The organism is Vibrio agarilyticus (assembly GCF_012641465.1).
Lineage (GTDB): Bacteria > Pseudomonadota > Gammaproteobacteria > Enterobacterales > Vibrionaceae > Vibrio > Vibrio agarilyticus.
The window spans coordinates 1-115343 of sequence record NZ_JABAIK010000011.1; the positions used below are offsets into that span (position 1 = coordinate 1).

At 48.2% G+C, this 115343-nt stretch carries 111 protein-coding genes, 1 tRNA gene, 1 rRNA gene and 1 riboswitch (1 of these 114 running past the window's edge); of the genes, 50 read left to right on the forward strand and 63 right to left on the reverse strand.

The window, feature by feature from the left end; translation table 11 throughout:
- Window positions 1-62, reverse strand: a 16S ribosomal RNA gene (locus HGP28_RS12015); the annotation flags it as partial.
- A 532-nt stretch (window positions 63-594) separates the two neighbouring features.
- On the opposite strand from HGP28_RS12015, the gene HGP28_RS12020 reads away from it, so the two are divergent.
- The gene (locus tag HGP28_RS12020) at window positions 595-1038 is read left to right on the forward strand and encodes an RNA recognition motif domain-containing protein (protein ID WP_168836718.1); all 444 of its coding nucleotides are present in this window, start codon (window positions 595-597) and stop codon (window positions 1036-1038) included.
- On the opposite strand, the gene murI is transcribed toward HGP28_RS12020, so the two are convergent.
- Window positions 1022-1819: a glutamate racemase gene (gene murI / locus HGP28_RS12025; protein ID WP_168836832.1), complete on the reverse strand. Its 798-nt coding sequence runs from the start codon at window positions 1817-1819 to the stop codon at window positions 1022-1024. The two genes, HGP28_RS12020 and murI, sit on opposite strands and share 17 nt — an antisense overlap.
- A gap of 150 nt (window positions 1820-1969) precedes the next feature.
- Window positions 1970-3811: a TonB-dependent receptor domain-containing protein gene (locus HGP28_RS12030; protein ID WP_168836719.1), complete on the reverse strand. Its 1842-nt coding sequence runs from the start codon at window positions 3809-3811 to the stop codon at window positions 1970-1972.
- Between the two features lie 34 nt (window positions 3812-3845).
- A riboswitch (cobalamin riboswitch) is annotated at window positions 3846-4049 on the reverse strand.
- 237 nt (window positions 4050-4286) lie between these two features.
- Here HGP28_RS12030 and trmA point away from each other — a divergent pair.
- Entirely contained in the window at window positions 4287-5396 is a 1110-nt protein-coding gene (gene trmA / locus HGP28_RS12035; RefSeq protein ID WP_168836720.1) for a tRNA (uridine(54)-C5)-methyltransferase TrmA, read from the forward strand.
- A 225-nt stretch (window positions 5397-5621) separates the two neighbouring features.
- Here trmA and HGP28_RS12040 read toward each other — a convergent pair whose 3' ends face one another.
- Both HGP28_RS12040 and fabR read right to left on the reverse strand, forming a co-directional pair.
- A complete protein-coding gene (locus tag HGP28_RS12040; RefSeq protein ID WP_168836721.1) occupies window positions 5622-6020 on the reverse strand; it encodes a YijD family membrane protein in 399 nt (132 codons plus the stop codon).
- Window positions 6021-6024: 4 nt separating this feature from the next.
- A complete protein-coding gene (gene fabR / locus HGP28_RS12045) occupies window positions 6025-6660 on the reverse strand; it encodes an HTH-type transcriptional repressor FabR (RefSeq protein WP_168836833.1) in 636 nt (211 codons plus the stop codon).
- A gap of 234 nt (window positions 6661-6894) precedes the next feature.
- On the opposite strand from fabR, the gene sthA reads away from it, so the two are divergent.
- Entirely contained in the window at window positions 6895-8295 is a 1401-nt protein-coding gene (gene sthA, locus HGP28_RS12050) for a Si-specific NAD(P)(+) transhydrogenase (protein ID WP_168836722.1), read from the forward strand.
- Between the two features lie 143 nt (window positions 8296-8438).
- Here sthA and lexA read toward each other — a convergent pair whose 3' ends face one another.
- Window positions 8439-9062: a transcriptional repressor LexA gene (gene lexA, locus HGP28_RS12055; RefSeq protein WP_168836723.1), complete on the reverse strand. Its 624-nt coding sequence runs from the start codon at window positions 9060-9062 to the stop codon at window positions 8439-8441.
- 275 nt (window positions 9063-9337) lie between these two features.
- On the opposite strand from lexA, the gene plsB reads away from it, so the two are divergent.
- The gene (gene plsB / locus HGP28_RS12060; protein ID WP_168836724.1) at window positions 9338-11770 is read left to right on the forward strand and encodes a glycerol-3-phosphate 1-O-acyltransferase PlsB; all 2433 of its coding nucleotides are present in this window, start codon (window positions 9338-9340) and stop codon (window positions 11768-11770) included.
- Window positions 11771-12255: 485 nt separating this feature from the next.
- Window positions 12256-13410, forward strand: coding sequence for a lytic polysaccharide monooxygenase (locus HGP28_RS12065; protein WP_439333856.1), 1155 nt, complete (start codon window positions 12256-12258; stop codon window positions 13408-13410).
- Between the two features lie 84 nt (window positions 13411-13494).
- On the opposite strand, the gene ubiA is transcribed toward HGP28_RS12065, so the two are convergent.
- Both ubiA and HGP28_RS12075 read right to left on the reverse strand, forming a co-directional pair.
- The gene (ubiA, locus tag HGP28_RS12070) at window positions 13495-14394 is read right to left on the reverse strand and encodes a 4-hydroxybenzoate octaprenyltransferase (RefSeq protein ID WP_168836725.1); all 900 of its coding nucleotides are present in this window, start codon (window positions 14392-14394) and stop codon (window positions 13495-13497) included.
- A gap of 6 nt (window positions 14395-14400) precedes the next feature.
- Complete coding sequence (locus tag HGP28_RS12075; protein WP_168836726.1) at window positions 14401-15003, reverse strand: chorismate lyase; 603 nt, start codon at window positions 15001-15003, stop codon at window positions 14401-14403.
- A 156-nt stretch (window positions 15004-15159) separates the two neighbouring features.
- Here HGP28_RS12075 and HGP28_RS12080 point away from each other — a divergent pair, with 156 nt between their 5' ends.
- Window positions 15160-15567, forward strand: coding sequence for a flagellar basal body-associated protein FliL (locus HGP28_RS12080; protein ID WP_168836727.1), 408 nt, complete (start codon window positions 15160-15162; stop codon window positions 15565-15567).
- A gap of 53 nt (window positions 15568-15620) precedes the next feature.
- On the opposite strand, the gene glpG is transcribed toward HGP28_RS12080, so the two are convergent.
- From glpG to ftsY, 6 genes are all read right to left on the reverse strand, one after another.
- On the reverse strand, window positions 15621-16457 hold the full coding sequence (gene glpG / locus HGP28_RS12085) for a rhomboid family intramembrane serine protease GlpG (RefSeq protein ID WP_168836728.1): 837 nt from the start codon (window positions 16455-16457) through the stop codon (window positions 15621-15623).
- Window positions 16454-16777 (reverse strand): thiosulfate sulfurtransferase GlpE, encoded by a 324-nt coding sequence (gene glpE / locus HGP28_RS12090; RefSeq protein ID WP_168836729.1) that lies wholly within the window; start codon window positions 16775-16777, stop codon window positions 16454-16456. The genes glpG and glpE overlap by 4 nt, the downstream gene beginning before the upstream one ends.
- Before the next feature lie 409 nt (window positions 16778-17186).
- Entirely contained in the window at window positions 17187-18044 is an 858-nt protein-coding gene (rpoH, locus tag HGP28_RS12095) for an RNA polymerase sigma factor RpoH (RefSeq protein ID WP_168836730.1), read from the reverse strand.
- A 187-nt stretch (window positions 18045-18231) separates the two neighbouring features.
- The gene (gene ftsX, locus HGP28_RS12100; protein ID WP_168836731.1) at window positions 18232-19209 is read right to left on the reverse strand and encodes a permease-like cell division protein FtsX; all 978 of its coding nucleotides are present in this window, start codon (window positions 19207-19209) and stop codon (window positions 18232-18234) included.
- Window positions 19199-19873 carry a cell division ATP-binding protein FtsE gene (ftsE, locus tag HGP28_RS12105; RefSeq protein WP_168836732.1) on the reverse strand — a complete coding sequence of 225 codons (675 nt, stop codon included), beginning with the start codon at window positions 19871-19873 and terminating at the stop codon, window positions 19199-19201. Before ftsE ends, ftsX begins: the two co-directional genes overlap by 11 nt.
- An 18-nt stretch (window positions 19874-19891) precedes the next feature.
- Window positions 19892-21133: a signal recognition particle-docking protein FtsY gene (ftsY, locus tag HGP28_RS12110; RefSeq protein ID WP_168836733.1), complete on the reverse strand. Its 1242-nt coding sequence runs from the start codon at window positions 21131-21133 to the stop codon at window positions 19892-19894.
- 235 nt (window positions 21134-21368) lie between these two features.
- Here ftsY and rsmD point away from each other — a divergent pair, with 235 nt between their 5' ends.
- Complete coding sequence (gene rsmD, locus HGP28_RS12115) at window positions 21369-21968, forward strand: 16S rRNA (guanine(966)-N(2))-methyltransferase RsmD (RefSeq protein WP_168836734.1); 600 nt, start codon at window positions 21369-21371, stop codon at window positions 21966-21968.
- On the forward strand, window positions 21965-22246 hold the full coding sequence (locus HGP28_RS12120; protein WP_168836735.1) for a DUF1145 domain-containing protein: 282 nt from the start codon (window positions 21965-21967) through the stop codon (window positions 22244-22246). The genes rsmD and HGP28_RS12120 overlap by 4 nt, the downstream gene beginning before the upstream one ends.
- A gap of 691 nt (window positions 22247-22937) precedes the next feature.
- On the opposite strand, the gene HGP28_RS12125 is transcribed toward HGP28_RS12120, so the two are convergent.
- Window positions 22938-23303, reverse strand: coding sequence for a DUF4145 domain-containing protein (locus HGP28_RS12125; protein WP_168836736.1), 366 nt, complete (start codon window positions 23301-23303; stop codon window positions 22938-22940).
- A 175-nt stretch (window positions 23304-23478) separates the two neighbouring features.
- Here HGP28_RS12125 and HGP28_RS12130 point away from each other — a divergent pair, with 175 nt between their 5' ends.
- A complete protein-coding gene (locus tag HGP28_RS12130) occupies window positions 23479-23805 on the forward strand; it encodes a DUF2500 domain-containing protein (protein WP_168836737.1) in 327 nt (108 codons plus the stop codon).
- Between the two features lie 56 nt (window positions 23806-23861).
- Here the strand turns inward: HGP28_RS12130 and arsJ are convergent, their stop codons facing one another.
- The 5 genes from arsJ to rhtB all read right to left on the reverse strand — a co-directional run bounded on the left by arsJ (window position 23862) and on the right by rhtB (window position 27712).
- Window positions 23862-25073, reverse strand: a complete 1212-nt coding sequence (gene arsJ, locus HGP28_RS12135; protein WP_168836738.1) for an organoarsenical effux MFS transporter ArsJ — start codon at window positions 25071-25073, stop codon at window positions 23862-23864.
- A gap of 64 nt (window positions 25074-25137) precedes the next feature.
- On the reverse strand, window positions 25138-25629 hold the full coding sequence (locus tag HGP28_RS12140) for a cyclin-dependent kinase inhibitor 3 family protein (RefSeq protein ID WP_168836835.1): 492 nt from the start codon (window positions 25627-25629) through the stop codon (window positions 25138-25140).
- A gap of 9 nt (window positions 25630-25638) precedes the next feature.
- A complete protein-coding gene (locus HGP28_RS12145) occupies window positions 25639-26640 on the reverse strand; it encodes an ArsJ-associated glyceraldehyde-3-phosphate dehydrogenase (RefSeq protein WP_168836739.1) in 1002 nt (333 codons plus the stop codon).
- A 28-nt stretch (window positions 26641-26668) separates the two neighbouring features.
- A complete protein-coding gene (locus HGP28_RS12150; protein WP_168836740.1) occupies window positions 26669-27004 on the reverse strand; it encodes a metalloregulator ArsR/SmtB family transcription factor in 336 nt (111 codons plus the stop codon).
- 90 nt (window positions 27005-27094) lie between these two features.
- Window positions 27095-27712: a homoserine/homoserine lactone efflux protein gene (rhtB, locus tag HGP28_RS12155; protein WP_168836741.1), complete on the reverse strand. Its 618-nt coding sequence runs from the start codon at window positions 27710-27712 to the stop codon at window positions 27095-27097.
- 70 nt (window positions 27713-27782) lie between these two features.
- Between rhtB and HGP28_RS12160 the strand changes: the two genes are divergently transcribed.
- From HGP28_RS12160 to HGP28_RS12170, 3 genes are all read left to right on the forward strand, one after another.
- Window positions 27783-28853, forward strand: a complete 1071-nt coding sequence (locus HGP28_RS12160; RefSeq protein ID WP_168836742.1) for an alpha/beta fold hydrolase — start codon at window positions 27783-27785, stop codon at window positions 28851-28853.
- 203 nt (window positions 28854-29056) lie between these two features.
- Window positions 29057-29878 carry a Cof-type HAD-IIB family hydrolase gene (locus HGP28_RS12165; RefSeq protein ID WP_168836743.1) on the forward strand — a complete coding sequence of 274 codons (822 nt, stop codon included), beginning with the start codon at window positions 29057-29059 and terminating at the stop codon, window positions 29876-29878.
- 255 nt (window positions 29879-30133) lie between these two features.
- Window positions 30134-30757: a tRNA-uridine aminocarboxypropyltransferase gene (locus HGP28_RS12170; RefSeq protein WP_168836744.1), complete on the forward strand. Its 624-nt coding sequence runs from the start codon at window positions 30134-30136 to the stop codon at window positions 30755-30757.
- Window positions 30758-30760: 3 nt separating this feature from the next.
- Here the strand turns inward: HGP28_RS12170 and HGP28_RS12175 are convergent, their stop codons facing one another.
- The 7 genes from HGP28_RS12175 to lptM form a co-directional block, all read right to left on the reverse strand.
- On the reverse strand, window positions 30761-33247 hold the full coding sequence (locus tag HGP28_RS12175; protein WP_168836745.1) for a bifunctional diguanylate cyclase/phosphodiesterase: 2487 nt from the start codon (window positions 33245-33247) through the stop codon (window positions 30761-30763).
- 159 nt (window positions 33248-33406) lie between these two features.
- Entirely contained in the window at window positions 33407-34123 is a 717-nt protein-coding gene (gene yigB / locus HGP28_RS12180) for a 5-amino-6-(5-phospho-D-ribitylamino)uracil phosphatase YigB (RefSeq protein ID WP_168836746.1), read from the reverse strand.
- 24 nt (window positions 34124-34147) lie between these two features.
- Window positions 34148-35074 (reverse strand): tyrosine recombinase XerC, encoded by a 927-nt coding sequence (gene xerC / locus HGP28_RS12185; RefSeq protein ID WP_168836747.1) that lies wholly within the window; start codon window positions 35072-35074, stop codon window positions 34148-34150.
- On the reverse strand, window positions 35040-35735 hold the full coding sequence (locus HGP28_RS12190; RefSeq protein WP_168836748.1) for a DUF484 family protein: 696 nt from the start codon (window positions 35733-35735) through the stop codon (window positions 35040-35042). The genes xerC and HGP28_RS12190 overlap by 35 nt, the downstream gene beginning before the upstream one ends.
- A gap of 315 nt (window positions 35736-36050) precedes the next feature.
- Window positions 36051-36881 carry a diaminopimelate epimerase gene (dapF, locus tag HGP28_RS12195; protein ID WP_168836749.1) on the reverse strand — a complete coding sequence of 277 codons (831 nt, stop codon included), beginning with the start codon at window positions 36879-36881 and terminating at the stop codon, window positions 36051-36053.
- A 23-nt stretch (window positions 36882-36904) separates the two neighbouring features.
- Complete coding sequence (gene lysA / locus HGP28_RS12200; protein ID WP_168836750.1) at window positions 36905-38158, reverse strand: diaminopimelate decarboxylase; 1254 nt, start codon at window positions 38156-38158, stop codon at window positions 36905-36907.
- 46 nt (window positions 38159-38204) lie between these two features.
- A complete protein-coding gene (gene lptM / locus HGP28_RS19470) occupies window positions 38205-38375 on the reverse strand; it encodes an LPS translocon maturation chaperone LptM (RefSeq protein WP_439333857.1) in 171 nt (56 codons plus the stop codon).
- A 75-nt stretch (window positions 38376-38450) separates the two neighbouring features.
- Between lptM and cyaY the strand changes: the two genes are divergently transcribed.
- Window positions 38451-38765, forward strand: coding sequence for an iron donor protein CyaY (gene cyaY / locus HGP28_RS12210; protein WP_168836752.1), 315 nt, complete (start codon window positions 38451-38453; stop codon window positions 38763-38765).
- 35 nt (window positions 38766-38800) lie between these two features.
- Here cyaY and HGP28_RS12215 read toward each other — a convergent pair whose 3' ends face one another.
- A complete protein-coding gene (locus HGP28_RS12215) occupies window positions 38801-41347 on the reverse strand; it encodes a class I adenylate cyclase (protein WP_168836753.1) in 2547 nt (848 codons plus the stop codon).
- A 336-nt stretch (window positions 41348-41683) separates the two neighbouring features.
- Between HGP28_RS12215 and hemC the strand changes: the two genes are divergently transcribed.
- The 4 genes from hemC to HGP28_RS12235 are packed head-to-tail and all read left to right on the forward strand — an operon-like array spanning window position 41684 to window position 45878.
- Window positions 41684-42625, forward strand: coding sequence for a hydroxymethylbilane synthase (hemC, locus tag HGP28_RS12220; protein WP_168836754.1), 942 nt, complete (start codon window positions 41684-41686; stop codon window positions 42623-42625).
- Window positions 42626-42627: 2 nt separating this feature from the next.
- Window positions 42628-43362: a uroporphyrinogen-III synthase gene (locus HGP28_RS12225; RefSeq protein ID WP_168836755.1), complete on the forward strand. Its 735-nt coding sequence runs from the start codon at window positions 42628-42630 to the stop codon at window positions 43360-43362.
- Window positions 43363-43392: 30 nt separating this feature from the next.
- Complete coding sequence (locus tag HGP28_RS12230) at window positions 43393-44565, forward strand: uroporphyrinogen-III C-methyltransferase (RefSeq protein WP_168836756.1); 1173 nt, start codon at window positions 43393-43395, stop codon at window positions 44563-44565.
- Window positions 44562-45878 (forward strand): heme biosynthesis HemY N-terminal domain-containing protein, encoded by a 1317-nt coding sequence (locus HGP28_RS12235; RefSeq protein WP_168836757.1) that lies wholly within the window; start codon window positions 44562-44564, stop codon window positions 45876-45878. The genes HGP28_RS12230 and HGP28_RS12235 overlap by 4 nt, the downstream gene beginning before the upstream one ends.
- An 84-nt stretch (window positions 45879-45962) precedes the next feature.
- On the opposite strand, the gene pstB is transcribed toward HGP28_RS12235, so the two are convergent.
- From pstB to pstS, 4 genes are read right to left on the reverse strand one after another with little or no spacing between them, the layout of a single operon-like run.
- The gene (gene pstB, locus HGP28_RS12240) at window positions 45963-46820 is read right to left on the reverse strand and encodes a phosphate ABC transporter ATP-binding protein PstB (RefSeq protein ID WP_168836758.1); all 858 of its coding nucleotides are present in this window, start codon (window positions 46818-46820) and stop codon (window positions 45963-45965) included.
- A complete protein-coding gene (pstA, locus tag HGP28_RS12245; protein ID WP_168836759.1) occupies window positions 46817-47653 on the reverse strand; it encodes a phosphate ABC transporter permease PstA in 837 nt (278 codons plus the stop codon). Before pstA ends, pstB begins: the two co-directional genes overlap by 4 nt.
- Before the next feature lie 2 nt (window positions 47654-47655).
- A complete protein-coding gene (gene pstC / locus HGP28_RS12250; RefSeq protein WP_168836760.1) occupies window positions 47656-48579 on the reverse strand; it encodes a phosphate ABC transporter permease subunit PstC in 924 nt (307 codons plus the stop codon).
- 52 nt (window positions 48580-48631) lie between these two features.
- Window positions 48632-49666 carry a phosphate ABC transporter substrate-binding protein PstS gene (pstS, locus tag HGP28_RS12255; RefSeq protein ID WP_168836761.1) on the reverse strand — a complete coding sequence of 345 codons (1035 nt, stop codon included), beginning with the start codon at window positions 49664-49666 and terminating at the stop codon, window positions 48632-48634.
- Between the two features lie 666 nt (window positions 49667-50332).
- Here pstS and HGP28_RS12260 point away from each other — a divergent pair.
- Both HGP28_RS12260 and HGP28_RS12265 read left to right on the forward strand, forming a co-directional pair.
- Window positions 50333-51727 (forward strand): sensor histidine kinase, encoded by a 1395-nt coding sequence (locus HGP28_RS12260; RefSeq protein ID WP_168836762.1) that lies wholly within the window; start codon window positions 50333-50335, stop codon window positions 51725-51727.
- Window positions 51724-52353: a response regulator gene (locus HGP28_RS12265; RefSeq protein WP_168836763.1), complete on the forward strand. Its 630-nt coding sequence runs from the start codon at window positions 51724-51726 to the stop codon at window positions 52351-52353. The genes HGP28_RS12260 and HGP28_RS12265 overlap by 4 nt, the downstream gene beginning before the upstream one ends.
- A 75-nt stretch (window positions 52354-52428) precedes the next feature.
- Here the strand turns inward: HGP28_RS12265 and HGP28_RS12270 are convergent, their stop codons facing one another.
- Window positions 52429-53283: an enoyl-CoA hydratase/isomerase family protein gene (locus HGP28_RS12270; RefSeq protein ID WP_168836764.1), complete on the reverse strand. Its 855-nt coding sequence runs from the start codon at window positions 53281-53283 to the stop codon at window positions 52429-52431.
- Window positions 53284-53644: 361 nt separating this feature from the next.
- Here HGP28_RS12270 and HGP28_RS12275 point away from each other — a divergent pair, with 361 nt between their 5' ends.
- Both HGP28_RS12275 and HGP28_RS12280 read left to right on the forward strand, forming a co-directional pair.
- The gene (locus tag HGP28_RS12275) at window positions 53645-54565 is read left to right on the forward strand and encodes a LysR family transcriptional regulator (RefSeq protein ID WP_168836765.1); all 921 of its coding nucleotides are present in this window, start codon (window positions 53645-53647) and stop codon (window positions 54563-54565) included.
- A gap of 69 nt (window positions 54566-54634) precedes the next feature.
- On the forward strand, window positions 54635-55276 hold the full coding sequence (locus HGP28_RS12280) for a DUF2959 domain-containing protein (protein ID WP_168836766.1): 642 nt from the start codon (window positions 54635-54637) through the stop codon (window positions 55274-55276).
- Between the two features lie 15 nt (window positions 55277-55291).
- Here the strand turns inward: HGP28_RS12280 and HGP28_RS12285 are convergent, their stop codons facing one another.
- Both HGP28_RS12285 and typA read right to left on the reverse strand, forming a co-directional pair.
- Window positions 55292-55831 (reverse strand): AAA family ATPase, encoded by a 540-nt coding sequence (locus tag HGP28_RS12285; protein ID WP_168836767.1) that lies wholly within the window; start codon window positions 55829-55831, stop codon window positions 55292-55294.
- Window positions 55832-55959: 128 nt separating this feature from the next.
- On the reverse strand, window positions 55960-57792 hold the full coding sequence (typA, locus tag HGP28_RS12290) for a translational GTPase TypA (RefSeq protein WP_168836768.1): 1833 nt from the start codon (window positions 57790-57792) through the stop codon (window positions 55960-55962).
- A gap of 603 nt (window positions 57793-58395) precedes the next feature.
- Here typA and glnA point away from each other — a divergent pair.
- The 5 genes from glnA (at window position 58396) to add (ending at window position 64785) form a co-directional block, all read left to right on the forward strand.
- Window positions 58396-59805, forward strand: coding sequence for a glutamate--ammonia ligase (gene glnA, locus HGP28_RS12295; RefSeq protein WP_168836769.1), 1410 nt, complete (start codon window positions 58396-58398; stop codon window positions 59803-59805).
- A gap of 128 nt (window positions 59806-59933) precedes the next feature.
- Window positions 59934-60446 (forward strand): DUF4124 domain-containing protein, encoded by a 513-nt coding sequence (locus tag HGP28_RS12300; protein ID WP_168836770.1) that lies wholly within the window; start codon window positions 59934-59936, stop codon window positions 60444-60446.
- Between the two features lie 163 nt (window positions 60447-60609).
- Complete coding sequence (gene glnL / locus HGP28_RS12305) at window positions 60610-61656, forward strand: nitrogen regulation protein NR(II) (protein ID WP_211091983.1); 1047 nt, start codon at window positions 60610-60612, stop codon at window positions 61654-61656.
- Between the two features lie 222 nt (window positions 61657-61878).
- Window positions 61879-63282 carry a nitrogen regulation protein NR(I) gene (glnG, locus tag HGP28_RS12310; RefSeq protein ID WP_168836772.1) on the forward strand — a complete coding sequence of 468 codons (1404 nt, stop codon included), beginning with the start codon at window positions 61879-61881 and terminating at the stop codon, window positions 63280-63282.
- A 498-nt stretch (window positions 63283-63780) separates the two neighbouring features.
- Window positions 63781-64785 (forward strand): adenosine deaminase, encoded by a 1005-nt coding sequence (gene add / locus HGP28_RS12315; protein WP_168836773.1) that lies wholly within the window; start codon window positions 63781-63783, stop codon window positions 64783-64785.
- Between the two features lie 69 nt (window positions 64786-64854).
- Here the strand turns inward: add and hemN are convergent, their stop codons facing one another.
- The 5 genes from hemN to HGP28_RS12340 all read right to left on the reverse strand — a co-directional run bounded on the left by hemN (window position 64855) and on the right by HGP28_RS12340 (window position 68785).
- A complete protein-coding gene (gene hemN, locus HGP28_RS12320) occupies window positions 64855-66246 on the reverse strand; it encodes an oxygen-independent coproporphyrinogen III oxidase (RefSeq protein ID WP_168836774.1) in 1392 nt (463 codons plus the stop codon).
- A 54-nt stretch (window positions 66247-66300) separates the two neighbouring features.
- Complete coding sequence (locus HGP28_RS12325) at window positions 66301-66789, reverse strand: DUF2489 domain-containing protein (protein WP_168836836.1); 489 nt, start codon at window positions 66787-66789, stop codon at window positions 66301-66303.
- A 6-nt stretch (window positions 66790-66795) separates the two neighbouring features.
- On the reverse strand, window positions 66796-67350 hold the full coding sequence (yihI, locus tag HGP28_RS12330; protein ID WP_168836775.1) for a Der GTPase-activating protein YihI: 555 nt from the start codon (window positions 67348-67350) through the stop codon (window positions 66796-66798).
- Window positions 67350-67988, reverse strand: coding sequence for a class I SAM-dependent methyltransferase (locus HGP28_RS12335; RefSeq protein WP_168836776.1), 639 nt, complete (start codon window positions 67986-67988; stop codon window positions 67350-67352). Before HGP28_RS12335 ends, yihI begins: the two co-directional genes overlap by 1 nt.
- Window positions 67989-68164: 176 nt before the next feature.
- Entirely contained in the window at window positions 68165-68785 is a 621-nt protein-coding gene (locus HGP28_RS12340; protein WP_168836777.1) for a c-type cytochrome, read from the reverse strand.
- A 206-nt stretch (window positions 68786-68991) separates the two neighbouring features.
- Here HGP28_RS12340 and yihA point away from each other — a divergent pair, with 206 nt between their 5' ends.
- Window positions 68992-69630, forward strand: coding sequence for a ribosome biogenesis GTP-binding protein YihA/YsxC (gene yihA / locus HGP28_RS12345; protein WP_168836778.1), 639 nt, complete (start codon window positions 68992-68994; stop codon window positions 69628-69630).
- A gap of 358 nt (window positions 69631-69988) precedes the next feature.
- On the opposite strand, the gene spfP is transcribed toward yihA, so the two are convergent.
- The 4 genes from spfP to hemB form a co-directional block, all read right to left on the reverse strand.
- A complete protein-coding gene (spfP, locus tag HGP28_RS19475; protein ID WP_438356636.1) occupies window positions 69989-70036 on the reverse strand; it encodes a small protein SpfP in 48 nt (15 codons plus the stop codon).
- 194 nt (window positions 70037-70230) lie between these two features.
- Window positions 70231-73020: a DNA polymerase I gene (gene polA, locus HGP28_RS12350; RefSeq protein WP_168836779.1), complete on the reverse strand. Its 2790-nt coding sequence runs from the start codon at window positions 73018-73020 to the stop codon at window positions 70231-70233.
- A gap of 640 nt (window positions 73021-73660) precedes the next feature.
- Window positions 73661-74113 (reverse strand): GNAT family N-acetyltransferase, encoded by a 453-nt coding sequence (locus HGP28_RS12355; protein WP_168836837.1) that lies wholly within the window; start codon window positions 74111-74113, stop codon window positions 73661-73663.
- Window positions 74114-74136: 23 nt separating this feature from the next.
- Window positions 74137-75183, reverse strand: coding sequence for a porphobilinogen synthase (gene hemB / locus HGP28_RS12360; protein WP_168836780.1), 1047 nt, complete (start codon window positions 75181-75183; stop codon window positions 74137-74139).
- A 161-nt stretch (window positions 75184-75344) separates the two neighbouring features.
- Here hemB and HGP28_RS12365 point away from each other — a divergent pair, with 161 nt between their 5' ends.
- Window positions 75345-76109, forward strand: a complete 765-nt coding sequence (locus tag HGP28_RS12365) for a TatD family hydrolase (protein ID WP_168836781.1) — start codon at window positions 75345-75347, stop codon at window positions 76107-76109.
- Between the two features lie 1189 nt (window positions 76110-77298).
- Here HGP28_RS12365 and tatC read toward each other — a convergent pair.
- The 7 genes from tatC to rmuC form a co-directional block, all read right to left on the reverse strand.
- A complete protein-coding gene (tatC, locus tag HGP28_RS12370; protein WP_168836782.1) occupies window positions 77299-78048 on the reverse strand; it encodes a twin-arginine translocase subunit TatC in 750 nt (249 codons plus the stop codon).
- Window positions 78049-78238: 190 nt separating this feature from the next.
- A complete protein-coding gene (gene tatB, locus HGP28_RS12375; protein ID WP_168836783.1) occupies window positions 78239-78691 on the reverse strand; it encodes a Sec-independent protein translocase protein TatB in 453 nt (150 codons plus the stop codon).
- A 3-nt stretch (window positions 78692-78694) separates the two neighbouring features.
- Window positions 78695-78946, reverse strand: coding sequence for a Sec-independent protein translocase subunit TatA (tatA, locus tag HGP28_RS12380; RefSeq protein ID WP_168836784.1), 252 nt, complete (start codon window positions 78944-78946; stop codon window positions 78695-78697).
- Between the two features lie 45 nt (window positions 78947-78991).
- Window positions 78992-80626, reverse strand: a complete 1635-nt coding sequence (gene ubiB, locus HGP28_RS12385) for a ubiquinone biosynthesis regulatory protein kinase UbiB (RefSeq protein ID WP_168836785.1) — start codon at window positions 80624-80626, stop codon at window positions 78992-78994.
- The gene (locus HGP28_RS12390) at window positions 80623-81228 is read right to left on the reverse strand and encodes a ubiquinone biosynthesis accessory factor UbiJ (protein WP_168836838.1); all 606 of its coding nucleotides are present in this window, start codon (window positions 81226-81228) and stop codon (window positions 80623-80625) included. The genes ubiB and HGP28_RS12390 overlap by 4 nt, the downstream gene beginning before the upstream one ends.
- A gap of 8 nt (window positions 81229-81236) precedes the next feature.
- Complete coding sequence (gene ubiE / locus HGP28_RS12395) at window positions 81237-82013, reverse strand: bifunctional demethylmenaquinone methyltransferase/2-methoxy-6-polyprenyl-1,4-benzoquinol methylase UbiE (RefSeq protein ID WP_168836786.1); 777 nt, start codon at window positions 82011-82013, stop codon at window positions 81237-81239.
- 162 nt (window positions 82014-82175) lie between these two features.
- Complete coding sequence (gene rmuC / locus HGP28_RS12400) at window positions 82176-83711, reverse strand: DNA recombination protein RmuC (RefSeq protein WP_168836787.1); 1536 nt, start codon at window positions 83709-83711, stop codon at window positions 82176-82178.
- Window positions 83712-83994: 283 nt separating this feature from the next.
- Here rmuC and HGP28_RS12405 point away from each other — a divergent pair, with 283 nt between their 5' ends.
- Both HGP28_RS12405 and HGP28_RS12410 read left to right on the forward strand, forming a co-directional pair.
- On the forward strand, window positions 83995-84894 hold the full coding sequence (locus HGP28_RS12405; protein ID WP_168836788.1) for a DMT family transporter: 900 nt from the start codon (window positions 83995-83997) through the stop codon (window positions 84892-84894).
- A gap of 132 nt (window positions 84895-85026) precedes the next feature.
- Entirely contained in the window at window positions 85027-86031 is a 1005-nt protein-coding gene (locus tag HGP28_RS12410; RefSeq protein WP_168836789.1) for a substrate-binding domain-containing protein, read from the forward strand.
- Between the two features lie 169 nt (window positions 86032-86200).
- Here HGP28_RS12410 and HGP28_RS12415 read toward each other — a convergent pair.
- The 9 genes from HGP28_RS12415 to HGP28_RS12455 form a co-directional block, all read right to left on the reverse strand.
- Window positions 86201-86291, reverse strand: a tRNA-Ser gene (locus tag HGP28_RS12415).
- Between the two features lie 244 nt (window positions 86292-86535).
- The gene (fliJ, locus tag HGP28_RS12420) at window positions 86536-86973 is read right to left on the reverse strand and encodes a flagellar export protein FliJ (RefSeq protein ID WP_168836839.1); all 438 of its coding nucleotides are present in this window, start codon (window positions 86971-86973) and stop codon (window positions 86536-86538) included.
- Window positions 86974-87000: 27 nt separating this feature from the next.
- Complete coding sequence (gene fliI / locus HGP28_RS12425; RefSeq protein WP_168836790.1) at window positions 87001-88344, reverse strand: flagellar protein export ATPase FliI; 1344 nt, start codon at window positions 88342-88344, stop codon at window positions 87001-87003.
- Entirely contained in the window at window positions 88337-89143 is an 807-nt protein-coding gene (gene fliH / locus HGP28_RS12430; RefSeq protein WP_168836840.1) for a flagellar assembly protein FliH, read from the reverse strand. Before fliH ends, fliI begins: the two co-directional genes overlap by 8 nt.
- 18 nt (window positions 89144-89161) lie before the next feature.
- Window positions 89162-90181 (reverse strand): flagellar motor switch protein FliG, encoded by a 1020-nt coding sequence (locus tag HGP28_RS12435; RefSeq protein WP_168836791.1) that lies wholly within the window; start codon window positions 90179-90181, stop codon window positions 89162-89164.
- The gene (gene fliF, locus HGP28_RS12440; protein WP_168836792.1) at window positions 90144-91889 is read right to left on the reverse strand and encodes a flagellar basal-body MS-ring/collar protein FliF; all 1746 of its coding nucleotides are present in this window, start codon (window positions 91887-91889) and stop codon (window positions 90144-90146) included. The genes HGP28_RS12435 and fliF overlap by 38 nt, the downstream gene beginning before the upstream one ends.
- A 2-nt stretch (window positions 91890-91891) precedes the next feature.
- On the reverse strand, window positions 91892-92254 hold the full coding sequence (fliE, locus tag HGP28_RS12445; RefSeq protein WP_168836793.1) for a flagellar hook-basal body complex protein FliE: 363 nt from the start codon (window positions 92252-92254) through the stop codon (window positions 91892-91894).
- 12 nt (window positions 92255-92266) lie between these two features.
- Window positions 92267-93604, reverse strand: coding sequence for a sigma 54-interacting transcriptional regulator (locus HGP28_RS12450; RefSeq protein ID WP_168836794.1), 1338 nt, complete (start codon window positions 93602-93604; stop codon window positions 92267-92269).
- 33 nt (window positions 93605-93637) lie between these two features.
- On the reverse strand, window positions 93638-94633 hold the full coding sequence (locus HGP28_RS12455; RefSeq protein ID WP_343033882.1) for a MotY family protein: 996 nt from the start codon (window positions 94631-94633) through the stop codon (window positions 93638-93640).
- Window positions 94634-95116: 483 nt separating this feature from the next.
- On the opposite strand from HGP28_RS12455, the gene HGP28_RS12460 reads away from it, so the two are divergent.
- From HGP28_RS12460 to HGP28_RS12555, 20 genes are all read left to right on the forward strand, one after another.
- Window positions 95117-95920 (forward strand): FliM/FliN family flagellar motor switch protein, encoded by an 804-nt coding sequence (locus HGP28_RS12460; RefSeq protein WP_168836796.1) that lies wholly within the window; start codon window positions 95117-95119, stop codon window positions 95918-95920.
- A complete protein-coding gene (fliN, locus tag HGP28_RS12465; RefSeq protein WP_168836797.1) occupies window positions 95913-96299 on the forward strand; it encodes a flagellar motor switch protein FliN in 387 nt (128 codons plus the stop codon). The genes HGP28_RS12460 and fliN overlap by 8 nt, the downstream gene beginning before the upstream one ends.
- A gap of 2 nt (window positions 96300-96301) precedes the next feature.
- Window positions 96302-97093, forward strand: coding sequence for a flagellar type III secretion system pore protein FliP (gene fliP, locus HGP28_RS12470; protein WP_168836798.1), 792 nt, complete (start codon window positions 96302-96304; stop codon window positions 97091-97093).
- A 24-nt stretch (window positions 97094-97117) separates the two neighbouring features.
- Entirely contained in the window at window positions 97118-97387 is a 270-nt protein-coding gene (fliQ, locus tag HGP28_RS12475) for a flagellar biosynthesis protein FliQ (protein WP_168836799.1), read from the forward strand.
- Window positions 97387-98163, forward strand: coding sequence for a flagellar biosynthetic protein FliR (fliR, locus tag HGP28_RS12480; RefSeq protein WP_168836800.1), 777 nt, complete (start codon window positions 97387-97389; stop codon window positions 98161-98163). Before fliQ ends, fliR begins: the two co-directional genes overlap by 1 nt.
- Entirely contained in the window at window positions 98160-99284 is a 1125-nt protein-coding gene (gene flhB, locus HGP28_RS12485) for a flagellar biosynthesis protein FlhB (RefSeq protein ID WP_168836801.1), read from the forward strand. The genes fliR and flhB overlap by 4 nt, the downstream gene beginning before the upstream one ends.
- 26 nt (window positions 99285-99310) lie before the next feature.
- The gene (gene flhA, locus HGP28_RS12490; RefSeq protein WP_168836802.1) at window positions 99311-101404 is read left to right on the forward strand and encodes a flagellar biosynthesis protein FlhA; all 2094 of its coding nucleotides are present in this window, start codon (window positions 99311-99313) and stop codon (window positions 101402-101404) included.
- The gene (locus tag HGP28_RS12495) at window positions 101397-102197 is read left to right on the forward strand and encodes a diguanylate phosphodiesterase (RefSeq protein WP_246225700.1); all 801 of its coding nucleotides are present in this window, start codon (window positions 101397-101399) and stop codon (window positions 102195-102197) included. The genes flhA and HGP28_RS12495 overlap by 8 nt, the downstream gene beginning before the upstream one ends.
- 169 nt (window positions 102198-102366) lie before the next feature.
- The gene (gene lafA, locus HGP28_RS12500; protein WP_168836803.1) at window positions 102367-103224 is read left to right on the forward strand and encodes a lateral flagellin LafA; all 858 of its coding nucleotides are present in this window, start codon (window positions 102367-102369) and stop codon (window positions 103222-103224) included.
- A 57-nt stretch (window positions 103225-103281) separates the two neighbouring features.
- Complete coding sequence (locus tag HGP28_RS12505; protein ID WP_168836804.1) at window positions 103282-104634, forward strand: 6-hydroxymethylpterin diphosphokinase MptE-like protein; 1353 nt, start codon at window positions 103282-103284, stop codon at window positions 104632-104634.
- On the forward strand, window positions 104624-104893 hold the full coding sequence (locus HGP28_RS12510; protein ID WP_168836805.1) for a hypothetical protein: 270 nt from the start codon (window positions 104624-104626) through the stop codon (window positions 104891-104893). Before HGP28_RS12505 ends, HGP28_RS12510 begins: the two co-directional genes overlap by 11 nt.
- A 321-nt stretch (window positions 104894-105214) precedes the next feature.
- The gene (gene fliD, locus HGP28_RS12515) at window positions 105215-106591 is read left to right on the forward strand and encodes a flagellar filament capping protein FliD (protein WP_168836806.1); all 1377 of its coding nucleotides are present in this window, start codon (window positions 105215-105217) and stop codon (window positions 106589-106591) included.
- 10 nt (window positions 106592-106601) lie between these two features.
- The gene (fliS, locus tag HGP28_RS12520; protein WP_168836807.1) at window positions 106602-106988 is read left to right on the forward strand and encodes a flagellar export chaperone FliS; all 387 of its coding nucleotides are present in this window, start codon (window positions 106602-106604) and stop codon (window positions 106986-106988) included.
- Window positions 106972-107292, forward strand: coding sequence for a hypothetical protein (locus HGP28_RS12525; protein WP_168836808.1), 321 nt, complete (start codon window positions 106972-106974; stop codon window positions 107290-107292). Before fliS ends, HGP28_RS12525 begins: the two co-directional genes overlap by 17 nt.
- Window positions 107286-108389, forward strand: coding sequence for a flagellar hook-length control protein FliK (locus HGP28_RS12530; protein WP_246225701.1), 1104 nt, complete (start codon window positions 107286-107288; stop codon window positions 108387-108389). Before HGP28_RS12525 ends, HGP28_RS12530 begins: the two co-directional genes overlap by 7 nt.
- A gap of 186 nt (window positions 108390-108575) precedes the next feature.
- On the forward strand, window positions 108576-109085 hold the full coding sequence (locus tag HGP28_RS12535; RefSeq protein WP_168836809.1) for a flagellar basal body-associated FliL family protein: 510 nt from the start codon (window positions 108576-108578) through the stop codon (window positions 109083-109085).
- A 10-nt stretch (window positions 109086-109095) separates the two neighbouring features.
- Window positions 109096-109830 (forward strand): FliA/WhiG family RNA polymerase sigma factor, encoded by a 735-nt coding sequence (locus HGP28_RS12540; protein WP_168836810.1) that lies wholly within the window; start codon window positions 109096-109098, stop codon window positions 109828-109830.
- Window positions 109831-109839: 9 nt separating this feature from the next.
- A complete protein-coding gene (gene motA, locus HGP28_RS12545; protein WP_168836811.1) occupies window positions 109840-110697 on the forward strand; it encodes a flagellar motor stator protein MotA in 858 nt (285 codons plus the stop codon).
- Window positions 110697-111716, forward strand: coding sequence for a flagellar motor protein MotB (locus HGP28_RS12550; RefSeq protein WP_168836812.1), 1020 nt, complete (start codon window positions 110697-110699; stop codon window positions 111714-111716). Before motA ends, HGP28_RS12550 begins: the two co-directional genes overlap by 1 nt.
- 69 nt (window positions 111717-111785) lie before the next feature.
- Complete coding sequence (locus tag HGP28_RS12555; protein ID WP_168836813.1) at window positions 111786-112067, forward strand: hypothetical protein; 282 nt, start codon at window positions 111786-111788, stop codon at window positions 112065-112067.
- A 94-nt stretch (window positions 112068-112161) separates the two neighbouring features.
- Here HGP28_RS12555 and HGP28_RS12560 read toward each other — a convergent pair whose 3' ends face one another.
- The 3 genes in view from HGP28_RS12560 to flgK are tightly spaced (at most 28 nt apart) and all read right to left on the reverse strand, a layout consistent with a single transcriptional unit that may run on beyond the window.
- A complete protein-coding gene (locus tag HGP28_RS12560) occupies window positions 112162-113196 on the reverse strand; it encodes a flagellin (RefSeq protein WP_168836814.1) in 1035 nt (344 codons plus the stop codon).
- 12 nt (window positions 113197-113208) lie between these two features.
- Window positions 113209-114108: a flagellar hook-associated protein FlgL gene (flgL, locus tag HGP28_RS12565; RefSeq protein WP_168836815.1), complete on the reverse strand. Its 900-nt coding sequence runs from the start codon at window positions 114106-114108 to the stop codon at window positions 113209-113211.
- A 28-nt stretch (window positions 114109-114136) separates the two neighbouring features.
- A protein-coding gene (gene flgK / locus HGP28_RS12570; RefSeq protein ID WP_168836816.1) for a flagellar hook-associated protein FlgK crosses the window boundary here: on the reverse strand, window positions 114137-115343 show its 3' portion. It continues 167 nt past the right edge of the window; only the last 1207 of its 1374 coding nucleotides appear in the window; the start codon falls outside the window, past its right edge — the gene reads right to left on this strand; its stop codon occupies window positions 114137-114139.

Sequence of the window (115343 nt, forward strand, 5' to 3'; positions counted from 1 at the left end):
ACTTGCATGTGTTAGGCCTGCCGCCAGCGTTCAATCTGAGCCATGATCAAACTCTTCAATTTAAAGTTTTTGTGACTCAATGAATACTGATTCTATCTTTCGATAGTGAATTGACTGTGTCGATACTAAGTATCGAATTGGTCACTCAGTTCATTGAAATCGAATTTGAAGCCCCTCTTTATATAAGAGAAGTTTCTAATTGGATTATCATCAACGAGTGCCCACACAGATTGATAGGTTTATATTGTTAAAGAGCGATTTGACTTTCGAACTTGTCGTCCGTCAGGGCTGCGTATCTTACGCATTTATTTTTGAGAGTCAATCGTTATTTTCAAACTTTTTTCATCTCTACTTTCAAGGCCACCAGCCGTTGCCGTGCTCCCTGTCAGTGAGGCGGCATTATAGGGATCAGTGACGCAGTTGCAATAGTTTTTTCTTAAAAAAAAATCAACCGTGCAAAAAGACATCAAAATGGCCTATTTTGTTCATTTCTCGTACAGGTATCACCCTTAATACAAAGTTTTTGTGAAAAAATGCTTAGGCTAAGTTCAGGTCATCATCATGATTACTGCTGCTTTTGAGGCTTAACGATCTATGAAAACCCCAACCCCCTTAATGTTCAATTCGCTACTCGCTGTGATTGGCGCACTGATCCTTGCACCCTTTTCCTATTCTGCCAGCATCGCCTTTATGGCAGGGATGGTTTTAAGTAGCCTTATTTTTTGCCGCTTCCCTCATCAGCTTGATTCGGCAGCGGACCATACAACTGTGGCCAGCGACACGACGATTACCCTCTATGTTGGTAACTTACCTTATCGCGCCGACGAGCTTGCCATTCGTAACCTTTTTGAATCATACGGACATGTTTTAGCTGTCAGATTGATGGTCGATAAGCGAACTAATCGAAAACGAGGATTTGGCTTTGTAGAAGTGAGTGCCAATGATGCCCCTGCCGTTATCGAAGCACTCAATGATTATTTGTTTATGGAAAGGCAACTCAAAGTTCGATTAGCAAACGAACCTAAATTTGAGTCTTAAATAGCGCGCACGGCAACTTAAACCCTAATAAGTTTAATTGTCGATTTAGTGCATCCGCTTCCCATGGCGGCATCGTACTATGTATGACACGCTCACCCAATTGAGCACTCTTAATGATTGGTGATAGCAAGGATACGACTCGGCGGGCGATCGCACTTCCAGAATCAATTAGCGTAACCGTCTCACTGAGAGCATCGGCGATCTCTTGCTTAAGTAGTGGAAAGTGCGTACAGCCTAACACAGCCACATCAACACAACCCATAATCGGTGTTAGGATTGTTTTAAGCTCATTTAAGTTGACAGGTAAGCCTCTTAATTTTTCCTCAGCAATATCGACCAAACGCGTTGAACCCAGTAATTCGATAGATACATTCGGTAAAAATTGTTCAATAAGATCTTGCGTATAAGGTCTTGTGATTGTGGCTGGGGTAGCAATTAAGGCTATCCCCTTTTGCGCCACCAGCGCAGCAGGTTTGATTGCGGGCACAACACCTACAATCGGAATATCTAAACATTCTCTAAGTTGCGGTAACACGATAGTACTTGCGGTATTACACGCAATCACAACCAAGTCAATTTGCCAACGACTCACCGCTTCTTGAACAAGGTGGATGACACGCCCCAATAAAATTTCTTGTGCTAGCTCCCCATAGGGGTACGCCTCATTATCAAAAAGATAAAAGTAATTAACCTGCGGTAATAACGTGCAAATTTCTTGATAAACGGACAGCCCACCGACACCCGAGTCAAAAATTAATACATTCGCCTGTTCCACTCTTATTACTCATTGTAATGACACCGTTGCCGATGATACTGACTCTAGCCCGATTGGCAATACTCACAGGTTTACCAGGAGCAAAGGAAAGAGGAGCCCCTCAGGGACTCCTCTCTTTCGTATTACATCGCCATAACCCAAAAGGTTAACGAACGATTAGAACTGATACGTCATATCGGCAAAGAACTGGCGCTGCTCTCCAAGATAGTAATTACCGTCGTAACCATGAGCGGTCTGGAAATCTTCATTAAACAAATTGTCGACTCGAGCCCCCAAGGTTAACGCCCCCGTCACTTGATAACGCGCACTTAGATCCACTGTCGTATAGGCTTTCATATCACTTCCCGTACTATCAGGTCGCTTACCAATATAATTCACCACGGCAGACCAATCGACGCGGTCATGTCGATAGATTGCTGTCCAAGCGTAATTTTGTTTTGCACGGCGGATCAATTGTTTTCCATCAGCTCGATTTTCAGGATCTTTCCACTCAGCAGCAACGGTATGAGCAATACTTCCAGTATCAAAACGCGCTTCTAGCTCCACGCCTCGAATACGAGCCTTTTCAACGTTTGCTGGAAGCCAAAGGCCGTTTTCACCAATTGGTGCCCATGCAATCATATCATCCAGATCGTTTTGGTAAGCGGCAAGCTCAATGTCAACCAGTGCGTTGTAAAAACGCAGTCCTACCTCATGTGAGATTGACGTTTCCGGTTTTAAATTTGGGTTCCCCTGACCGGGCCAATACAAATCATTAAACGTCGGCGCTTTGAAACTAGTACCTGAACTTGCTAACAGTTCAACCCCGGACCAAAGATTCACGCCAGCCCCGATAGTCCATGTCGTGTGGTTACCAAAGGCGCTATCATCATCGTGACGCATTGATGCTTCGAGCGTCGTACGCTCGTTTCGATAAAGCGCGGTACCAAAAACGCCCAAATTATCTTTCTTTGTTTTGACATACTGAGTGGTGTTAGCACCACCTCGCTGAGCGTCCTCACGCTCCAAATCGATACCGACATTAACGTCTAAGTTAGGCGACGCCTGATATTGAGTTAACCACGATACACTATGACGCTTCGCTTCCAGAGCCGTTTTCGCGACTAGGCCGCGGACGTCGCCATCTTGAGCATGATCGTGAGTTGTTGATAACTGCCACTGTGAGTACCAGTTTTCGCGGTTAAATTTTAGTGCGGCGGCAAGCGTGTAAAACTCAACTAAATTCTCTTGCTTCGCGCCGCCGTATTGACTTGCGTACTCAGAGCCTGAGTCTAGACGGTAACTGTGAAATTGAGCGCTCCATTGCTGATTAAACTGGTGGGCAAGCGAGCCCAACGCAGTAAAGGCTTCAAATCCATGATCCTCTGGCGTCATTTCATAAATTTCGCTACCGGTACTGCGCTCATTGGCGATAATTAACGCACCTTGGGTCTGCTCATTGAGCTGTCCGGCAGAGCGCCACGCCAGCAAAGATTGATTTTCAGTACCATAACCGACTTTAGTTTGGTGTCGCTTATCTTGTGCACTTAACGTGGTAATGCTTATCACACCCCCAATCGCATCCGATCCATAGACGGCAGCACGTGGTCCACGAACCACTTCAATGCGCTCAATGGCGAAGGCGGGGATCAAGCCGATAGAGGCTCCACCTGCCGTTGCAGAGTTAATTTTAACCCCATCGACTATCACCAATGTGTGCTTTGTCGGCGTGCCACGCAAATACAAACTGCTCGTTTGTCCCTTGCCCCCGAGTTTATTGACTTCAATACCGGGCATCGTCTCAAGCACATCAAGTGCCGTTGTCACCTGTAGCGCTTCAATATCTTCACGCGTCACAACTGTCATTGACGCCAATACCGACGACGGTGACTGTGCAAATCGATTGGCGATGACAACATGAGTCTCATCCACGTCATCAGTGGGTAAAGTATCAGAAGAAAAAGAGGCATAAGAAAATAGCGCAACGCTAAGCGCGCTCGCCAATTGGGAGTATTTCATTTCGTTGTGTCCTAAATCGCGTCAACATCACGAGTGGGTTCACTCGTCGCTGGCAGGTCTTCGGACTTAAGAGCAAAATAACCTACTGCCCTGACTTCCCACTTAATTCCATTAAGCAGTGTCATATTGGGGGTCGTTCTCTAATACCGCTGCGCGTCAGTTCCGGATTCACACCGGATTCCCTTTTCAGTTTTCCACTGCACAACGCAGGAAAAACACCAGCTAACAATCTGCTTAATGAGCTAATGCTATCAAGCAGTTGTCGCATACTATTGATACTGTCAAAATTTGTCTAGCGATACATTTTTTAACCAAACGCAACGCAACAGTCGCAATCGCTACACAAAACACCTTATGCAGAGACAATGCACTCGTTACGACGTCAAAACATCAAGTTCATGAGGTAGACTGGACAAGACGAGGGATTCGAATAAAATCTGCCCTCTTAACTTGATTGAACCTGAAAGGCACTTTTATGGCGACCCTTGATGTAACTCCCGAGCTCTATCAGCAGCAACTTGACGCAAAAATTGCGCGCTTAACCGAAATGTTTGCTGATTATGCAACCCCTGAGCTAGAAGTGTTTGAATCAGCGACGCAACATTACCGTATGCGTGCAGAGTTCCGCGTCTGGCATGAAGGCGATGAGATGTACTACATCATGTTTGATCAAGAAACACGTCAAAAATACCGTGTCGACCAATTCCCTGCCGCCAGTCGCCTGATCAATGATCTCATGCCGTTGTTAATCGATGGTCTAAAAAGCAATGACTCCCTACGCCGCAAACTGTTTCAAGTTGATTTTTTGTCCACGCTCAGTGGTGAAATTTTGGTATCACTGCTTTATCACCGCCAACTTGACGAACAATGGCAGCAAGAAGCCAAAGCACTCAAAGAACGCCTGTGTGACGAGGGCTTCAACCTCAATTTAATTGGCCGAGCTCGCAAAATGAAAATCGTGCTGGATCGCGATTATGTGGTTGAAAAACTGCACGTCAACGGTGCGCCATACCTATATCAACAAGTCGAAAACAGCTTCACTCAACCAAACGGAAAAGTCGCTGAAAAAATGCTCGAATGGGCGGTAGATTGCACCGAGGGCAGTCAGGGCGACTTACTTGAACTCTATTGTGGTAATGGCAATTTTTCATTAGCACTAGCACAAAACTTCAATCGCGTTCTTGCGACCGAATTAGCCAAACCTTCTGTTGAGTCCGCGCAATACAATATCGCAGCCAATGCCATCGAAAACGTAAAAATCCTTCGACTCTCAGCAGAAGAGTTCACACAAGCGATTGAAGGTAAGCGTACCTTCCGCCGCTTAGAAGACGCGGGGGTTGATTTAACCCAATACGACTGCAATACGATCTTTGTCGACCCACCTCGCGCCGGGATGGACAGTGATACTTGTAAAATGGTTCAAGGCTACCAACGCATTCTCTACATTTCATGCAATCCGGATACATTGAAAGAAAATCTAGCCATATTGAGTGAAACCCATCGCATCACACGTTTTGCTCTATTTGACCAATTTCCGTATACCCACCATATGGAAGCGGGTGTCATGCTAGAGCGCAAAGCGTAATCGACCTCAACAAAAAACGAGCAAAATGCTCGTTTTTTTATTTCTATACCCAAACAACTTGGAGATGCAGGTCGGCGACAAACGGACAAAACCTCTGAACACTTCGTGAACATAGAGACACTGTGTGATGAGGTTTGTGAGAGCCTGCCCCTTACTTTTTTAAAAGAAAAACACTGCAACTTTAAGGAGAAAGGGGATAGCGACTTAGCCCCAAGAGACTCAATACTACTGGGAGGCTTTTTCATCAACAGGGCTCGACTTGCGCTGCGCCACTCCGAGTTTGACACCAACCCAAGCCAGCAAAGCCAATACGACCAATATCGCAAAAAAATTCTGGCCTTCAGCTGGATAGAGCGCTTTAACGAATGCCGAGTGACCAAACGCCCCAATAAAGAAGCACGCAAGACCGATAAGTGGTACATCCTCTGCAAGTGGCTGACGCAAATACTCTTGATATAGAGCTTGTAGTGCCAGAATTAACGCAATCCAAGGAAAAATTGAAAAAGTAACATCACTGATAGTGACCCACGAAAGTAGCGAGTTACCGCACATTCCAATAATAACGGCCAAGATATAGGTTTTTCGTTCTGCTTTTAAATTTCGGTTTGTACTGTCACTCGACATATGGTTATCCCTCTTTTAATCGAAGTCGCTCGCGCTCTTTGCGATACCAATAAGCCCCTTTTGCCACGATTCTCAATTGAATAATAAGACGTTCAGCCAATTCATCGCGCGCGCGTCGGTCAAGATCTAACGCTTCTGCGCCAGAGCTAAACACTAAAACCACTGAGGCTTCAGCCTGAGCAAGTGCCTCATCACGAGTCATGCCTGTACCAATCAAATATTCCGTTAGCTCCGCAGCAAAATGCTGAATTTCACGCGCTACCGCTGCACGAAAGTCAGCGGATGTACCAGAACGCTCCCTTAACAATAGACGAAATACGTTTGGGCTACTCTCAATGAACTCCATAAAGGTTTCAACTGAGGTTCGGATCACGCTGCCCTCTTTCGCAATACGTTGCCGAGCTTGTCGCATTAATTGACGTAACAACAAGCCCCCCTCATCAACCATAGTCAAACCGAGTTCATCCATGTCTTTAAAATGGCGATAGAATGAGGTTGGCGCAATACCTGCCTCTCGGGCGACCTCACGTAAACTGAGATTAGAAAAGCTGCGATCCGCACTCAATTGACTGAACGCCGCATCAATCAAAGAACGCCGAGTTTTTTCTTTTTGCTGTGCACGAATGCCCATGGATTTCATTGTCAATCGAAAGACTACCTTAATAAGTGATACAGCATAATATAGCGCGATTGTTGACTCGATATAAGAGCACTAGCCTCGACGACGTGAGCCACTGCGCGAGTAAATTTAATAAGCGTGATCGCAATCTTCGTGATCGTTTCCACTCTCTTGCCCCACACTAATTTACCAATCGGTAAATTTAGTTAAAATCTGGTTAAATACCCAGGACACATCAAAATCAAGGAAGGCATTATGGCTCAGTCGCATCACTTTGACGTCATCGTTATTGGCAGTGGCCCAGGGGGCGAAGGCGCCGCTATGGGGTTAACAAAGGCAGGGCTCAATGTTGCTATTATTGAAAAAGAGAGCAGCGTGGGCGGTGGCTGCACGCACTGGGGCACAATCCCTTCCAAAGCATTGCGCCATGCTGTCAGTCGCATTATTGAGTTTAATAACAATCCCATTTTCTGTCGAAACAACAGCAGCCTTCACGCCACCTTTTCAGACATACTGAGCCACGCTAAAAGTGTCATTGATAAACAGACTCGACTTCGTCAGGGTTTTTACGATAGAAATCAATGCACGTTGATTTTTGGTCATGCGCGCTTTATTGACACCCACACACTCGCAGTAAAACAACCTGATGGCAGCGAAGAACGTTATCACGCCGATAAATTTGTTATTGCAACAGGCTCTCGCCCCTATCGGCCAGCAAATGTTGACTTCACCCATGAGCGCATTTATGACAGTGACTCTATCTTGGCACTTAAGCACGATCCTCAACACATTATCATCTATGGCGCAGGCGTGATTGGCTGTGAATACGCTTCAATTTTTCGTGGTCTTGGGGTCAAAACCGATTTGATCAACACACGAGATCGCTTGCTCTCTTTTCTTGATAACGAAACATCCGACGCATTGTCGTACCACTTTTGGAATAGCGGTGTCGTGATCCGCAACGATGAAACCTATGAGTCCATTGAAGGGAGTAACGACGGTGTGATTGTACACCTACAGTCGGGTAAAAAGATGAAAGCCGATTGCATCTTATACGCCAATGGACGAACCGGAAACACGGATACTCTTAACCTCACGGCGGTGGGGCTCGAACCAGATTCACGTGGGCAATTGAGTGTCGACAGTAACTATCAAACACCCATAGAACATATTTATGCGGTAGGGGATGTTATCGGGTACCCAAGCTTAGCCAGTGCCGCTTACGATCAAGGCCGATTTGTCGCGCAAGCCATTACTAAAGGCGAAGCCGACAACCATTTAATTGAAGACATTCCAACTGGCATCTATACCATTCCCGAGATCAGTTCGGTAGGAAAAACCGAGCAAGAGTTGACGGCAGCCAAAGTGCCTTATGAAGTGGGTCGCTCATCCTTCAAGCATTTGGCGCGAGCGCAAATCGCAGGCAAAGATGTCGGAAGCCTAAAAATTTTATTCCATCGTGAAACTAAAGAAATTCTTGGCATTCACTGCTTTGGTGAACGAGCGGCAGAAATCATTCATATTGGACAGGCGATCATGGAGCAAAAAGGGCCAGCAAACACCATTGAATACTTTGTTAATACGACATTCAATTATCCAACGATGGCTGAAGCGTATCGTGTCGCAGCCTTAAACGGATTAAATCGATTGTTTTAGATTCTGCGTATCCCCAAATAGCGAGCATCAAAAAGGCGGATGAATCAAAACATTAATCCGCCTTAATATTTTCGCCTTTCATCACTAGATTCAAACAACGCAAATCAAGTAGAAAAAATCGTAGCTGGCAATAGAATAAAAGCTTACATCCAATCGCCGCTGCGGATCACGCCGACTGCAATGCCTTCAATTGAAAGCTGCTGGGCACTCAAATCGACTTCAATCGGTGCAAAAGATTCATTTTCCGCATGCAACAACACTTTGGCTCCTTTGCGCTCAAGACGTTTGACCGTAACATCATCATCCACGCGAGCGACAACAACTTGACCGTCACGCACATCTTGAGTTTTATGCACAGCAAGTAAGTCGCCATCCATAATGCCAATATTTTTCATACTTTCACCATGAACGCGAAGTAAGAAATCCGCTTGTGGGCGAAACATGGCAGGATCCACCTGATAGTGCGTTTCTACGTGCTCTTGAGCCAAAATAGGCTCTCCCGCAGCGACTCGACCAATCAGAGGAAGACCAAGATCTTCGGGGTCATTGCTGGCTTCAACCAGAATACGAATGCCACGGGATGCCCCTGGGACAATTTCAATCACCTGTTTACGGGCCAGTGCTTTTAAATGCTCTTCTGCTGCATTCGCAGAGCGAAACCCCAATTCTCGAGCAATTTCGGCGCGAGTAGGTGGCATTCCAGTATCATCAATTTTACTTTTTATTAAATCAAAAACTTGTTGCTGTCTTGGCGTTAACGGCTTCATGACTCACCTGTCTTTTTATACAGTTAACTGGAAGTATATCCAGTAACTGGTTAAAAAGAAAGCCTTGCTATCACGCGCATCGGATTCTCTACACATCTTGGAGGATGAAACTGGAACGCAATAAAGAAAATCGGCAGATCACGACGTTGCTGCACTTTTAAACATTAAAGGTTCGACCAGTTTCTGCTATCCTTGCCAGTTAAGTATTTTCGCCATGTGGCTAACGGTTTCGTGATGGCCACAGGTTATATTAATCAATTGAGGCTGAGACCCCTATGTCTTCGCGACACCCAGTTACCCAATCATTACTAAAAGCACCTATATCGCTTTTTGTTCGGGGCAAAGCTATTCCCTCTGATCCTATTGCGGATCTGAACATCGACCTCAATAAGCCGATTGTTTACGCGCTGCCTTTTCGTTCCAATGTTGATCTCTTAACCTTACAAGCTCAAACACGAAAGCTTGGCTTGCCGGACCCACTCGAACCGTTAGAAATCAATGGTCAACAATATTGTCGCCACGTCTATATCGCTGCGTGCCCAAGCCTAATGCAGGATAACGATAGTCTGCCCAAAGACTCGATTGCGCTCTTTGGTGATCTACTTGCATTGCATCAACAAGACGCCCAGCTTGATATTCAAATTTTACCAACTGCGGTGTTATGGAGCCGTAAACCTGGTAAAGAAGGCGAGCACAAATCTTATCTTCAACCGATGAACGGATTACAAAAAGGCTGGTCCGTATTGGTCGATGGCCGCAGTTGTTCGGTCCGCTTCAGCCCTCTAGTGTCACTGCGTTACATGGCCGATGCTCACGGTACTGATGAGGCTATCGCTCATAAATTAGCGCGCGTGGCACGAATTCATTTTTCGCGTCAAAAGCTTGCCGCCTCGGGGCCAAATCTGCCGATGCGTCATGTGCTATTTGAACGATTGTTAAAATCACCCGCCATCAAACAAGCCATAGAAGACGAAGCTCGCGCCAAGGACATTCCTTTAGAAAAAGCACAGAAAGAAGCGCAGTCTATGATGGATGAGATTGCAGCAGACTTCTCTTATACCTTGATTCGCCAAGGCAACCATGTTCTGTCTTGGCTGTGGAATAAGCTCTATCAAGGGCTCAACATCAATAATGCGGCAACAGTGCGACGCCTTGCACAAGATGGCCATGAGATCGTATACGTGCCTTGCCATCGTAGCCATATGGACTATTTGTTGCTTTCTTACGTGCTCTACCATGAAGGCATGGTGCCACCGCACATTGCTGCTGGCATTAACCTTAACTTCTTTCCAGCAGGGCCGATTTTCCGCCGTGGCGGCGCTTTTTTCATTCGTCGTAGCTTTAAGGGCAATAAGCTCTACTCCACGATTTTCCGTGAATATTTGGCCGAATTGTTCGCCAAAGGGTATTCCGTTGAATATTTCAGTGAAGGTGGGCGTTCGCGCACAGGTCGCCTGTTAACCGCCAAAACCGGCATGTTAGCGATGACCATTCAAGCCATGCTTAGAGGCTTAAACCGCCCCGTGACGCTGGTGCCCGTCTACATCGGTTATGAACACGTCATGGAAGTGGGCACTTACGCTAAAGAGTTACGTGGCAAACGCAAAGAAAAAGAAAATGCTGGCTTAGTGCTGCGCACCTTACGCAAGTTGCGCAATTTTGGTTTTGGTTATGTCAACTTTGGCGAACCGATCCCGCTCAATCATTACTTAAATCAGCACGCACCAGAATGGGTCAATGATATTAATCCTATGGGAGGCAGCAAGCCAGCGTGGATGAATCCGGTGGTCAATGGGTTAGCGGAAAAAATGATGACGCACATCAACGATGCGGCCGCCACCAACGCTTTAACCTTGTGCGCAACCGCCTTACTGGCTTCACGTCAACGGGCGCTATCACGTGACTCGCTTGAGAATCAACTTGAGTGTTACCTTGAATTACTGAAAAACGTTCCGTACTCAAAAACTCGAACCGTACCAAGTGATTCCGCATCGGCTCTGGTTGAACATGCGCTCTCGTTAGATAAGTTTGTGATTGAGACAGACAGTATGGGTGACATTATTTCATTAGATCGAAATCAGTCGATCTTAATGACTTACTATCGTAACAACATCATACACTTACTTGCGTTACCTTCATTATTGGCACAGATGGTGGTGCGTCAGCGCCGAGTCAGTGTTGAACAGCTACAGCAACAAGTTGGACTAATTTACCCCTTCTTAAAAGCGGAGCTGTTTTTGAGTATCGAAGAGGCGAAGCTTTCAAATATGGTGCAGGCTCTGCTAGACGAGTTGTTACGTCAGCGCTTAGTGCTTGTGGATAATGGCTACGTTGAAATGAATCAGCGCAACAGTCAGCCTTTGATGTTGCTAGGTCGCACGATTGGCGAAACACTACAACGTTATGCGATTGCGCTCAATTTACTGGTTGCCAGCCCGGAGTTAGATAAAGCCGATTTAGAGCAAAAGAGTCAAGACATTGCGCAACGACTGGGTCGTCTGCACGGGATTAACGCCCCAGAATTCTTTGATAAAGGCGTCTTCTCAGCCATGTTTAATACTCTTAAATCAGAACATTATCTTGACGCCGATGGCAGCTGTAATGAGGACCAAAGCAAGCATTTAGCGAAATTGCTCTATGCCTTACTTTATCCGGAAGTAAAACTGACCATTCAAGAGAGCATTTACCAATCGACGCTGCATGATTAGTACATTTATATAGCCAAACAACTTGGCGTTGCAGGTCGGCGGCAAACGAACAAAGCCTCTGAACATAGATGAACTATGTGATGAGGTTTGTGAGAGCCCGCACCATAATTTTTTAAGCAAAGCGCTGCAACTTCAAGTGGAAAGAGGATAACGTCAGCACCTTTGTAGTGCTGACGGTTTATTTAGCTCATTCTTTTTTACAGATTCTTACCGCCGACCTCGAATATCGTCTTCCCTCACATCGTCATGATCATTTGAAGTCACTCGAAAAACCTCATTCGCTCTCGTTACGTTAAGTTATTTTTTGTAAACTAGGCGCCATTTTATAAATCAAATAAACATTAGTTCACTCACAATTCGATTCAGCCTGCTAGGTTAGCTAAGGTCGTCTTCATTTGGTATGCGTGGAGCAACTGCCATTACACACCATTTGTTCAAGATGTTTTAAATGACATCAACCAATCATTAATTCGCAAGGATGAGTTATGAATAAGTTCACCTCTAAGCTCGCGGTTCTTTTATCTCCTATCTGTATGCTTGCCAGCCCGTTGACTCACTCACACGGCTGGGTCGAGTTTCCAAGTGCGCGCCAAAATACCTGTTATCTTGATGGTGGCTACTGGAACGATCAGATTCCCAATGCAGCATGTCAGGCTGCGTATGATCTTTCTGGCGCGCACCCTTTTGTACAGCGTAGTGAAATATCAGCCAATGTGAGTAACTACCGAAATATCGCGGATGTACAAGATGTCGTCACCGATGGTCAGTTATGCTCAGCTGGCGATCGGTCAAAAGCAGGACTCGATTTACCCTCTCCACATTGGCAACGTACCCATGTGAGTCTTGACGCCAATCAACAAATTGAGCTGGTATTTTATGGTCAAGCACCGCATAACCCGTCTTACTGGGAGTTCTATCTTAGTAATCCAGATTATGACGCGACCCAACCGCTCACATGGCAAGATTTGTCCCTAATTGATACTGCGGGTAATGTCTTTGTCGGCGATGACAAGCGCTACCGCATCAAAGTCCGTTTCCCCGCGGACCGTAGTGGCGATGCAATTCTCTATACTCGATGGCAGCGTGATGATGCGGCAGGCGAAGGATTTTACAATTGCAGTGATATTCGTCTATCGGGAAGCCATTCATCGGATCCCTCAGATGCAACATTAACCTCACTTGGGTACTTCATACCTCAAGGCTTTGGGCCTGTTGCCATTGACGACCAAATTAGGTTGCGTACCTTTGATGAACAAGGTCAAGAGCAAGTCGATTTAATTCTAACCATCACCGAAACCAACCAAGCGAATTGGCCGGCGACGCTGGCTGAACAGTTTAATCAAGCGACCTCTAGCAGCTGGTATATTGGGATCTGGCACGATGAGATGAGTCATTACATGTTTGACAGCGCCAACTTATATGCCAATCAAATCTGGGCACCGGACAACACATTCAACTACGCACTCTCCTTAATCAAACCGCCCCCTTCGGCGGCCGAGAATGCATGGTCTGCGCAATCAACTTATCAACAAGGTGAGAAAGTGTCACATAAAAACCAGCAATGGCAAGCAAAGTGGTGGACACAAAATGAAGAACCCGGAACCACTGGGGAATGGGGAGTATGGCAATTGTTGCCATAAAGAGAGTGGTAAGAAGGCTTGAAAAAGAAAACGGGCAGTTCAATTGACATTGAGTCTGCCCGTTTGTTTATGAAGGTGCGTGAATTACCAAAGTGCGGCAAACAGCCCAAGCGCAATCGCCATACCCACATAATTGTTATTTAAAAAAGCGCGAAAGCACGCTTGACGCTCACGATGACGTATTAAGTGCTGCTGATAAACAAATAGGGCCGCCGCGACAAGAATGGCCCAGTAATAAACACCTGCCAGCTCTAAATAGCCTCCGAGTAACACGAGCATCACCAAGGTGCTCAGCTGCAATACACCAATGATCAGTTTGTCAAAACGGCCAAAGAGAATGGCCGTTGATTTGATACCAATATTGATATCATCATCTCGGTCTACCATTGCGTATTGTGTGTCATACGCCACAGTCCAAAGACCATTGAGCACAAAAACAAACCACGTTAACCCAGATAAGCTGCCGGCTTGAGCCGCCCAAGCCATAGGAATAGACCAGCTAAACGCAAGCCCTAGAAACAGTTGTGGCAGGTGGGTATACCGCTTCATAAACGGATAAATAAACGCCAACACGACACCCATAATTGAGAGCTGAACCGTTAGTGCGTTCATGGTCAACACCAACAAAAACGCGCTCACCACCAGCAAAACAAATAAAGCGATCGCTTCTTTGGTGCTCACTTTGCCCGAAGGTAAAGGTCGCTGACAGGTACGTTTTACATGACCATCGACGTGCCTATCGGCCACATCATTGATGACACAGCCCGCACTGCGCATCAATAAGACGCCCAGTACAAAGACGATAAGAATCACCGCATCTGGGTGACCATCGCCCGCAATAATCAGCGCCCATAACGTTGGCCACATCAACAACAGCGATCCGATGGGCTTATCCATTCGAGTTAACTGCCAAAACGCGCGGCATTTATCTTGCCATGAAACGGATCTCGCCAACTTGGCTGCGGTTGATTTATCCAAGCTCATGATCGCTTACTCCGTGCTCTGTTGCCCGAGGGGCATTGTTCGATGAGAAACACTAACGCGGCCCTCGGCGTCGTCCATAACGCGTTGTTCAATCGGTGCTTGCGGTAAAAATAGCTCTGTGACTAACATAGGTTTATGATTCATCCAAAGCCGCGAGCGCCTAACAAATAAACGTTCACCCTGATGTTCAACGCACCCTATCTCTAGGCGATCACGCTTAACGGCCTCAGCAGCAAATACCGTGAGTCCAAGAGGAATATCGCCTTGAGAGCGTAAATCGACAGACTGGTGCTGCCATGTTGGCTCAGGGATCAATGTTCGACCAATCACCCACGGCTGCCCATCGCCTTGCAAGATGACCTCTCGCAACAAACAAGAATGAGCGCCAATCGCTAGGGTTTCATCTTTGCTTAATGTCTGTGCGCTCACGTGTTGCTGCGCTAATACCACCACACTCAGATGTTGGCATTGCTGTGCTAAACGCTTGGAGAGTGACCCTTGTTCACAAAGCCACTGGCTCACTTCTAGATTGGGAAAATCAAAGTCGTTAGCATTTTGCCACTCAACATCATCGAGCGATGTGAGATAGCGCGAAATTGCCTGAGTCATATCTATATTCAATTCTTAGCTTTATCAGTACAATAAAGCAGCATCATTACTAGCATTACACAATGCGCTCCCCAATAGGGTTGCGCTATTGTAACAAGTGTGACGCGTTTCGAGTATTGCCAACTGAAGAAAGAAAACCAAAGAAAAGTAGAAACCATGAACAAACGCGACTTTTTTTCGCAGCTCTGCCTGCTTGCAACGCTGACATTACCCGCGCATGCGCAAGAGAACGCCAGTGTGCCAAGCCTCGCTTACTTCACGCTTGAGCCAGATCTCACCACTAATTTTTACACTCGTGGCAACCAATTAGGCTATGTACAACTGCGCATTGATATTATGGTAATGAATGACGCCGACGTCGCGCTTGTCGAGCATCACCAACCGCTGATTCGCGATGCGATCATCGAGTTGGTCGGCAAACAGACCGAAGACACCATAAAGTCGCTCGCGGGGCGTGAAGATATGCGTAAAACGTTAACCGAGCATCTTAACGCCATTCTATTACCCGAAACCGGTAAGCCTCTCATTGCCGACCTGCTCTTTACTAAATATCTATATCAATAAACAATCTGATTACGTCACTGAAAAGACCAAGGGCGCTCACACAGCGCCCGGTTCTATTGCTGGTATTTTTGCTTACTCGCATCAAGCCATGCAAGCGCCATCCCGGCAATTAAGCCAACCAAATGCGCGGTATTCGCAATCGCGAAAAAGGGCTGAACAAACCCCAACACCAACCAGATCAACATAAAGGCGACCAAAGGTTTTGCCACCGTTAATCCATAGTGAGGCGCGCGAAGACCAAAAATCCACAGGTAACCCAAAAGGGCATAAACAACGCCGGATAAGCCACCAAAATTAGCCCCCTCAACCCAATACTGCCCCGCACCAGATAGCGCCGCTGAAATCAAAAAGATCTGCAGTAACTTACCACTGCCAAGACGCTTTTCGATATCGCCACCGAACTCCCACCACCACAAAAGATTAAAAATGATGTGAGTGACTGAAAAGTGCAGCAATGCATGAGTAAACCACCGCCATAATTGCCACTGCTGCGCAGCGTCGGCAGGAAAATGCAACGCATCAAAAACGCCTTGGCCAAAACCCAACATACGCAGCGCATAGATAACAACGCAAGCGAACATAACCACCAGCGTCACAGGGCCGGCCTTAGCTCGTATCATTGCCATTAAACTTGGGCTGGCGTAACGAAATCGTGTGGGTTGCGAGGGTCCGACATCCCAAGATGCAGCGCGGTATCGCGGTGCAGTAGGATCGTGCAGAAACTGCTGCAGCTCGACTTCAACAGCGTCATAATGCGTGTCATCCACCAACCATAATGAAAATTGACCCTCACCCTCCGGCATCATTCGAATATCGATATGTTGCGTTGCCATATAATCGATAAATGCCTGACCGCTGCGCGGATTGTTAAGCGCAATTAGTCGCTTCATATTTGCCCTTCTACTGGTAGGCCGGCACGTTGCCAGGCCTCAAAACCACCATCGACACTATAAACACTATCAAATCCTTGCCCAATCAAATATTGCGCAGCGCCTTGACTGCTAATACCGTGATAGCACATGACCAATATGGGTTGATCAAACTCCGTTTCTTGTAAAAACGCCACTAAAGAGTCATTCGTTAAATGAAACGCGCTTGGCACTCGCCCCTGAGAAAAACTCTGCGCGTCGCGAGTATCAACTAATACTGCGGTCGTTGTTTCCAGTAAACGCTGAGCATGTTGAACATCAATATGTTGAAATTGGTCCATAAAATCTTGACTCCTTTCATTAATCGGTGTGTTCGGATTGTAACCTATCCAAAATGTAAAATACCCATGGGGTTAAAATCGGCTCGAGAATTGACGATTATTCACTCAGCTGTGGGTAACCTTGTGGATTGCGTTGATAAAGTGGTTAGGATAAAAATGATCCACAACATATAGGGTTGATCTTGTTCTTTCTGTGGGTATAACAATATCTATCCCCAAAAGACAGACTCGATAAAGTCCTTATCTACTCCGCGTTGAACTCAGCTACTCAAGAAAGTTCCCACAGAGTTATGCACAGGTAACGTGACGTAAAATGATCGCGCTCGTGGAGCGATTCGATCCCAATAAAAAAGCCGAGATCAACTCTCGGCTTTAGATTCATAGCAATAAAGATGGTCGTCACCGCAGACTAAAAATCGCCTACTGCAGCTTTGAGTTTTTTCATCGCATTTTTTTCAAGTTGTCGAATACGCTCAGCTGAAACGCCATAGCTGTCTGCCAGATCTTGCAGGGTTGCTTTGTTGTCATCAAGCCAACGCGAACGAACAATATGCTGACTGCGCTCATCCAAACTCGCAATAGCGAGCTGCAGTCGATTGTTTGTATGAGCTTCCCAGTTTTCTGCCTCAAGATTATCAGCAATATCCGATGCCTTATCTTGCAAATACAACACCGGCGCATTTACTGACGTTGAACCGTCATCGTCGTCCACCGGCATATCAAATGTTGCATCAATGGCCGCCAAACGGGATTCCATTTCGCGCACCTCGGCAGGCTCAACACCAAGCTCACGAGCAACCGTTTCGACTTCGCCATTATTAAACCAACCCAAACGCTTTTTGGACTTGCGAAGATTAAAGAATAATTTGCGCTGAGCTTTTGTTGTCGCAATTTTGACGATGCGCCAGTTACGCAGCACATATTCATGAATTTCAGCTTTGATCCAATGGACAGCAAACGAGACAAGCCTAACACCGACTTCTGGGTTGAAGCGCTTAACCGCTTTCATCAAGCCAATGTTGCCTTCTTGGACAAGATCCGCCATTGGTAGACCGTAACCAGTATAACCTCGAGCCACATGAACCACGAAGCGTAGATGAGAAAGAATCAGCCCTTTTGCTGCGTCGATTTCACCAGAAAAATGGAGCCGCTCGGCCAATTCACGTTCCTCATCAGCGGTCAGCATTGGGTAGCTGTTCACTGAACGAATGTAACTGTCTAAGCTGTCTTGGGTAACGAGCGCCATTGGGTACGCTTGCTGTGTCATTCAAATCCTCATTGGGTTGTTATTGCTAAGAAAACGCATCGAGTGAGATCCCTGGCGAGCGTTTTGAACGGTAATAGTGGCCTGAAAGCGAATAAGTTTCAAGCAACGCGATTCATTTTCGCGTAAAAATTTTGTTGAATGTCTTGTTTTTCATCACGTTAGACAACTATGACGCGTTATAATCTTGTTAAATAGGCTCAATTTCGTTGAGGTGACGCTGCGCCGAGATGCGCGCGGCAAGACTGCCTATCGCAATACCTACCATCATCAACAACAAAGATTCATCCCACCCTAAGCCAAGCAAGCGAAAAGGCCTATCGTACAAAGCGGCCACTTGCTCAACCCCAAAACTAACAACCACCGTCAGCAAGGCTGTTGCAAGCCAAGCCACAAGAGCGCCGAGCAGCCCAAACCACATTCCGGTATAGACGTATGGGCGCAGAATGTAATGATCCGTTGCGCCAATCAGTTTCATGGTTTGGATCTCTTCCTTATTGGCCAATACATTAAACCGCAATGTATTACCCACAATTAAAAAGACCGCAGATAGCATCAAAACGGCCAAAGCACTTGCGACAATCACCGCAAGTTGCTTAATTGCACCAAGTCGTGCCAACCAATCACTGTCCAGTCGCACATCACTGACATTGGGTTGCTCTGCCAACCAAGCTGCAACATCGGCCTGCGCATTAACGCCGGTTGTTTGAGGCTCCACAATCAAGACCGCGGGCAGAGCTTGCTCATCAAGTAATGAAAGCGCTTGTTCAAAGCCCGAATATTGACTGAGGTCGGCTAACCCCTGTTGTGATGAAATGTATTCAACCCCTATGACATCGTCTCGTGATTCGAGGGCATCTTTTAAGACCATCGCGCGCACGTCAGATACACCGCTATCAAGGTATGCGCTAATTTGAACCGGAGCCATGACCTTGTGACTGACCTCAGCCACATTTTTACCTAGCAAGTAAAGACACGCTGGTAAAGTCAACGCTATCGAGATGACCGCGAGGGTCAATATGTTGCCCATAGGGCGCTGCCACAGAGCATAAAATGCGGCGCGAGCATGATAATAATGCGCAGCAAAAAAGCCTTGGCTGTTGGTGCCCGTTTGACGCTGATTCGTTTGACGTTGATTAGAACGCACCGCCTGTCGTTTACCGGCCATATTGCTCTACCTCGCTCAAAAAGCCTTGATTCAGCTCCAACTGTCGATATTGCGGGCGCGAACTGACCAAGTTTTGGTCGTGGGTTGCGAGCAAAATAGTCACTCCCGCGCGGTTAAACTCTTCAAACAGACGTAAAATACGATTGGATAATTCCGGGTCTAAATTACCGGTCGGTTCATCGGCCAAAAGCAGACGCGGTCGATTGACCACCGCGCGCGCAATACCAACACGCTGCTGTTCACCGCCCGACAATTGACTTGGCAAACACGCCGCTTTATCCAACAAATCGGTTTTATCTAATGCCGCATTGACGCGGCGCTTAATTTCCGTTTCGGACATCGCCACAATGCGCATTGGCAAGGCAACGTTATCAAAAACCGAACGGTCCATTAGCAATCGGTGATCTTGAAATACGATGCCCATATTGCGGCGCAGGTAAGGAATATCTCGACTCTCAATTCGAGTAATATCATGATTATTAAATAAGATAGCGCCATCGGTTGGCCGTTCTATCGCGCAGATAAGTTTCAGTAATGTGCTTTTCCCTGCACCTGAATGACCACCTAAGAAAGCCATTTCACCACGGCGTAAGTGAAAGTCCACTTTCTGCAATGCTTGGCGCCCACCACGGTAGGCCTTACTCACCTGCTGAAATTTGATCACGAACTGCGCTCCCCTGCTTTATTCGTCTCGACTAAATAGTGCGTCAATAAACTCTTGGGTTTGGAATGGACGTAAATCATCAATGCCTTCGCCCACGCCAATATAACGAATAGGAATGCCGAACTTATCGGCAATAGCAAAGATCACGCCGCCCTTCGCGGTGCCATCAAGCTTGGTCAAGGTAATTCCTGTTACAGGCGCTACATCACTAAACAGGCTCGCTTGGCTCATTGCGTTTTGTCCGGTGCCCGCATCAAGTGTCAGCATAATTTCATGCGGTGCTGAGCCATCAATTTTTTGCATCACACGCACAATTTTGCGCAGCTCTTCCATCAAATTGCTCTTATTTTGCAAACGACCCGCAGTATCGGCAATGACCACATCCACGCCACGCGCTTTTGCGGCTTCTATCGCATCATAAATCACAGAGGCACTATCCGCGCCGGTGTGTTGAGCGATAACCGGCACGTTATTTCGCTCTCCCCACACTTGCAATTGTTCAACTGCCGCGGCGCGGAACGTATCACCAGCGGCTAACATGACGCGTTTGCCCTCGGCTTGGAACTGTTTTGCCAGCTTACCAATAGTGGTGGTTTTGCCAACACCATTCACGCCGACCATTAAAATGACATAAGGGGTTTTACTGGTATCGATGTCCAACGGCTGCTCAACCGGACGAAGCAAATCGGCCAACTCTTCTTTGAGCAATCCATACAGAGCTTCACCATCTTTCAATTGCGCTCGGCTGGCTTTTTCGGTCAAGTTGTTGATGATTTTCATGGTGGTATCCATACCCACATCCGCTATCAACAACTGCTCTTCCAGCTCTTCAAACAGATCATCATCAATTTTTTTACCTTGAAAAAGGCCAAAAAAGCCAGCGCCAATATTGGCTTTGGTTCGGCTTAAGCTGCGCTTTAAACGGCTAAAAAAGCTCTCGCTCGGTTTTTCTTGTTCGGCAACACGGCTTTCATTCACATTTGGCTCATCAAGCTCGGTGAACTCGTCTTGAGTCTCGTTTAACTCTTCAAGCGCCGAGGTGCGTGCCGCATCTTCTGGCATGTCGGAAACGTCATGGGTATCAATTTCGTCAGGCGTGGTTAGCGCGAGCCCCTCATCACTCGACTCATGCTGCGCTGAGGCATCACGTTGCTCCTCTTTTTCCGCGCGCTCAGTTTTTTCTAAGCGCTCCGAGGCGGCAGCATCATCGTCACCAAACCCAAGCCATGAAAGTAAACCGCGCTTCTTTTTTTCCGTCATCTGACACTGCCCTAGTGTATCTATTATATTGAGTGCTCTTTGAGTGCGATGACTGCAAGCTTCGCGTTAAGAGACACGTTAAAGAAAAGAAAGCAGACAAAGCCGTGACCGCACCTAAGATTGGTTGATACACTCTGTCATCGCATTCAGTTGCGTTGCCGTCACAAACCCAGCGACTATCGAGTCAATTGTGACGATTGAACATGATAACACTTAATTAGCGGTCAAAAAATCTATGGTAAGACGTCGTCAGCAAAACCCATCACAAAATCCGTCTCCTTCTGGCTTCGTACGAATTATTAGCGGGCTATGGCGCGGGCGAAAACTCCCTGTTCAAGATGCTGCCGGTCTAAGACCTACGACCGACCGCGTCAAAGAGACGTTATTTAACTGGCTTGCGCAAGACATTGCGAAAGCGCACTGTTTGGATCTGTTTGCCGGCTCTGGCAGCCTTGGATTTGAGGCGGCATCGCGTCAAGCCGCCAGCGTCACCATGGTAGAGATGCATCGTCCGGCGTTTGAACAGCTCAAACGCAATGTGGCGACAGTAAAAGCACAAAATATTGAACTGCTGCACGGCGACGCGCTTGCACTACTCAAGCAACCTGGGCGCGCTTTTGACATCGTGTTTATCGACCCACCGTTTCACCATGATTTAATTGATCAAACTGTGATGCTGCTGGAGCAAAATGGCTGGTTGAGCCCTCAAGCTCTGATTTATATTGAATGTGAAAAAAATCTAACCCTAAGCTCTCTTCCGGCGGATTGGCAGCTCTACCGTGAAAAAATTGCCGGGCAAGTGGCGTATCGATTATTTATTAGGACGACATCATGAACGCGTTGATTGTATTAGCCAAGGCGGCATTAAGCTTTGTTTGGCTCATTCTGTTTTTTAACCTTTTTCAGCCATTTCCTGGTATTACTGCCATCGTGCTTTACATCATGATGCCATTTTTGCTGATGATGCACGGGTTGCAATTACTGATGTTTTTAGGCGGTTTTGGCGACAAAATCACAACCACCGCATGGGAAAAATGGTCCGTGCTGCTTTTTGGCATTTTTGGACTTCTCAGCATTCGCCGTAAACATATGATGCTTTCCGCCTCTGCCTAACCTCATTCAAGCCCAAGTGTTCATTTGGGCTTTCTTCGTTGGTCGCCTACCTATATCGTCAAGTCGTTGGGGTATACCCCGCATACGTAATTGACACATTTCAGCATTTAACACCCTTTATCGTTACTAAGCCTCTTTTTTTACCCATTTAGCCTCATTTCTCATGCCGTGAAAAAGAGCCTAAAAATAATCACACCCACATCGACCTACTTTTGAGATCAAAACTGGCCATATCAGCATGACAACAGCAATTACACACCAGACCAGCAAAAATAAGTAAAACTCAAATTGCACATAAAATTAACAATTAATATTACATTAAAATCAACACTTTAATAAAATAACCGGTTTTCAAGCCCGAATCAACCCGCTTTAAAAAACATAAAAAAAAGAGCCAAAAAGCATTAAATTCAAAGGTTACTTCTTGCTTTTGAGAAGATTTTCACCATACTGGCGCAAAGTAAAGAAAAGTGCTATTGTTTGTTTATTGGTTAAACAGAAAGAGACAGGTGACACACAATGACTTCTTCACAAAAACAAGGAATGGTAATGATCGCGGTGGTTGTGGGTTTAATGACTCTACCAATGCTTTACTAAATTCATTGATGATTTCAAAACAAAACGGACGCATTCGCGTCCGTTTTGTTTTATACCCAAATTCAGCGCAACGGCCGACCCACTTATTGGGGAGTCACAAATAGCGGCTGACCGCCTCCCAATGCGCGTAATAAAACAGCATCGCACCAGCGGTGATAAAAAGCACCAACAACAACGCCAGTCGCCACATAAAACGACCACTTCGTGGCGTCAACTCGCGCTCGCAAAAATCGCACGCGGCTAAAAAACCGCGTCGATCATCAAGACGTGCATTCTCTTCGTGTACCATTCGGTTGCGTACGCTAGCAATAAACCGTAATTTACCGACCACAGCATGAGGCAAACGCTCTTCGCAGCTATTGATCAACTGATGCAAGCCTTTTCCTTGCGCATGATATTGCCGACGCAACAAAGATTCTAAACGGCGAGTGCGTACCACCACTTTTTCAATATCTGACATTGGATACTTCCTTAGCAATTCTCTTTAGCGTCAACTTAACAACGCGTCCCTATTCACATTCTTCTACAATTGTCGCCGCATTTCGAGTTTTGAACTGTGGTTTTGTGTGCAAAAGAACAGATAAAATAGCGCATCGAATCAGATTGCTTGATAACCGTTATCACAGGGAGGATTTATGCCAGTAACACTGATTGCAGCATTAGCGGCATTAGCTCTGATTGCCGGGTGGGCAGCCATCGGCTTTCATCGCAAACATTTGCTGGGAGAAAATGCGCCTGAGCAGCAAGTCAATGTGACGATTTTAGACAAACAAGCGATTGATCTGGATGAGTCTTCAGGGCAGGACAATCAAGAGTATTGGATCTACGTTCAGCGGGGCACGCTGGGACCAAAACGAGAATTTCAAGTGGGCATCCACTATTATCAGGCGCTTAACCCTGGCGACAAAGGGATCCTGACTTATCAAGGCAATCGCTTTGTCCATTTTGCTCTGCAACGTTAAACCATAAAAAAAGAGCGCTGATGCGCTCTTTTTTATCAAGTGCAGACGGACTTGATTTAGCGGTTAACACGACGCGGTAAGCGTAGCGATATCATCGTGGTCAATACGAGAAACGCAAATGCAATCCAAAGGCACGTATCTAACCCCGCTTTTTGATACACATAGCCGGACAAAATAGTCCCAATCAATCGGCCCATCGCGTTCGCCATGTAATAAAAACCGACATCCAATGAGACGCCATCCCCTTTCGCGTAACTCACGATAAGGTAAGAGTGCAGCGATGAGTTTACGGCAAATACAGCGCCAAAAATCAACAATCCGACAATGATAACAAACTGCGGCTGCCAGCCGATTTGCACCCCGTAAGCAATTAAGCCCGTGATAACGGCAAGCAAGCCTGCCCACCATAATGCCGCACGTCCATCCGGGACTCGCCCCTGCGCTTTCCCCGTGATACGCGGCGCAATGCCTTGAACAAAACCATACGCAATCACCCAGCTGGCTAAGAAGCCCCCTACCGCAAGATGATCCCACCCAAACACGGTGCCTAAATAGAGTGGTAACGCAATCACAAACCAAACATCACGCGCGCCAAATAAAAACATTCTCGCAGCGGCCAGAATATTCACTGGCTCTGATTTAGAGAAAATCTGGCGGAATTTAGGTTTATTCTTAGCTTTGCCCATATCCGCCTCCAGCCAAATCAGACTAAAGACAAACACCAGTGCTAACACACTCGCCATCAGTAGCATCGAGTGCTGAAAGCCAACCCAAGAGAGCAGCAAACCGCCTAAGAAAAACCCCGCCCCCTTCAGCGCATTTTTCGATCCGGTTAAGATGGCAACCCATTTATACAACGCCCCTTGCTGCTCATCCGGCACCAAGGTCTTAATGGCACTTTTGGCACTCATCTTATTGAGATCTTTGGCAATGCCAGACATCGCTTGTGCTGCCATGACCCAAGGTATGGTCAACCAGCTATTGGGAACCGCGAGCATCAACAGGGCGGAGATTTGCATCGCTAAACCAATATTCATGGTGCGATTGAGCCCAAGACGGGCGCCAAGCCAACCGCCGATTAAATTCGTCACCACCCCAAAAAATTCATAAAATAAAAACAGGGATGCGATGGCTAATGAAGAATAGCCAAGGGAATGAAAATAGAGCACGACCAACATGCGTAACGCACCATCAGTCAGCGTAAAATTCCAGTAGTTAAATGTGACCAGCGCGTATTGACGTACACTCGGTGCTAGATTGGCGATCATAATCTCTCCCACGCCAAGATGACTGACTCAGCAGCGTCTTACTACTGCTGAGCCAAACGGACGATTATCGCGCTGCAAGCGCTTCAACATACTCAATTTGCAGCGGCTTGGTGAATGCACCAGGACGTAATGCCTGCACTTCACGAATGATTTTTGCTAACGGCCAGTGCTTCTCAAGCAGCAAATGAGCCGCGAACAATCCGGTACGGCCAGAGCCACCGAGGCAGTGCAACGCCACTTTGCCACCACGAGCAAGCACAGCATGCAACTGCGGACTTGCTTGACGCCATTGCTCTGCAAAACCCGCATCTGGCGCGCAATCATCGACGATAGGCAATTGAAACCACTGCATACCAAGCTCTGTCACAATCGCCCCAAGCTCTGCGACATGGTGTTCCGCCAATTCGTGATCATCCAGGGCGGTCACGACAGCTTCAACACCTTGCTGCTTCAGTTGAACTAATGAATCGCGTAAATCAACGCCTTTGGTTCCCGGACAAGGGGTCAGAACCAGTGCACCAGAGTCCAGATCAAGTTGCCATGTTGGATGTGTCATCATACTACCTCACGCTAAACCAACTGTGCGAGCCAGCTCCGCAGTACGCGTTGCATAACCCATTTCATTGTCATACCAGGCATAGATTTTCACCATGCGTTTGCCTACCACCATTGTCGACAGAGCATCGACGATAGTGGAGCGCTGGTCGCCTTTGTAATCAATCGATACCAATGGCTTAGTTTCAAAACCTAAAATGCCTTTGAGTTCACCTTTAGATGCCGCCTCGAGCAGCTGATTGACCTCTTCAGCCGTTGTATCGCGCTTAACATCAAAGATGATGTCGGTGAGTGATGCGTTCGCCAGTGGCACGCGCACCGCGTGACCGTTAATTTTATCTTTAAGTTCAGGGAAGATTTCCACAATCGCTTTCGCACTGCCCGTTGTTGTTGGGATCAGGCTCATACCACAGGCACGTGCGCGACGCAGATCTTTATGTGGTGCATCCAAAATCGTCTGAGTATTGGTCAAGTCGTGAATCGTGGTGAAAGACGACTGCTCGATGCCCAATTTCTCATGAATCACTTTCACAATCGGTGCAATGCAGTTGGTGGTGCACGATGCTGCCGTGACAATGCGATGCTGCGCTGGGTCAAAAATCGCGTCATTAACACCCACCACGATATTGGCAATGCCTTCTTCTTTTACCGGAGCCGTTACCACCACACGCTTTACGCCTTGGTCAAGGTAACGCTGAAGGAACTCACCTTTGCGGTGCACGCCAGTCGCTTCAATCACAACATCACAACCAGACCAATCCACTGCATCGATATCACGCTGCTTGGTGGTGCGAATGCGTTGTTCACCAATCACCATCACGTCGCCTTCATGATTCACTTCATGGTGCCAACGTCCTTGAACGGAATCAAATTCCAACAAGTGAGCCAAGGTGGCGGTATCACCTGCAACGTCATTAATTAGAACAAATTCCATCTCAGGCCAGTCAAAGGCCGCACGCATTGCCAAACGGCCGATGCGGCCAAAGCCATTAATACCTACTTTAATTGTCATGGTCTTCTCCAAAAGGGGTCTATGCTGCTTAGCAGCAGGCTGAACGTTGTGAATCATGCAAACGCTCTGTGTCTTGTTGATAAGTGGTTTGCAAACAGTTAGACGCGGCCAAATCGGCAATCACTTTGCGCATCCAACCCGGCAAATCATCCGCAATGCGGTAATACACCCATTGCCCTTGACGTTCATCACGTACCACACCATGGGAGCGCAATTGCGCAAGATGGCGTGAGACTTTAGGTTGGCTTTCTGCCAGGGCGGTCGTCAGCTCACCCACGCAGATGCGCTCTTCGCGAGCAATAAGTAACAGACAACGAACACGCGTTTCATCAGCCAACAATTTAAAAAATTGATGAGGTAACATATTTACATCCCCATATATGGATATGCGAATATGTTATGGGTAAAAAAAATCGACGTCAAGCGTCGACTTTCATTGTCATAAAACTTTCATTTACGCTTTTGCGGTGGCCAGTAATGCGCCGCAGCCGACGAACATCGAACCAAACACCTTGTTGATTCGGCTCATTACGCGCTCAGAACGAATAAACCGCCCCATTTGCGCCGCCAAACTGGTGTAACCAAACATCACTATGCCATCAACGACGATCGTCGTAATACCAAGAACCAAAAGTTGCAGCCACTTATCGCCCATCGGATCAATAAATTGGGGAAACAGTGCCACCAAAAAGACAATCGACTTTGGGTTAGTCAAATTGATGAAAATGGCTTTACGCAGTAACAACCATCCCGATGAAACCTCTGTCGCCGTATTCGCTTGCAGCTGGCCACTGTCACGCCACTTTTGCACGCCCAGCCAAACCAAATAGGCCGCGCCTATCCACTTTATGGCCACAAAGGCGGTCGTTGATTGAGCAACTAAGGCGCCAATGCCAGCGCCCACCAACACAATATGAATCGCCAAACCGATTTGCAAACCAACAATGGCGCCAAGGGAGCGTCTGGTACCATAAGCCAGCCCATTACTGATCGAATTTACGGTACCGGAACCTGGGGCTAAGCTAAAAACAATCGCTGTGACCAAATACGCCAGCCAAACGTGAACATCCATTGCAATTCCTCACTCTATCTTCGATCATTAGATTTTCAATTGTCACTTTTCGTCGCTACGGATACTTTTGATGTCGTCACCTCAACCAAATTCAAGCTTTACTCAAGAGCCGCAATTTGAACATGCCTTTACTCATACGATCAGCCGTTGGTGGCAAAATCGTGAAGAGGGCTTTGTTCTCGGCCACGAAAAGCGCCGATTGTATTGGTGTAAACTCACCTCGCCCACCCACCAAAAAGCCATATTGTTGGTCAACGGCCGCATTGAGTGCGCGTGGAAATACCAAGAAGTGCTGTATGACCTATTTGCGCAAGGCTTTGATGTTTATAGCTATGACCATCGTGGTCAAGGGTTGTCCGACCGCTTAATCACAAACAGTGATATCGGCCACGTGGCGCACTTTCAAGACTACGTCAGTGATTTGGCCACCATCATAGGTCATTTTGATTGGTCGAGCTATCAACAACGCCTTCTTATTGGTCACTCAATGGGCGGGGCCATTGTTACGCGTTACTTACAGTGTACTGCGCTCAATTCAACGCTATCGACCCCCTTTGATGGAGCCATTCTCAGCGCGCCAATGCATGGCATTCGAACCCCATGGTATCTCAAACCGATAGCCACGCCACTGACCGCACTGTTAAGCGTTTTAGCCTCTCAACCTCGCTACGCGCCAGGGCATTGCGCCTATTACGCAAAACCGTTTGACGGTAACCTCCTCACCCACAGCGCGGTACGCTATCACTGGTTTCGCACTCTGTATGATGCGCGGCCTGAGCTTCAAGTCGGCGGCCCAAGCAGCCACTGGGTCTGGCAAAGTTTACTTGCCGCCAAACAGTGCGTTCAGTTGGCGCGTCACCTGCCCGTACCGCTTTTGTTATTACAAGCTGAAGACGACGTGATTGTTGATAATCGCGCGCAAGATCGTTTTATACAAAGCGCGCAGCGCAGCAACGCTCCCACCACCTTATTGCGTTTTGCAAGAGCGAAACACGAGCTGTTATTTGAGCGCGACGATATTCGTAACCAAGTGCTTGAGGCGATCATTGATTTCAGCAAGCAATTGGCGGCGAACTCACCGACTATACGCAATAAGCCCCAATGCGAGGCGAGCCCTTCCGATCCTTGTGCCAAAGACTAAGTGGTGAGGAACTCGTTATGCACAGCAAAAAGAGGCAAGAGGGTTAACACAAATTACCCTCTTTCTTTGGTTTGTTTTGCCGTAAACTGCTGAGATTAAATTAAATAACCTTCGCCCATGTGATGTCGATAGACGCATCTAACGTCACAAGGCAGCGTTAAACCAATGCCGCTTTTCACACTAAGGCGGCCACTGAGGATGAAATGAGCCCATTAGCCCACCCTTACCGTATCGTTGCCTCTGATTTAGATGGCACCTTACTGGCACCCAATCATCAATTGACGGCATTTGCCAAGTCCACCCTCAAAGCGCTGCATGAACAAGGTCACACCTTCGTTTTTGCTACGGGGCGTCACCATATTGACGTCGCCAACATTCGCGCCCAAGTGGGGATCCCCGCGTATATGATCACCGCCAACGGCGCGTGTGTGCATGATGAAAACGACGCTCTCATGTACAAAAAGAGCGTGCCAAGCGACCTAGTGCAAGCCGTGATTGATTGCGCAAAGCACGATCCTGAAGTCGTGGTCCACCTCTACCAAGGCGACAACTGGATGATCAATCGTGAAAACGATGAGCTCAAGGAGTACCACGAAGAGTCTGGTTTTAGTTATCATCTGTTCAATGTTGACCAGGCCCCCACCAGCGACATTGCCAAAATATTCTTTACTCATGATGGGCGAGATGGTGACTACCTAGTGGCACTGGAAAACACGCTCAATGCCACCTTTGGCGATAACGTCAGTATCGCCTTTTCAACTCCGTGGTGTTTAGAGGTGATGGCTGATAACGTGTCAAAAGGTGAGGCCTTAAACGCGGTGGCTCAAGCACTAGGCTCTTCTCTGGACCAATGCATTGCGTTTGGCGATGGTATGAATGACGTGGAAATGTTATCAATGGCCGGAAAAGGGCTTGTGATGGCTACAGCGCACCCTCGAGTAAAGGCCGCTTTGCCTAATAATGAGATTATTGGCAGCCACGCAGACGATGCCGTTGTGCACTACTTGCGTGATCACCTGCTATAACCTATCCGTTCCCCCTATACCCAAATAACTTGGTGTTGCAGGTCGGTGGCAAACGAGCAAAGTCCTCTGAAGATAGACAGACTATCGAATGAGGTTTGTGAAACAAAGTCGCCCCCCCCTGCAACGTCAAGTGGGGCGGGTATTTAGCGGTGGGATTGGCCCTAGTCAAGCCAGACCTACCGCACCCCTAGTGATGTTAGATGAGTGCAGCAAAAAATGGCCAATAGCCCAATATCACTTAGGAGAGATAAGCCAATGACCCAGCCATCTGACTCGGCATGCCCGCAATGCGGCCTGAAATTTCAATGTGTTTGTACGATAGCGCCCACTTTAAACGCGCCATTACCGATAGCCCTATTGACTCACCCAAATGAATTCCAACGCAAAACCAATACTGGCAAACTGCTGCGTTGGTGCGGCTTAAACGCAACCCCATATCGCTGGCAACGTACTCAGCCTTGCTTGGAGTTGCAAGCGCTGCTGGAAAGCCCTCATTATCAACCTTGGCTTCTCTATCCGAATGACAAGGCTAAAGTGTTGGGCTCAACATCGATGGCATCGAGCGAGACGTCTTATTCTGCTGGGAAAACGCCCCTGTTCATTATTCTTGATGGCACATGGCAAGAAGCGAAAAAAATGGTCAATAAAAGCCAATGGCTGCAACACATTCCGACCATCATGCTCGATTCAAATGCGCACCACTCACACTACACATTGCGGCGCAATCAACAACCGGGCAATCTGTGCACCTGCGAGGTAGCGATAGCACTGCTTCACTCGCTTGATTACGCGCCACAAGCCGAGCAGCTCAATCGCTTTTTTGCGCATTATCTTGCGGCTTTTCAGGCTGACCAAAGTGGTCACACTCTCAAACGTTAACAATCAAAACAATCGCTTAGGCTCACCAAGGTGAAAGCCTTGTAAATAATCCACGCCCATCGATTCCACCAAATAACATACCGCTTGGTTGTGAACAAACTCGGCCACCGTTTTGGCGTTCAGCACTTGGCATAATTTGACCAATTGTGCGGTCATCTTACGCTGCCGCTGATCTTGATGAATATGACGAATCAAACTGCCATCCAGTTTAATGATTTCTGGCTCAAGTTTGGCGATTTCATCAAAATTGGAATATCCCGAGCCAAAGTCATCGACAATGATTCGAGCGCCAAGACGACGAAAATGGCCACAGACTTCAATCATTCGGTCGTAATCGGTGATCTGCTCTGACTCCAACACCTCAAGCCCGAGGCGAGTCGGGTCATTGAGCTTACTGATAGCATTTTCAAGAACATACAATGTCTTATCTGAAAACAGATCTTGGGGTGACAAATTAATCGAAAAGACCCCTGATTTGTCTTTCATATAATTGAGCGTGCTTTCAATCATATGGCGACTTAAGCGTGAATAGAGATGGGTATCAGAAATGATGGGCAAAAACTGCCCTGGCGCAATCACTTGGCCATTTTCAATGATGCGCACTAAACATTCATGGGAGTATATTTGATGGCTTTGCGCGCTAAAAATGGGCTGCGCATACGTTACAATTTGATGCTTCAATATGGCGCGACTGACGCGAGAATGCCACGCTAATTGCTCTTTACGCACCTCTTCTGACACCTGAATATCAAGTGCATTGCAGATGTGTGTATTATTGCGCCGTCCTGCTCGCCTCGCCTCAATCGCCTTTAGCAGCAACTCATCGCCCGACACCGTAGGGAAATCACGTCGACTGGCAAGCCCGCCACACAAGGAAACCGAAAGATAATCCAGCTCCTCCGCGCCATGAACCGAAAAATCATGCTGTTCAACCAAATCGGCAAACAGCGTAAATGGGTGCTTTATCTGAGCGCTCGGCTCATTGGCACGAAACACAAAGGCCCACTCACCCACGCCAATGCTATACAGTTGGGTCGCGGCAATGCGCCCCAACCCTTTGCGTAATTGAACTCGAAAATGTTGCGACAGATCTTTTAGTAAACGATCCCCAACAGAATAACCATACTTCTCATTGATTTGACTGAAATTAATCAGCTTTAATGTCAGTAAGTGTTCATCCTCATTCATTCCTGCCAAGTACTCTTGCAGCGCCACGCGATTGGCCAGACCGGTCCGCGAATCGGTTCGAAAGCTCTGACTCAGTTTTTGCGCTTGTCGCTCAAGCAGATATTCCATTTGATGGTTCGACTGGTTCAAGTCGTTAATTGCATTGCGGATCAACGAAAATAGCGGGGATACGCTTGAACCTTGATAGGCGGCTGGTCGTTTAAAATCTGGAACTTCATCCGCTTCACGCAGCCCAAGGTAAGTCAAACTGTGGTGCAAAATCTCTTGTTCATCATGGCTAGCATAAAGCTCCCCCATACAATAGCCACCATTGACCATCGCCAACTCAGTAAAGGGAGCCACCTCTTCGGTTCCCTCAATAAAATCCAGTCGAGAGGCACAGTTATAAATCCATATTGTCTGTGGCTGATGAAACGCAAGCTGAGTAATGCCATATTTAAGCTGCTCAAGTGTGAGTGATGGATGGGTATAACAAAAACGCAAAATATCACCCACGCAAAAGCTGCGATCAAAGCTCATACTGCCATCAGGGTGGATCTCATTCGCAACGCAGACCTCTTTTTTGCCGTGCCGCTCGCGATACAAAGGAAAGGAACGCAAAGTGAGCAAATCGACGTCTGCACCATCAGCCAAATAATGCTTGTAATGATCATAAACCGGCTCATCCCCTAGCGTAATAAGGCGGTTTTGGTTCGCTTTTGTCACCACATGGGGCATGCCAACCGGATTCCATTCCGAATACGCGCCCGTCCACACTCGTAACACATCACTGTGCAATGCGATTGCCACCACGCCATCGGGGTAAGTTTGAGTTTGATGCAATACCCAAGCGCCAAGCTCTGAGGGATACGCGAGACCACCTGCAATCGGAGGCGTGGTCGCACGGTCAAACGCACGATAAATCGCATAATCTTGTCCGGCGACTTGACAGGAAAAACTGAGTATCGCGCAGCTGCTTGCTTGAAGATTCAGAGCATGACGTAAGCGCTCGCTGTCCTTCTCCGCGCCATACTGATAGGGAACCGCAGCCGATGTCATTTGCGTATGCTGAAATTCATTGATGATGATCAGCGAGCCGCTGGTCAAAATGGATTGTTGCTGAATAAGATGACTGACACTTGAGCCCACAATATGCGCGTGAGGCAGAGCTTGAGTGAGCGCTTGGGCGTAAGCACGCGCTTTTTCTGCGCTCTGTGATGAGAGAATTTGAATAGCGTACTGTTTATTATCGTCCCAATGCCGTGTGGTTAACTTGTCGTATAACGCCTCAATTCGTTCGATAAACCATGACACCGTCTGCATCGTTCAATCCAATCCTTTGCTCGTGCTCGTCGTCGAATAACTGATTTTTCAACCACCTATCCGCTGATGATTTTCAAATCAATGGAAATTCAATCTACGTTGCTTTGCAAAGAATGACCAGCGTGACTCGGTCTCAATGACTGTGGAATGAGAGTTTGACTACAAAAGCGCCAACAATTGTGGCAGCCGTCGTATTTCCCAATGAGGCAGAGAACGTGCTTTTGGCGTATGGCGCACCGTTTGCGATGTTGGATTAAACCAGCAAGAGCAAAACCCCGCTAAATTGGCGCCGAGAACATCCGTCAGCAGATGATCGCCCACATGCATAATCGCCGAGGGATTCACGGACAACCGCGCAGCCGCTTGAGCAAAGAGACTCGCGTCGGGTTTTGCCTCGCCATCAATACCGGCTTTTAACACCGCGCAAAAATAATCACTAAGACCAATCTTAGTCACGTCGACGTTGCCATTAGTGATGGCCACCAGCGGAAAATGCTGGGCTAATGCCGTTAATACATGGTGAGTCTCTTGCGGCACCGTTACTTGATTGCGCCAGTAGTGAGCCACCGTCATTCCATCACAAGCCGCCTTCTCGGCCCGTAATGGCGTATAGCCCGATTGTAAAAAGCCCAACCTAAGCTGCGCATGGCGCGACGCACTGACATCTGACTTCAGCTTCGGCCAGCGCGACAACGCCTGCAGGCGCAACTGACGCCAATCTTGCTCAGTCAGATGCGCGGTCGCTGGGTGAGTGTCTTGCAACCATAACCGCATCTGCTGCTCTAACGCCATAATCACCGGCCGATTGTCGTACAGCGTGTCGTCCAAATCGAACGTCACGGCTTGTATTGCGGCAAAAGGGCGATAAATAACCATACGAGCAAACTCCGGTTGGTCGAACTATTTTTTTCGCGCGCGTGGATGCGCTTTATCGTAAACATCCGCCAGATGTTGAAAATCGAGGTGAGTGTAGATCTGGGTGGTCGAAATATTTTCATGCCCCAGCAGCTCTTGCACCGCGCGCAGATTATTGCTTGACTCAAGCATGTGCGTCGCAAATGAATGGCGTAATTTATGCGGCGTAATATGACTGGCAACCGCTTGTTTTTGGCCCCACTGCGCCATACGTTTTTGCACGCTGCGATGGGAAATCCGCCCACCCAATTTTGAAACAAATAACGCAGGCTCTCCTGCGGCAGCGACCTCTTTACGCACTTTCAGCCAGTTGCCAACCCACTCCACCGCAAGCCCAGCAAAAGGCACCTTGCGCTCTTTATCCCCTTTACCAATGACGCGAATTTCACCGCTGCGCAATTGTACATCGCGCACGTTGACATCGACCAACTCAGCCAACCGCAGACCCGCGCCATACATCAGCTCCATCATCGCGCGATCGCGAATCGACAAGGGGTCATCCTCATTCACTTCAAGCAATTGATTGACTTCATCCACGTCCAAATTTTTCGGTAATGGTCGTTTTTTACGTGGCGCGGAGACGCCTCGAGCCGTATTGGCGCTCAGCTCGCCTCGCAACACCAAAAAATCGAAAAAGCTGCGCAATGAGGATAAACGTGTCGCGATACTGCTGGCCTTCATGCCATCGCGCATCCCTTTACTGGCAAGTTGACGCACCCAACGTGCATCCACCGCCTGCCAATCCGTGACACCGACATGAACGAGGTATTCTGCCATCGTTTGTAACTGCTGTTTGTAATTGCGTTGTGTGTGCAGACTCAAACCACGCTCCGCGCGCAAATACTCGTAGAACCGATCCAGCGGTTGCTGCAACGTTTTAGGCAGAGTGATGGGAAGCGCTAGTGGGGTCATAATTCGACTGCCATACCAAAGTTTGAGCTAAATGAGCGACCACGAGAGACAAGTGACGCAAAAACAACGTGTCCATATCCGGCTGAAAATGACCACCATCCTCACTGGCAAAGGCTAACAACCCCAATGGCTGCTGTTTTACTAAAGGTAGCACAACATAAGAGCCCATCTCGGGCACGGGCAGCTCACCAAATAAAGCTTCTTGATCCACTTTACGCAATCGCCCTAAATACGCGGTTTTGCCTTGCAGGTGAGAGCGATTAAAGCTCTGGTAAACCTCAGCGCTCAACTGCACCTTTACATCACATTGATTCAGCAGCCGAACATAAGCGCTTAATCCAAGCTGCTGAGCCTTGAGTTCAATCGCTCGCACTACAGCATGAAAGTCGCTGCAGCGCAAAAGCTGCGCTTGCAGATCCATGAACTCATAAAAGGTGCGATCGTTATTAGTGGCATTGGTGGTAAGCGTAGTAATTTGATTTTCGAGCGCTTCGATACGTTGGCGCTGACGACTCATTTGTACGTGGACTAGAGAAAACGCGCCTTGATGACTGTCTGTCAATTGCAAATGATCGAGCAGCTGCGGCTGACGCATAAAAAATTCAGGTTCGGCCTGCAAAAAATCGGCGACCTGCTCATCCGTCAACAATGAATGTGACACAGTATTACCTTTAGATTATCAAAATTATCGATGTGGTTAGGGACCATTAACCTTTATACCCAAACAACTTGACGATGCAGGTCGGCGACAAGCGAGCAAAGCCTCTGAACATAGATAAGCTATATGATGAGGTTTGTGAGTGCCCGTCTCTCAATTTTTTATCAAAGCTCTGCAACGTCAAGTGGAACAAGCATATGCAAACTAAGAGAAAAGTCAGTTCGATAGGTCCCTAGCAATACACTCGATTTACACGATGACGACACATCGCGTGAAAAATCTTTCGCCAGTCACAAGACTGGCGAAAGGACGAACATTTTAGCAAGAGAGTTGGCCATCAAACACATGGGTTGCCGGGCCTGTCATATAGAGCGGTTGATCCGGTCCCTGCCAACGAATATTGAGCTCCCCGCCCAACAATCGCACTTTGACGTTCTCATCCAGCAGACCTTGCGCAATCCCCACTGCCACGGCAGCGCACGCACCACTGCCACAAGCTTGTGTTTCGCCCGCGCCTCGTTCATACACTCGCAACGCTATCTCATTACGACTAATAACTTGCATAAAGCCTGCATTGACGCGCTCGGGAAAACGCTCATGAGATTCAAGCTTTGGCCCAAGCACCGCCACAGGCGCGCTTGTCACATCATCGACCACGGTCACCACATGAGGGTTACCCATGCTGACAGCACCGCAAAATAGCGTGTCTTCATCGGTGCGCAAAATGTAGGTTTTCTCTTTTTGCTTAGCTTTGAAAGGAATTTTACTCGGTTCAAACTCAGGAATACCCATGTTGACCGTGATTTCGTCATCCTCTTCCACATGCAACACCATTTTGCCTTTTTTGGTGCTCACGCTAATCGCGTATTTGTTTGTGAGCCCTTTCATACGCACAAAACGAGCAAAACAGCGCGCACCATTGCCACACTGTTCGACTTCGCTGCCATCGGCATTGAAAATACGATAATGAAAATCGCTTTCTGGATCGTAAGGCGCTTCAACCACCAATAGCTGATCAAACCCCACACCCGTGTGTCTATCCGCCAAGCGGCGGATCAGCTCTTGCGAAAAGAACACATTTTGGGTCACACAATCAACGACCATAAAGTCATTGCCCAAGCCGTGCATCTTAGAAAAATGAAAATGCATAAAATTCCTAGGGTCTAAAGACCTTATATGGGAAGCACGTGCTCATGCTGCCATAAACTGGCCAGCGGCTCGCGCTCACGCACTAAATGCGCCTGATTGTTATCGACCATCACCTCGGCCACACGAGGGCGTGTATTGTAATTGGACGCCATGACAAAGCCGTATGCACCAGATGAACGGACCGCCAGTAAATCACCCGCCTCAATCACCAGTTCGCGATCTTTACCAAGAAAATCACTGGTTTCACACACAGGCCCCACCAAATCATAGCGTAATGCCGTGCCTTGGCGCTGTGTGACAGGGACGATCTCTTGCCATGCAGAGTAAAGCGCCGGACGGATAAGATCATTCATTGCCGCGTCAATAATGGCAAAGTTTTTCTCTGTGGTTGGTTTAATAAACTCGACTTTGGTCAAAAGTACGCCCGCGTTGGCGGCAATCGCACGTCCGGGTTCAAAAATCAGCTCCAGATCGCTGCGATGTTCCAGCCGAGCGAGCAAAGCTTTCGCATAATCGGAAGGCTGAGGAGGCTGCTCGTCATGGTACACCACACCCAAACCACCGCCGACATCAAGGTGCTTAATATGAATACCTTGCGCTTTTAACGTATCAATCAATGCCAACAAGCGATCGGTCGCATCAATAAAAGGCGTAATATCGGTCAATTGTGAGCCAATGTGACAATCGATGCCGTGCACCTCCAAATGAGGCAGGCGATGAGCTAATTGATACACCGCGACTGCACGCTCAAATTCAATACCAAATTTGTTATCACGAAGGCCCGTTGAAATATAAGGGTGCGTTTTCGCATCCACATCAGGATTAATGCGCAGTGAAATGGGCGCGATAACACCCATCTCTTGCGCCACTTGATTCAAACGCTCAAGCTCAGGTTCAGATTCAACGTTGAAACATTTGATACCCACTTCCAATGCTCGGCGCATCTCTTGCGCCGTTTTTCCGACACCGGAAAAGACCACTTTGCGTGGGTCACCACCAGCGGCAAGCACTCGCTCTAACTCACCACCGGAGACAATGTCAAAGCCAGAGCCAAGGCGCGCCAGCACACTCAACACGCCCAAATTGGAGTTGGCTTTCACCGCAAAGCAAATGAGATGGGGATGCACGCCAACGGCATCATTAAACGCATGCCAATGCCGTTCTAGTGTGGCTCGAGAATACACATACAGTGGTGTACCAAATTCTTGTGCCAACTGTGTTAACGGTAAATCTTCAACCCAAAGCTGGCCATCATCCTGATAATTAAAAAAATCCAAAGTCGTTCCCTAATTTTGTTTCAACGAAAATACTCAACAATCGCACTTACTGCGCAGCAGAATCCACTGCCGTTGACGCGGCAGGCTCTGCCACAGGCGCCACTTGTGTTTCATCTTGAGGCAAATAGAGTGCCCCAGACTGACCGCAACCGACCAAAAATAGGCCCGTTACCACCAGAAGCGCGCTGGCGCGCAAAGAGGTCGATAATTTTTTCATTTTGCACATCGTGATTATTAAACCAATGCCCCCTATAATCGCACCACACTCAGGAAAAGCAATAGGATAGATAAGATGAATGAAACTGAATTTCATCGATTGGTCGATATGGAATGGCACGCACTGGAAGAAGCGATTGATGAGTCGGGCGCCGACATTGATTACGAAACCAGTGGCAATGTCCTGACTCTCGAATTTGACGATCGCAGTCAAATCATCATTAATCGCCAAGAACCGATGAAAGAGATCTGGCTGGCATCAAAATCAGGCGGATTTCATTTTCAGCACCACGATGGGGCTTGGATCTGCTCAAAAACCGGATTGCATTTTTTTGAAATGGTGCAACAAGAGTGCGAAAAGCACGCTGGGGAAGCGATTGACTGGCCTTAATCGGCAAAACAGCGCGTAGCCTTCGTTCAAGAAGGCTACTCGTTGACAACGTGTCGCTGTTTGGTGTTTGAACCATCGTTGCGGTATGGAACCACATAAGGCGCGCCGTCGCCTTCAGGATGAATTACCTGATAGTATTGCGGCAAATTAAAGTTAATGAATTTTGCCGCGACACTGTCATCATCTTTCACTGAGGTATAGAAGGTGTTGACGCTGGCAATCATCTCGTCTTTAGAGCCGCTGTACTGGTGATAAACCTCGAGTTGGTTAGACTCATCCAGCACATAAATATTGAACCCGTCTGCCGTATCTTCAAAGAAAAATTGGATCAAACCTTCACTGGCAAAACTTTCCACGACATCAGGTAGCTGATAATCCTGCTCGCGGCCCAACATCAACAAGGGAGAACCTTTGATCTTGTTCGACGAAATGCTGCGATAAAAATCAACTGAGTTCTCTAATTTCTGCACTGAAACCCCACGACGCTCAAAAAACAGACCGTACGTTTGCGAGCCGATACGCATCGCTTTAAAACGGCGACGTTTTTCTGGTTCAACCGGTTTTAAGCGCATTTCGATGCACTCAGCCAGTAGCTGATACACCGCATTACGCATCATGCCGCGAAGGTTTTTACTGTAACAAAACACATCCACCGATTCTGGCGGCAGCGCATCTTGGTGCATTTTACCCAATACGGTTTTCAGCGCATCGAGCATCGCCGTTTCACCGCTAAAGTGCAACGTCCGCACCTCATGCCAAGAGTTGCGGTAGACGAGATCAACACTGCCCACCAGACTTTGCTGCTCAGGACCAAAACTCAAAATGTCGGTCGATTTAAGATCCACCTTGAGATTGCGCCCGGTCAGCGCCATGGTAGGGTCATTTTCAAAATTGATAAACATCGCCAACTGGCTGATTTCGCAAGGGCTTGCCAGCGCTTGCATCGTTGGGCGACGCTTACGCAATGAGAAGGTATTACGTAAATCGCTCACCATCTGGTAAAACTTATCGATATCGATATGCGCTTGACGCACCACAGAATGCAGCCGAGTGGACTCGGTGATCAGACCATTAAAAAAGGCCCAAGCCACCAGCTTGCTCAAGTATTCATGATGCTCAAGCATCGGCTGGCCCAAAATGCGATGCGGGATCAATGGCTGCTTGTACAGATACCAACCGGCACGATTGGTTCCGCCATCAGCCACTTCAATAAAGGTAAGATCCGGCTCATGCAAATCCGGCGAAATCTGCGGATTAAGCAACGTCACTTTACCCGGCAAAATCTCAAACGCGGCATAAAGTTTACGCGCAAGCACGCTGATGTCTTGAGGACTAATGGCCGAGGTAATGTTATTGCGGCGCGCAAATTGGATCAGATTACGGTAGCTCTGCATCAGCGCATCAAGTAGCGCATGATGCACCACTTTAACCTGTTCCACTTTCCAATGGCGGCGATCGTCGAGCTCTTTTAAGTGCGACGTTGGCCAAGCCCACCCCGCCGTCAACTCCGTTAGCGCCTCACGACGCCAAGGCACTGAGCCTGCGTCAGGATCGCGCGATAATTTTTCATGAGTTTTCAGATAGAAACAGCGGCGCACCAGATCAAGGCGAGTCGTGTCGCCAATCTGTTCCAGATACCGAGTGACCTTCGCGAGCATCAGATAATACGCATCCATGCCGTAGAGATCAGGATCGTCAGCAAAGAAGCGGCGCTTACTGTCGAGTGACAAGAGCTGAGTATTAGGGTATTCCCAAGAGTAAGCTTCAAGCAGTATCGCTTTTAGCACCGACTTATAAGGAGAGTCGATACTCTTGTACAGCTGCCACAAATTGGCGCCAAAATACTCTTCGGCAGGAATGCACGTTAACGGACCAAAATCCATCCACTGAGTGCGCTGCAACTGGCCACTTTGTTCTAGCTGTTTGACGTAATCGTCGTAACACTCTTCCATTTCTGGCGGCACCATCTGCCAAAGCAGCGGCTTACCAGCCAATCGCACCGCTGAGCGATAGAATTCATCAAGCAACAACATGTGCTGAGACGAGCCGCAGTTATCTCCGGTCATCGCCTCAGAGCGATTGGAGCGAAAACGCAGCTCATCCATTAAAAAGAAATTGGCTTCCACACCTTGAGTCTGAGCCCAATCGGTGATCAATAAGCATTTATTGGTTAAACGCTCACGCGCATCGCTGTCCATCGTCGGTGACACGCACACCCAAATATCGAGATCGCTTGAGGTGCTTTGACCTATCGATGAGGTGCTGCCCATCGTATAGAGACCCAAAATGGCAGGCTCATGAGGCACCTGTTGGCTTGACGGTTCGCCAATCGGCTCCACCAAGGCCAAATTGATATCATCAATAAATTGCTGCTGCACCGTATTCAGTTCAAGTCCCCACACGCCATGGGCGACGGACGTATCAAAAAAACCGGGCAACGCAGGATGATTGAAATGGAAAAGCGTGGGAATGAGGTGGAACACTTGCTGACTCGGCAAATCCATAAGCGCCAGCGCGCGATCAATTCGCTGCTGATTGAGTCTGTCTAAGCGCTGGATTAACTTGATGGTAGAAGCCTGCAAGGGAATATCCTGAGTTTCACGTTTGTTCAAATAGTGCGCTAAATCCGCGCAAAAACGTGATCAATTTAACACTTCAACTACGTCAGGTAAAGCCAAAAGGTGCACACTTTTTCTGCAACTTCCATCAATAAAATAGGCGGATTACGTGACGGCGCCCAGTGTCGCTTGCAAATGGTTTTCCGAGTATTAGACGAATGACTAATTGAGACATTAATCACACTAATTTGTTATTTGAGCGAGAAATCGCTTCAGGAGGAACGAATACATTAACTAAGAGTAAATCTTTATTAGCGACAATGGTAGCATTACTCAAAATTGCTTTTTTGAGGTTTATTCATGACCAACACCACTCCGATTCGTATTGCGACACGCCAAAGCCCGCTTGCTCTGTGGCAAGCGTATTTTGTCAAAGACGCCCTTCAAGCGGCGCATCCTGGGCTTGAAGTTGAACTGGTCAAATTGGTGACCAAAGGTGACATCATTCTTGATACGCCACTGGCTAAAGTCGGAGGGAAAGGACTGTTTGTCAAAGAGCTGGAAGTTGCCATGCTCGAAGGTCGTGCGGACCTTGCGGTACACTCAATGAAAGACGTGCCGGTCGATTTTCCGGAAGGGTTAGGACTGGTCACCATCTGCGAACGCGAAGATCCCCGTGATGCGTTTGTCTCAAACCATTACACCACGCTTGATGAGTTACCCCAAGGCGCCGTAGTGGGCACCTGCAGCCTACGCCGTCAATGCCAAATTAAAGAAGCACGTCCAGATTTAGTGATCAAAGATCTGCGTGGTAACGTCGGAACGCGCCTTGGAAAATTAGACGCAGGTGAATTTGATGCCATCATTTTGGCCGCTGCCGGATTAAAACGCTTAGAGTTAGAAGCGCGAATTCAAAGTTACCTAGAACCAGAACAGTCATTACCTGCGGTAGGGCAAGGTGCGGTCGGCATTGAATGTCGCCTTGATGATACGCGACTGCATCAGTTGCTTGCGCCGCTCAATGACCCAGATACAGCAACGCGAGTCTTGTGCGAACGAGCGATGAACTTAACGCTGCAAGGCGGATGCCAAGTGCCTATCGGCAGCTACGCCCTGCTCGAAGGGGATGATATTTGGCTGCGCGCCCTTGTTGGCGAGCCCGATGGTAGCGTCATCGTACGCGGTGAGATCCGCGGCCATCGTAAAGATGCCGAGGCGCTTGGGGTCACACTAGCCAATCAGCTACTTGATGATGGTGCACGCGATATTCTGACGCGTTTGTACGCCGACGAGCAGCCATAAAAATGAAGGTGCTGGTGACTCGACCTAACGGAGAAGGTCAAGCACTGTGCCATGAGCTTGCCGCGCACGGAATCGCGGCAAGTCATCAACCGCTTCTCGATATTATTACTGCGCCGAGCGCAAACCGGACTCCCCCCCTCTGGCCACACGTGGATGTGATTATTGCGGTCAGTCAGCACGCCGTCTATCACGCTGACGCGATATTGAAAAAGAACGCATTTTCATGGCCTTCACAGGCGCACTATCTTGCCGTCGGTCAAAAAACGGCCCACTATTTAAGCAAAGCTTCGCAGCAACACGTACACTTCCCAGAGATCAGTGACAGTGAACATTTGTTGCAATTACCTGAACTTGGTGATTTAACCAATCAGCAGGTGGTGATTATGCGTGGTAATGGGGGTCGTGAACTCATTTACGATACGCTGCAGCAACGCGGCGCTTTTGTCACCTATTGGGAAACGTATCAACGCCAATGGCATCAATTTGATGCCGCCGCCGCGCTCAAGCAATGGCAGCAAGACGGCATTAATGCACTGATTATTACTAGCGCAGAGCAGCTGCACTATTTTGTAACGCAGTGTGCCCCCTATGGACTGGCCGCCGTTTGCCAATGGCAGCTTTGGGTCCCAAGTGAGCGCATTGCCATGCTGGCTCGCCAGCACGGGTTTACCCACGTCGTCGCGGTCGGTAGCGCGAGTAACTCAGCGTTCATTAATGCGCTGATATCGCGTCTCTGAGCGATTATCTACCGTACACAGGACAACCGTATGACACGCAATAACAATAAGAAAACAACCCAAACGGAGAACCAGGCTGACTCGCAGGTAGCGCCAGTCGATACCGAGTCAACGCCTTCAGAGCCATCGACACGCTCTGACAGTGAACGACTTGAGCTGTGTGAGCGAAAAGCCAAACGCGCGGTCAAGTTCAGTGTCGCGGCAGTGATCGTCGCGCTATTGCTGGGCGGAGGCGCGTTTTATCACTTAATCAATGCGCAGCAGCAAGCACAAAGCGAACTGGCCGCCGTACGCGCGCAACTGATGACCAGTGAACAAAGCCTCGCTGAGCAGTTACAACAAACCGAAGATGCCACACTCAAAACTGCAAAAACGGCGGCGGAACACGCACAAGTGACGCTCGCACAGCAGCAAAAGAGCATCGAAAGTTTGCAGCGCACGATTCAAGAACTTCAAGGCCGAAGACCAAATGACTGGTTACTCGCTGAGGCGGATTATCTTGTCAAATTGGCGGGACGTAAGCTGTTTTTAGAACACGATATTGAAAGTGCGACATTACTGATGGAAAGCGCCGACCAGCGCCTCGCCGCGCTCAATGACCCTAGTTTGGTGTCCGTTCGTCAAGCACTGGCTAACGACATTACCAAACTGCGCACGCTTCCGATCATTGATCGCGATGGCATCGTATTGCGTCTCACCTCGCTGCAGCAAGAAGTGGCAAAGCTGCCGCTGGCTAGCGCCATTTTACCGAATGCGCAGCCACAACCTGACACTGCGGTCACCGATGATGTCAGCAATTGGCGTAACAATTTAGTCAATTCACTCAAATCGTTTTCCGAGCATTTCATTACCTATCGCACACGCGAGGGTAGTGCCGTGCCTCTGCTCGCACCGCAGCAACATTTCTACTTACAAGAAAACCTAAAAAGCAAATTGGAAACGGCCATCAAAGCGGTTTACGACGAAAAACCGAAACAATATCAGGCGGCACTAGCGACTGCGCTGACTTGGTCAAAAACCTATTTCAACCAAGATGCGCACTCTGTAAAACAGTTTATCGCAGCGCTCACTCAGCTCGAACAAGTCAACATTGACATTGAATATCCCAAAGCGTTGCCAAGTCAGGCGGCACTCGCCGATCTGATCCGCACGCGCTTACGCCGTGACGTCACCACACTGACCGAGCAGGAGGGGCAGCAATGATCCGTTTGGTTCTGCTTTTTGCCCTGCTCGGATTGGGGCTTTATGCTGGCGCGCACTTTTCCGGCCAGCAAGGTTACGTTCTGATTTCAATGGCCAATCAGACCATCGAAATGAGCGTGACCACATTGGTTATCCTTGTGGGCATACTGATCGCACTGCTGTTTGTTATCGAACAGATCATCAAAAAGCTGGTGCGCACTGGCAGCCACACTTGGCACCGTTTTAGTCTACGCAAAATTCGGCGCGCTCGCGGCATGGTTGACGCGGGGCTTTTGGACTTACAATCCGGCCACTGGAAACTGGCAGAAAAGCGTCTATCCAAATACGCGCCCTATCATGATACGCCACTGCTGGGCTATTTGATGGCAGCAAAAGCGGCCAACAAACAAGGGGAAACCGCGCGACGCGATGAGTACCTTGCCAAAGCGCAAGCGCTACCAGACTCCACCGAATCTGTCGAATTAATGCGCGCCAAACTGCAACTGCAAGCAAAGCAATACACCGATGCGCTCTCGACACTCAATACCTTGAAAACGCACGATGCCCACAACAGCGAAATTTTGCGTTTACTCAGTCAAACCTACCAAGCGCTTGAACTGTGGCAGCCCTTATTAGAGTTGCTGCCTAGCCTACTCAAACATAAGCTAATTGATGACACGCGCTATCGAGCTTTGAGTGAAAGCGCCGAATGTGGCCGTTTGGCAGAAATTGGCGCGCAACAAGGCAGCTCTGGTTTAACAAAGCATTGGGCACGCTTACCGAGAAAAACCAAACAAAATCCGGAGCTGATTGCTGAATTTGCCCGTCAGCTGATCATTCGTGGTGCCGATAGTGACGCGTTTACGGCGCTAAAAGAGGGGCTGAAAAAATTCGCTCATCCCGCCCTTTTTTCACTGTTGCCACAGCTCAACTTAGCCGATGATCATCCGATTGTGGTCTTGCTCGAAAATACCGTGGCCAAATCACCCGCCGATGCAAGTGCGCACAGCGCCTTAGCGCAACTCTATTTTCGTCAGCAGCACTGGCTTGATGCTCAGCGTCAATTTGAACAAGCGTTAACTATGCGCTCCAATGTGGTGGACTATGCCTATTTAGCCTCAGCGCTTGAGCGGCAGCATTTCTATCAAGCGTCGCAAGATGTCATGCGCAAAGTGACCAGCCTACTCGATGCACCGATTGCTCCAGCACTACCCGCGCCTAAGTCTGTCGAAGACGCTGCCGAGCTTGACGCCAATACCGCTCTTGAGAGTGAGGCGACCAATGTCATCAAAGAAGAAAGCGATGCACTGGCGACTCAGCCCAAAATGAGTTGAGCGTGAGCGGTGTGAATTGAAACCAGCCAACAAAAAGGCCCATCGCAATGCGATGGGCCTTTTTTAGATTATTTCATCGTGTGATTAACCGAAATCACCTGAGATGTAGTGCTGGGTACGATCTTTTGCTGGCGCATGGAAAATCTGATCCGTGGTACCAAACTCTTCCAGCTGGCCTAGATACATAAAGCCAGTGTAATCGGAAATACGCATTGCTTGCTGCATGTTGTGTGTCACGATAACGATAGTGAACTTTTCACGCAGTTCGGTGATCAAGGTTTCAATCGCTGCAGTCGCAATCGGGTCAAGCGCTGAAGTCGGTTCATCCATCAGAATCACCTCAGGCTCCAGCGCGATGGTACGAGCAATACACAAACGCTGCTGCTGACCACCCGACAAACCGTTCGCATCGGCATCAAGCTTGTCTTTCACCTCTTCCCACAAATGGGCACGCTTTAGCGCCGATTCGACGCGATCGCGAATTTCAGCTTTATTGAGCTTACCTTGAATTTTTAAACCAAAGGCCATGTTCTCATAGATCGACATTGGGAACGGCGTTGGCTTTTGGAATACCATACCCACCTTTGAACGCAGTTCGTTAATGTCGGTATTGCTGAAAATGGTTTCGCCATCAAGCAAAATTTCACCTTCTGCGTATTGATGACCATAAAGATCATAAATACGGTTTAAGGTGCGCAATAGCGTCGATTTACCACAACCAGAAGGGCCGATAAGCGCCGTTACACGGTTCTTATAAATCGGCATCGAAACCGATTTCAACGACGCGGCTGCGCCTTTGTTGTAGTAAAAACTCAGATTCTGAATATCCATACGATGGGTCAGCTCAGCGCTCACATCGTTCGATACCATGTTATCGGCCAAGCTGTCCGACTCAGTTCCATTGATGTTATCCACATTCACAAGATCTGTTGCCGTGTTCATGCTTTTCTCGCTTTTAGTAACTTAGGCAAAGAGGTTGCCAATACATTAACAATCAAAATAAAGCTCGTGATGATCAAAGCGCCTGCCCATGCAAGCTCTTGCCACGAGGTGTACGGACTCATTGCATATTGGTAAATCGTCACTGGCAAGTTCGCCATTGGTTTACTCATGTCCGTCGTCATAAAGCTGCTATTCAGAGCCGTAAACAGCAAAGGTGCGGTTTCGCCTGAAATGCGAGCAATCGATAATAAAATGGCGGTAATGATACCCGGCGCTGCGGCGCGATAGCTCAGCTGTGTAATGACTCGCCATCTCGGCGCGCCAACACCACTGCCCGCTTCTTTCAGCGTTGCAGGTACCAAACGCAGCATCTCTTCGGTCGATGCGACAATCACTGGCAAGGCTAAAATCGCCAACGCGATGGCGCCCGCCCAACCAGAATAACCGCCCGTTGGTACGACAATCAGAGCGTAAACAAACAGACCGACCAAAATCGATGGCGCGCTCATGAGCATACCGTTAAGAAAACGCAGCGCTTCGGCAATTTTGTTACCCTTTTGCGCATCGGCCAGCCAAGTCCCGGCCAGCACGCCAATTGGCGCAGCAATCAAAATGCTCAATCCGGTCAGCATCAAGCTACCAATCAAGGCGTTTTTCAAACCACCTTGGCTGCCTGGCGCTGGGGTCAACTCAGTGAAAATCGCCAAGTTAATCCCTTTCAGCCCCTCGCCAATCAAGGTGTACAAAATGCTCGCAAGCACAAAAACACCAAAACCCGCCGAAAGCGTACAAAATGCCAGAAACAGGAAATTTTTCAGTTTTCGCATATTCATGATTATTTCCTTAGCAAACGACGTGCAAAGCCCATCACGAAGAAGGTGATGATAAACAGCACAACGCCCAACGCAATCAGTGATGCGATATGGGTTGGATCGGTCGCTTCGTTAAACTGCTGCGCAATGGTCGACGAAATCGAGCTGGCTGGCATAAACAGCGAAAATTCAATACGGCTCGCACCGCCAATCACAAAAGCCACCGCCATCGTTTCACCCAGCGCGCGCCCAAGGCCCAAAATGCCCGCGCTAACGGTGGCATTTTTCACTTTCGGGATCAGCACTTTAGTGATCACTTCAAACGGTGTCGCACCCGAGCCGTAAGCGGCTTCACGCAATACGTCGGGAATCGATTTCAATGCGTCACGCGTCAGCGACGTCATAATTGGCAAAATCATGAATGACAAAATAATGCCTGCGGCCAACAAACCAATACCAATCGGTGGGCCATTAAACCAAGGTCCAATCACGGGCACATCGGTTAGGTTCATCAACGCCCACATCTGAAAGCCGTTTGAGAACCAAGGTACAAAAACAAACAGGCCCCACATACCGTAAATAATACTCGGTACGGCGGCTAATAATTCAATCGCTTTACTGACTGGTGCGGCAATCCATTTCGGTGCCAATTCAGCCAGAAAAATGGCCGTGCCCAATGCGATTGGCGCCGCAATCACAATGGCGATAAAAGAGGTAACTAGCGTGCCATAAATCGCCGCCGCAGCGCCGAACTGGCCATTAATCGGATCCCAAACGTCACGAAAAACAAAACCAGGACCAAATTCTTTAAACGCTGGCCATCCACCATCAATCAGAGAGAGGATGATACCAACGAGGGTGATGAAAATAAGTAACGCGCTGGTAAAACTCAATTTATTAAAAATTGAATCCCCATTTAGCTTACTTTTCATAAATAACGTTGTCATAGAAGCTCAGTCAGCGACCTGAAGCCCTCATGGCCTCAAGTCGCCTTATCAATTACTGGATTACCGCTTGTCCGCCGGATTTCAAATTCTGTTTCCAAGTGTCGTTGACCATTTCAACCACTTTGCTTGGCATTGGAATGTAATCAAGCTGCTCAGCAAGCTCTCCCTTTGAGTAACTCCACTCAAAGAAGTCGATAATATCTTGTGCTTTTTTCGCGTCGGCTTGATCTTTATGCATCAGAATAAAAGTCGCCGCCGTCATTGGCCATGAATCAACACCGGGCTGATCGTTCAATAGCAGGTGATAACCAGGCGCGCTGGCCCAATCTGCATTTGCTGCTGCCGATTGGAAGGTTTCCATACTTGGATTTAGGAATTTACCTTCTTTTGATGCCAGCTGTGTGTGGGTCAAACCGTTTTGTTTTGCAAACGCATACTCAACATAACCAATCGCGCCACGGGTACGGCTAACAAAGTTCGCCACACCGGCATTACCGTTACCGCCAATCATGATCGCTTTCTTTGGCCAAGTAATGTCTTTACCCACACCAATCGTTTCGCTCCACTCAGGGCTAACGCGATCAAGGTAATCGGTAAAGTTGTATGTCGTGCCAGAGCCGTCTGAACGGTGCACAACGTAAATCGGTTGGTTTGGCAGCTCAACGCCTTCGTTCAGCGCTTTGATTGCCGCATCATTCCAATTACGAATGTTGCCAAGATAAATATCAGCCAACACTTTACCAGTAAGCTTAACTTCACCAGCTTCAATACCAGGAATGTTCACAACCGGTACGATTGCGCCCATCACCATCGGGAATTGAATCATGCTCTCTTTGTTCAGTTCTTCAATGGTCAGTGGCGCATCAGTCGCACCAAAGTCCACGGTTTTCGCCGTGATTTGACGAATGCCACCGCCCGATCCAATCGCTTGGTAGTTAATTTGCACGCCCGTTTCTTTTTGGTATTGCTCAGCCCACTTCGCATAAATTGGGTGTGGGAATGTTGCGCCAGCACCATTAATGGTGGTGTTCGCAAAAGCGCCAAAAGAGGCCGCAACGAGAACTGAAGACACAAGAGCTGATTTCATGAATTTCACGATATATCTCCGATATATTTCATCGAGTCAATTGGACCCACCGCTATTGAGCAGGGCGTCCGCAATAAGGTTCAGTACTTAAACCAAACTAAGACAGTGAATGACATTAAGCAGCCAAACGGTGCCAAGGTTGTCGAACAATCGACGAGGCGCAGGTTAGAAATCTAATATGACAGTTTTATTAAAAATGGCTGGCAAACGGAGAGGGACAACTAAGATTTATCTAAAAATGACAATTCTGATAAATAAAATTATCAAAAACAAACAAAGAAATACTAAACAGCACACCTATGTTACGGCGTTTTTTTAGCCGACGATTTATCAAAAAGAGGCCAATACGAGCCCCAAACGGAGCGTTAAAATTCATAGCTTACGTAACAAAAGCAAACAAAAGTATTTAAAATCAAAATCTTAAATTATATCGAGTTACAATTTATCTTGTATTCTTCAGGCTGAATACGAAACCATCACGATGTTTTTTCCCAGCTTATCCACAGATTATACGGCCGCACTCTACATCGTGGCTGTGACACTTCGATGACCTTTTCGGTGGCGCTTTTCTATAACGACACACCTCAGCCTGATAGCTAAAAATTAGTGTTAAGTGGCAGATGAGCAAAGATTGCTGGGCGAAAGTAACTCAACTAAAATCGCCCCATGCTGACTTTGCTTTCTTTTTCACTTTATCTCTTTGGTGGCGCCGCATTTTTTGCGCTTGCGCTGATCATTGGCGCGCGCCATTTAAAACAAAGTCGATTAGCCCTGGCGACCAAACTTCCCGGGCTTGCTGCCTTTGCCCTAATACTATCCCTGCACTTTTGGTATTCCATGGCAAGTCTGTCGCTGACACACACGATGGATGGCATCGCTTACCCACTGAGAATAGGCCAACAGTTACTCTTTGCTGGCTCGCTATTGTGTCTGGCTCGGTTCGCGTGGCAAATGATGTCTCTGACACAATGGCGCCACCTTGCTGCCGTTAAGGATACTGCGCGGCTACTCTTACTACTGGCGTTTTTCAGCTGGGTTTACTTAGCCACAAAACCGATGAGCGAGACGCCATGGGAGCTGCTCATCACGTTACTGCGCTGGTTTTTAGGGCTTGGGGGAAGTGTCATTGCAGGTCTTGCACTGATAGATTATGCGAACCACATTCGCACCGAGGGCTATATCGGCACGCGGCCGCTCAGCGCCATGGGGTATACCCTCATCGGTGTCGGGATCACGCTGCAACTAGGGGAACATGTTGCCGGATTAATCGCACAAACGCTCTGCGCGCTCAGTCTGGTTATCGCCTGTTGGTATGCGTTGCGATTATTTGATCAAGAAAACAGCCAACAGATTGAATACCACATTCAACAATCGCAACAACACGCCAAACTGAAAGAGCTGGGCGAGCTCACTTCCGCCGTGGCTCACGAAATCAAAACCCCGCTTTCCAGCGCCCTAATGAGCTGCGATTTATTAGAGCCTTTTGTCCCTCTCGATGCCGCGCCACAGCGTCAATTAACCCGAATCCGTCATGGGCTTGAGCGAGCGGCGCTCATTAGCAACGAAATTCTTTCATATGCCCATCAAAGGCCGATTGAGCGGCACGTTGTTCACCTTGGCGACGTGGTGCGCTCTGCCTTGTTGCTCAATCATTACCGATTGCAATCCATTCGCGTTAATTGCCATCTGGACGAAAAGCTGACGGTGCAAGGTGATGCGAAACAGCTTGAACAGGTGCTTTCCAACCTGATCGCAAATGCGATTGATGCCTGCTCATCTCATGAACGCCCCACCGTCTTAATCGAAAGCTTACGCGATAAACTCAGTGCCATCGTGCGAGTGAGCGATAATGGCTCCGGTATGACGCCACAGCAATTAGACAAAGCCAAACAGCCCTTTTTTACCACTAAACCACGTGGAAGCGGCACAGGAATGGGACTGCCGATAAGTCACCAAATCGCCCTGCAGCATGGTGGTGAACTGCACTTGAAAAACCGTATGAATAATGATGTTATCTGTGGACTTCAAGCCGAGCTTTGGCTGCCAAGGAATATAAAATGACTCTAAAATTACTGCTTGCCGAAGACGATGCTGAGCTGCGTGAGGTGCTGATTGAAGCATTGCAATTGGCCGAATTTGACGTCATGGCATGCGATAACGCGGAAAATGCGCTCGATTTGGCCTCTGAGCAGTCGTTTGATCTCGCTCTTTTTGATGTGGTGATGTCTGGATTGAGCGGAATTGATGCATTAACGACGCTCAGACGCCTGCAGCCCAATATTGGCATCGTTATCACTACGGCATTTGCCACGGTAGATATGGCGGTCGAGGCGATGAAAAAAGGCGCTGACGAGTTTCTCACTAAACCGTTTAACCTGGCGACCCTCTCAACAACACTCAAACGCGTTCACGCAGAGCGGTCACCTAAATCGCGATTGGATGAACGTCATCGCGATTTGATATTCAGCGCCCTATCAAATCCGATTCGACGCGCCGTAATCAAACAACTCAAGCTGCATCGAAAAATGAAGTTTATGGATTTATGTCGCATCGTCGGCGTCAGCGATCACACCAAATTTAATTTTCATTTAAAACAGCTGGTGAACAGTGGCTTAGTCACCAAAGAGGAGGGTCGAATATACTCTCTTACCGAGCAAGGCCAGCTCGTGCACGCCAGCATGCTCTAAAGTCTGTGTTCTAAAAGTAAAAACCGCAGCGATCGGCGAATCACTGCGGTCATGCGATCACCGAACAAAATTCAGCTAGTCTTTATCATCAATGTCTTGGACATTAATCACCAATTGCTCCCAATTGCGCTGGTTATCGAGATCAAACTGCGCGCCTTGCTCATCAGCCCAAGTAAAGCGTTTCACGGCCGCGGTTTTACTGGTCGCCTGATAGAGCCAATACGCCTCAGCTTTCAGCGCATCTTGAATCGGCTTATCTATCGACTCATACACCATCTGTTTACATACGTTAATCGATTCTGCGGGGAATTTCGCAATGCGTTTGGCCAGATTTTCCACATAAGGGCCAATTTCATCGGGTTCAAGCGCTTTGTTTATCGTGCCATACGCTTCCGCTTCTTCCGCTGTAAAGTCGCGTGCACTCAAAATGATCTCTAAGGCGCGGCCAAGCCCGGTCTGTCTTGCCATGCGTGATGCACCACCGCCACAAGGCAAAATACCCATACCCACTTCCATCTGCATTAATTTGTATTTGCCTTTGGCCGCAAATCGCATGTCGCACGCCAATGCCATTTCATGACCGCCGCCTCGCGCAAAACCTTCTATTTTGGCAATCGTGGCTTGTGGTAGCTTGCTGATCCGCTCTAATACCGCTTGCAAATCAAGCAATTTTGCTTCATCGCGTGGGACCGCGTCGGTTGACATGTCACGCAGCAAATTGGTGTCATAGTGGCAGACCCAAATGTCTGGATTCGCCGATTGAAAGACCACTACCTTCACTGTGCGGTCGCGCTCTAAGCGCAGCGCCAAGCTACTGAGATCGGCTAACATTTCCTGGCCTTGCACGTTGACGGGTGGAAAATCAATCGTCACCCAAGCGATGCCTTCTTTGACTTCGACACTGAATGTGGTGAAGTTTTTGTATTCCATAGAGCTCTCCTTCAAAGTCGGTTGGCAACGCTCTCTTCGCGCCGCTCAACCAAGCTTAGATAGCAAGCTCAGCTCTGCGTTATGGCAAAAATCGAAAAACAGAATTGCGATATATACTCAAACAACTTGAAGATGCAGGTAGGCGACAAGCGAGCAAAGCCTCTGAGCACTTCGTGAACATAGATAAACTATGTGATGAGGTTTGTGAGTACCAGTCCCTATCTCGTTAACAAAAAGCGCTGCCACTTCAAGTAGGACGGGTATCGCGAATTTCAATCAGGCCGTCTAGATTTTAAGCCTGTGGCTTGAGTCCGATATCACTACACTTAAAGCAGTCAATCACCCATAGCCAAGTCGCCTCATGGATATCGATAACATTCGCTTGTTTCTTCACGTCGCGGACCAGCTCAATATCAGTCGCGCGGCGCGTGCGTGTGGTTTGACCCCCGCCAAAGCGAGTTTGCGTTTAAACAAAATGGAACATCAACTTGGCGTCAGTTTGTTTCACCGCTCCACACGCTCGGTCTCCCTCTCAAGTGAAGGAGCGCAGTTTCGTCCCTTTGCCGAAGAGATCTTGCGTCAGCACCGGCTGGCGACCGAGCAGCTAAGCCCCGGTATCAAGCAATGCGCTCTAGCGGGAACCTTGCGCTTTGCCGCGTCCTCAACTTTTGCCGACCGATATATTGTGCCGTTACTGAATGAATTTTTTGTCCGCTACCCTCAAATTAATTTAGAGCTCCATTTTTCCGATCAGCCGGTCAATTTGGTCGCCTCTGGCATTGATGTTGCGTTACGTAACATCAAAATTGAAAGCTGCAATTTAAAGGCGCGTAAACTGGCCGATGATGAGCGTTATCTTTATGCGGCGCCAAGTTACTTAGCCCAATTTGGCACGCCGATGCAGCCAGCAGATTTAAACCATCACCACATGATTTTATTTGCCAACCAACGCAAACGGCGCCTTCTCAATTCCGCCTCCAACCAGTTAGCGTATTTTCCGCCTTCCAATGCGCGGACACGAATGGTGTGTGATAACGGCAACAGCATGCGCTTAGCGACCTTAGCGGGGATCGGCATTTCAATGAATTCCTACTGGAGTGTGGCAGACGATGTCGAAGCAGGCAGATTGGTCCCTGTGCTGCCTCGCTATCAGGTCGATGACAACAGCGCTCTTTGGTTAGTCTACCCCAACTCAATCAATCCAAGCCCTAAAGTCCGCGCTCTGATTGATTATCTTGTCGAAAAATTAGGCGACAGACCGCCATGGCAAAAAATATCGTAACGAGCAATTGTCTCTGATGCCAAGCTGCGCGATATTAGATCCCATTTTTTAACATTATGGGTCTGTTTCATGCGCCATTTTATTACCCTGTTTTTACCTCTCATTTTGCTTACTGGTTGCCAAAGTGCTTACTATTCCGCTATGGAAAAAGTGGGCTATCACAAGCGGGAGATCATGATTGATCGCGTTGAAGCCGCGAACGAATCACAGCAAGAGGCTCAGCAAGAATTTCAAAGTGCCCTTGAAGCATTAAGTGCCTTAACCCAGTTTGATGGCGGTGAACTGGAAACGGTTTATCAGAAAATTAACAGCAAATATGAGAGCAGTGAGCAAGCGGCTGAAGATGTGCGTGAGCGTATTGCAGCCATCGAAGATGTCTCAAATGCTCTGTTTGACGAATGGCAACAGGAACTTGAACTCTATACAAACGCAAAATTGCGCCGTGCCAGCGAGCAAAAAATGCGTGACACCAAAGCGTCGTACCAAACTATGCTGCGTGCAATGACACGCGCTGAAGATAAAATGACACCCGTACTCAATACGTTGCGCGATAATACGCTGTATCTCAAGCACAATTTAAACGCAGCTGCCATTGGTTCGCTCAAAGGTGAATTTAGCGATCTTGAGCATGAGATAGCCCAAGCGATCACGCAAATGAACGCGGCGATTGCAGAGTCGGCTAAATTTATCCAAACGCTCAATAATCAATAAGCGTTGAAATTGGGCTCATTCAATGAGTGCGCCCAATTTGGCCACTAGCCACTGCGTACGCGCCTCCACAGCCAGTAATGGCACATCGATCACCTCAAAGCCCAGCCAGCGATAAGTCTCTTCTAGCGCCTGATGGATAGCCAGTGCCTGTTCAAACGGATACGGCCTGATCGCATCTTGCACATAGATAGACCGCTCTGGCTTGCACAAAAACGCCACTTTTTGATAGCCCAAACACGCTTCAACATACTCTTGCGGGATACTCTCACCCGCGAGTGTCAGATAGCCAATGATGTCGGGCATCGCGCGATCCAAAAATGTGCGCGTCTCTTGCTGGCAAGCAAGGCGCTTTTGCTCGCGCATCGCCTCAAAACACAGCGCCGCAAAGCGCGGCAAATCATGCCAAGGCAAAATGCCATTTTCTTTTGCACTTTGCTCTTCAATCAAGCGGCGTGGCACTTCATCCAAAACCACAAAACCACGCTTACTAAGCTGTGCCAATAAGGTGGTTTTGCCCGCGCCAGGCCCACCAGAAACAATAAAAGGTGCCGCCATTTACTTACTCTCGATTCAAATAAACCGTCAAACAACGGTGGTTACGTCACGTCGCTTGAGTCACGTGGTTTGAGGTACAAAAAAGGCCCTGAATCATCAGAGCCTTTCTCTTCACTACCTAAAGGTAATTATGCTTTCGCTTCACGAGACGCACGCTTACGATCGCTTTCCGTTAGGAATTTCTTACGAATACGGATGCTTTCTGGCGTTACTTCTACTAGCTCATCATCATCGATGAACTCAAGCGCTTGCTCAAGCGTCATTATGATTGGCGGAGTCAGTACCTGCGCGTCATCAGTACCCGATGCACGAACGTTGGTGAGTTGCTTACCTTTCAGTGCGTTAACGGTTAGGTCGTTATCACGGCTGTGAATACCGATCACCATGCCTTCGTACACTTCAACACCGTGACCAATGAATAGACGACCACGCTCTTGTAGGTTGAACAGTGCGTTGGTTAGCGCTTTACCCATTGCGTTTGCAATCAATACGCCGTTAACACGTTGACCGATGTTGCCGCCTTTGTGTGGACCGTAGTGATCGTAAGTATGGTAAAGCAGACCAGAACCTGAAGTCAGCGTCATAAATTCCGTTTGGAAACCAATGAGACCACGAGATGGCATCACAAAATCCAAACGTACACGGCCTTTACCATCTGGAGACATGTCTTTCAGTTCGCCTTTACGCAGACCGATTTTCTCCATGATGCCACCTTGGTGCTCTTCTTGCACGTCGATGGTCACTGTTTCAAACGGTTCCATTAGCTGACCGTTTTCTTCTTTTAGTATTACTTCAGGGCGAGAAACCGCTAGCTCAAAACCTTCACGACGCATGTTTTCGATCAGGATAGAGAGGTGAAGTTCACCACGACCTGATACGCGGAAGCGATCTGGGTTGTCGGTTTCTTCAACGCGCAGTGCCACGTTGTGAACCAATTCTTTTTGTAGGCGCTCAAGGATGTTACGTGAAGTGACGAATTTACCTTCTTTACCCGCAAACGGAGACGTGTTGACTTGGAACGTCATGGTAACCGTTGGTTCGTCAACAGACAGCGGTGGCAATGCTTCAACTTGGTTTTGCGCACAGATGGTGTCAGAGATTTTCAGCTCACCAAGACCTGTGATCGCAATGATGTCGCCCGCGTGCGCTTGCTCGATGTCGTGACGCTCAAGGCCAAGGTAACCCATAACTGTGCCAACTTTACCGTTACGCGTTTTACCGTCAGCGCCAATGATGGTCACTTGTTGGTTAGGCTTCACGCTACCACGAGTCACACGAGCCACACCGATAACGCCCACGTAAGAGCTGTAGTCTAGCTGAGACACTTGCATCTGTAGTGGACCGTCTAGGTCAACTTGTGGCGCTTCTACTTGGTCAACGATAGTTTGGAATAGCGGTTCCATGTTCTCGCCAGTCTCGCCTTCTTCTAGGCAAGCCCAACCGTTCAGTGCTGACGCGTAAACCACTTTAAAGTCTAGCTGTTCGTCAGTGGCACCTAGGTTGTCAAATAGGTCGAACACTTGGTCCATAACCCAATCAGGACGCGCGCCAGGGCGATCGATCTTGTTGATCACAACGATTGGCTTAAGACCGTGAGCAAACGCTTTTTGCGTTACGAAACGCGTTTGTGGCATTGGGCCATCAACTGCGTCAACAATCAGCAATACCGAGTCAACCATTGACATGATGCGCTCTACTTCACCACCGAAGTCGGCGTGTCCTGGAGTATCTACGATATTAATGCGGTAATCGTTCCAGTTGATCGCCGTGTTTTTCGCCAAAATGGTGATACCACGTTCTTTCTCGATGTCATTCGAGTCCATCACGCGCTCTTCGATGTCACCGCGAGATTGTAAAGTGCCTGATTGCTGTAGCAGTTTATCAACCAGTGTTGTTTTACCGTGGTCAACGTGCGCGATGATCGCGATATTTCTTAATTTATCAATCTGTGGAGTAGACATAGATTTGATTCGCTCGGTAGATAGTTATGCCGCATTTTTGATGTGCCACATAAACTTGATTAAAAAAACGACCATAATTTACCAGATTTTGCTGAAAAACCTAGAAATATGTGATCTGACCGCAAGTATTTTTCTTCTCTACAGGCTAGTCCTTCCACGCCGTTGCTGCCACGCTTGCAAGAAAATTGAAGCTAAGTAACGAATCGGATTTTTTTCACCAAACGGTCACTGATGGTAATTGACATCCCAATGAGATCGCGGCCCAATGGTCTGCGCGTAATCGCGTAATCGCGTGATGTGAATCGATTTAACACCGTCACACTCACGCTCTTGCCGCAACGAACATGCCGCAGGCTGCAACAGATTGGTGCAAAATGATAATTTGCACCAAATTGGTGAAAGTGAGGATCATTTTGGTGCAGCCCAATGACCCTTATACACCTTTAAATGACTTAACCTAATGTATTTAAAGGATTAAAAAAATTGGCACGGTTTTAGCTTTATGAAAATCAGCATCGATTAACCATTTGAAAAGATTAATCAATGCTGGGATTTTTATGATTCTAGCCTTACTCGATTTAAAAACACTGGAGGTTATCCAACATGTCAGTAGAAAACGTTCTGTCGCTGATCCAAGAAAATGAAGTAAAATTCGTTGATCTACGCTTTACCGACACTAAAGGTAAAGAGCAACACATCTCTATTCCTGCGCACCAAATTGATGCAGACTTCTTTGAAGACGGCAAAATGTTTGATGGTTCATCTGTTGCTGGCTGGAAAGGCATCAATGAATCTGACATGGTAATGATGCCGGATGCATCATCTGCTGTGCTTGACCCATTTACAGAAGACGCAACACTGAACGTTCGTTGTGACATTCTAGAGCCTGCGACTATGCAAGGCTACGACCGTGACCCACGTTCAATCGCAAAACGTGCTGAAGATTACATGCGCGCGACTGGCATTGCCGACACTGTACTTGTAGGTCCAGAGCCTGAGTTCTTCCTATTTGATGATGTTAAATTCTCAAATGAAATGTCTGGCTCATTCTTCAAAATCGACGACGTTGAAGCGGCATGGAACAGCGGCGCTGATATCGAAGGCGGTAACAAAGGTCACCGTCCTGGCGTGAAAGGTGGCTACTTCCCAGTAGCACCAGTTGATTCTTCTCAAGATGTTCGTTCAGCCATGTGTCTTATCATGGAAGAGATGGGTCTTGTAGTTGAAGCGCACCACCACGAAGTGGCAACGGCAGGTCAAAACGAGATCGCAACTCGCTTTAACACGCTAACCACCAAAGCAGATGAAATCCAAATCTACAAGTACGTAGTGCACAACGTGGCACACGCATTTGGTAAAACCGCGACCTTTATGCCTAAACCACTTGTTGGCGACAACGGCTCTGGTATGCACGTTCACCAATCTCTAGCAAAAGATGGCGTTAACCTATTTGCTGGCGACAAGTACGGCGGCCTATCTGAAACGGCACTTTACTACATCGGTGGTATCATCAAGCACGCTCGTGCAATCAACGCATTTGCTAACCCATCGACCAACTCGTACAAGCGTCTTGTTCCTGGATTCGAAGCACCAGTAATGCTTGCTTACTCTGCACGTAACCGTTCTGCTTCTATCCGTATCCCAGTGGTACCAAGCGCGAAAGCTCGTCGTATCGAAGCGCGCTTCCCAGATCCAGCAGCAAACCCATACCTAGCGTTTGCTTCTCTTCTAATGGCAGGTCTTGACGGCATCAAGAACAAGATCCACCCAGGCGAAGCAATGGATAAAGATTTGTACGACCTACCAGCAGAAGAAGCGGCTGAGATTCCAAAAGTGGCAGAGTCACTTGAAGTGGCACTAAAAGCACTTGACGAAGATCGTGAGTTCTTGACCGCTGGCGGCGTATTCTCTGATGACTTCATCGATTCATACATCGAGCTGAAATCAAAAGACGTTGAGCGCGTAAACATGGCAGTTCACCCACTTGAGTTTGAACTGTACTACTCTGTGTAAGGGTAATTTGCACAAAGTTGCATAAAAACACACCAATATCAGGCTCGCTTCTCAAGCGAGCCTTTTTTTATTTTTCCATTTTCATCAACGCATTATGATGACCCATTCATAGTTGATGAGCACCCACCATGTTTCGCCTTTGCCGAACCATTGCCTGTTTCGTCCTTGCGTTATGCACATCGTTATTGAGCTATGCCAATCCCATCTACACCTGGGTTGATGAGCATGGAACTCGCCATTTCAGTGACACGCCAGCGCCCAATGCCACTTTAGTTTCTCTGGCTGAGGCTGAGCCGTCTAAAATAGAAGCTTCGAGCATCCAAACGCCTCCAGAGGTAACACCATCCAATCCGCAAAATAGTGTGAGTTTGCTTGTACCGCACCAAGCACAAACCATTCGTAACAATCTCGGTGTAATCACCGTACGCGTCCAAACCGAGCGCCCGCTGGCGCAAGATGCCCACTTACAGCTGCTCTTTGATGGACGCCGTTATGGTGCACCACAAACAAAAACACAATGGCAACTCACCAATATAGACCGAGGAACGCATACCATTGAAGTGCAACTATTCCAAGGCGGCAAGCTTATTGCATCAACCCCATCAATCACGGTGTTTTTGCATCGCGCTTCCATTCAATAATGCCACCATAACGGTATGACGTCGGGTTACGTCATGATTTACGTCGGTGACAAAACAGGGCGCGGCTTGCAACGCACCAATTTGGTGCACTAGAATGCACCAAATTGAGTGCGATACGCTGACCTAAGGACAACGAAGGGAAGGATAAAACGTGACAGAAACCATGACAGACACCATTCTCGACAATATGGTGACCGCCACGCTGATCCTCGATGAGGCACTCGGAGTGCACTACGCCAACCCTGCCGCAGAGCTGATGTTTTCACAGAGCGCCAAACGCATTGTTGGTCACCCCCTATCGCACTTAATTCAACATGCGTCACTTGATCTGGCGTTGCTGTCGCAGCCACTGCAAAGTGGCCAGAGCATCACCGACAGTGATGTAACCTTTGTGGTGGATGGCAAACCACTGATGCTTGAAGTTACCGTCAGCCCAATGTCTTGGCACAAACAATTAATGCTGTTGGTAGAGATGCGCAAAATCGACCACCAACGCCGCCTATCACAAGAACTCAATCAACACGCGCAGCAACAAGCGGCCAAGCTTTTAGTCCGAGGCCTTGCGCATGAAATCAAAAATCCGCTGGGTGGATTACGTGGCGCGGCGCAGCTTCTGGAAAAAACCTTGCCGGATCCGAGCTTAAAAGAGTACACCCAAATTATTATTGAGCAGGCAGATAGGCTCCGCTCACTGGTTGACCGACTGCTTGGCCCGCAACGTCCCGGCAAAAAAACACAAGAAAATGTCCATTTGGTACTGGAAAAAGTTCGCCAACTGGTCGAGCTAGAATCAGGAACCGAATTGGCGCTTGAGCGCGACTACGACCCAAGCCTGCCGGCCTTTTTGATGGACAGCGAGCAAATTGAGCAAGCGATGTTGAACATTGTCGGCAATGCGGCGCAGATTTTAGCCACTCAACATGATGGTCGCATCACGATTCGCACTCGCACCGTGCATCAAGCCAATATCCATGGCCAACGCTGCAAATTGGCGGCCCGTATTGAAATTATTGATAACGGCCCAGGCATTGCTCAAGAACTGCAAGACACGCTGTTTTACCCTATGGTAAGTGGCCGTGAAGGCGGTACCGGGCTTGGGCTATCCATTGCACAAAATTTAATTGACCAACATCAAGGTAAAATCGACGTCGAAAGCTGGCCCGGACACACCTGCTTTACCGTCTATTTGCCGATAAATAGCACAACATAATAATAACGTTAATAACGCTGACTATCCCCAAACAACTTGAAGATGCAGGTAGGCGACCAGAGAGCAAAGCCTTAGAGCATAATGAACTATGTAATGAGGTTTGTGAGTGCCTTACTTTGTAACGCAAAGCGCTGCACCTTCAAGTGGGACGGGGATAACAAATAGATTTTCGCTTGTCACCTCTTGATTGGACGCAAGGGATGCCACATTAAGGAGCTAGGTATGAGTAAAGGGCATGTTTGGGTTGTCGATGATGACAGCTCGATTCGCTGGGTTTTAGAAAAAACACTGACATCAGTGCGCATCAAATGCACCACCTTCGCCGATGCAGAATCGGTGCTATTGGCGCTTGAACGTGAAACTCCGGATGTTTTGGTGTCCGATATTCGCATGCCTGGCATTGACGGGATTGAACTCCTCAAACAAATTCACACCACTCGCCCAGAGCTTCCTGTGATTATTATGACCGCGCATTCAGATTTGGATGCGGCGGTAAATGCCTATCAGCAAGGGGCGTTTGAGTACCTTCCTAAACCCTTTGATATTGATGAGGCTTTGGCGCTTGTGGAACGCGCAATTGCGCACCGCCAAGAGCTCAAACGTGAAGCCAGCACCGAAGAATTGGCCAGTGCCACGCCAGAAATCATTGGTGAAGCACCAGCGATGCAAGAGGTGTTTCGCGCTATTGGTCGACTCTCACGCTCTTCCATTTCAGTCCTCATCAATGGTGAGTCGGGCACGGGTAAAGAGCTTGTCGCCCATGCGCTGCATCGCCACAGCCCACGCGCTGCCAAACCCTTTATTGCGCTAAACATGGCCGCCATTCCCAAGGATTTAATTGAGTCAGAGTTATTTGGTCATGAAAAAGGGGCCTTTACTGGCGCCAATGCGGTACGCCAAGGTCGCTTTGAACAAGCCAATGGCGGAACACTTTTTTTAGATGAAATTGGCGATATGCCGCTCGACATTCAAACCCGCTTACTGCGCGTTCTGGCTGACGGTCAATTTTATCGCGTTGGCGGGCACTCCCCCATCAAGGTCGATGTCCGCATTGTTGCCGCGACCCATCAGGACTTACAGCAACTGGTGGCCAAAGGCGATTTTCGTGAAGATTTATTTCACCGCCTCAACGTGATTCGAATTCAAATTCCAGCACTGCGTGAGCGACGCCAAGATATAGAAAAGCTAACTCACCACTTTTTACTGCGCGCCGCAGATGAGCTGGATGTTGAGCCCAAAACGCTGCATGCAGATACCAGCGAGATTCTCGCCCGTTTAGAATGGCCTGGTAACGTACGTCAACTTGAAAATATTTGTCGCTGGCTCACCGTAATGGCCAGCGGCAGTGAGATTTTGCCCTCAGATCTGCCCACTGAATTACTTGAAGAAAAGAAAGTGACCCTGACAAGTGACGATCAAGATTGGCAAGCGATGCTTGCCAGTTGGGCAGAAGATGCTCTCAGTTCAGGGCAAACCGAGTTACTCAATCAAGCTTTACCAACGTTTGAGCGCATTTTGCTTGAAGCGGCGTTAAGCCACACTAAAGGGCACAAGCAAGATGCGGCGAAAGTGTTAGGTTGGGGACGCAATACCCTAACCCGCAAACTCAAAGAACTTTATTCCTAGTTCATTTTATAGCCAAACCACTTGAAGTTACCGGTCGGCGACCAGCGAGCAAAGCCTCTGAGCACTTGGTGAACATAGATCCACGATGTGATGAGGTTTGTGAGTAGGAGTCCCTTACTTTGTAACGAAAAGCGCTGCAGCTTCAAGTAAGACGGGGATAATCTGCTTGGCGATAACAGCGCCAAGCATTTTAATATCAGCTCAATTGGCAACATTTTTCATTAACATATTGATTGCTCCAACTTCTCCACAACGCTCCGTTCAAATTACTGACATTTTCCATTGTATCTCTTTATACCCAAACAACTTGAAGATGCCGGTAGGCGGCAAGCGAGTAAAGCCTCTGAGCACTTGGTGAACATAGACCCACGATGTGAAGAGGTTTGTGAGAGCCTGTCAACAACGCTGCGACTTCAAGTAGGAAGGGTATATACTCAACTGGAGCGTCGCGAATACACCGCGGCCAATCATGCAATCCCCATACAACTGGATACAATAATGATAACGAAAAACCTCCCGTTAACGGATTTACACCGCCATTTGGATGGCAATATTCGCACTCAGACTATTTTGGATTTAGGCCAACAATTTGGTATTGCCCTGCCTGCTGATACGGTCTCAGGCCTCACGCCCCACGTTCAAATTGTCGAAGCAGAGCCCTCTCTTATGGCGTTTCTTGCCAAACTGGATTGGGGCGTCGCCGTGCTCGGCTCGCTGGATGCATGCCGCCGCATCGCATACGAAAATGTGGAAGACGCGCGAAATGCGCAAATTGACTATGCTGAGCTGCGATTTTCACCTTATTTTATGGCGATGAAGCACAATTTACCGCTGCAAGGGGTTGTTGAGGCTATCATCGATGGTGTCAATGCAGGAGTGCGAGACTTTGGTGTCAAAACCAATTTAATCGGCATTTTAAGTCGCACTTTTGGCGCTGAGGCGTGCCAAAAAGAGTTGGACGCTCTGCTTGCCTGCCATCAACATCTGGTTGCCGTGGATTTGGCTGGCGATGAGCTAGGTCAACCTGGTGAGCGCTTTATTAAACACTTTAATCAAGTGCGTGACTTAGGGCTGAACGTTACCGTTCACGCAGGAGAGGCAGCCGGTCCCGAGAGCACGTGGCAAGCGATTCGCGAACTTGGCGCGACTCGCATCGGTCATGGCGTCAAAGCGATTCACGATCCAACGTTGATGGATTATCTTGCAAAGCATCATATTGGCATTGAGTCGTGTCTAACCTCGAACGTGCAAACCAGTACCGTTGCCTCTTTGGCAACGCACCCCATCAAACGTTTCTTAGAACATGGTATTCTGGTCAGTCTCAACACCGACGACCCGGGTGTTGAAGGGATTGAACTGCCTTACGAATACCAAGTCGCTGCCCCTAATGCGGGTTTGAGTGAAGCGCAAATTCGTCAGATTCAAATCAATGGCCTTGAGATGGCCTTTTTAAGTCGCAGCGAAAAAGCCGCGCTGAGCGCCCTTGCTGCGCAGCGAGGTTAAACGCGGCATCAAGAAATCAGCTTTCATTGATATCAGTAAAACAGTGCCCGCATCACGCGGGCACTGTTTTTATATCACTCGAGAGAACTGCTGCTGGCGAGCTTTGGCGCGTAAATAGCGGTCAAAGCACATGCAGATGTTACGAATTAATAACCGTCCCCGCAGCGTCACGACAATCGCACTATCGTCAAGACGCACCAAATCATCGCGGATAAAGGTTTGCAATAGCGCCAAATCCTCGGCAAAGTATTTTTCAAACGAAATTGAAAATTGCGTTTCAATGGCTCGAATGTCCAATTTGAAATTACAAATCAATTGTTTAATCACTTCTCGACGAATAAGGTCATCCCTGTCAAGCGCGACCCCTTTCCACAATGCGTGGCGTAGGTCATTCACCTGAGCATAATACTTCTTAAGCTCTTTTTGGTTTTGTGCGTACACATCGCCAATCATTGAGATCGCCGAAACCCCAAAGCCAACCAGATCGCATTCACCTTGTGTCGTATAACCTTGGAAATTACGATGCAACTTACCCTCGCGCTGTGCCACTGCCAATTCATCTTGTGGTAGAGCAAAATGATCCATACCGATAAATTGATAACCAGCATGGGTTAATGTGGCGATGGTATCTTGCAAAATGGCCATCTTTTCATGAGCCTGAGGCAGATCCTCATCTTTAATTTTGCGCTGTGCGGCAAATAATTGCGGCATGTGAGCGTAATTAAAAATAGAAAGCCGACCGGGTTGCATGACAAGCACTTGCTCTAAGGTTTGCGCAAAAGAAGCGGTGGTTTGCTTTGGCAGACCATAAATCAGATCAAGATTGGTCGAGCGGAAACCGAGCTGTTTAGCACGTGCTACCATCGCGATAATGAAATCTTCATCTTGTTCACGGTTAACCAAGCGCTGCACATCTTTGTTGAAGTCTTGCACGCCGATGCTCAATCGGTTGAAACCCTCTTTACGCAAGTGGTCAAGCACCGTCAATTCAATCTCACGCGGATCCACTTCAATGCTGATCTCTGCATCGTGGGCAAATTCAAATTCACTGCGCAATAAGCGCATTAAGCGTGAAATTTGACCTTCGTTTAAAAAAGTCGGTGTACCGCCGCCAAAATGCAGCTGGGTCACGTGGCGCCCTTGCAGCAGTGACGCTCGTTGACGAATTTCATGCTCAAGCACATCCAGATAGTCATCTGCTTTATGTGAATGACGCGTGATGACTTTATTACAACCACAGTAATAACAGAGTTGATGACAAAACGGGATGTGCACATACAGTGAGAGCGGTCGCTCTGGGTATTGCGTGCACGCCATGTCGTAATCGGCAATCGTAAACGCCTCATGAAACTCGAGCGCAGTCGGGTATGAGGTGTAGCGAGGGCCAGAGTAGTTATATTTGTCCAATACGGCTTGGTCCCAAACGATTTGTTGGTCCAGTGGACGGCTCTGATTCGACATGGTGATACTTCCCAATTCGTTTATTAACACACTACGGCGGTGCCGTGCGACGCACTACAATTGCGTGATCGCTATCTGATCGTTCAACGGTTGAACCTGCTGTTGCAGCTGCTTTAGTTCTGCAACAATGGCATCGTTTAAACGAGACTCGGCCTTATGGCGAGTCAGATTTTGCTGCATACGGTCTTTTTTGCTCAGTTGGGTACGTCCATCGCCTCGCGCCATATCTTTGACGATATGATAGAGCTCTGCGATAGCGGGGTATTCTGCGTCAAAATCGACACGCGCGTCTCCTTGGACATAATCCATGATGCAGTAAACGCGAATGCTGATCTCAGACAGATCGCACTGCCCTTGAATACCCGCCATACATAACGTATTAACACTGTCAAAAATGTTGGCATTGCGTTTTGCGATTGCCAATCTTTGCTGTTGCAGCTGCAACTCCTTTTGCTTTTTCAGTTGAAGCAGAAGGTAACCGGCGTACACGGCCAGTGCGAGCAAAATCAAAATCGCAAGCGCGGCAAGTAGGGTTACGTTCATCAACGGTTATTCCTTGTAATCGCCAAAATCAAATTGATCAAAATCGGCAAGCAGTTCGTCGTCACTGCGCTTATTTGATGGCGTGCGAACGTCATCAAGCGGCGCTTCATCGTCGAGTACGTCCTCTTCAAACAGACCTAACTGCTTCATTAACGCCTCAATTCGATCCAGTTTCTGATCCACCACTTTTTGCAAACCAGCCCCTAAATGTTCACCAGCTTCAAGACGATCAAGCAATACATTCAGTTGCGCATCGTTTTCCAACATTGCCAACTCTTGCTCTGCCGACAAACGACGCTCTTGTTTGCTCATCGGTTTGACCGCTTCCACAATCAATGGAATTTTCTTTTTGCTGCCCAAACGTGGGTCGCGCGCTTGCCCTTGGCCCGAGGCGCCACCGCTGGTGCCTTGTGAATGACGGCTGCCAGACTTCAAGCCTTTGCGTTTTTTCACGCGCTTACGCAAACGTCCTTCAACATCTGATTCGCTACGATTACGGGTGACAATGAATTCCGGCGCGCCTAGCGCTCCCGGTTTTCTGCTTTTCTTCTTACGGCTCACTACTGGGGTTTCCTCAGTAAAATTACATCATTACCAATAAATTCAAGTTCGAGCTTATCGCGCTCGGCAAGAAAGGCAAAGGTGGCACGACTGAAAAAGATCACGTGAGTCGGATCATTTTTGTAGTGCCAGTTGGCAAACGCCTCAGCGTCGATAACCATTTTGGTCATCAGTCCAAGCCAACCGCCTGACTTCACTAAATTTAACCATTGTTGCCACACAATATCGGGTTGATAAAGGTGTTCAATCACCTCTGTGGCAGTGACAAAATCGTACGTTTTGTCGAGTGCGGCGCGATCAGGATGATAATAAATATCATACAGTGCCACACGGTGGCCAAGTGCTTCCAACATCACAGATAACGTTGGACCTGGGCCACAGCCAAAATCCAATCCCGTTGCGTTCTCACCCAATTTCTCGCTCAGTGGCGTAGCCAAGCGCGCTAAAAACCGACGATAACCCGCATCCTCTGCGTTATTTTCATGCAAATCATAATGGGCTTTTTCGGTTTGAGCGTCTAGGCGCTGAAACTCAGGAACAAAGACCAAATGACAACGCGTGCACTGCAAGTAATCACGGCGCTTATCACGATAAAACGGCGTAATATCAACGTGATGACATAATGGACACGCAGACATAAAAACTTCCTTTACTCGGGGGAAGCGCAACATACCAGAAAGTGGCTCGCGAGGGCAGTCTCTTTGCTGATTTTTTCATCAATTTCGAAAAAAAGTCTAATACCTTCGAAGATAAAAACGCAAAAAGCGGCGAAAAATTATCGCCGCTTTTTGCTCAACTTGTTTTGCACGTTATTTTAGTGCAAACCACCAACATAAGCCGACAAAATGGCGATATCGTCATCACTCAATTTTTTCGCCACATCACGCATCATCGCGTTCATGTCATTACCTCGGCTACCATCACGAAATTTGACCAGCTGGGCTTCGATATACTCAGCATTTTGTCCAGAAATTTTGGGGAAACCCGACAGAGACGTGCCGTTACCACGAGGGCCATGACAGGCGATACAAGCCGTGATGCCGCGCTCAGAGTCACCGGCGTTATACAACACCTCGCCAATCTCAACGGCATTGTCTGGGGTGGTGTTTTCGGAAATCGGCAATGATGCGTAGTAAGCTGCAAGATCGGCAATATCTTGCTCAGTTAATGGCATTGCCATGCCACCCATGACGGGATCGTTGCGGCCTTGCTTACCTGATGTGGCCATGGCTAACTTAAAGTCTTGCAGCTGTTTTTGCAGATAACCGGCATGCTGACCCGCCAATTTAGGGTAAGTGGGAAGAATGCTGCTTGAGCCATCAGCTCCATGACACGCAACACAGGTTTGTGATTTGACTTTGCCAGCCTCGATATTTCCTTGAGCCCATACTGAGCAGCTGGCGAGCAGGCTCAAAATTAGCGCTAATTTCTTCATGACATTCCATTATAATTATTAAGCTTCCAGTACCACAGTGCCGAGCAGCTGAATCGACTCTTTACCGCGTGCTTCATAACAACAGAAGTTGAACACGTCACAAGCACTCATGGTATAATAGGCGACCTCATGCCGAGCACAGTTATTTTACACAAATTCACAAAAAAGTAATCAATCGACTACACAAAGTCGAGATGGAGTTAACATTGAGCGTAAAAATTCATTACCAAAACACGCATTTCATTACTAGCGCCCCTGATATTCGCCACATGCCGGAAGATCACGGTATTGAAGTGGCTTTCGCAGGTCGCTCAAATGCCGGTAAGTCAAGTGCGCTCAACCGCCTGACCAACCAAAAAAACCTTGCGAAAACCTCTAAAACGCCGGGACGCACTCAACTTATTAACCTGTTTAAAGTCCACGACCACTGTCATATTGTCGACTTGCCTGGGTATGGTTTTGCTCAGGTTCCGATTGAAATGAAGTTAAAGTGGCAAAAATCGTTGGGTGAATACTTGCAAAAGCGTCAATCGCTGCAGGGGTTAGTGGTGCTGATGGACATTCGCCATCCAATGAAAGATCTCGACCAACAGATGGTGCGCTGGGCGATTGAAAGTCGCATTCCGGTGCAAGTGCTGCTAACGAAAGCCGACAAACTCAAAAGTGGCGCCCGTAAAGCAACGTTACTCAAAGTGCGTGATATGGCGGCCACGTTTGGTGGCGATGTGGCGGTTGATCTCTTCTCATCTCACAATGGCATTGGCGTTGATCACTTGCGCGCGAAGCTCGATAGCTGGTTCGCCCCTATGCTAACACTTGACGAAGACGCGGCAGCTGACGAGTAATCCTTTCCATCGAATCCACTTTAACGCGCTTATTACTATTACTCACCCCATTGTATTGTAAGCGCGTTTCACCCGTCTCATCTCGATGATCTCAATCTAATTTGTTAGATAAATGAAGTTAAATTACAGATTGTGAAATTTGGTTTTGTTTTTGAGATTCAATAACACGCGAAGAAACCTCTGCGCATTGACATCACAAATGCGTAATCCCGACCAAGTGGGGCAGTGCAATAAAAAAGAGGAAGAGAAATAATAGCAGTGTCATTGGTCTATTCAACAGCATGAATTTAATGATTTAAAATTTTCTTTGCCACAAGAAAAAACGCCCCAGTCAAACATCCTGACTGGGGCGGCTGAATCAGCCTAATCCAATAACGTGAAACAAAAGGTCTGAAAGATAGAACATCTTACCTCTGTACCCTACGTCTTTAAATGTACAACATTTGGTCATAAATGCAACCACTTTCTGTAGTATTTTTTCATTTCGATTCATCTAAACAACAAAAAACCACGATGTGAAGCAGATCCGCTTTTGCTGATAAAAAAGCCAGCACTTGTGTGCTGGCTCATGTTAATTGACCAAATTTGAATTAAAAATGTCTAGTGTGCCTGATCCCAGTTGTCACCATGCCCTGCCTCAGCCACTAATGGAACGCTCAAATTTGCCGCAGATTCCATCAAATCCTGTACTTTACTTTCAATTTCGTGCAAGTCTTCCTGTTTGACTTCCAGCACCAATTCATCGTGCACCTGCATCAAAAGTTTCACCCGGCCAGCACCTTCAGCGTTAATCCAATCTGAGACTAATATCATCGCTTTTTTGATGATGTCAGCGGCAGTGCCTTGCATTGGCGCATTAATGGCAGCGCGCTCTGCCCCTTTGCGACGCATCGCATTACGTGACTGAATTTCGGGCAAATGCAGACGGCGACCAAAAATAGTCTCAACATAACCTTTCTCTGCGGCCTGGCTACGCGTCTCTTCCATATAACGCATAACACCTGGATAGCGTTCGAAATAGGTGTCCATATAACGCTGGGCTTCGCCACGTGGTATACCCAGCTGTTTTGCCAACCCAAATGCGCTCATACCGTAAATCAAGCCAAAGTTGACTGCCTTAGCGCGACGACGCTGTTCACTCGTCACCTGCTCTAGTGGTACTCCCATGATTTCAGCGGCAGTTGCCGCATGAATATCTTTGCCATGAGTAAAGGCATCTAACAAAGCTTGGTCACCAGATAGATGCGCCATGATGCGCAATTCAATTTGCGAATAGTCCACCGCCAAAATCTTATAACCTTGTGGCGCAATAAACGCTTGGCGTATACGACGTCCCTCTTCATTACGAATAGGAATATTTTGTAAGTTTGGATCGGTTGATGAAAGGCGCCCCGTCGCAGTGACCGCTTGATGATAAGAGGTATGCACACGACCGGTTTCTGGGTTGATCATTCGTGGCAGCTTATCTGTGTAGGTCGATTTGAGTTTGGCCAACCCACGATACTCCAAGATTAATTTGGGCAGCGGATAATCTAATGCCAGTTCTTGCAGCACCTCTTCATTGGTAGAAGGGGTTCCAGACGGTGTTTTTTTGACGACAGGTAGACCCATTTTTTCAAAGAGGATCGCCTGAAGCTGTTTAGGTGAATTCATATTGAACGTTTCACCCGCCGCCTCAAACGCCTTTTGTTCCAGCTCATCCAATCGCAACGCGATCTCTTGTGATTGCGCAGACAGTTTCATGTCGTCAATCAAAACACCAGTGCGTTCCATTTGCACCAGCACGGGAACCAGTGGCACTTCAATATCGTGATAGACAGAACACAAACTTGGGGTCTGTTCCAGCTGGCTCTGAAGATGCTGATGCAAACGCCAGGTGACGTCGGCATCTTCCGCAGCATAAGCGGCAGCTTGGGCTAGCTCAATTTGATTAAAGGTAAGTTGATTTTTGCCTTTACCTGCCACTTGCTCAAAAGAGATGCAACTGTGTTGAAGGTAGCGTAATGCCATGCTGTCCATGTCATGTTTGCCACCAACGCTGTTGAGTACATAAGATTCGAGCATGGTGTCATGGGCAATGCCGCGCAACGTAATGCCATAGCGCGCGAATATTTCCGCATCATATTTGAGGTTTTGACCCACTTTATGCGCCTGCGTGTCCTCAAGCCAAGGTTTTAACTGAGTTAACACATCATCGCGTGACAATTGTTCTGGTGCATCGATGTAATCATGGCTCAGTGGAAGGTAAGCCGCATCACCTTCACCCACGGCAAATGAGATTCCCACTAAGTTTGCGATCATCGCATCAAGATTATCGGTTTCTGTATCAAGTGCGACTAAATCAGCTTGGGCTAACTTCTCCAGCCAAATCTTCCATTCAGATTGCGTCAAAATGGTTTGATACTGACTGCGATCTATCGTGGCCGCTTGGCTCGTCACGTTGCTCTTAGTACTGTCATTTGCCCGAGAATTAGCCGATTTTTCCACGGCATCAATCACCCCAGTCCCACCTTCGAGCAACTCGTTCAGCCATGATTTAAAGGCCAGCTTACTAAAGCTCTGAATCAAAGCATCGCGATCCGGCGTGGTTTTGAGCAATGAGTCTGGCGTTTGTGATAACTCGACATCCAACTTGATCGTCGCTAATTGATAGGACAATTCCGCATTGGATTGATTATCCAACAATTTTTTCGCCATGGTTTTTGAACCGCGAAACCCAAGAGCGGCAATATCATCAAGACGTTCATACAGAGTACTCAGCCCACCAATGCCCTGAAGCAGCGCCGTTGCTGTTTTGTCGCCAACACCGGGGACGCCTGGAATGTTATCCACTTTATCGCCCATCAAGGCGAGGTAGTCGATGATAAGCTCTGGCGGTATGCCAAATTTTTCAATCACACCTTCGCGATCCAATACCACATTGGTCATAGTGTTGATCAGGGTAACGTTCTCATCCACTAACTGCGCCATGTCCTTATCACCGGTACTGATAAGCACAGGCATCCCCTGTGCAGATGCTTGGCGGGCAAGCGTGCCTATCACGTCATCAGCTTCAACACCTGGGATTGAAATCAGTGGCAAGCCCATAGCTCGAATCACCTCATGAAGAGGTTCAATTTGGCACCGTAATAAATCCGGCATTGGCGGTCGGTTGGCTTTATAGTCAGGGTACATGTCATCACGGAACGTTTTGCCTTTCGCATCAAAGATCACCGCCATACGATCTGAGGCGAATTGACGCATCATACTACGCAACATATTAACCACACCGTACACTGCATTCGTCGGGATCTCGCCATTACTCATGGTTTCCGGATAAGCGTGAAAAGCGCGATAAAGATAAGAAGAACCGTCAATAAGAATGAGCGGGTTGTCTGGGATCCTGACCATAAACTTGTAGTCCACTGTATACAAAGGTAGTCGCTAAGGATGCCATGAGTCGTTAGAGGGATCTATACCCGCTCCAAATGAAAGTGATTTCAGGTTAACCATATGATGATTGGCTGATCAGTGAGAGACCAAAGCTTGCTAGACTTGCGCAACAAATTTGTGGATAACTCTGTTTATAATATTTATCCACTGGTTATTCACCTGATGCAATTGTGCACAAACACATAACTAAATGATTGTTTTTTATGTGTTAGTTTTAAGATCAACAGATCAAGAGAAGATCTTTTGCCAATCATGGATTGTGGACAAAAAGTTTACCATTAATAAAAAAAACGAATAAAAAAGCGACATCAAAGATGTCGCCTAGCATAAGAGAAAAGCAAAAATAAGTGCCACAAATCGCATTGTGGTGACTGAGACACTCAACGACTTCATCTCAATCTCGTTATTTTGCCTTCAAGCTATAAATACACTGGAAGCAATGTGAGCAATGTCGTGTCTACGAAGCCATACATCTTAGTTCTATCGCCTATTTTTACTGATATGTAATAACAAGCGGATAAGGCCAATTGCATGCCCCGCCGACAGGCTAATAATAATCATTATCACTTAATAATCAAGCATTAAATGAGATTTTTTCTCATTTAATGTCGTCATGCCCACATTTCAGCGTTTTGACAAAATGAAGCCGCGTCTCGATTAAAGACTCTTTCGCTTCAAGCTGCTCAATTTGATAACCATTTTTAATTAGCAGCCGCAGCATTGCCGGAAAGCGATTACGTGATTTTACCCGCACCTGACGGTAGTCACGCGCTCGTAACCACTGCTCCTGATCGTCCAATAAGCGTTGTGCGACACCTAATTTTCTCGCTTGTGGAACCACCCCACCAAACCAGCTGTAAAACGTCTTATCATCCAGTGCATAGCCAATTTTGAACCCCACCGTTTGATCGCGATATTCCGCCACACGCAGCAGATACTTACGGTTCTGTAATCGCTCTGCTAATGAGGCTTCACTTTCTTTATTAGCAAATTCATCGATTTGTGCGACCAAAGCGACAACTTCATTCAGTTGACCATCACGGATGACAATCTCCGTTGAAGCCGAAGGCATCATTATTCCGACGCCTTTAACACGTGGGCGAGTTGAGCATTTTCATGGGCTAACCACTGCGCAACGTCTTTTGCAAAATAGGTCAAAATACCATCGGCACCAGCACGTTTGAAGCACAGTAACGATTCCAATACCGTTTCTTGCTCTTTGAGCCAGCCATTTTGAATCGCCGCTTTGTGCATCGCGTATTCACCAGAAACTTGGTAAGCAAACGTCGGCACCTTAAGCTCGGTTTTAACTCGGTAAACCACATCAAGGTAAGGCATTCCAGGCTTAACCATTACCATGTCTGCCCCTTCATTGATGTCGAGCGCGACTTCATGCAAAGCTTCATCGCTATTGGCTGGGTCCATCTGATAATTCTTTTTATTACCGCCTTTGAGATTGCTGGCCGAACCAACCGCATCTCGAAACGGACCATAATAATTCGACGCATACTTGGCTGAATACGCCATGATCTGTGTATGGATATGACCCGCTTGTTCCAACGCGTTACGAATGCGGCCAATTCGACCATCCATCATATCGGACGGCGCAACCACATCTGCACCTGCCTCTGCGTGCGAAAGGGCCTGGCGTACCAATACATCCGTTGTTTCGTCGTTTAATACGTAACCACTCTCATCAATAATGCCATCTTGTCCGTGGGTCGTGTACGGATCTAATGCCACGTCAGTGATTATGCCCAGTTCCGGAACGGCCGCTTTGAGCGCGCGCACGGCTTGCTGAACCAACCCATTAGGATTAAAGGCTTCACTGGCACAAAGACTTTTTGCCTCTTGCTCCACCACGGGAAACAGCGCAATGGCAGGCAGCCCTAATTGCGCTAAATAACGCGCTTCTTCAACTAACAAATCAACGGATAAACGTTCAATATTTGGCATGGATGCAACGGACTCACGGCGTTGCTCTCCCTCAAGTACAAACATGGGGTAAATTAAGTCGTTAACCGAAAGCTGGTTCTCTGCCATCAGACGACGGCTGAAATCATGTTTACGCATACGGCGCATGCGGCGCGCCGGAAAAGGACCTTGAATGGCAACAGACACGGAGTGCTCCTTAGCAAAGTAACCGAAAGACGCATTATCATATACCTATACCCTTCGTACTTGAAGTTGCAGGGGTTCGTCGTAAGGAAATCAATTCCAATTCGACCCCTAACGCGCAATACCGTATCATCACCACGATGAATCCTCTAAGAGTGCCTACCATGATTGATACCCATGCCCACCTTTATGCCAGTGAATTTAACCATGATCGTGATGCGGTCGTGGCTCGCGCTCAAGCAGCAGGTATTGAAAAAATTCTCCTGCCCAACATCGACTTAGACTCACTTGCGCCAATGCTTGCGACAGAAGCAGCCTACCCAGAACTGTGCCGTTCAATGCTAGGGCTGCACCCTTGCTACGTTGACTCCAATGTCAAGCAAACCTTGGCGACGCTGTACCCTTGGTTTGAGCGCCATAACTTTATTGCGGTAGGCGAAATTGGCATTGATCTTTACTGGGACAAGCAATATCAAGCCGAACAAGAGTGGGCTTTTATTGAGCAGCTCAATTGGGCGAAAGCACTTGCGCTTCCCGTGGTGATCCACACTCGTGATTCGATGAGCGAAACATTAGCGCTGCTGCGTCAACAGCAAGATGGTCAACTCAAAGGCGTTTTTCACTGCTTTGGTGGTAGTGTTGATGAGGCAAACGCGATCACCGACCTCGGATTTCATCTCGGTATTGGCGGAGTGAGTACGTTTAAAAATGGCGGAATGGATAAGGTGTTGCCTCATTTGGATCTCAATACGTTAATACTGGAAACCGATTGTCCCTATTTAGCGCCCGTACCACACCGAGGCAAACGTAATGAGCCAAGCTTCACAGAGCTAGTGGCAGCTCGTGTCGCAGAGCTCACCCAACTGAGCGTAGCAGAGGTGATTAAAGTAACCAATCACAACGCAAAGTCGCTGTTTAACCTCAATTAGCAAGCTATTTTTGACAAGCTATTCGCACTTTTGACACAAGATCACAATTCACCATTGGCTCGAGCAAAAAACGATCAAATAATCCGTGTTAGAAATTTTACTCTAACAATAGGACTGTCATTATGTGTAAGCATCAGGGTCAACTCGAGCGCTGTCACCGTAGCTTTTGGCAAAAAATAATCGGAATTAAAGCCACTTACCGCTGCAAAAGCTGTGGTCAATTCGTTAAGGTAAAATAGATCGTTTTGCATGAGTTTTCATGAACGGTTCGAGTTCGACTTACACTAGCCAGACGGATAGCTATACCCAAACAACTTGGAGATGCAGGTAGGCGGCAAACGAACAAAGCCTCTGAGCATAGACAAACATGTGATGAGGTTTGCGAGAGCCAGCCAACACCGCTGCAACTTCAAGTAGGACGGATATATACCTATCGCGGTGTTACCCATGAACAGACACCGCGCCTACCATACCGTGTATTTTGCTCAAGCTTCATCGACCACCCATTTTTCTCCATTTAATAAATATATTATTTATTGAACACCTTTATATCCAAATAACTTTTCGCACAGCTAAGCGGTAAAAAAACGAATCCTCTAAGTATAGGAAAACCTATCTAATTAGGTTTGTCAGAGTCAGTAAAACGCCTTAGAGTTTCAAGTAAAAAGAGCATATCCTTTCGCATGTTTCATCTGACCGTTATTACTCTCTATCAAATTCATCTATTTTCGATGTCATTTACAAAATAACAAAACGCATAAATAGCACCAACAGGCTTAAAAATTTATAAATAGACCTCGCTCATTAATAAATGATAACTTTGACATTAATTAATAATCAAATAGTCAATAAGAAAGACAGCCAATTTGAATTAAAATCACTCAGATTGGTTAATTTAGATCAAAAAACTGCACGAATGTCACACTAATTCATTGGCTATTTTAATTTTGTAATCTACGATGTCGCCCGTTGAATTAATAAGAGCCATGAAAAAATGTGTCAATGCAATAAGCAACTTCAACGTCAACATCGAAATATATGGCATAAAATAACCGGGGTTAAAGCCGTTTATCGCTGCCAATCTTGTGGAGAGATAATTACGATTAGGTAAATCTTTCTTCTGCAAGAAAGATAAAAAAGAAAAGCCAAGGCAATTGCCTTGGCTTTTCTTTTTTATCACAAATCGTGATTACTCTTCTAACTCGCCTTCAGAGTCTGCTCTTGGCGTGTAAAAGCGAGTAAAAAACAAACCCACTTCAAACAATAGCCACATGGGTACAGCTAATAATGTCTGAGAAATGATATCGGGTGGGGTTAAAAGCATACCAACGACAAAGGCACCGACGATAATGTACGCACGTTTTTCACGTAAACTTTGTGGTGTTGTCGCACCAGTCCAGCACAATAAGATGATCGCGACTGGCACCTCAAAAGCAATGCCAAATGCCATAAACAGTGCCAATACGAAATCAAGGTAACTGGCTATATCCGTCGCCGTTTCCACCCCCGAAATCGAAATTGCGGTGAAAAAACCAAATACCAAGGGAAAAACAACAAAATACGCAAATGCCACACCGCAATAAAACAGCAGTGAACTGGAAAACATTAGGGGCATGATCAGTCGCTGCTCGTGTTTATACAGACCGGGAGCCACAAACGCCCATACCTGATACAAAATAAATGGCACTGCGACAAACGTTGACATAATTAAGGTCAACTTCAGTGGCGTAAAAAACGGCGAAGCAACATCTGTCGCAATCATCGTCGCCCCTTCGGGCAATCTATCGACTAACGGTGCAGAGACAAATTCATAAATATCATTTGAGAAATAGATCAAACATAAGAACACCACCACCACCGCAGCAATAGCGCGTAACAGTCGGTTACGAAGCTCAAGAAGATGACTGATCAAAGGCTGCGTCTGCTCAACAGAAGACATCGGTAAACCTCATTAATACTATAAATAATCACAATCGATTGTGTTATACCAAAACAACTTAGAGTAAAGCGGGTATATACTCGACCCACTTAAAACGGCAGCGTCGTTTGGATATACTAACAACAAAGCCACGTTAAACGTGGCTTATCAGTGTGCCTGGCATTGAAAACTCATCAAAGAGACCAAAAGGCTATTTTGATGATGGTGGCGTCGAGGCGCTAGAGCCAGCTTCAGACGCTGACGCTCTCGCAACTGAAGCGTCGTCAGCGTTAGGCGAACTTGACTTTGACTCAGCAACATTCGGCTGTGACACGTTTTCCGCAGATGTCTCGCTCACCTTGTTTTCGGCTGTAGCATATGGCCGTTGAACGGTTTGCGCGGCACGTTTAAGCTCATCGACAGAGGCTTGCAGATCTGGAGAAAGATCGTGCATTTCCATCTGCTCAGCTTTGCGTAAGTTCTCTTGCAGCTCTTGAACTTTCAGCTCATGAGCCAGCTCATCCTTGACACTGTTTGCCATATTCTTTGCCGCGCCGACAAACCGCGTCACACTGCGAATTGCATGAGGCAAGCGCTCCGGCCCCAAGACAACCAATCCCACAACGGAGATCAATACCAGTTCCCAAAAACCGATATCAAACACGGATTACGCCTGCTCTTTGTCTTTTTTCGCGTCAGTTGACGCCGCTTGCTGATTTTGCTGCTCAAGACTTTTTGGCTCAAAATCCGCGTCTTTTTCCGCGTCTTTTTTCGCAGGTTCGTCATCGCTCATCGCTTTTTTGAACCCTTTCACCGCGCCACCGAGATCGCCACCGATCCCACGCAGCTTTTTCGTACCAAACAGCAAAATCACAATAACGGCAATGATCAACAGTTGCCAAACACTAATACCACCCATTTTCTCTACCTCGGGGTTGAAAAAAACTCACAAAGCCAGCGCTACTTAAAAGCGATACGCTCGCCAACTTAATAACCACACAATGACACTGACAGACACCGCCACCAGCGCGGACGAAATAAACCCATTCGTCACCAATATCGCGGAGCATACAACGCCCGTCGCCCCAACGCCAAACAAAAACTGCCCCAGACCTTGGCGGCGTTTTGTCGCTCGATAGCCCTGATAAAACGCATCGAACCTTTGATTCATTGCCTTGCCTTGCTGCAAACTGTCATAGAGTAACTCCGGCAGCTCCGGCAACTTCTCAACCCAAAAAGGGGCGCGCTCCTTAATGCCATTTACCAGCGCGGCAGGTCCAACTTGGTTCATCAACCAAGTTTCCAAAAACGGTTTGGCTGTGGCCCACAAATCCAACTGTGGATACAACTGACGCCCTAACCCTTCTACGTAAAGCAGCGTCTTTTGCAGCAAAACCAATTGTGGTTGCACTTCCATGTTAAACCGCCGCGCGGTATTAAAAAGGTTAAGCAGCACATGGCCAAACGAGATCTCACACAGTGGCTTAGCAAAAATCGGTTCACACACCATGCGAATAGCAAATTCAAACTCATTAATATTAGTGTCTGCCGGAACCCAGCCAGAATCCACATGAAGTTCGGCGACTTTGCGATAGTCTCGATTAAAAAACGCCAAAAAGTTTTCTGCTAAATAACGCTTATCCGCGCTATTTAAAGACCCGACGATGCCACAATCAAGCCCAATCCACATCGGGTTGTGCGGGTGATCTGGCTTCACAAACACATTCCCTGGGTGCATGTCCGCATGAAAAAAGCTATCACGGAACACCTGAGTGAAAAACACACTCACACCGCGTTCCGCCAGCAGTTTCATGTTGGTGCCATTAGCAACCAAGCCTTCAATATCAGAAACTTGGATGCCATATATTCGCTCAGAAACCATGACAGTTTGATTACTGAGATCAGGAAACACCTCAGGAACGTACAACTCCTCACTATTCTCAAAATTGCGACGAAGTTGTATCGCGTTTGCAGCCTCACGACGCAGATCCAACTCGTCGAGTAGCGTTTTTTCATATTCACGCACCACTTCAACCGGTTTCAAACGGCGAGCCGCTGGTAGTGCTGAGGCAATGATCCGCGCCATTCGCTGCATTAACTTCAGATCAGCATCAATCACCGGACGAATGTCGGGGCGAATCACCTTCAACACCACCTCTTGCCCTGTGGTATTTAATTTGGCGGTATGCACTTGAGCAATCGACGCTGATGCCAGCGGGACGATATCAAAATCATCAAACCAGGTCTCTAGTGGTCCGCCGAGCGCCAGCTCCATCTGCTGCTTAGCAAGTTCACCGTCAAAGGGGGCGACTTGGTCTTGTAACAGCGCTAGCGGATCGGCGATGTGGGGCGGAAACAGATCCCGTCGCGTTGACATCATCTGGCCAAATTTTATCCAGACCGGCCCCAATGTTTGTAGTGCTAAACGTAATCGCTCTCCCAGCGGCTTTTCTGGATGCTTGTTTTTGATCCAAAACAGCCCTCGACGCAAGCATTGGGGCAATTTCGTCAGTTCATGCGTCGGCAAAAGCTCATCAAGACCATATTCAAGTTGGACCTTAATGATTTGATAGAGACGTTTGATTTCGGTCGGGGTCATGGGGTATCCAGCCAGCGGTCGAGGCGCGCCTGTAAGTGGGCGGTTTGACTTTGTAAGGCGTCCACTTCATCACAAAAATGGGCCACTTCTAATGGACCAGGAGCGATGCGCCACTCTTCCACCAACACTTGAGCCAAATGCGACTGATGCTGCTGCTGACGCTGACGGATATGGCGCGCAAATTGTTTTGCGCTACCGACTAAGGTATGTGCTAGTGCATCGCCTGTGACGCGGGAAAGCCACTCTTCGAGATCAGGCTTTGCATCATGCAGCAACCGTGAAAAAGATTGGGCCAGTTGAATATCACCGGTCAATTCCAGTTTATCTTGCTTGATAAGCTGCGTAATGTTCGCTTGATCGCGCAATTGCGGCAAGACTGAGAGAGAGAGCGCCAAATAACAATCTGGCTCGCCTTCATAATGCGCAAGCACATCCACTTGCTGACTAAAAACGAAAGTGAGGCTTTTTTGCCACTCTTTGAGATGCACTTGGATCACCTTGCCACGCAATCGCGCTAAACGCCGCATCAATTCAGGATCATCACGCAATAACGTATTCAGTGTGGTTTCTACCACGGCTGTGACTAAGGGATCAAAAGGCATCATGTCTCCTAGAATTTATAACCTCGATGCAATGCAACAATTCCACCCGTCAGATTAAAGTAAGTTGTCTGCTCAAAGCCCACTTGCTCCATCATGGCTTTCAATGTCTCTTGATCGGGGTGCATGCGAATCGACTCAGCCAAGTAGCGGTAGCTGTCGCCATCGTTGGCCACCAGCTCTCCCATTTTAGGCAGAATATGAAACGAATAGGTATCATAAATTTTGGATAACGGGGCCAAGATCGGCTTTGAAAACTCCAAGACCAGCAGACGGCCGCCAGGCTTGAGCACGCGATACATAGAACTGAGCGCTTTGTCTTTGTCTGTCACGTTACGCAGGCAAAAACTGATCGTGATAGCGTCAAAGTAATTATCGGGAAATGGCAGCTCTTCTGCGTTAGCTTGTACGTAGTGAACATTACCCACAATGCCATTATCACGCAATTTATCGCGCCCCACGTTGAGCATCGAATTATTAATATCGGCCAATACGACATGGCCTTGGTCACCAACAATGCGAGAAAATTTCGCGGTAAGATCGCCCGTACCACCGCCTAAGTCTAAAATGCGCTGACCTGGGCGCGCGCCCGCACAATCAATGGTGAAACGCTTCCACAACCGGTGAATGCCCCCTGACATCAAATCGTTCATGATGTCATATTTCGCGGCAACCGAATGAAACACCTGCGCGACCTTGGCGACTTTTTCATCTTTGGCCACCGTGCTGAAACCAAAATGGGTGGTTTCCGGCGCGATAGTGGTCGCTTGCGCGTTGCTGTCCGTCATTAAAATTCCTCTTCCTCGATAAAGTGGCCAAACCTTGGCACTAAAACGCGATACGCAAATCCTCAGCTGTGCTCACTTGATGGCGAGCCAGCGATGGTGGCTTAGTTTACTCGATTCATGGTGGGATGTCTGCGTCTTGAGGATTTGGCCTAATACATAGCCTTACTCTCGATTGAGGTCGCTTGCGACGTTTTCCTTCATTAAGGAGACGGGAATCGATTCATCTTCTCCCTGCGCCGCCAACTGCGCTAAATCAACATCAATCGGCCGCTTAATTTCCACCCCAAGCTCACGAAATTGTTCAGCTTGACGAATCACATTACCGCGCCCGGTCGCCAGTTTATTCATTGCGCCTTGGTAACTTTGATTGGCTTTGTCTAATGTCGCGCCAAGCTGCACCATATCATCAATAAACAGGCGCAGTTTGTCATAAAGCTTACTCGCGCGTTCAGCGATCACTTGCGCGTTTTGGCTCTGACGCTCATTACGCCACAAATTGTCAATGGTCCTCAGTGCAACCAGCAAGGTCGTCGGACTCACCAAAATGATGTTGTGCTCAAGCGCATCACGAACCAAACTAGGATCGGCCTGAATCGCCAATTGAAACGCGGGTTCAACCGGAATAAACATCAAAACGTAATCCAATGAACGAATGCCCTTAAGCTGATGATAATCTTTCTGGCTCAACCCTTTAATATGGGTACGCAAAGCCAGCAAATGCTCGCTTAACGCTCGCTCGCGTTCTTGATCCGACTCTGCATGAAAATAACGTTCATACGCGACCAACGCCATTTTTGAATCGACCACCACCTGCTTATTTTGAGGCAAGTGGACCACCACATCCGGTTGATAGCGTTTTCCTGCCTCATTTTGCAAATTCACTTGAGTATGATACTCATGCCCTTCGCGCAATCCGGACTCGGCTAACACGCGGGCAAGCACCACTTCGCCCCAGTTTCCTTGCTGTTTATTGTCGCCTTTTAACGCCGTCGTCAAGTTGAGCGCTTCACGGGCCATCTGTTCATTAAGACGCTGCAAGTTTTTCAGCTCATGCACCAAGGTATGACGCTCTTTCGCTTCTTGGCCAAAACTGTCATTTACCTGCTTTTTAAACCCATCTAGCTGCTCTTTTAATGGTGAGAGCAGACGCTCTAAACTTTGCCGATTTTGCACATCGACTTTCGCGGTCTTTTCGTCAAACAGACGATTGGCCAACTGCTCAAACTGCTGAGTCAGCCGCGTCTCTGCACTGGTGAGCAACGCCATTTTTTCCTGCTGCACTTCATCAAGTTGGCTATGATGACGCTGCTGTTCACGCAGCGCGGTTTCAAGGCTCGATTTTTGCGCTTTCAGTTCAGTAAGCTCATCGAGATACGCCTGGCGTTCTTGCTTTAATGCGTCGAAATAGCGCAACTTTTCCATGGCGGCCATCAATTTACCGTGCGCTTGTTTCAATTCAAATGCCGATTTGTCGCGCTCAGTGTCCAGTTCATCCAACTCCGCTTGCGCCTCACTCAGCGCTCGCTCAACTTGGCTCAATTGAGCGTCATGCGCCGCCGCCTGCGCGCCAAGCTGTTGATTCAATAGCTGGTTCTCTAGGTTCATTTTTTGCTTAACCCACCAACCGGACACACAAGCAGAGAACACGCCACTGAGTAAGGCGATAAAAAACGATTGGTTTTCAAGAATCCATTGCATAATAAGGCTTTAGAGCAGTGATTTATTCTGATTGATGGTATTAGGACACTGGATAAATGTCCAGTTTGATGACAGAAATAAGCTCCCCAATACCCAAACAACTTAACGTTGCAGATAGGCAGCAAACGAGCAAAGCCTTTGAACACTTCGTGAGCATAGATAAACTGTGTGATGAGGTTTGTGAGAGTCAGCCCCTGACTTTGTCATGGAAAGCGCTGCCGCTTCAAGTAGAACGGATATACACTAGCGGCCACATAAGATCTGCCGATAATATTGAGGAAATATGAACGAACGCCGCGCGTTAGGTTTTGGTCTTGCCGCCGTTTTACTGTGGTCAACGGTGGCCACGGCTTTTAAATTAACCCTTGAGCAATTCACCCCAATTCAAATGTTAACCATTGCCAGTATCGTTTCCGCGCTGGCGTTATTGGGCGTTTGTGCTTGGCAAGGGAAATTCAACCAAATAGTCCCCACATTCAAACGTAACCCTGGCTATTTTGTGTTGCTGGGTTTGATAAATCCGCTGGCCTATTATCTGGTGCTGTTCAAAGCCTACTCTCTGTTACCAGCCTCCCAAGCTCAGGCGATTAATTACAGCTGGGCCATCACATTAACCTTGATGGCCGCGGTATTTCTTGGCCAGACCATTCGTAAGCAAGATTGGCTCGCGTGTCTATTGAGCTATTTTGGCGTGGTGGTGATTGCCACTCAAGGTGACGTGATTGGGTTGCAGTTTGACAGCCCGACTGGCGTCGCGCTTGCTCTGCTCTCAACCTTGCTTTGGGCCAGTTATTGGATTTTAAACACCAAAAATCGCGCCGATCCTGTGATTGCGGTATTGCTGGGCTTTATTGTGGCGATTCCATTTGCTATTGCGCTCAGTCTGTATGAAAACGCCCCTTGGCAACATATTACGTTACATGGCTGGTTAGCCGTCACCTACGTCGGCATTTTTGAAATGGGCATTACCTTTGTGCTTTGGCTCACAGCACTCAAATTAACCCAAAATACCGCGCGCATCAGTAATTTAATTTTTGCATCTCCCTTTATTTCACTGATTTTACTGACGACCATTATTGGCGAGACGATTCACCCAACCACTTTGCTCGGCCTGCTATTGATCGTCACAGGTCTCATCGTGCAACAGCTCACGTTACGCTCGCGAAACCTTAACGTGACTTAAGTCCATTCGCATCTCACCTCGACTCAGGTATACTGTTACTCGTAACATTTCTGCCGCTTGCCACGCGTTTGACGACAATCGTTGGATTGAACCTGTTTGCGTGGTGCGGCAATTTACTGGACAACCACCATAATGAATGGACACAAAAAAAATAGAGCGACACTGCAAGATGTCGCCGACAAAGTTGGCATAACCAAAATGACGGTATCGCGTTATTTGCGCAACCCTGATGCCGTGGCACACAAAACCGGACTTAAGATCGCCGCAGCCCTTGAAGAGATGGGGTATATCGAAAATCGCGCCCCAGCAATGCTCTCTAAGGCCTCAAGCAAAGCGATTGGCATTTTACTGCCTTCACTTTCCAACCAAATTTTCGCCTCTTTTGTACAAGGCATTGAGTCGGTGACCAAAGCCCACGGTTATGAAACCCTTTTGGCGCACTTTAGTTACGATGCGCAGGAAGAAGAGCACAAAATTGCTTCGTTACTGGCGTATCAAGTGGATGGGCTGATCCTCACCGAAACCCATCACACCAAACGCACATTGCAGATGATAAAAAATGCCGGCATTCCCGTGGTCGAAACGATGGAGTTACCTAAGCGTCCTATTGATATGGCGGTGGGACTTGATCATATCGACGCGTCTTACCAAGTGGTCAAGCGGATCTTAGCGTCTGGCAAACGCACCGTTGCTTATTTTGGCGCGCGGCTTGATACTCGTACTCGGCTGCGTATGGAAGGCTACGACAAAGCCATGTTAGAAGCAGGGCTCGAGCCGATCCATGTTCTTACCGGCGAGCACTCCAGCTTTTCTCTAGCAGAGCAGCTTTTGACCCAAGCGTTAGACGCTCACCCGACTCTAGATGGTATTTTTTGCACCAACGATGACATCGCGATTGGAACGCTATTGAGCGCGCAGCGTCGCGGCATTGCCGTACCTTCAGAATTGGCAGTAGTAGGGTATAACGCGTTGGACATTGGCCAAACCATCAGCCCCAAGCTCACTAGCGTCGATACACCGCGTTTTGCTATCGGCATGAAAAGCGCTGAGTTACTGCTGGCGCGATTGCGTGACGAAACCATTGAAACCGCAATTGTCGATATGGGCTATCAAATCACCCAAGGCGAAAGTGTTTAGCGGCCAAAGGTCGCTAGGCTGACCAAAGCAGATCGCCAGACCTCACGCCACGGATGAAACATCTTATTATTTCGTCAGTGGCATACGACTCATCGCGGCGCGATGAAAAGCGACTTATGGAATAGAAACAAAAAAGCCTCTGTGATTGCAGAGGCTTTTTTGTGAAATGTGGCGGAGAGATAGGGATTTGAACCCTAGGTGCGCTATTAACGCACGCCGGTTTTCAAGACCGGTGCTTTCAACCACTCAGCCATCTCTCCGTTGGTATGGCGCATCTTACTGGCCTAGCTCAACACTGTAAACAGTTTTTTTAGCAAATTGCATCAAGTGGCTACTTTTAGTACGAAGTGCGGGTTTTGCGTGCTATTTCTTATTCTGAACCCAGCAAGGCGACACTCAAGCTCGCATTATAAGACGATTAAGTCGTTCACATTAGCGCAATCTTATCTGAATAAGACGAGATTATTGTGCGATAAGGCGCTAAATTCTATCAGCTCGGCAAAATTACCATTCCCGTTTGCGCACTCGCGCGTTAATCAGCTCTTCAAGATGCCGCTGCTCTTTGCGCGCTTTTTCATAATTTTGCTTCGCTTTCCATCGCTCTAGCGTTGTTTCCAATCCCAACACTTTCGCTTGTCGCTGACACAGCTCTTTTTGCATTCGGTGACATTGAGCTTCAAGCACCGCTTGCTCTTGTTGTGAGTGAACAACCCATTTTTGCAGCATATGGTCAACACGAGCGTGATTCATCAGCGCGGCGCTATTAAAACCTTGCTCGGCATGAGCTCGGGGCTTATCGTCACGCAACGCACTTAACTGCACCAATTTTTGCTCAATATGCCGATGCTGCTGGCGCATATTATCTAACTGCTGCCCCACGCGATCGCGTCGCTGCGTTTCAACTTGCTGAAGTTTATCGCACGCTTTGATTTTGGCACTCATCGGCATTATCGACTCTCCTTTAGCACATTATCCTTGAAACAATTGCGCTAATGCGGTGACGCTCGCGGCATAGTCAGCGCGCTCATCCACATTTTGCTGCAAATAACCGCGCATTTGTGGGTAGAGCGCGACGGCGCGATCCAACTCATGATCTTGCCCCGGCTGATACGCCCCGAGCGGTAACAGCTCTTTCACCTGCGCGTAATTGGCAAACATAGCTCGAAATTGATTGGCAACCACGCCATGAGCTTTCGGCGTGCAGGCCGACATACAGCGGCTCACAGAGGCGTTAATATCGATTGCCGGATAATGACCTTGCTCGGCCAATTGGCGTGATAACACCACATGACCATCCAAAATGGCACGCGCGCAATCGACCACGGGATCTTGCTGGTCATCGCCTTCGGCTAAAACGGTATATATGGCGGTTAAACTGCCATTCGGGTTCTCACCATTGCCCGCTCGTTCAAGCAGTTGCGGCAGCAAGCTGAACACCGATGGTGGGTAACCACGCGATGCTGGAGGCTCTCCCAGTGACAACGCAATTTCTCGCTGCGCCATTGCGTAACGGGTCAGCGAGTCCATCAGCATCAACACGTTCTGTCCTTGATCGCGAAAATACTCCGCCACACGATGACACAATAATGTAGCGCGCAAACGCATCAGCGGCGACTCATCAGCAGGGGCGGCGATAATAATCGCCTTGCGACGTGCAGTCTCGGTTAAGTTACGCTCAACAAATTCGCGCACCTCGCGTCCACGCTCTCCGATAAGACCCACGACAATCACATCAGCATCGGTATTTTGGGTGATCATTCCCATGAGCACACTTTTGCCCACACCACTTCCTGCCATTAAGCCAATACGTTGGCCTTTACCGACCGTCAGTAGACCATTGATTGCGCGCACACCCACATCCAACGGTGCGTCTACCGGACGACGTTTCAGTGGGTTAATCGGTTTGGGCTCTAATGACACTCGGTCGCCACCTTTTAAAGGCGCACCATCATCAATCGGCTCGCCTTGGCCATTGACCACTCGGCCGAGCCACTGCTGACTCACTTGAACCGTGCTATCGCCTTCTAAGGGGATCACTTTTGCGCCAGCAAACAGCCCGCCCAATCGGCGCACTGGCATTAAATAAGCCACATTATGCGAAAAGCCCACCACTTGAGCTTCAATCATGTCGCCTTCCGCTGTTTCGACCAAACAGCGCTGCTCTAATTTGAAACGGCAACCAACGGCTTGGAGCATCAGCCCATTGACTTTGATAAGCCGTCCTGTGACGCGAGCAATCGGCACCGATTCCAGTGAAGCAATCGCCTCATTGAGGCGATCGGATAATGTATCAAACGCGGCGCTGTTAGCCATTGACCGCCTCTGACTCGGCTGGGTTAAGATCGTCATCAAGCATTGGCTCAACCTCTTCGATATCTTCTACCGCAACAAGGCGATCGCTGACACGCTCTGCGCTGCTCTCATCGAGAAGGTGCTGTTTCACATTATCCATGCACGCTTGCAGACGTGAATCACAGCCAGCATCGGCTTCAGCATCTTCGGTCACGAGATGCACACCGCCTACCGCCAATTCGTTATTGGCCACCAGCTTCCAATGCGCCGGCAATTCTCGGTTAATTTGGCGAATGCGCTCCAAATCATGAGGGTTAAGTTGAACCGTGACTTTTTCGGATTTTCCAGGCAATGCCTCTAGTGTTTCATCTACCAAGGTTAAAATTTGTTGTGGCATTAAAGTCAGCTCGGCGCGAATCACTTGCTGCGCCACTTTCTGCACTAACTCGCAAATCATGTGACGCTGCTGCTGCTCACGCTCTGCTTGCCAACGAGAGAGCTGAGTAAACAGCTCATTTAGCGGCTTTGCAGCGGCATTAAACTCTTTGCGTCCAGCCTGTTCGCCCGTCACAAACCCGCTTTGAAACCCCTCTTTCTGACCGTCAATCAAGCCCTGTTGTTTGCCTTGCTCAACCCCTTGACGAAAACCTTCTTGATGGCCTTGCTCTAAACCTTGTGCAAACCCTTGCTCCAGCTTTTGCTGCAAATCAAGCGCACTCTCTTGCCATTGACCATCAAGCAAAGCATCGCCAGGGGCACCCATTGGCTGAGCCAAGGGAGGAAACCGATGCAAACGGTAACCCGTCGCGGGAATCGTCATGCGTTTGTTGCTCATTGCTTATTCCACCGTGACTTCTTGATACAGCATCAATTCCACTTCACCCGATTCGGCCAAGGTTCGAACAATTTCCATGATGTCTTGTCGCGCGACTTCAACGCGGCTTAACGGAATTGGACCACGAGCTTGCATATCATCTTCCAGCGCTTTGGCCATACGCTGAGGCATCGAACGCTTAATCGATTGTTGCAGCGTAATATCGGCCCCTTTCAGTGCCACTGCCCAAAACTCAATTGGCACTTGCTGTACCAATTTATCCAGTGTCTCTTCGCTTTGACGACCCAGTACCATGAAGTCAAACATGTTCTGTTCCACTTCATTTGCCACGTTCTCATCATGCAATTTAAGCATTTCCATCAAGGTGGCTCGGTCACCATCAAAACGGTTGATGATATCCGCAACCTGCTTAATCCCCGACAATGGCGCAGCTTGGGTTAACGAGACCTCAGCAATGCAGCGCTCAATCAAGTCGTTCAAGTCAGATACCACTTGATGGTCAATGTCTTGCAATCGCGCAATGCGATACAGCAATTCATCGTGATAGTCGCTTGGCAGATGCTTTAACACCGCTGATGAGCTTTCTGCTGGCAAATACGCCAAGAAAATCGCTTGCATTTGAGGGTGCTCATTGGCGATAAATCGCGCCAATACTTCTGGCTCAACCCATTGCAGCTTTTGCATATTGTTGCGAATTTCATCACCATAGAGATCGTTGAGTAACCCTTTGGCCAAATCGTTGCCGAGCGCCTTACGTAAGGTGTTTGACAGATACTCTTTGGACGCACCGCGAATGCCACTGTGACGACGAAAATCATCAAAAAATTTTGCGATCACACCTTTGGCGTTGTCGCTTTGAATACCACTCAAGTGCGCCATAGCGCGAGTGACGCGTTGCGTTTCTTCACGGGAGAAATGCTGCAGCACCTTGGCGGCGGCGTCTTCGCCCATACCGAGCAGTACCAGCGCCGTTCGCTCAACATGGTCAAGCGCTGGTTTCTGTTTTAACTGTGCTTTGTTCATTCACATTTACCCATTGTTTTAATATTTCAGCGACGCGAGCTGGCTCTTCATTAGCGATAAGCTGGAGATGTTTCAATTGAATTTCCAGTGGCGATCCTGGTGGTGGTAACATTTCGTTGCCCACATCCAGCCCGGAACTCACCGAAATACCTTTCTCTGAGAGACGACGATTGATGGTCGCTTCGCGTTCTTGCTCTTCACGCGTTTTCAGATTGTCAAAGGTGATTTCTTCTGGCTCATCCGCCACAGGCAATGTCGCATGCTGGCGCTCTGATTGCGTTAAATGGAGCACCAGAGGTCGCAGCACAAAAACAATCATCGCAATGCCCAAAATACCACCAATCACGTAGCGCAGTGGCTGTTGAATCGAAGCATCTTGCCACCAAGGCAACTCGGTCGGACCGGTGATCTCAATCGGGGTAAAATTAAAGCTCATGAGGCTCAAACTGTCGCCGCGCGCCGCGGTGATCCCGACTGCATCAGAAAGCATGGCGGTGATTTGCGCTTGCTCATCCGCCGTCCACGCCACGCCGTCTGGCGCGGCCGCGGTATTCAATAACACCGACACATTGAGTTTTTCAATCTGGCCTTGTTGGTATTGCGTGCGGCGCACACTACTGCCCACCGCGTACTGACGATTGGTTTCTGAACGCGCGTTACTGTTGGTACTGTCCTCATTTGCAGCCTGCCCCGTCACCGGAGGTTGATTGCTTAAAGAGCCTGGCATGCCTAGGGCGATTTGATCGACCGAATTGTTCAAAATGGTGTGTTCGTTGCGCACCACAGGGTTGCTATCCACAATTTCCTGGGTTTCTTCAACTTGGCTAAAGTTCATTGCCGCCGCCACTTGAACGCGAAAGTTAGCCGGTCCGACGATTGGCGTTAGCATGTCAGCTGCGCGTTGAATGATCTGTTTTTCAACACTTTTTTGGTAATCAAGGTATTTGGCATTCACTTTGCCTGACTCAGTCGAGGCAACATCGGCGCTCAACAAACGGCCGTACTGATCGATCACTGAAACCGATTCGGGCTTCATACTGCTCACACTGCCCACCACCAAGTTGATGATCGCTTCAACTTGCTCGGGTTTCAGATCTTCACCCGGCTTGATTTCAAGCATTACCGATGCCGATGGAGTTTCACTGTTTTGACGTACAAACAGCGTTTGTCTTGGGATTGCCAGATGCACTCGAGCGTTACTAACGGCGTTGAGCGAAATGATAGTGCGTGCTAACTCGCCTTCTAAACCATGACGGTAACGCGCGGTCTCCATAAATTGACTCGTGCCTAACGAGCTTTCATCTTTGAGTGTTTCAAGGCCGGTTGGCAATTTGGCCTTGACCCCTTTTGAGGCCAACAGCATGCGAATACGCGCCACTTCACCTTCGGGAACCAGCACTTGACCATTTTGCTCTTGCAAACGGTAGTCGATGCCTTCGGTTTCAAGTACAGAGACGATTTCACCAATATCAAAGCGTTCTTGCTGCGAATAGAGCGGGCGAAAACTTTGTGATGAGCTCCAAAGCGCGACCACAATAATGGCAGCCACAATTGCCGCCATCACAGCCGACAAAACCAGATTGCGCTGGCTACTTGACCAGAGCTGCTTCGCTTTATGTAACCAAGGACTTTCGGTCGCTGAAAAGGTTGAGGTTGGTGCGGTATTCGCCACCGTTTGAGTGGTCAATTGAGTCGACATTTCTGACATGATCACACCGGCATTTTCATAATTTCGTCGACCGCGCCGACCACTTTATTACGCACTTGCATTAAGGCATCAAATGAGAGGCTGGCTTTTTGGCTTGCGACCATAGCGCCGACCAAATCATCACTTTGACCCAGTTCAACCGCGGTCATTTTGTCGCTCGCATGCGATTGATGAGCATTCACCTGGGTCAATACTCGATTCACAGCGTCGGCAAAAGAGAGTGGCGCCACCGAAGGCTCGATTCGATGGTCGATTGGGTTTGCCGTCACGACAAATTGCGGCGCAACGTGCGCCTTCATTGCGTCCATTTTGGCGAGCATCAATTGCTCTGCGCCAATTGCTTGAGTGAAAGGGGAAGTTGCCATGATTATCCTCTATTATGCCGCCGACTCGAGGGCCGACTGCAAATCAATACCTTGTTCACGCATTGCCGCTAGCTTGTAACGCAGCGCGCGAGTTGTCACACCCAGTGCATCCGCAGTTTTGGTACGGTTGCCACTAAATTGACGGAGTTTCTCTAAAATAAACTGAAATTCAGCGTGTTTTTTGGCTTCGATATGAGATGCCGAAGGATTGGCGCAGGGCGCAGTCGCGCTTACCTGAGCTTGAGGCATATTGGGCAGCATCAAATCAAAGGCGGTGATCGCATCGCCATGGCGCATCACCAAAGCACGTTGGATCACATTCTCTAATTCACGAATATTGCCTGGCCAGTGATACCCAACCAAGGCTAATTCCGCCTCGGGTGACAACTGACAACGTTTGCCTTCTTGATACTTATTAATGAAAAAACGGCTGATCGGCAGAATGTCTTCCTGGCGCTCACGCAGCGGAGGCCAGTGCAGCGGTAACACATCTAAGCGATAGTAGAGATCTTCACGAAACGTCCCTTGACTCACCGCTTGACGCAGATCTTTATTGGTCGCAGCAATCACGCGAATATCGAGCTTAATTGCTTTGTGGCTGCCAATCCGCTCCACTTCACGCTCTTGCAATACGCGCAAAATTTTCGCTTGAACCGCCGGTGACATTTCCCCAATTTCATCCAGTAAGATGGTGCCGCCATTGGCCTCTTCAAACTTGCCACTTTGTGACTGAACGGCGCCGGTGAATGCCCCTTTAACATGACCAAACAGCACCGCTTCCAGCATAGATTCCGGGATCGCGGCGCAGTTTACTGCCACAAACGGACCATCGGCACGTAGTGAATGCTCGTGAACGTATTTGGCCAACACTTCTTTTCCGGTGCCAGATTCCCCAGTGATCAACACGCTTGCGGCAGTACCCGCGACACGATGCGCCAATTGCAACACTTGCTTACTGCGCCAAGATTCTGCCACCAAATTGGCCAAGGGGCGCTCAAGCGCCTCAACGCGGCGCAACAAACTGAGCAATTGATTACTCTCAAAGGGACGCAATAAATAATCGGTGGCGCCAGATTTCATTGTATCGGCAGCCAATAAGCCTTCCTCTTGACTCACAATTGCGATCGCAACCCCCGCATTCGCTTGCTTTTGATGGCAAGCGAGCCACTCGCGAACACTCATATCTGGCAGCTGAGAACTGACTAAAGTGACTGCAGCAGGCTTCATCATCAGCGCGTTGCGCCCAGTTCGCGCGTGTCGAACCTGATAACCCGCCTCTTGCAGTACGTTAATCACAGGCATCGCAAGCGACTCACTGGGCTCCACCAGCAAAATATTCATCTTGTTCACCCTTGAATCTGAATTAATTGGATCGGCATAAGCTTATTCCACCACTGCCGTTGCTTGAATTTGTGGGCCGATCGTTGGTGGCACACTCTCTTTGATTGAAATGGCTTCATCACGGCGCACGAGCCGAACCACCACTCGTCGGTTTTTATTCCGCCCCTCAGCGCTGTTATTACTGACTAATGGGTAGCGTTCACCGTGCGCGCGAACTTGAATTTTTTTCGCATTCAACCCTTGGGTTTGTAAGTAATCGCTTACTTGCTGTGCTCTATCGCGCGATACCTTTAAATTGACTAACTTAGGTCCATAGCTATCGGTATGCCCATCAATCAGCACATGGGTAACCGCATCATCGAGTACCAGATAACTTAAAAAATCACGTAAGGTTGCGCGCTGAGCGGAGCTCAGCTGTGTTTGCCCAATCGCAAAGCCTAACGTCACCGTACGTGCGTCTTGGTAGTTCATACCTGGCAACGCATTTCGACATTGCTTAAATGCCTCTAACGGCGCATTAATTCGAATGATCGGCAGTTCAAACCGCCCACTCACGTTGGCATTTTTGACGGAATGACGAGGGTTCACTTCACCCGCATGCGCTTGAATATTAAGCCATTGACCTTGTGCCATAGCATTCAGTAACCGCTCAATATCATTCTGAAACAGCATGCTTTGGCGGCTCATCCGGTGATGCGATGCAACAAACGTCTCCTGAAAATGGTTATTCCATGGTGGTGATTGAATATAAATGCCAGCAGATTGATACGCTATTTCATTATTTTTATATTCAAGAGTCGCCATGAGTTTATTGCCAGGCTCCGCACGGAAGAAAAACTTCCCCCCGGAAAATTCCGATTTTAATTCACAGAAAAATTTGTTTGACTCACTCGACCAATGCGACAAATCCATTGGAACGAAGATCTCATTTTTTTTATTCGCAATAGCGTGAGACGCGCTTAATAAAAAACAAAACAAGCCAATAATTAAGCAATTAAAATTATTCTTTCGTGTATTAAATCGACACAAGGTTTCCATTTCACTGATCGTCACGACAAGCAAACACTACCGAAATCTCAATAGGAGTAAACATCCACCAAGACATAAAGATAACCCAATGATTTATTAACATTTGGCTGAAATATATAAAATCACAGAAATATATAAATCATTTCTTGATTGTGACAATGATACCTTTTCAGCTGGTATGATCTTCGAATGTTAATAGACAAAAATGTTCAATTTTAGAAACTAATAATAAAATCAATAAACACAAATACGTAACAAATTGATTTTTGATGACGAATTAAACAATCTATTTTTGGCTAAACTAACCTAAAACTAGCCGCAAATTATGACTATTTAAATCATATTGACAAGATGAAAATCAACATGTGAACTAAGGTCACATTGTGGGTGCTTAATAGTAAAAAACACACAGGTTCTGTGTACACTTCGCAATAATCGGTATAGATGACTTTTACCGATTACCTTAAATAAATTTTCCGTGGCAGCCAATAAATGGGAACTACTGTTTACTCGTCCAAGCCTGAACTTCAAGCGATTGATGTTGAGCTGCTTGGCAAACCAATTCATGCGGTACGCGACAACCTTACCGCCATCATTGACGCCGCAAGTTTGTCACTGACGAACACATTGCAAGATTGGCTCAAAACCCATCATGTGAACGTGACCTTACAAAGCGTTACATTGCAAACGTTTAATGCCAATACCAACCGCAACCCGAACGCTTGCGCCCAACGCCATCTTGAAGGTGGGCTGGCTTATGTTCAATTAGATGATGCACTCTTAGTGGCGTTAGCCGATCGCTTTTATCGCGCAGCGCTCACTCGCACCGAAGCGGTATTAACCAGCAGCGATCTGCGCTTGCAAGAGCGGATCAGCAAAGTGGTTGCTAGCTGGATTGCCCCCAGCAATATGTGGGCACCCTGTGCGTTTGAATATCCGCACGGCATGGGATTGCGCGCCACGCTCGATATCGAAATGGGTGAAGTGCACGGACAGCTTATTTTGGACTTAGAGAGCCAATTGATTGACACACTGATCGCGCAGCTTGGCCTGCAGCATGACCGTCTCTTAACCGATGAGTTCAATCAAGCGCTAAACCACACTCCAGTGCGGCTTAACGTTCTGCTCAGTCGCAAAACATTGCCTCTGAGCGAGGTACTGAGCTTAGCACCAAACGATATTTTACCAATAGAACTGCTTAATACGGTGCCAGTGAGCATTGGTAACGAGCTACTTTTTCATGGCCGCGTTGCTGATCAAGAGGGTCAGTTGGTGGTCATTTTAAATCATGATTAAGGATCCAACCGTGAGCGTTTCTCCTGACAACACCACTTTTAACACTGACGAGCTCAATTTTGATGACTTCCAATTGGAAGACTTTGATACGCCCGCGGCCACTGCCCCCACTCTCTCTGCAGAGCGTGACCTCAGTTTTTTCAAAAACATTCCCGTCACGGTGACACTTGAAGTCGCGAGTAAGGAAGTGCCCTTGGGTGATTTGATGAAAGCGGGCGAAGGCAGCATCATTGAACTTGATAAGCTGAACGGCGAACCGCTCGATGTCAAAGTCAACGGCACTTTAATGGGGCACGCGGAAGTGGTCGTGATCAACGAAAAATATGGTCTGCGCCTTATCGATGTGCTTGATACCGCGCTCAGTGGTGTTGGCAAGTAACCATGCCGTGCCGCTCTCTCAATCCGATCCGTTTTGTGCGTGAGGCACTGAGCGGATCGTTTACTCGTCGTTTCGTCCTATTATGCAGCTTAGCCCTGTGCGCCTGGCCTAGCATCGCCGCGGACGGCGGATTAACACTGTTTTCGGTCACCGATGGCGACAGTCAGCAAGAGTACAGCGTTAAGCTGCAAATATTGTTGCTGATGACTGCGCTGAGCTTTTTGCCTGCGTTTATTTTAATGGCCACCAGCTTTACTCGCATTATTGTGGTACTGGCGATTTTACGCCAAGCATTGGGCCTGCAACAAAGCCCGCCCAATCGTGTTTTGGTCGGTATTGCACTCGCATTGAGCTTGCTGATCATGCGCCCGGTGTGGAGTGATATTTATCAGCACGCTTTTCAGCCCTACGATGCGGGCCAAATTACCCTCAGTGAAGCGTTTGCTAAAGCCGAAGTTCCCGTCCGCGACTTTATGCTGGCACAAACCCATCAAAACGCACTTGAGCAGATGTTGCGAATTGCCAACGAACCGGTCAATCAAAATTTGGACGACATCTCGTTTGCGGTGGTGTTGCCAGCGTTCGTTATTAGTGAACTTAAAACTGCATTTCAAATTGGGTTCATGCTGTTTATTCCGTTTTTAATCATCGATTTGGTCGTAGCAAGCGTGCTAATGGCGATGGGGATGATGATGCTATCGCCGCTGATTATTTCGCTGCCATTCAAGCTAGTGATATTTGTGCTCGCCGATGGCTGGACAATGACGGTCGGCACGCTCGCCGCCAGCTTTTAAGCCTGCTGAGTTGAGGAATGCAACATGACACCCGAATTGGTCGTCAATCTACTGAGCAATGCCATTTGGCTGATCATTCTAATGGTGGGTGTCATTGTGGTGCCGGGGCTGATCGTGGGCTTGGTTATCGCGGTCTTTCAAGCCGCAACCCAAATCAATGAACAGACTCTAAGCTTTCTGCCAAAATTGCTCGTCAGTTTGCTAATGGTCATTTTTGCTGGGCACTGGATGCTACGCAAGCTTATCGATTTGTTTGACTACCTGTTTCACAACATACCAGGAATGATTGGTTAATGCAGATCACATTTGCCGAGCTGTCGACCCTGTTAGGGCAGTTCTGGTGGCCTTTTTTTCGCCTCGGCGCGGCAATGATGTTCATGCCATTTTTTGGCGATGGTTTGGTGCCAATGTGGTTACGTGCGCTGCTCACCCTCTCACTGGTGGTGATCACCGCGCCGTTAATGCCCGCGATGCCCGCCGTGGAGCTGTTTTCACTCAGTGCGCTATTTTTGGCTTTTGAACAAGCCCTTTGGGGGCTGTTTTTTGGTCTCATTTTGCATCTGTTTTTTGCGGTATTTACGTTATTGGGGCAAATTTTATCGCTGCAGATGGGCCTTGCGATGGCAATCATGAACGATCCGGTAAACGGCAATTCAGAGGCGGTTCTTGCGCGAATTTTCATGGTGTTTTGCACCTTGCTGTTTCTCGCAATTGATGGTCATTTGGTGGTCATCGATATTCTTATTCAAAGTTTTACCATTTGGCCGGTCGGGTCAGGACTAAGTGATTGGTCATTACACAAGGTGGTGGCACTTTTCAGTTGGCTATTTACTGCGGCGCTTGGGCTGGCATTACCGGCCATCATCGCCATGCTGTTAGCCAACATCAGCTTTGGTGTGATGAATCGCGCCGCGCCGTCACTGAACATTTACGCGCTCGGTTTTCCCATGACGATGCTGCTCGGCCTTTTTGCCACCTTGCTCACCATCACGGGTGTGCCAGAGCGGTACACTGCGTTGGTTCATGAGCTGTTGTCGCATTTTAATCAATATATGGTGGGTCACCCATGAGTGATTCTTCACAAGATAAAACCGAACAGCCCTCGTCGCAGAAAATACGCAAAGCGCGCAACGAAGGCCAAATACCTCGAGCCAAAGATTTTACAACATCGGTCATTTTTCTTGCTGTATTGAGCTACTTTTACGCCAAAATCACCGATATATGGCAAGCCCTATTAGGCATTTTTCGTTACAACATGAGCATCACCCGCGAATCGCTCGCCGATCCTTGGCTGGCGATTGAGCAGGTTGGCCACAGTTTGGGCATCGTGATTGATCTGCTGTTACCCATGTTTATCATCATCGGCGTTGCGGCGATATTGAGCACCATGATGGTGGGAGGCTGGCTATTTCGCCCGGCCAGTGCGCTACCCGATTTGACCAAGCTCAGTCCACTCAAAGGGATAAAACGCCTATTTTCCACGCGTTCACTGGCCGAGCTGGTGAAATCGAGTTTAAAGGTCATGGTGATTTTTGCGCTCTTGTATCTGTTTTTGACCAGCCGCTCACAGCCACTGCTTGGCATGCAAAACTTGCCCTTTGAACAAGGGGTCGTTGAAGTGCTACGACTGCTATTTGAAGGCTTACTGCTGATGGGCATTGCGCTTTTGCTGTTTGGGGTTATCGACATTCCTTATCAATTGTGGGAGCACAAGAAAGGGCTGCGCATGACCAAGCAAGAGCTCAAAGAAGAGTTCAAAAACAACGAAGGTCGGCCCGAAGTCAAACAGCGTATTCGCCAGATACAGCAGCAATTTGCGCGTCGCCGTATTGATAAGGCAGTGCCAAGCGCCGATGTGGTGATTGTCAACCCAACCCACTATGCGGTTGCGCTCAAATACGACACTCAGTTGTCTGATGCGCCGTTTGTGGTCGCCAAAGGCATTGATGAAACCGCGATGCACATTCAGCGTATTGCGCGTGAAAATTCAGTTGAAATTGTTCATGCGCCGCCGTTAACACGTTCGATTTATTACACCACGGCGATTGAGCAAGCCATTCCAAGCCAGCTCTACATCGCGGTGGCGCACATTCTTAATTATGTATTGCAAATCAAGGCGTTTCGTCATGGTCGCGGGGATAAGCCCCTGCCGTTACCAAGCTTTGCCATTCCGAAAAACTTACAACACTAACTCGATGTCATTGAAGGGTTTCTCATATGCTTAACCAGCTAAAACAGTTTCAACAGTCAGCCAAGGGCCGTTTAGCGATCCCAACCGTGCTGCTTATGCTGCTGGCGATGGTCATTTTGCCACTGCCCCCTCTGCTGCTGGATGCGCTGTTTACCTTTAACATTGTTTTGGCCATTTTGGTGTTGCTCGTCAGCACCACCGCCAAACGCCCGCTCGATTTCTCGATTTTTCCGACCATATTGCTCATCGCAACACTCTTGCGATTGGCGCTAAACGTTGCATCAACGCGTATTGTCTTGTTAGAAGGTCATAACGGTGGCGATGCCGCCGGTAAAGTCATTCAAGCGTTTGGTGAAGTGGTCATCGGCGGTAACTACGTCATCGGTATGGTGGTGTTTGTCATTTTGATGATCATTAACTTTGTGGTGATCACCAAAGGTGGCGAGCGGATCTCCGAGGTTTCAGCACGCTTTACGCTGGACGCGTTGCCTGGCAAACAGATGGCTATCGACGCTGACCTTAACGCTGGCCTGATTGATCAAGACACCGCGCGCCTGCGACGCAAAGACGTTGCCAATGAAGCCGACTTCCACGGCTCGATGGACGGTGCGTCTAAATTCGTGCGTGGCGATGCCATCGCGGGCATGTTGATTCTGTTTATTAACTTACTTGGCGGTATCAGCATCGGCGTTTTTGACCACGGTATGAGTGGCACCGAAGCGATGCGCACTTACGCGCTACTCACCATTGGTGACGGTTTGGTCGCGCAGATCCCATCTCTGTTATTGGCGACCGCGGCGGCGATTATCGTCACTCGAATCAACGACTCCGATAACGACATGTCCGAAACCATGCGTAAGCAGCTGCTTGCGACGCCAACGACCCTCTACACGGTTGCGGGGATCATGGTGGTGATGGGCAGCGTGCCTGGCATGCCTCATTTGGCCTTTTTTACCTTTGCTGCGGTGATCGCATTTACCGGTTGGCGTCAAAGTAAAACGCCAGAAAAAACCGATTCACTGGATGAAGTGGCCAGCATTAGCCAAGCGATGCAACGAGAAGAAGAGGCGCCACTTGGGTGGGAAGATATTCCGCATGTTCACACTCTTTCTCTTGCGATCGGTTATCGTCTCGTCCACCTGGTCAACAAAGATCAAGGCGCGCCGCTGACGCAACGTATTCGCGGTGTACGGCGTAACTTGTCCGAACAAATTGGCTTTTTGCTGCCTGAAGTGCGCATTCGTGACAACTTAAGCCTCAAGCCCAATCAATACACCATCTCTCTCAACGGCGAAGTGGTTGAACAAGGCGTTATTGAGCCTGACCGCCTTATGGCGATTGCCGTTGGGGAGACCTACGGCGAAATCGACGGTATTTTAGGAAGCGATCCCGCCTACCAACTGCCTGCGGTGTGGATTGAACACAAAAACAAAGCTAAGGCGCTGAATATGGGCTATCAGGTGGTCGATGATGGCACTGTGATTGCCACCCACCTGAGCAAAGTGATGAAGTCGCATTTGGCGGACTTGTTTACTCACGATGATGTTGAAGCCATGCACCAGCGTCTCACACAGCAAGCCCCCAAACTGGCACAAGCGTTAAGCGCGGCGTTGACCCCGGCGCAGCAGTTGAAAGTTTATCGCCAGCTTTTGGTCGACCAAGTGCCGCTACGCGACATTCGCACCATCGCCAACACCATGCTCGAGTCTTCCGACAACAGCAAAGACGCGATTTTAATTGCCGCCGATGTCCGCTGCACGCTGCGTCGCACCCTGTTTAACCTCATCGCCGGTCAGAAAAATGACTTGAGTGTCTATACCCTCTCTGATGAATTAGAGAAAATCCTGCTGACCTCGCTGCAACAAGCGCAAGCCAGTGGTCCTGTGATGCTCGACAGTTTTCCGATTGAACCGACAATATTAGGCCAATTTCAACAGAACTTGCCTTTGGTGCGACAGCAATTAAAACAACAAGGTCTGGTGCCAATTTTATTGGTCATGCCGCAGCTACGACCATTAATCGCACGATATGCGCGAACATTCACTCAAGGATTGGCCGTCTTGTCGTACAATGAAGTCCCAGAAAATAAACAAATTAATGTGGTAGGTAACCTTGGCTAACAATTCAATGCTTTTAGCGCAGCGACATGGGCTGCGCGCCTTGGTGCGCAAATATGCGCAATCCGATGAAGATAAGGCGCTTTATGAAGCCTTATCTCACAACGATGTTCAGCATGTTGCGCAAGCCATTCGTCAAACCAAAAGTGGTGAGGTGGAGTTTCAGCATCTCACGTTGCGCTGTGGTGAACGCAGTGAGCAAAGTGTCCATCAGCTTGAGCTATCAACCGAATTTAAATACGCCCTTGACCTATTCAGTCTCTATTTGGCGCTGCGCTACTGCCGTTTTCAGCTCGATACCTATCACCCAGAGCTGGTCAATAAGGTGGTTCTTCCGCTTAATATTGACGCGCTGACTTGGGCACCGGGTAATCGCGTGTTACAACAGATGATTCGAGCCGATGCCGAAGCATTTGCCTACATCATACCGTCACTGATACTGGGTGAGGCTCCTGAGGCGTCTGCGGCCAATGCTAACGTGATAGCGACCTTGCGCGCTTATGTCGAAACACTTTGCTATGATATTCACCTTCCTTTTCAAGCCATGACGTTTTTGCAGAGCCATCAGCCGGACATGCTCAAAATATCGCTTTCGATTGATGATCAAACGCAGCGCGCCGCCTTACTGCCACTGATGCGCTTTTTACGCTCTCATCCGTTGCCATGGATTGCCGGACGCGTCACCTCGCAAAAAGAGTTGAATCAATATTCAGCGCTGGGCTCGAGTTACTACTTTGGCTATTTCAGCGATTTACCGACATCCATCTCATTTCGCAGTTTTGAAACCTATACCTAAGAATAAAAAGCGCCTTGAGGATGGAAGAGACATCACAAAAGAGAGCATAAAACGACCAAACGAAAAAAAAATGTCTTTTTCCTATTAATAACCGCCTGAGTCTGTCCGCCTATTGAAATTGAACGGGGCAACCCGAAGCCTGACCGACAGTTAACCAAGGAGACTTACGATGGCTTTATCAATGCACACGAACTACGCGTCACTTGTGACTCAAAACACAATCAACCAAACAAGTGGCCTACTAAATACTGCGATGGAGCGTCTAAGCACCGGTTACCGCATCAACTCAGCGGCAGATGACGCTGCAGGCCTACAAATCGCAAACCGCCTTGACGCGCAAAGCCGCGGCATGAGCGTAGCAATGCGTAACGCGCAAGACGGCATCTCTATGATGCAAAGCGCAGAAGGCGCGATGGACGAAATGACCAACATCGTTTATCGCATGAAAGATTTGGCGCTTCAAGCATCAAACGACACCGCATCAACTGCAGATCGTACAGCGATGAACGAAGAATACACACAGCTTGGAGCTGAACTACGAAACATTGTTGATTCAACCAGCTTCGGCGGTAAAAAACTCTTGGCAGCTGGCGATGGATTCTCTGGTGACGTAAATATTCAAATCGGTACTAACGCAGGCGATCAGCTCACCATTGATGTTGCATCAGCTATTAGCGCCATGACAAGTGCACTTACCGCGAGTGCTTTAGGTTCTATCGCTACTGGAGGCGGCGCAAGTGCGGCCTTAGCTGCATTAACTGGAACGAGCGGTGATGGTGGCCTATTGGCTAACATCGGTGCTGCGCGCTCAGAACTCGGTGCAAACATCAACCGCCTTGAACACACTATCACCAACCTTGGCAACATGTCTGAAAATACCCAAGCGGCAAAAGGCCGTATCATGGATGCAGACTTTGCCGTTGAGTCATCAAACATGACCAAAAACCAAATGCTGATGCAAGCGGGTACCACGGTACTGTCGCAAACCAACCAGCTACCAAGCATGGCAATGTCGCTACTACGCTAATCCATGCCAAACTAACCCCATCACTCGATGGGGTTCTTTTTATACTCACGGTACGTTATGACCCCGATTTATCAATCCAATTTTGAACTGATTACCGCGCGCTGGCCTAGCGTTGCTGACGCGATTGATGCCGCTGACATTACCCCGCTCAACTTTGAAGTGATACAAGAGCGCGCCGCAACGTTAAAAGTCAACGGCATTCAGCTCTCTAGCACCTTTGACCCGATTGAAGAAGCCTTTGAACATCGCAGTTTAACCTCAGGAAATGATTACCATATTTGGGGGCTGGGTCTTGGGCATCTGCCCGCACTACTGACACAAGACCGCCACTGCCAAAGCATTGCGATTTATCTCTACAACCTACCACTAGTAAAACTGGTCTTATCGCTAGTGCCGCTTGATTGGTTGAATGATGATCGAGTTACATTACGCTTGGTTGATGAAAAAAACAGCAACATCAATAAAATGACCGCGGCACTGACTTACCAGGGTTCGGTGATCCTTCCAAGTGATAAATTCATTTCAAAACAGACGCATCAGTGGCTGTTTTTCCGCATGGAAAACACTCTCACCATGCAGCATGTGCATCGCAATCAACTTGATGATGAAGATAAATTTATTCTTCGCGAACAAGAAAATACACCATTATTGAAAAAGCTGCCCTCCATCGATCGCTTTTTACAGTACCGCGTTGATGATGCCATCTGTATTGGCGCGGGCCCATCACTTGGTGAGCACATTGAAGAACTCAAAGCAGTATATCTGTCGCCCAATCGCCCACGTTTGATTGCTGCGGCGACCGCATGCAAATGCCTATTAGAAAATGGCATCAAGCCGGATGTGGTCTACGCGATTGATTTTGCGATTCCTACATCCTATATACCATTTCATATTGCCGCCAATACCATTTTAATCGCGGCCAGTCGTTTACCTCATGATCACATTAAATTGTGGCATGGCGAAAAATATTATCTGCATCTGGCGGATGAAACTTACGACCGATTTAATAAGCAGCTACCGACTCAGTTTCGTCCTTATGTTTATGGCTCGGTGATCCACCCGATGATCCACACCACTTTGATGCAAGGCGCAAAACGCATTGGCCTTATTGGCTGTGATTTTGGTTTTCCGAATGAAATTATCCATGCCTCTATGGAAAACGATGCGAATGATCATAATAGCGCGATGGGTGTTTGGACCGAAAACGGCCATGGTGAGCTGATAAAAAGCTCGCCAACTTACCGCATGTTCGCCACCGGGGTCGAAACAATCATTGCTTACGCACCCAACACTGAGTTTTATAACTGGAGCCGTATGGGGTCAAAAATTCTTGGTGCGCGTTATCGGGATGAGCTGACAAATCAGGCCCCAAATCACGACAACTTAGTGGAGCAAGCCAATGCAAACTGATTCTCTTGCCACGCTATTTCGCCAAGCCGCGACCGTGTACAGCTATGGTGACCACATCACCGGTGACATGTTATTGGTGCGATGTATCGCTTTGTACAGCAAACTTTATGAAGTGCAACATCAGCAGCAGACGGTGCTCGAACAGCTCGCGGAGATCCGCACCGCTCGTGAAGCGTTTGATTTTTCACGTCTTGCTGACATCCTGCGCTACCAAATTCTGCCAGCGCTTGCGGTGAATGACGATCCAAGCCCGTATTAATGGCGTGATCTTCGTACCATCCCTTTGCTTTAGCGCCTGTTTTCAGGCGCTTTTCATTTTCCTGCCTTTAACTTTCCTGCACTTTGCGTCGCATTATATCGGTGTATTCGAACCACTTGATGTTAGAAGCCAATCGCTCGCCAACGTTCATCAATGAACCGGGCATCCCATTAAGGAATACGGAAACGCCGCCTTGGGAAGCATCATTTCCGCTATTGGCATGTTTTTGCATCAATTAACTGATAAATAACAACTTTTTTTGTGGAGCGTTTTTTGCAAGATTCTCCGCTAGCAGGTTACGCACGCAACAGGAGCTGAGCCGTGAGTTCACTAGACCCGATTACTATGGCCACCCAATTGGCCACCTATGATGTCCAACCATTTCAATTACGTTATCAGAGTCAATCGGACAGCTATCAAGCCAAAATTAATGCGCTTAGCAAAGTCGAGTCCGCGATGCGCGCGTTTCGTACCGCAGTGACGGAGATGAACAGTTACGGCAACAACATCATCAAAAACAGCGCAACGACCTCAGAAGACGGGTTCTTTACTGCGGACACCGATGGCAAGGCGCTGGGCGGTAGCTATCAGATTTTTGTTGAGCAAGTGGCCACGGCGCATCAAATGTCGACGGGAATGCCAGCCGATCTCACCGCCTCAACCGAAATTCCAACCACGGGTGAGCTCAAATTAACGATCGGCGCTGACGAAAACGGCAACGGTGGTGAAGAGATGGTGATTGATCTCAGCAAGGTTGACGAAAATGGCGACGGCAAAGCCACCATCGCAGAACTTGCCACCACAATTAATAATGACAGCACCAACCCAGGCGTGAATGCGACGTTGGTTCGCTCTAATGGCCAAACCCATTTCATGTTATCCAGTACCGAAACTGGAACGGATAATGCCATCACAGTCACCGCGACCGCGACCGGCGCCAATGCCAATTGGTTTAACAACGCGTTTGCTGAAGGACAGACCTCTGATATTAGCAAGCCGCAAGATGCGGTGATTTGGGTGGGTGCCAAAGACACCGGCCTTAGATTGGAAAACGCCAGCAATACCTTTGAAGGCGTGATTGATGGCGTTGATATCACGGTCAGCAAAGCGCAAGCCGCCGATGAAGCGCCCATTAGCCTCACCATTGGTCCAGATAGCGAAGCGACCAAAGAGCAGCTAACCAAGTTCATTGACGCCTACAACTCGCTCATATCAACGTTTGACGAGTACACCAAAGTCGGGGGTGGCGAAGACGGTACCGAACGCGGCGTGCTCGCAGGGGACGCCACTTTACGCACGATTGAGAGTCAAATGAGCAACATTTTACGCTCACAATTTGATGGCATGATGTTAACGGAAGTGGGCCTGTCGATTGATAAAAACGGCAAATTAGCCCTCGATGAAGACAAATTTAATGAGGCACAAAAAACCAACGGTGCGGCGCTAGAAAACCTCTTCAATGGTGATGGCAATCTGCTCGACTCGCTCGATGACATGATGGAGCCTTACCTCAAAACGGGCTCAGGTCTATTGGGTACGCGCAAAGATTCGCTACAAAGCAACATTGACCGTATCGACGACAAACTGGCTCAGTTGGATCGTAAATACGACATGTCTTACGACCGCTATCTCAAACAATTTACGGCCATGAACCAAATCATGACCCAGATGAACCAAACCATGTCGATGTTTGGTTAGGAGTTCTTTTATGTTTTTAGAATCCGGTTATGACTCGTACCAACAAGTCGACCTAGACGCTCAAGCCGCTGCGGCATCCCCTCATCAATTGGTGGTGATGTTGATTGATGGCTTGCTCAATGAACTTGAGCGCACACGTGGCCATATGAGTGCCGGCCGACTGGAGCAAAAAGGCACCAGTATCGCCAAATCGATGAATATTTTGATTGGCTTAGACAGCGCGCTCGATCAAGAACATGGCGGCGAAGTGGCTGAAAATCTTCACCAATTGTACGATTTTTGCCAAATGGAGCTTTATCAAGCCAGTCTTGCCAATGACGTTGACAAATTAACCAATGTTGAGCGGGTCATGAGCAACATTCGCGAAGGATGGATGAATTTTGGTCAGCAACCCTAATCCATTACAGCCTCTCATCGTGAGACTCAGCCGCGAGATTGAACTTGCGGCGACGGCGAAGCAGTGGTCGACGTTGAAAACGCTGGATGGTCACGTGCGAAAATTACTCACGCAGCACCCGCAGTGTCTTAACGATGTCGCGTTACGCCAAGATATCGCGACATTGCGTGCCACACTGCAACGCGCGCAGCAGCAATTGGCTGCCGCCCTTAGCACCATGAAACTTGAACTTGAAGCTCGCCAAAGTCAGCAAGAGCGAGCAAAGGCTTATCAAATGACAGATAGTATGGAGTCACTATGGTGATGCCGACCTTGACGCTTCAATCTGCGGCGCAGCCTCGCACGAAAGAATCCACACTGACAATATCGACCAATGAGCATGACAGTAAGGAAAGCCTCGGTTTTGGTGAAGCGTCATCACAACTTCAGTCAACGGCAGAAAATCATCAAGACGTCACGTTATCAAACGGATTAAACCTAGAACAGGGGATTCCTTTCGAGGAGACGTCTGAGAACTTACTCGGGTTTGCTACCGCTGGCATGTCAGCGCTGCCGTCATTGCAAAACGCCAATGCGATTGATGCCTTAGTAAAAAGCCCCTCGGATTTAGCACGAGCCGCTTCGACGTTGGATGCATTGACCACCCAGTTCGGTGCAAACCCAGCGCTTCGTGGCGCAGATAGCATTACTCAAAAAGATCTGATCGCACGTGGACTCAATCCAACCATGTCCCAAATGGTAAAGCCGGGTGACGCGACATTGATGCCGTTAACACCAATGCACCGTGATTCGGCGCCACGTCAACAAGGGGGAGAAAATACACTTTCTCACTTAACCAACCTAACCCAAGCGATAGCGCTTACGAGCCCACAGTCAAGTGATGCTGCCATGCCACAAAGCCTGATTCGCGGATGGGCCGATGGGGTCAATTCGCCTCAGAGCACAATAGATAGCGCTCTGACACGCCCCGTTGAATGGGCACCGGTTAAAGTGGATAGCAACGCAGGTCGTTGGGGCGAACAAATGCTGCAAGCGCTGCACGATAAAGTGAGCCTTCAAGCACAGCAAAACCTGCAAGAGGCACGCATTCGTTTGGATCCGCCCGATTTGGGTAAGCTGGATTTAATTGTGCGAGTGGAAGGAGACCGTCTTAACGTGCAATTAAATGCCAACGTGGCGGCCACAAGAGAAGCACTGGCTCAAGTGTCGGAGCGACTGCGCAGTGAATTGCAATCAGAGCACTTTGTCCATGTGGATGTCAATGTCGGTGGTGAGCGTGACTCTTCACAACAATCGCCATCACAACAGACCGCGCAGCACATTCACACCGCTCGTGAACTCGACGATGACGCCATCTACACCGATATCACCTCAGAGCACTGGCTCAACATACAGGCTTGAGATGCAAAGCAGAACAGAGATATACCCAAACAACGTGAAGATACAGGTAGGCGGCAAACGAACAAAGCCTCTGAGCACTTCGTGAACATAGATAAACTATGTGATGAGGTTTGTCAGAGCCAGCCAATAACGCTGCAACTTCAAGTAGAAAGAGATAAGTCATAACTTTTTAGTAAGGTATCACCGATGACAAAAAAACAATTGGTTGGTTTCACTGCAATCGTACTGCTGTGCAGTGCACTCATTTCCGTCGGCACCATGATGGCTGGCGTGTGGTACTTAAAGCAGACTCAGCAAACGCCAAGCAATGTGGACGCAAACCAAGCATCTTGGTTTGATGTTAGTGCGCTATTCGGCAGCAAAAGTAACGAGCAGCACACTGGCCCACATTTCCATCCATTGGAGAAAGTCGTGCTCTCCATCAAAGGGGATAAACAGACGCACTTTGTGATGCTTGAATTGGCGGTGGAAACTCGCAGCCCTGAACGCATCGAATCACTCGATAACTACATGCCCAAGGTACAAAACGCACTGCTACGCCTATTTGCCGACAAACATTATCGTCAACTGCAGCAGCAAGGGGCGGTTGAAGAGCTGCAGCAAGAGGTTAAAAACACCTTACTTGGGGTGTTTGAACGTACAACATTCGCCAACGATATTGACGATGTTCTGCTAACAAAATACGTCGTGCAGTAAAGGAGCGGCTATGATGGATATGGCTTTTCACGCTGGCTACAGCGAGGCTGAAGTCGCACCACAGCGGGGCGAGCCTATCAATGAGCAGCAACTGCTGCAACAGCATCAAATTTTGGTCAAGCGAATTGTGAATCAGCTGCGCGTCCATGCCACCACCCATTGCAGTATTGAAGATATGCAGCAAATTGGGCTGATTGGTTTGATCGAAGCCGGGCGTCGCTACGGCAATATCGATGATCCACAGTTCCCAGCATTTGCTGTCTGTCGCATTCGTGGGGCGATTTTGGATGAACTGCGCCGCCTCGACTGGCGCTCACGCAAAACCCGCCAAGAGGCTCATCAGCTCAATGATGTGACGCGCGATCTCACTCGCGCTCTTGGACGTACCCCCACCGATGGTGAGCTGATCCGCGCATTAGGCACCACAGAGCAAGACTACTACGCCAGACTCAATGCTTCACTGGCGGGGGAAATGCAAAGTTTGGATCAGCTGATTGAAAGCGGTACCGAGCCGGACTCTGCGATTGATGATGACGCGAGCGGCCTATCACACGACGAGCTGCGAATGAGCTTAGAGAGTGCATTGCATCATCTCAACCAACGCGACCAACTGCTGCTGACCCTGTTTTATCAACACGAGTTGAATTTACACGAAATTGCGCTGGTGCTCGATTTAACGCCGGCACGGATCTGCCAATTGCACAAGCAAGCGCTCAAACAACTCAACCTTTACCTCACCTCTTAGGAATCACTCATGCAAAAATTACTTGGCCTCTTCATTATTCTCGGCGGCGTGTTTGGTGGGTATATGATGGCGGGTGGTAAACTCGGCGCGATTTGGCAACCCGCTGAATTTATCATCATCATCGGCGCTGCTGTCGGTTCGCTGATCATTGGCAACCCCTCCCATGTTCTCAAAGAAATGCGCTCTCAACTGCGCGGCGTGATGCGCAAACCGCAAAACGAACGCGAGTTTTATCTTGAATTGATGGCTCTATTGCAATCGCTCCTTGAAGCCATTCGCAACGGCGGCTTCAAAACGCTAGACGCACATATTGAAAACCCGAGCGAAAGTGCGATTTTTAGCCGATATCCCCTCGTTGCACAAGATTATCGCCTAGTGGCCTTCATTTCTGACAATTTGCGCTTAATGGCAATGGGACAAATGTCGCCTCATGAATTAGAAGGGCTGCTCGAGCAAGAAATTGACGCTATCGAAACCGATTTGCTACTCCCCTCTCGCTCGTTGCAACGCACAGCAGAGGCACTGCCAGGTTTTGGTATTCTTGCGGCGGTCGGTGGCATCATCATCACAATGAGCGCGATCGATGGCTCGATTGCCATGATTGGTTATCATGTTGCTGCCGCACTGGTTGGCACCTTCTTGGGGATTTTTGGCTGCTACTGCGTCCTTGACCCTGCAAGTAACGCCATGTCGCAGCGTGTGAAACGCGATATGTCAGCTTATGAATGCGTGCGTGCGACATTGGTCGCTTACGTTGCAAAAAAACCGACACTGCTTGCTATCGATGCTGGTCGTAAACACATTCAGTTAGACATTAAGCCCACCTTTAACCAAATGGAGCAATGGCTGACTGAACAGGAGGGATAATGCAAAAACAAGAACACGTGGTTTTCAAGCGTGCTAAATCTAAATCGCACGATGAACACCATGGCGGCGCCTGGAAAGTGGCTTTTGCAGATTTCATGATCGCACTCATGGCGCTCTTTTTGGTGCTTTGGGTGTTGCAAGTGGTCGACAAAGAAGAGCGCAAAGCCATCATGGCAAACCTGCACAGCGCCAGCGTGTTTGACAAAAGTTTTGGCACTCCTTTTGATGCCTCAAGTAGCATTACTCCGATTGACTTGGCTGCCGACTCCTCGGTGCCAAGTCAAAGCCCAACCACTCATATTGTGAGCGCGTTTTATCAAGGCAATGGCAGTGGCACCGAGACCGACTCACTCATTTTGGGTCGCTTTGAAACGCAAGAGCAACTTGCGGCGCTGGCTAAAATTGTCGAAGAGATGGCTAAGCAAATCAATGCACAAGGCAATGTCGACGTGACTGTCACGCCACAAGGCTTACGTATTGTGCTGCAAGATGACTACAAGCAGCACATGTTTCACCGCGGTGGGGCCGAACTTACCCCATTTTTTGAAGATCTGTTGCTCGCATTGGCGCCCGTATTCAGCCAAATTGAAAACCCACTGATCATCAGCGGCCACACTGATGCCACACAATATAAACAAGCGTTTAGCACCAAATCCAACTGGGAGCTGTCGGTCAATCGCGCCAATCAAGCTCGCCAGACACTGGTCGCCGGTAGCATGCCAGAGTCACGCGTGCTGCAAGTCAGTGGTATGTCGGATCGCGCGCTGCTCAATCACGCCGATCCCGAATCATCGGAAAACCGACGGATTGAGCTGTTTGTGCTGACAACGCCTGCCGCTGACATCATCAGTTCACTGTTTGGCCAAAATGACCACAGTGAGCTCGAGAAGGCAAAAGAGACAGCAACCTTCAACCAGCCCGTCTATCGGCAACGCATTCACCACAAACTACCAACTGATTCAGACAGCGCGCCACCGAGCGTGGCGATCGAAACGACGCCTGTCGAACGCGCAATGTAATCACGCTTTGCGTGAACAATACCGCATTCGCGCGGTATCAACTGTTTTCTTGGCTTGTCGTGAGTGCCCATGTCTAAAGTAACCCGTGCCCACCCAGACTTAATCAAAAAATGCCTACTCTGGTTGGTCGTTGTCGACTATCCATTATTAGGCCTGTTTCTGTTGCTGCTGCCGGATCTGCACCTCAGCGGCGGCACCCTAATCAGCGCGCTATTGCTGATCTACAATCTGCTGCTCAGCGTTATCTGCTTTCATCGTACCGCGCAGCAAGATACCTACATTATCTACCCGATTTTATCGGCAACCTTGCTTGCGTTTGTCTGCTTTCTCTATTATTTCTTCTTGGTTTAGCCGTATTACGCGCAGCGCCAGCGCACAAAAAAGCGCGTTAATCCACGCGCTTTTTATCTGTCATATAAAGTAGTTAATCACGCTTGGCGTGAGCTTATTTTAGCAGCGCGACCACGCTGTGCCGTTTGACATTCGCCTGCGCATTGAGAGCGCGAAACGCGAAACTGAACTGTTCTGAATTTGTCTGCCACTGCTCAAGTTGCTGATTGACCGAATCCGGTGTTAAACGCGAGGAAGCAAGGCCAGTCATTTCCTGATTCAAGGATTGCTGAAACTGACGCGCGTCATACAAGCTGGTGTGCACTTGTTGTAAGTGCTTGTTGAGCTTACCAATCGACTGCTTGATGCCATCGCGATGGCTTAAATCAAAATTAAGCTCCGCAATACCTTCAGGATCGGGTTTTAACAGCAAAGTGTTGGGTTGGCCGGCAGGAAAACGATGCCCTTGTCCCGTCACCTGCACTTTTTGCTGCATTTGACGATAAGCGCTCTCTTGCGCTTCAAACAAAATCGCCCCATCCTCACCTAAACTGGCGCGCATGCCCATCGGGATCAAGCTGCGGTCCAGCATTTTCAGCGTTTTCATTCCATCGGATTGACCATCAAATTGGATCATGACCGATTGTCCTTGAGGAAAATCAAGACGGATCTGCTCGGCGCGTTCACTTAAACGATGAATATTAAGACCGGGCACAGCAAAGCGGCGAATATCAGCGGTATCAAGCTTAACGCGAAGTTCGTTGTCGACCACTCGCTTGCCTTCATAACGAGCCTGTTGCAGCGTCTGTTCAATCGTCTGCTTGCCCTTACCGAGCTGCTCTTTAAGCTGAGGCATTTGGGCGACGCCCACCGACAATGCCTGACTCAGTTGCGATTTCATTTTACTGAGTTCTTTACCCACTTGTTGCAACGATTGCGCAGCAATTTGGACTGAGGTGGCATGCTGCTGACCTTGCGCCAAACGCATGGTCGTCACAGAATACGCCGACATAGTGTCGGCGTGTTGTGCGCGCGGTTTTAGCGCAACAATGGGACTCGAGTTCGACGAGCGTGACGGCGCGATAGCCGTCTGCTCATGACTGGCTAAGCGCAGCCCCTGAGCACGAACTTCGACTGTGCTCATTACCATAACACGGGTCCTTTAAATGCGATCAAAGAGGCTAAGATCATTGATTTTCACGTAGCTTGCTTGGGTTGCTTGTAGCGCAGCTAAATAGTTACTCAAACGTACCGACGCCTCGCCGTAGTCGAGCGCTGAAATATCACTATTCACTTTATCAACAAAAAGTTTGTTTTCGCTGTGGGTACTGGCCATCTGCTCAAGGTTATTAATTCGACCACCAATTTCGGTCATCGCGCCAAGAACATTACTGCTGGTGCCATCAATCGCCGACAATGTCGCGGCAACTTGATTGTCAAAATCTGTCGTCGGGTTCTTAAACTCCGCGATCATGCTGTCAATTTGATTCAGCACGTTATCGCCGCCGCCCAAATCCATCAGCTCTGACGCCGTCATATTTGACTCCATTGTGACCCCTTTCGAAATCACCACCACGCGTTTGTCCGAGTTGCCTTCAATCACATAAGAGCCTGAGGCATTATTGATCGCAGGCGCGCCAGAGTTGGTGCCCGAAAACAGATAATGGCCCTCTTCGTCTTGCGCGTTCATTGACGCGGCAATCGAATCACGCATCACTTCAAGCTCAGCAATCATGCCTTGACGATCGTCGTCCGTCAAAGTGCCATTTGAGCCCCACAACACCAGCTCACGCATACTGACTAGGGTTTCATTGATGGAGTCCAGATGCACTTCTTGGCTCGATAATGTGGTATTCAAATTCGCAATATTGGTTTGATACTGGCCAATCGCTGCGCTTTCTCGCTCGAGATTCAATAGCTTAATTGAGGCCATTGGATCATCCGATAACTTTGTCAGACGATCGCCTGTCGACATTTGCTGCAATACGGTTCCCAAACCGGCGTTATTGACCTGCAAGCTCGACAGCATCATTTGGCTAAATTGGTTGTCGCTAATTCGCATTATTACTCCAAAAAATCACTTAATCAGATCAAAACAGTTGCAGTACGGAATCAAACAGCTCATTCGCCGTACTGATCACTTTCATATTGGCATTGTGGGCGTTGGCAAACACCATCAAATTACCCGCCTCTTCATCGCTACTCACCGCACTCAGATTGTTTCTTTGTGTAATGGCGTCTTTATTCATTGCACTATTGGCTTCAAAATCTGCCGCAGCCTGACGCGATTTGATCGCAACATCACCGACCATAGAGGTAAATGCATCGTTGAGCGAAACATTGCCATAACCGGTGATCGCCATTGGTTTATTGCTCAATTCGATCAACGCCTTAAGCACATCGCTATTGCCTTCATTGCCATCACTGGAGAACGCCAAATCATCGGCCGTTACATCGGTAATGGTTAAGCTGTTGGCGGGATTTGATGGGTCGTAGGTAAACAATGGCGCGCCGGGGTTGCCATTCAAATCAATGCCAGTGGCAAGCACTGCATTCACCTCGTCAGCGAGCCCTTTGGCCATATCGTTTATCGCCACTTGGTTGGGTTTGAGCACTTCCGTCTGGTATTGGCTGATTGCGCCCAAGCCACCACCAACATTACTGCTGACGGCAAAACTTTGCGGACCAAACTCAACATGAATATCGGCCATATAGGCATCATTCGAATGAGTAACGGCTTTCAATTGTCCGGCCTCACCGCCCATTACCAATGGCTGACCACTGGCGAGTGTCACTTGCAATGAGCCATCAGGTTGCTCAGTGGTTCGAATATCGACCACCATGGCCAACTCACCAATCAAGGCATCTCGCGTATCAAGCAGCTGCGCCGCGCTTCCGCCGGTGCCTTGCACCGCCATTAGCTGACTATTGATATCGGCAATATTGCTCAGCAAGCTATTGCCGTGAGCAATCGAGGCGTTGCGCTGATCGTGCATGTCTTTATGCTGACTATGCATTGCATCGTTTAACGCGTTGAAACGACGCGCTAACGCTTCGGCTTCATTGATCACTTGCTGACGCAGAGGTTGGGATTCTGGCTTGGTTGTTGCCTCATTTAGCGCCGCAAACAGAGAATCAAGACCTGACGACAAATTCAAACCATCGGCACTGAGCGTATTTTCTAACTGACTCATGCTGGTGTGAAAACTGGAAGCAAACGCTGCACTACTGTTGGTTGACCAGACCTGCTTCACCACAAAACCATCGGTAATGCGTCGAATGCTGGTCACTTCCACA

Coding starts and splice junctions, on each gene's coding strand:
- ftsY (WP_168836733.1), bottom strand. CDS start 21,133: ATGACGGAAAAAAAGAAGCGCGGTTTACTTTCATGGCTTGGGTTTGGT.
- HGP28_RS12435 (WP_168836791.1), bottom strand. CDS start 90,181: ATGAACAAAGCACAGTTAAAACAGAAACCAGCGCTTGACCATGTTGAG.
- HGP28_RS12165 (WP_168836743.1), top strand. CDS start 29,057: ATGAGCCCATTAGCCCACCCTTACCGTATCGTTGCCTCTGATTTAGAT.
- HGP28_RS12455 (WP_343033882.1), bottom strand. CDS start 94,633: ATGGAAACCTTGTGTCGATTTAATACACGAAAGAATAATTTTAATTGC.
- HGP28_RS12075 (WP_168836726.1), bottom strand. CDS start 15,003: ATGACTCAGGCAATTTCGCGCTATCTCACATCGCTCGATGATGTTGAG.
- HGP28_RS12160 (WP_168836742.1), top strand. CDS start 27,783: ATGTCGTCACCTCAACCAAATTCAAGCTTTACTCAAGAGCCGCAATTT.
- fliI (WP_168836790.1), bottom strand. CDS start 88,344: ATGGCTAACAGCGCCGCGTTTGATACATTATCCGATCGCCTCAATGAG.
- HGP28_RS12410 (WP_168836789.1), top strand. CDS start 85,027: ATGAATGGACACAAAAAAAATAGAGCGACACTGCAAGATGTCGCCGAC.
- fliN (WP_168836797.1), top strand. CDS start 95,913: ATGATTAAGGATCCAACCGTGAGCGTTTCTCCTGACAACACCACTTTT.
- HGP28_RS12080 (WP_168836727.1), top strand. CDS start 15,160: ATGAACAAACGCGACTTTTTTTCGCAGCTCTGCCTGCTTGCAACGCTG.
- HGP28_RS12550 (WP_168836812.1), top strand. CDS start 110,697: ATGCAAAAACAAGAACACGTGGTTTTCAAGCGTGCTAAATCTAAATCG.
- HGP28_RS12140 (WP_168836835.1), bottom strand. CDS start 25,629: ATGACACATCCAACATGGCAACTTGATCTGGACTCTGGTGCACTGGTT.
- fliP (WP_168836798.1), top strand. CDS start 96,302: ATGCCGTGCCGCTCTCTCAATCCGATCCGTTTTGTGCGTGAGGCACTG.
- add (WP_168836773.1), top strand. CDS start 63,781: ATGATAACGAAAAACCTCCCGTTAACGGATTTACACCGCCATTTGGAT.
- HGP28_RS12530 (WP_246225701.1), top strand. CDS start 107,286: ATGGTGATGCCGACCTTGACGCTTCAATCTGCGGCGCAGCCTCGCACG.
- HGP28_RS12170 (WP_168836744.1), top strand. CDS start 30,134: ATGACCCAGCCATCTGACTCGGCATGCCCGCAATGCGGCCTGAAATTT.
- HGP28_RS12150 (WP_168836740.1), bottom strand. CDS start 27,004: ATGTTACCTCATCAATTTTTTAAATTGTTGGCTGATGAAACGCGTGTT.
- flhA (WP_168836802.1), top strand. CDS start 99,311: ATGCTTAACCAGCTAAAACAGTTTCAACAGTCAGCCAAGGGCCGTTTA.
- arsJ (WP_168836738.1), bottom strand. CDS start 25,073: ATGATCGCCAATCTAGCACCGAGTGTACGTCAATACGCGCTGGTCACA.
- polA (WP_168836779.1), bottom strand. CDS start 73,020: ATGGTCAGGATCCCAGACAACCCGCTCATTCTTATTGACGGTTCTTCT.
- trmA (WP_168836720.1), top strand. CDS start 4,287: ATGGCGACCCTTGATGTAACTCCCGAGCTCTATCAGCAGCAACTTGAC.
- ubiE (WP_168836786.1), bottom strand. CDS start 82,013: ATGACGGACAGCAACGCGCAAGCGACCACTATCGCGCCGGAAACCACC.
- HGP28_RS12030 (WP_168836719.1), bottom strand. CDS start 3,811: ATGAAATACTCCCAATTGGCGAGCGCGCTTAGCGTTGCGCTATTTTCT.
- HGP28_RS12510 (WP_168836805.1), top strand. CDS start 104,624: ATGCAAACTGATTCTCTTGCCACGCTATTTCGCCAAGCCGCGACCGTG.
- tatA (WP_168836784.1), bottom strand. CDS start 78,946: ATGGGTGGTATTAGTGTTTGGCAACTGTTGATCATTGCCGTTATTGTG.
- HGP28_RS12270 (WP_168836764.1), bottom strand. CDS start 53,283: ATGGAATACAAAAACTTCACCACATTCAGTGTCGAAGTCAAAGAAGGC.
- rpoH (WP_168836730.1), bottom strand. CDS start 18,044: ATGACACAGCAAGCGTACCCAATGGCGCTCGTTACCCAAGACAGCTTA.
- motA (WP_168836811.1), top strand. CDS start 109,840: ATGCAAAAATTACTTGGCCTCTTCATTATTCTCGGCGGCGTGTTTGGT.
- HGP28_RS12265 (WP_168836763.1), top strand. CDS start 51,724: ATGACTCTAAAATTACTGCTTGCCGAAGACGATGCTGAGCTGCGTGAG.
- glpE (WP_168836729.1), bottom strand. CDS start 16,777: ATGGACCAATTTCAACATATTGATGTTCAACATGCTCAGCGTTTACTG.
- HGP28_RS12130 (WP_168836737.1), top strand. CDS start 23,479: ATGCCAGTAACACTGATTGCAGCATTAGCGGCATTAGCTCTGATTGCC.
- HGP28_RS12175 (WP_168836745.1), bottom strand. CDS start 33,247: ATGCAGACGGTGTCATGGTTTATCGAACGAATTGAGGCGTTATACGAC.
- tatC (WP_168836782.1), bottom strand. CDS start 78,048: ATGTCTTCTGTTGAGCAGACGCAGCCTTTGATCAGTCATCTTCTTGAG.
- HGP28_RS12040 (WP_168836721.1), bottom strand. CDS start 6,020: ATGTCGAGTGACAGTACAAACCGAAATTTAAAAGCAGAACGAAAAACC.
- fliR (WP_168836800.1), top strand. CDS start 97,387: ATGCAGATCACATTTGCCGAGCTGTCGACCCTGTTAGGGCAGTTCTGG.
- plsB (WP_168836724.1), top strand. CDS start 9,338: ATGTCTTCGCGACACCCAGTTACCCAATCATTACTAAAAGCACCTATA.
- HGP28_RS12335 (WP_168836776.1), bottom strand. CDS start 67,988: ATGTCTGCGTGTCCATTATGTCATCACGTTGATATTACGCCGTTTTAT.
- lafA (WP_168836803.1), top strand. CDS start 102,367: ATGGCTTTATCAATGCACACGAACTACGCGTCACTTGTGACTCAAAAC.
- fliF (WP_168836792.1), bottom strand. CDS start 91,889: ATGTCAGAAATGTCGACTCAATTGACCACTCAAACGGTGGCGAATACC.
- rhtB (WP_168836741.1), bottom strand. CDS start 27,712: ATGGATGTTCACGTTTGGCTGGCGTATTTGGTCACAGCGATTGTTTTT.
- lexA (WP_168836723.1), bottom strand. CDS start 9,062: ATGAAGCCGTTAACGCCAAGACAGCAACAAGTTTTTGATTTAATAAAA.
- pstA (WP_168836759.1), bottom strand. CDS start 47,653: ATGAATATGCGAAAACTGAAAAATTTCCTGTTTCTGGCATTTTGTACG.
- rsmD (WP_168836734.1), top strand. CDS start 21,369: ATGGTAAGACGTCGTCAGCAAAACCCATCACAAAATCCGTCTCCTTCT.
- flhB (WP_168836801.1), top strand. CDS start 98,160: ATGAGTGATTCTTCACAAGATAAAACCGAACAGCCCTCGTCGCAGAAA.
- cyaY (WP_168836752.1), top strand. CDS start 38,451: ATGAATGAAACTGAATTTCATCGATTGGTCGATATGGAATGGCACGCA.
- HGP28_RS12235 (WP_168836757.1), top strand. CDS start 44,562: ATGATCCGTTTGGTTCTGCTTTTTGCCCTGCTCGGATTGGGGCTTTAT.
- HGP28_RS12460 (WP_168836796.1), top strand. CDS start 95,117: ATGGGAACTACTGTTTACTCGTCCAAGCCTGAACTTCAAGCGATTGAT.
- lptM (WP_439333857.1), bottom strand. CDS start 38,375: ATGAAAAAATTATCGACCTCTTTGCGCGCCAGCGCGCTTCTGGTGGTA.
- HGP28_RS12125 (WP_168836736.1), bottom strand. CDS start 23,303: ATGTCAGATATTGAAAAAGTGGTGGTACGCACTCGCCGTTTAGAATCT.
- fliS (WP_168836807.1), top strand. CDS start 106,602: ATGTTTTTAGAATCCGGTTATGACTCGTACCAACAAGTCGACCTAGAC.
- glnL (WP_211091983.1), top strand. CDS start 60,610: ATGACAGACACCATTCTCGACAATATGGTGACCGCCACGCTGATCCTC.
- HGP28_RS12120 (WP_168836735.1), top strand. CDS start 21,965: ATGAACGCGTTGATTGTATTAGCCAAGGCGGCATTAAGCTTTGTTTGG.
- pstC (WP_168836760.1), bottom strand. CDS start 48,579: ATGACAACGTTATTTATGAAAAGTAAGCTAAATGGGGATTCAATTTTT.
- fliE (WP_168836793.1), bottom strand. CDS start 92,254: ATGGCAACTTCCCCTTTCACTCAAGCAATTGGCGCAGAGCAATTGATG.
- HGP28_RS12540 (WP_168836810.1), top strand. CDS start 109,096: ATGATGGATATGGCTTTTCACGCTGGCTACAGCGAGGCTGAAGTCGCA.
- glnA (WP_168836769.1), top strand. CDS start 58,396: ATGTCAGTAGAAAACGTTCTGTCGCTGATCCAAGAAAATGAAGTAAAA.
- pstB (WP_168836758.1), bottom strand. CDS start 46,820: ATGAACACGGCAACAGATCTTGTGAATGTGGATAACATCAATGGAACT.
- xerC (WP_168836747.1), bottom strand. CDS start 35,074: ATGACCCCACTAGCGCTTCCCATCACTCTGCCTAAAACGTTGCAGCAA.
- flgL (WP_168836815.1), bottom strand. CDS start 114,108: ATGCGAATTAGCGACAACCAATTTAGCCAAATGATGCTGTCGAGCTTG.
- HGP28_RS12260 (WP_168836762.1), top strand. CDS start 50,333: ATGCTGACTTTGCTTTCTTTTTCACTTTATCTCTTTGGTGGCGCCGCA.
- ubiB (WP_168836785.1), bottom strand. CDS start 80,626: ATGACCCCGACCGAAATCAAACGTCTCTATCAAATCATTAAGGTCCAA.
- dapF (WP_168836749.1), bottom strand. CDS start 36,881: ATGCATTTTCATTTTTCTAAGATGCACGGCTTGGGCAATGACTTTATG.
- HGP28_RS12560 (WP_168836814.1), bottom strand. CDS start 113,196: ATGGTAATGAGCACAGTCGAAGTTCGTGCTCAGGGGCTGCGCTTAGCC.
- glpG (WP_168836728.1), bottom strand. CDS start 16,457: ATGAAGCGACTAATTGCGCTTAACAATCCGCGCAGCGGTCAGGCATTT.
- fabR (WP_168836833.1), bottom strand. CDS start 6,660: ATGAAATCCATGGGCATTCGTGCACAGCAAAAAGAAAAAACTCGGCGT.
- glnG (WP_168836772.1), top strand. CDS start 61,879: ATGAGTAAAGGGCATGTTTGGGTTGTCGATGATGACAGCTCGATTCGC.
- sthA (WP_168836722.1), top strand. CDS start 6,895: ATGGCTCAGTCGCATCACTTTGACGTCATCGTTATTGGCAGTGGCCCA.
- fliH (WP_168836840.1), bottom strand. CDS start 89,143: ATGACGATTCCCGCGACGGGTTACCGTTTGCATCGGTTTCCTCCCTTG.
- ftsX (WP_168836731.1), bottom strand. CDS start 19,209: ATGGCCGGTAAACGACAGGCGGTGCGTTCTAATCAACGTCAAACGAAT.
- hemC (WP_168836754.1), top strand. CDS start 41,684: ATGACCAACACCACTCCGATTCGTATTGCGACACGCCAAAGCCCGCTT.
- ubiA (WP_168836725.1), bottom strand. CDS start 14,394: ATGAGCTTGGATAAATCAACCGCAGCCAAGTTGGCGAGATCCGTTTCA.
- HGP28_RS12300 (WP_168836770.1), top strand. CDS start 59,934: ATGTTTCGCCTTTGCCGAACCATTGCCTGTTTCGTCCTTGCGTTATGC.
- HGP28_RS12285 (WP_168836767.1), bottom strand. CDS start 55,831: ATGGCGGCACCTTTTATTGTTTCTGGTGGGCCTGGCGCGGGCAAAACC.
- HGP28_RS12505 (WP_168836804.1), top strand. CDS start 103,282: ATGACCCCGATTTATCAATCCAATTTTGAACTGATTACCGCGCGCTGG.
- HGP28_RS12225 (WP_168836755.1), top strand. CDS start 42,628: ATGAAGGTGCTGGTGACTCGACCTAACGGAGAAGGTCAAGCACTGTGC.
- HGP28_RS12340 (WP_168836777.1), bottom strand. CDS start 68,785: ATGAAGAAATTAGCGCTAATTTTGAGCCTGCTCGCCAGCTGCTCAGTA.
- HGP28_RS12365 (WP_168836781.1), top strand. CDS start 75,345: ATGATTGATACCCATGCCCACCTTTATGCCAGTGAATTTAACCATGAT.
- HGP28_RS12230 (WP_168836756.1), top strand. CDS start 43,393: ATGACACGCAATAACAATAAGAAAACAACCCAAACGGAGAACCAGGCT.
- hemN (WP_168836774.1), bottom strand. CDS start 66,246: ATGTCGAATCAGAGCCGTCCACTGGACCAACAAATCGTTTGGGACCAA.
- fliJ (WP_168836839.1), bottom strand. CDS start 86,973: ATGAGTGCCAAAATCAAAGCGTGCGATAAACTTCAGCAAGTTGAAACG.
- fliQ (WP_168836799.1), top strand. CDS start 97,118: ATGACACCCGAATTGGTCGTCAATCTACTGAGCAATGCCATTTGGCTG.
- HGP28_RS12145 (WP_168836739.1), bottom strand. CDS start 26,640: ATGACAATTAAAGTAGGTATTAATGGCTTTGGCCGCATCGGCCGTTTG.
- HGP28_RS12280 (WP_168836766.1), top strand. CDS start 54,635: ATGCGCCATTTTATTACCCTGTTTTTACCTCTCATTTTGCTTACTGGT.
- HGP28_RS12020 (WP_168836718.1), top strand. CDS start 595: ATGAAAACCCCAACCCCCTTAATGTTCAATTCGCTACTCGCTGTGATT.
- HGP28_RS12555 (WP_168836813.1), top strand. CDS start 111,786: ATGTCTAAAGTAACCCGTGCCCACCCAGACTTAATCAAAAAATGCCTA.
- HGP28_RS12535 (WP_168836809.1), top strand. CDS start 108,576: ATGACAAAAAAACAATTGGTTGGTTTCACTGCAATCGTACTGCTGTGC.
- HGP28_RS12325 (WP_168836836.1), bottom strand. CDS start 66,789: ATGAACGTAACCCTACTTGCCGCGCTTGCGATTTTGATTTTGCTCGCA.
- HGP28_RS12405 (WP_168836788.1), top strand. CDS start 83,995: ATGAACGAACGCCGCGCGTTAGGTTTTGGTCTTGCCGCCGTTTTACTG.
- pstS (WP_168836761.1), bottom strand. CDS start 49,666: ATGAAATCAGCTCTTGTGTCTTCAGTTCTCGTTGCGGCCTCTTTTGGC.
- HGP28_RS12275 (WP_168836765.1), top strand. CDS start 53,645: ATGGATATCGATAACATTCGCTTGTTTCTTCACGTCGCGGACCAGCTC.
- HGP28_RS12390 (WP_168836838.1), bottom strand. CDS start 81,228: ATGCCTTTTGATCCCTTAGTCACAGCCGTGGTAGAAACCACACTGAAT.
- rmuC (WP_168836787.1), bottom strand. CDS start 83,711: ATGCAATGGATTCTTGAAAACCAATCGTTTTTTATCGCCTTACTCAGT.
- HGP28_RS12065 (WP_439333856.1), top strand. CDS start 12,256: ATGAATAAGTTCACCTCTAAGCTCGCGGTTCTTTTATCTCCTATCTGT.
- yigB (WP_168836746.1), bottom strand. CDS start 34,123: ATGGTTATTTATCGCCCTTTTGCCGCAATACAAGCCGTGACGTTCGAT.
- typA (WP_168836768.1), bottom strand. CDS start 57,792: ATGTCTACTCCACAGATTGATAAATTAAGAAATATCGCGATCATCGCG.